The organism is Pseudoxanthomonas mexicana (assembly GCF_001556105.1).
GTDB classification, from domain to species: Bacteria; Pseudomonadota; Gammaproteobacteria; order Xanthomonadales; family Xanthomonadaceae; genus Pseudoxanthomonas_A; species Pseudoxanthomonas_A mexicana_A.
On record NZ_LSIF01000060.1, the window covers coordinates 1 to 86482 of the forward strand.

The 86482-nt window shown below is 67.3% G+C and carries 78 protein-coding genes, 1 tRNA gene and 1 pseudogene; 45 read left to right on the forward strand and 35 right to left on the reverse strand.

Annotation, left to right across the window (positions count from 1 at the left end):
* Positions 1–134: 134 nt before the first annotated feature.
* The 7 genes from efp to folE2 all read left to right on the forward strand — a co-directional run bounded on the left by efp (position 135) and on the right by folE2 (position 5564).
* On the forward strand, positions 135–701 hold the full coding sequence (gene efp / locus AX730_RS10515) for an elongation factor P (protein WP_056880540.1): 567 nt from the start codon (positions 135–137) through the stop codon (positions 699–701).
* Positions 701–910, forward strand: a complete 210-nt coding sequence (locus AX730_RS10520) for a hypothetical protein (protein ID WP_062355932.1) — start codon at positions 701–703, stop codon at positions 908–910. Before efp ends, AX730_RS10520 begins: the two co-directional genes overlap by 1 nt.
* A gap of 11 nt (positions 911–921) precedes the next feature.
* On the forward strand, positions 922–2262 hold the full coding sequence (locus AX730_RS10525) for a TRZ/ATZ family hydrolase (RefSeq protein ID WP_062355935.1): 1341 nt from the start codon (positions 922–924) through the stop codon (positions 2260–2262).
* Between the two features lie 37 nt (positions 2263–2299).
* Entirely contained in the window at positions 2300–3019 is a 720-nt protein-coding gene (ubiG, locus tag AX730_RS10530) for a bifunctional 2-polyprenyl-6-hydroxyphenol methylase/3-demethylubiquinol 3-O-methyltransferase UbiG (RefSeq protein WP_062355938.1), read from the forward strand.
* The gene (locus AX730_RS10535; RefSeq protein ID WP_062355940.1) at positions 3016–3711 is read left to right on the forward strand and encodes a phosphoglycolate phosphatase; all 696 of its coding nucleotides are present in this window, start codon (positions 3016–3018) and stop codon (positions 3709–3711) included. The genes ubiG and AX730_RS10535 overlap by 4 nt, the downstream gene beginning before the upstream one ends.
* Positions 3712–3811: 100 nt before the next feature.
* Complete coding sequence (locus tag AX730_RS10540) at positions 3812–4519, forward strand: isoprenoid biosynthesis enzyme family protein (protein ID WP_062355943.1); 708 nt, start codon at positions 3812–3814, stop codon at positions 4517–4519.
* Between the two features lie 106 nt (positions 4520–4625).
* Complete coding sequence (folE2, locus tag AX730_RS10545) at positions 4626–5564, forward strand: GTP cyclohydrolase FolE2 (protein WP_407071486.1); 939 nt, start codon at positions 4626–4628, stop codon at positions 5562–5564.
* 71 nt (positions 5565–5635) lie between these two features.
* Here the strand turns inward: folE2 and AX730_RS10550 are convergent.
* The 3 genes and pseudogenes from AX730_RS10550 to yidD form a co-directional block, all read right to left on the reverse strand.
* Positions 5636–6382: pseudogene (locus tag AX730_RS10550) on the reverse strand (M23 family metallopeptidase); the annotation flags it as partial.
* A gap of 104 nt (positions 6383–6486) precedes the next feature.
* The gene (locus tag AX730_RS10555; RefSeq protein ID WP_062355946.1) at positions 6487–7833 is read right to left on the reverse strand and encodes a dihydroorotase; all 1347 of its coding nucleotides are present in this window, start codon (positions 7831–7833) and stop codon (positions 6487–6489) included.
* On the reverse strand, positions 7833–8093 hold the full coding sequence (yidD, locus tag AX730_RS10560) for a membrane protein insertion efficiency factor YidD (protein WP_062355949.1): 261 nt from the start codon (positions 8091–8093) through the stop codon (positions 7833–7835). Before yidD ends, AX730_RS10555 begins: the two co-directional genes overlap by 1 nt.
* Before the next feature lie 95 nt (positions 8094–8188).
* On the opposite strand from yidD, the gene dksA reads away from it, so the two are divergent.
* Positions 8189–9286 carry an RNA polymerase-binding protein DksA gene (gene dksA / locus AX730_RS18490; protein WP_083537850.1) on the forward strand — a complete coding sequence of 366 codons (1098 nt, stop codon included), beginning with the start codon at positions 8189–8191 and terminating at the stop codon, positions 9284–9286.
* Between the two features lie 72 nt (positions 9287–9358).
* Here the strand turns inward: dksA and AX730_RS10575 are convergent, their stop codons facing one another.
* The 3 genes from AX730_RS10575 to cysS form a co-directional block, all read right to left on the reverse strand.
* Positions 9359–10600, reverse strand: a complete 1242-nt coding sequence (locus tag AX730_RS10575) for an MFS transporter (RefSeq protein WP_062355953.1) — start codon at positions 10598–10600, stop codon at positions 9359–9361.
* The gene (locus tag AX730_RS10580) at positions 10597–11034 is read right to left on the reverse strand and encodes a SufE family protein (RefSeq protein WP_062355956.1); all 438 of its coding nucleotides are present in this window, start codon (positions 11032–11034) and stop codon (positions 10597–10599) included. The genes AX730_RS10575 and AX730_RS10580 overlap by 4 nt, the downstream gene beginning before the upstream one ends.
* Before the next feature lie 159 nt (positions 11035–11193).
* Positions 11194–12582 (reverse strand): cysteine--tRNA ligase, encoded by a 1389-nt coding sequence (gene cysS, locus AX730_RS10585; protein WP_062355959.1) that lies wholly within the window; start codon positions 12580–12582, stop codon positions 11194–11196.
* Positions 12583–12724: 142 nt separating this feature from the next.
* Between cysS and AX730_RS10590 the strand changes: the two genes are divergently transcribed.
* From AX730_RS10590 to AX730_RS10640, 11 genes are all read left to right on the forward strand, one after another.
* Positions 12725–13231: a hypothetical protein gene (locus tag AX730_RS10590; protein WP_062355962.1), complete on the forward strand. Its 507-nt coding sequence runs from the start codon at positions 12725–12727 to the stop codon at positions 13229–13231.
* Between the two features lie 272 nt (positions 13232–13503).
* Positions 13504–14505, forward strand: coding sequence for an N-acetylornithine carbamoyltransferase (locus AX730_RS10595; protein ID WP_062355965.1), 1002 nt, complete (start codon positions 13504–13506; stop codon positions 14503–14505).
* Between the two features lie 78 nt (positions 14506–14583).
* Positions 14584–15792 (forward strand): argininosuccinate synthase, encoded by a 1209-nt coding sequence (locus AX730_RS10600; RefSeq protein ID WP_062355967.1) that lies wholly within the window; start codon positions 14584–14586, stop codon positions 15790–15792.
* A 19-nt stretch (positions 15793–15811) separates the two neighbouring features.
* Positions 15812–16903: an acetylornithine deacetylase gene (locus AX730_RS10605; protein ID WP_062355970.1), complete on the forward strand. Its 1092-nt coding sequence runs from the start codon at positions 15812–15814 to the stop codon at positions 16901–16903.
* Between the two features lie 80 nt (positions 16904–16983).
* Positions 16984–18303 carry an acetylglutamate kinase gene (locus AX730_RS10610; protein ID WP_062355972.1) on the forward strand — a complete coding sequence of 440 codons (1320 nt, stop codon included), beginning with the start codon at positions 16984–16986 and terminating at the stop codon, positions 18301–18303.
* 1 nt (position 18304) lies between these two features.
* Positions 18305–18928, forward strand: a complete 624-nt coding sequence (locus tag AX730_RS10615) for a GNAT family N-acetyltransferase (protein ID WP_062355975.1) — start codon at positions 18305–18307, stop codon at positions 18926–18928.
* Positions 18925–19887: an N-acetyl-gamma-glutamyl-phosphate reductase gene (gene argC / locus AX730_RS10620; protein ID WP_062355978.1), complete on the forward strand. Its 963-nt coding sequence runs from the start codon at positions 18925–18927 to the stop codon at positions 19885–19887. Before AX730_RS10615 ends, argC begins: the two co-directional genes overlap by 4 nt.
* Positions 19884–21176, forward strand: a complete 1293-nt coding sequence (gene argH, locus AX730_RS10625) for an argininosuccinate lyase (protein WP_062355981.1) — start codon at positions 19884–19886, stop codon at positions 21174–21176. The genes argC and argH overlap by 4 nt, the downstream gene beginning before the upstream one ends.
* A 14-nt stretch (positions 21177–21190) precedes the next feature.
* Positions 21191–21430, forward strand: coding sequence for a YciI family protein (locus AX730_RS10630; RefSeq protein ID WP_083537851.1), 240 nt, complete (start codon positions 21191–21193; stop codon positions 21428–21430).
* Positions 21431–21439: 9 nt separating this feature from the next.
* Positions 21440–22588, forward strand: coding sequence for a glutamate 5-kinase (proB, locus tag AX730_RS10635; RefSeq protein WP_062355987.1), 1149 nt, complete (start codon positions 21440–21442; stop codon positions 22586–22588).
* Positions 22589–22607: 19 nt separating this feature from the next.
* Positions 22608–23873, forward strand: a complete 1266-nt coding sequence (locus tag AX730_RS10640) for a glutamate-5-semialdehyde dehydrogenase (protein WP_062355990.1) — start codon at positions 22608–22610, stop codon at positions 23871–23873.
* Between the two features lie 769 nt (positions 23874–24642).
* Here AX730_RS10640 and AX730_RS18865 read toward each other — a convergent pair.
* Positions 24643–25083: a hypothetical protein gene (locus AX730_RS18865; RefSeq protein WP_157074200.1), complete on the reverse strand. Its 441-nt coding sequence runs from the start codon at positions 25081–25083 to the stop codon at positions 24643–24645.
* Between the two features lie 200 nt (positions 25084–25283).
* Positions 25284–25360, reverse strand: a tRNA-Pro gene (locus AX730_RS10645).
* Between the two features lie 149 nt (positions 25361–25509).
* On the opposite strand from AX730_RS10645, the gene hisS reads away from it, so the two are divergent.
* Both hisS and AX730_RS10655 read left to right on the forward strand, forming a co-directional pair.
* A complete protein-coding gene (hisS, locus tag AX730_RS10650; protein ID WP_062355993.1) occupies positions 25510–26892 on the forward strand; it encodes a histidine--tRNA ligase in 1383 nt (460 codons plus the stop codon).
* Between the two features lies 1 nt (position 26893).
* Positions 26894–28783 (forward strand): HAL/PAL/TAL family ammonia-lyase, encoded by a 1890-nt coding sequence (locus AX730_RS10655; RefSeq protein WP_062355996.1) that lies wholly within the window; start codon positions 26894–26896, stop codon positions 28781–28783.
* A 92-nt stretch (positions 28784–28875) separates the two neighbouring features.
* On the opposite strand, the gene AX730_RS10660 is transcribed toward AX730_RS10655, so the two are convergent.
* A complete protein-coding gene (locus tag AX730_RS10660) occupies positions 28876–30702 on the reverse strand; it encodes a sensor domain-containing diguanylate cyclase (protein ID WP_062355999.1) in 1827 nt (608 codons plus the stop codon).
* Between the two features lie 235 nt (positions 30703–30937).
* Between AX730_RS10660 and AX730_RS10665 the strand changes: the two genes are divergently transcribed.
* The 12 genes from AX730_RS10665 (at position 30938) to AX730_RS10720 (ending at position 41619) form a co-directional block, all read left to right on the forward strand.
* Positions 30938–31267: a YerC/YecD family TrpR-related protein gene (locus tag AX730_RS10665; protein WP_062356002.1), complete on the forward strand. Its 330-nt coding sequence runs from the start codon at positions 30938–30940 to the stop codon at positions 31265–31267.
* A gap of 8 nt (positions 31268–31275) precedes the next feature.
* Positions 31276–32190, forward strand: coding sequence for an ATP phosphoribosyltransferase (hisG, locus tag AX730_RS10670; RefSeq protein ID WP_062356005.1), 915 nt, complete (start codon positions 31276–31278; stop codon positions 32188–32190).
* Positions 32187–33500, forward strand: a complete 1314-nt coding sequence (hisD, locus tag AX730_RS10675) for a histidinol dehydrogenase (RefSeq protein WP_062356009.1) — start codon at positions 32187–32189, stop codon at positions 33498–33500. Before hisG ends, hisD begins: the two co-directional genes overlap by 4 nt.
* Positions 33497–34579: a histidinol-phosphate transaminase gene (gene hisC, locus AX730_RS10680; protein ID WP_062356012.1), complete on the forward strand. Its 1083-nt coding sequence runs from the start codon at positions 33497–33499 to the stop codon at positions 34577–34579. The genes hisD and hisC overlap by 4 nt, the downstream gene beginning before the upstream one ends.
* A complete protein-coding gene (gene hisB / locus AX730_RS10685; protein ID WP_062356015.1) occupies positions 34576–35649 on the forward strand; it encodes a bifunctional histidinol-phosphatase/imidazoleglycerol-phosphate dehydratase HisB in 1074 nt (357 codons plus the stop codon). The genes hisC and hisB overlap by 4 nt, the downstream gene beginning before the upstream one ends.
* On the forward strand, positions 35649–36248 hold the full coding sequence (gene hisH / locus AX730_RS10690) for an imidazole glycerol phosphate synthase subunit HisH (protein WP_062356018.1): 600 nt from the start codon (positions 35649–35651) through the stop codon (positions 36246–36248). Before hisB ends, hisH begins: the two co-directional genes overlap by 1 nt.
* Positions 36245–36982: a 1-(5-phosphoribosyl)-5-[(5-phosphoribosylamino)methylideneamino]imidazole-4-carboxamide isomerase gene (gene hisA, locus AX730_RS10695; RefSeq protein WP_062356021.1), complete on the forward strand. Its 738-nt coding sequence runs from the start codon at positions 36245–36247 to the stop codon at positions 36980–36982. The genes hisH and hisA overlap by 4 nt, the downstream gene beginning before the upstream one ends.
* Positions 36976–37752: an imidazole glycerol phosphate synthase subunit HisF gene (gene hisF, locus AX730_RS10700; protein ID WP_062356023.1), complete on the forward strand. Its 777-nt coding sequence runs from the start codon at positions 36976–36978 to the stop codon at positions 37750–37752. Before hisA ends, hisF begins: the two co-directional genes overlap by 7 nt.
* Positions 37742–38365 (forward strand): bifunctional phosphoribosyl-AMP cyclohydrolase/phosphoribosyl-ATP diphosphatase HisIE, encoded by a 624-nt coding sequence (gene hisIE, locus AX730_RS10705; RefSeq protein WP_062356025.1) that lies wholly within the window; start codon positions 37742–37744, stop codon positions 38363–38365. The genes hisF and hisIE overlap by 11 nt, the downstream gene beginning before the upstream one ends.
* Positions 38366–38487: 122 nt before the next feature.
* Positions 38488–40071, forward strand: a complete 1584-nt coding sequence (locus AX730_RS10710; protein WP_062356027.1) for a calcineurin-like phosphoesterase C-terminal domain-containing protein — start codon at positions 38488–38490, stop codon at positions 40069–40071.
* A gap of 2 nt (positions 40072–40073) precedes the next feature.
* Positions 40074–40649, forward strand: a complete 576-nt coding sequence (locus tag AX730_RS10715) for a YdeI/OmpD-associated family protein (protein ID WP_062356030.1) — start codon at positions 40074–40076, stop codon at positions 40647–40649.
* Positions 40650–40680: 31 nt separating this feature from the next.
* On the forward strand, positions 40681–41619 hold the full coding sequence (locus tag AX730_RS10720) for a cupin-like domain-containing protein (RefSeq protein WP_198147149.1): 939 nt from the start codon (positions 40681–40683) through the stop codon (positions 41617–41619).
* Between the two features lie 180 nt (positions 41620–41799).
* On the opposite strand, the gene yddG is transcribed toward AX730_RS10720, so the two are convergent.
* From yddG to AX730_RS10750, 6 genes are all read right to left on the reverse strand, one after another.
* Complete coding sequence (gene yddG / locus AX730_RS10725) at positions 41800–42678, reverse strand: aromatic amino acid exporter YddG (protein ID WP_198147151.1); 879 nt, start codon at positions 42676–42678, stop codon at positions 41800–41802.
* Complete coding sequence (gene mtnC / locus AX730_RS10730; RefSeq protein ID WP_062356037.1) at positions 42675–43373, reverse strand: acireductone synthase; 699 nt, start codon at positions 43371–43373, stop codon at positions 42675–42677. Before mtnC ends, yddG begins: the two co-directional genes overlap by 4 nt.
* 32 nt (positions 43374–43405) lie before the next feature.
* Positions 43406–43966 carry a 1,2-dihydroxy-3-keto-5-methylthiopentene dioxygenase gene (locus AX730_RS10735; RefSeq protein ID WP_062356040.1) on the reverse strand — a complete coding sequence of 187 codons (561 nt, stop codon included), beginning with the start codon at positions 43964–43966 and terminating at the stop codon, positions 43406–43408.
* 94 nt (positions 43967–44060) lie between these two features.
* Positions 44061–44702, reverse strand: coding sequence for a methylthioribulose 1-phosphate dehydratase (locus AX730_RS10740; RefSeq protein WP_062356043.1), 642 nt, complete (start codon positions 44700–44702; stop codon positions 44061–44063).
* A gap of 27 nt (positions 44703–44729) precedes the next feature.
* On the reverse strand, positions 44730–46031 hold the full coding sequence (locus tag AX730_RS10745; protein ID WP_198147153.1) for an amino acid permease: 1302 nt from the start codon (positions 46029–46031) through the stop codon (positions 44730–44732).
* A 90-nt stretch (positions 46032–46121) separates the two neighbouring features.
* A complete protein-coding gene (locus tag AX730_RS10750) occupies positions 46122–47660 on the reverse strand; it encodes an amino acid permease (RefSeq protein ID WP_062356049.1) in 1539 nt (512 codons plus the stop codon).
* 157 nt (positions 47661–47817) lie between these two features.
* Between AX730_RS10750 and AX730_RS10755 the strand changes: the two genes are divergently transcribed.
* The gene (locus tag AX730_RS10755) at positions 47818–48363 is read left to right on the forward strand and encodes an NUDIX hydrolase (RefSeq protein WP_062356051.1); all 546 of its coding nucleotides are present in this window, start codon (positions 47818–47820) and stop codon (positions 48361–48363) included.
* A gap of 30 nt (positions 48364–48393) precedes the next feature.
* Here AX730_RS10755 and serA read toward each other — a convergent pair whose 3' ends face one another.
* The gene (serA, locus tag AX730_RS10760; protein ID WP_062356055.1) at positions 48394–49635 is read right to left on the reverse strand and encodes a phosphoglycerate dehydrogenase; all 1242 of its coding nucleotides are present in this window, start codon (positions 49633–49635) and stop codon (positions 48394–48396) included.
* 191 nt (positions 49636–49826) lie between these two features.
* Between serA and AX730_RS10765 the strand changes: the two genes are divergently transcribed.
* The 3 genes from AX730_RS10765 to AX730_RS10775 all read left to right on the forward strand — a co-directional run bounded on the left by AX730_RS10765 (position 49827) and on the right by AX730_RS10775 (position 53426).
* The gene (locus AX730_RS10765) at positions 49827–51215 is read left to right on the forward strand and encodes an FAD-binding oxidoreductase (RefSeq protein WP_062356057.1); all 1389 of its coding nucleotides are present in this window, start codon (positions 49827–49829) and stop codon (positions 51213–51215) included.
* 88 nt (positions 51216–51303) lie between these two features.
* Complete coding sequence (locus AX730_RS10770) at positions 51304–51603, forward strand: DUF2388 domain-containing protein (protein WP_062356060.1); 300 nt, start codon at positions 51304–51306, stop codon at positions 51601–51603.
* Complete coding sequence (locus AX730_RS10775; protein ID WP_062356063.1) at positions 51603–53426, forward strand: DUF7844 domain-containing protein; 1824 nt, start codon at positions 51603–51605, stop codon at positions 53424–53426. The genes AX730_RS10770 and AX730_RS10775 overlap by 1 nt, the downstream gene beginning before the upstream one ends.
* A gap of 9 nt (positions 53427–53435) precedes the next feature.
* Here AX730_RS10775 and yeiP read toward each other — a convergent pair whose 3' ends face one another.
* From yeiP to AX730_RS10815, 8 genes are all read right to left on the reverse strand, one after another.
* Positions 53436–54002 carry an elongation factor P-like protein YeiP gene (gene yeiP, locus AX730_RS10780; RefSeq protein WP_062356066.1) on the reverse strand — a complete coding sequence of 189 codons (567 nt, stop codon included), beginning with the start codon at positions 54000–54002 and terminating at the stop codon, positions 53436–53438.
* A 43-nt stretch (positions 54003–54045) separates the two neighbouring features.
* A complete protein-coding gene (locus AX730_RS10785; protein ID WP_062356148.1) occupies positions 54046–54816 on the reverse strand; it encodes an SDR family NAD(P)-dependent oxidoreductase in 771 nt (256 codons plus the stop codon).
* Between the two features lie 160 nt (positions 54817–54976).
* On the reverse strand, positions 54977–57538 hold the full coding sequence (locus AX730_RS10790) for a sensor domain-containing protein (protein ID WP_062356069.1): 2562 nt from the start codon (positions 57536–57538) through the stop codon (positions 54977–54979).
* Positions 57535–58458: a hydroxymethylglutaryl-CoA lyase gene (locus AX730_RS10795; protein ID WP_062356071.1), complete on the reverse strand. Its 924-nt coding sequence runs from the start codon at positions 58456–58458 to the stop codon at positions 57535–57537. The genes AX730_RS10790 and AX730_RS10795 overlap by 4 nt, the downstream gene beginning before the upstream one ends.
* Positions 58455–59069 carry a hypothetical protein gene (locus AX730_RS10800; RefSeq protein ID WP_157074201.1) on the reverse strand — a complete coding sequence of 205 codons (615 nt, stop codon included), beginning with the start codon at positions 59067–59069 and terminating at the stop codon, positions 58455–58457. Before AX730_RS10800 ends, AX730_RS10795 begins: the two co-directional genes overlap by 4 nt.
* A gap of 8 nt (positions 59070–59077) precedes the next feature.
* On the reverse strand, positions 59078–61069 hold the full coding sequence (locus AX730_RS10805; protein ID WP_062356076.1) for an acetyl/propionyl/methylcrotonyl-CoA carboxylase subunit alpha: 1992 nt from the start codon (positions 61067–61069) through the stop codon (positions 59078–59080).
* Positions 61069–61470, reverse strand: a complete 402-nt coding sequence (locus tag AX730_RS10810; RefSeq protein ID WP_062356079.1) for a VOC family protein — start codon at positions 61468–61470, stop codon at positions 61069–61071. The genes AX730_RS10805 and AX730_RS10810 overlap by 1 nt, the downstream gene beginning before the upstream one ends.
* A gap of 4 nt (positions 61471–61474) precedes the next feature.
* A complete protein-coding gene (locus tag AX730_RS10815) occupies positions 61475–62278 on the reverse strand; it encodes an enoyl-CoA hydratase-related protein (RefSeq protein WP_062356150.1) in 804 nt (267 codons plus the stop codon).
* 108 nt (positions 62279–62386) lie between these two features.
* On the opposite strand from AX730_RS10815, the gene AX730_RS10820 reads away from it, so the two are divergent.
* From AX730_RS10820 to AX730_RS10830, 3 genes are read left to right on the forward strand one after another with little or no spacing between them, the layout of a single operon-like run.
* The gene (locus tag AX730_RS10820) at positions 62387–62632 is read left to right on the forward strand and encodes a FeoA family protein (protein ID WP_062356082.1); all 246 of its coding nucleotides are present in this window, start codon (positions 62387–62389) and stop codon (positions 62630–62632) included.
* Complete coding sequence (gene feoB, locus AX730_RS10825; RefSeq protein ID WP_062356085.1) at positions 62629–64491, forward strand: ferrous iron transport protein B; 1863 nt, start codon at positions 62629–62631, stop codon at positions 64489–64491. Before AX730_RS10820 ends, feoB begins: the two co-directional genes overlap by 4 nt.
* 3 nt (positions 64492–64494) lie before the next feature.
* Positions 64495–64731 (forward strand): DUF6587 family protein, encoded by a 237-nt coding sequence (locus AX730_RS10830; RefSeq protein WP_062356088.1) that lies wholly within the window; start codon positions 64495–64497, stop codon positions 64729–64731.
* Positions 64732–64737: 6 nt separating this feature from the next.
* On the opposite strand, the gene AX730_RS10835 is transcribed toward AX730_RS10830, so the two are convergent.
* From AX730_RS10835 to AX730_RS10870, 8 genes are all read right to left on the reverse strand, one after another.
* Positions 64738–66123 carry a J domain-containing protein gene (locus tag AX730_RS10835; RefSeq protein WP_062356091.1) on the reverse strand — a complete coding sequence of 462 codons (1386 nt, stop codon included), beginning with the start codon at positions 66121–66123 and terminating at the stop codon, positions 64738–64740.
* Entirely contained in the window at positions 66120–67811 is a 1692-nt protein-coding gene (locus tag AX730_RS10840; protein WP_062356094.1) for a molecular chaperone HscC, read from the reverse strand. The genes AX730_RS10835 and AX730_RS10840 overlap by 4 nt, the downstream gene beginning before the upstream one ends.
* A 65-nt stretch (positions 67812–67876) precedes the next feature.
* Complete coding sequence (locus AX730_RS10845) at positions 67877–68245, reverse strand: hypothetical protein (RefSeq protein ID WP_062356097.1); 369 nt, start codon at positions 68243–68245, stop codon at positions 67877–67879.
* Complete coding sequence (locus AX730_RS10850) at positions 68242–68781, reverse strand: bactofilin family protein (RefSeq protein ID WP_062356101.1); 540 nt, start codon at positions 68779–68781, stop codon at positions 68242–68244. The genes AX730_RS10845 and AX730_RS10850 overlap by 4 nt, the downstream gene beginning before the upstream one ends.
* Positions 68782–68967: 186 nt before the next feature.
* Positions 68968–70575 (reverse strand): carboxyl transferase domain-containing protein, encoded by a 1608-nt coding sequence (locus AX730_RS10855; RefSeq protein ID WP_062356104.1) that lies wholly within the window; start codon positions 70573–70575, stop codon positions 68968–68970.
* Between the two features lie 195 nt (positions 70576–70770).
* Positions 70771–71148 carry a hypothetical protein gene (locus tag AX730_RS10860; RefSeq protein ID WP_062356107.1) on the reverse strand — a complete coding sequence of 126 codons (378 nt, stop codon included), beginning with the start codon at positions 71146–71148 and terminating at the stop codon, positions 70771–70773.
* Positions 71149–71317: 169 nt separating this feature from the next.
* The gene (locus AX730_RS10865) at positions 71318–71548 is read right to left on the reverse strand and encodes a hypothetical protein (RefSeq protein WP_062356110.1); all 231 of its coding nucleotides are present in this window, start codon (positions 71546–71548) and stop codon (positions 71318–71320) included.
* A gap of 172 nt (positions 71549–71720) precedes the next feature.
* Positions 71721–72896, reverse strand: a complete 1176-nt coding sequence (locus AX730_RS10870) for a thiolase family protein (RefSeq protein ID WP_062356113.1) — start codon at positions 72894–72896, stop codon at positions 71721–71723.
* 127 nt (positions 72897–73023) lie between these two features.
* Here AX730_RS10870 and AX730_RS10875 point away from each other — a divergent pair, with 127 nt between their 5' ends.
* Together AX730_RS10875 and AX730_RS10880 are read left to right on the forward strand one after the other, a co-directional pair.
* Complete coding sequence (locus AX730_RS10875; RefSeq protein ID WP_198147155.1) at positions 73024–73797, forward strand: DUF2189 domain-containing protein; 774 nt, start codon at positions 73024–73026, stop codon at positions 73795–73797.
* Between the two features lie 63 nt (positions 73798–73860).
* The gene (locus tag AX730_RS10880) at positions 73861–76749 is read left to right on the forward strand and encodes an autotransporter serine protease (protein ID WP_062356120.1); all 2889 of its coding nucleotides are present in this window, start codon (positions 73861–73863) and stop codon (positions 76747–76749) included.
* A 108-nt stretch (positions 76750–76857) separates the two neighbouring features.
* Here AX730_RS10880 and AX730_RS10885 read toward each other — a convergent pair whose 3' ends face one another.
* On the reverse strand, positions 76858–78030 hold the full coding sequence (locus tag AX730_RS10885; protein ID WP_062356122.1) for an isovaleryl-CoA dehydrogenase: 1173 nt from the start codon (positions 78028–78030) through the stop codon (positions 76858–76860).
* Positions 78031–78086: 56 nt separating this feature from the next.
* The gene (locus tag AX730_RS10890; RefSeq protein ID WP_062356126.1) at positions 78087–79187 is read right to left on the reverse strand and encodes a Glu/Leu/Phe/Val dehydrogenase dimerization domain-containing protein; all 1101 of its coding nucleotides are present in this window, start codon (positions 79185–79187) and stop codon (positions 78087–78089) included.
* Between the two features lie 221 nt (positions 79188–79408).
* Here AX730_RS10890 and AX730_RS10895 point away from each other — a divergent pair, with 221 nt between their 5' ends.
* Positions 79409–80029, forward strand: a complete 621-nt coding sequence (locus tag AX730_RS10895) for a TetR/AcrR family transcriptional regulator (RefSeq protein WP_062356129.1) — start codon at positions 79409–79411, stop codon at positions 80027–80029.
* A 70-nt stretch (positions 80030–80099) separates the two neighbouring features.
* Positions 80100–80978, forward strand: a complete 879-nt coding sequence (locus AX730_RS10900) for an alpha/beta hydrolase (RefSeq protein ID WP_062356132.1) — start codon at positions 80100–80102, stop codon at positions 80976–80978.
* 7 nt (positions 80979–80985) lie between these two features.
* Here AX730_RS10900 and AX730_RS10905 read toward each other — a convergent pair whose 3' ends face one another.
* A complete protein-coding gene (locus AX730_RS10905) occupies positions 80986–82239 on the reverse strand; it encodes a 2OG-Fe(II) oxygenase (protein WP_062356134.1) in 1254 nt (417 codons plus the stop codon).
* Between the two features lie 149 nt (positions 82240–82388).
* Between AX730_RS10905 and AX730_RS10910 the strand changes: the two genes are divergently transcribed.
* Positions 82389–85994: a methylmalonyl-CoA mutase family protein gene (locus AX730_RS10910; protein WP_062356137.1), complete on the forward strand. Its 3606-nt coding sequence runs from the start codon at positions 82389–82391 to the stop codon at positions 85992–85994.
* Positions 85995–86482: the final 488 nt, after the last annotated feature.

Here is an 86482-nt window from a genome sequence, read left to right on the forward strand (position 1 = left end):
GGCTGTCGGGGGTCGGGGGCTGCGGTTATCATGTCGGGTCTGGAAACAAGCACCCGCCGGGTCCGGCGGGTTCCCCATTCTATCCGGCCGGCCGCCCTGCGCGGCGGGCACGCCTTACCCTCAGGAGCACACGCATGGCCAGTTACGGCATGAACGACGTCAAGAACGGGATGAAGATCCTGATCCACAACGAGCCGGCGATCATCAGCGACACCGAGTACGTCAAGCCGGGCAAGGGCCAGGCTTTCACGCGCGTGAAGTACCGCCTGATCAAGAGCGGCCGCGTGCAGGAAATCACCATGAAGAGCACCGACTCGGTCGAGGCGGCGGACGTGGTGGATACCGACATGCAGTACCTGTACTCCGACGGCGAGTACTGGCACTTCATGCAGCAGGAAACCTTCGAGCAGGTGCAGGCCGACAAAGCCGGCATGGGTGGCGCCGAGAAGTGGCTGAAGGGCGAGGAAGACTGCGTGGTGACGCTGTGGAACGGCAACCCGATCCAGGTGACCCCGCCGAACTTCGTCGAGCTGCAGATCACCGAGACCGACCCGGGCGTGAAGGGCGATACCGCCGGCACGGGCGGCAAGCCGGCCACGCTGGAGACCGGCGCCGTCGTGCGCGTGCCGCTGTTCGTCGGCCAGGAAGAGATCATCAAGGTCGACACCCGCACCGGCGAATACGTCAGCCGCGTCAAGTGATGGAGCAGCTCGCGCTCTACCTGGGCATCTGGGCGGTTGGTGTGCTGCTGGCCGGGCTGGGCGTGATGCTGTGCTGGAATGCGACGCTGCCGTGGCTGTTCCCCAGCGTGCCGCGGCTCACTTACGGACGCGCGCTGGCGCTGATGCTGCTGTGCTGGCTGCTGTTCGGCGCCGGCGCCATCGGCCTGACCTATACGCTGGGATTCTGAGCCGAGGTCCCATGAACGACCGCATCCCCGAAGCCTGCGACCTGTTGATCGAAGCCGGTTTCGTGGTGCCCGTCGTCCCGCACGGGGTGGTGCTGGAAAGCCATGCGGTCGCCGTCAGCGGCGGTCGCATCGTCGCTGTCCTGCCGGTGGCGGAGGCGCGCCAGCGTTTCCTGCCGCGCGAAACCGTGTCGCGCCCCGACGCGGCGCTGATCCCCGGCCTGGTCAATGCGCATACGCACAACCCGATGACGCTGCTGCGCGGCGTGGCCGACGACCTGCCGCTGAAGGTATGGCTGCAGGAGCACATCTGGCCGATCGAGGGCGCGGTGATCGGCCCCGATTTCGTGGCCGATGGCATCACCCTGGCGATCGCCGAGATGCTGCGCGGCGGTACCACCTGCGTCAACGAGAACTACTTCTTCCCGGACGTACAGGCGGCCACCTACAAGCACCACGGTTTCCGTGCGCGCGTCGGCCTGCCGGTGATCGATTTCCCGACGGCGTGGGCTGCTTCTGATGATGAGTACTTCGAGAAGGCCGGCGAAGTGCACGACCAGTGGCGCGACGACGCGCTGATCGCCACCGCGTTCGCGCCGCATGCGCCGTACACGGTGAACGACGCGAATTTCGAACGCGTGCGCATGCTGTCGGACCAGCTTGACGTGCCGGTGCACCTGCACCTGCACGAGACCGCGCAGGAAGTGGAGCAGTCGCTGGAGAAGTACGGCCAGCGCCCGATCGCGCGGCTGGACCGGCTGGGGCTGGTCAACGACCGCCTGATCGCCATCCACATGACCCAACTGACCGAGGCGGAAATCCACCTGTGCGCCGAACGTGGCGTCAGCGTGGTGCATTGCCCGGAATCGAACCTCAAGCTGGCCTCGGGCTTCTGCCCGGCGTGCGCGCTGGAGCGCGCGGGCGTGACGCTGGCCGTCGGCACCGATGGCTGCGCCAGCAACAACGACCTCGACATGTTCAGCGAAACCCGCACGGCCGCGTTGCTGGCCAAGGCGGTCGCGCAGGACGCGGCAGCGCTGGATGCGTTCAGTGCGTTGCGAGCGGCCACGCTGGGCGGCGCGAAGGCGATCGGGTTCGACGACCGCATCGGCTCGATCGAGCCGGGCAAGGAAGCCGACCTGGTCTGCGTCGACCTGTCTGCGCTGGAAACCCAGCCGCTGCATCACGTGGTGTCGCAACTGATCTACGCGACCGGTCGCCAGCAGGTCAGCGATGTCTGGATCGCCGGCCGGCCGAAGCTGCAGCAGCGCGTGCTGGTCGAGATCGACATCGATGGCGTCATCGCCAATGCGCGGCAGTGGCGTGAGCGGATCGCGGGTATTCGCCTGTCCTGATCCGGCGCTGTCGTCGGGTCCGCCTTACAATGGCGACATGACGACCACGACTTCGCCCCGCGACGACAATTTCACCCAGGCCGAGCTCGACAAGTTCGGTGCGTTGGCCAACCGCTGGTGGGACCCGGATGGTCCGCAGAAGGCCCTGCACGCACTGAATCCCGTCCGCCTGCAGTACGTGCGCGAACGCGCGGCGCTGGCGAATGCCGCCGCACTGGACGTCGGTTGCGGTGGCGGCCTGTTGAGCGAGGCACTGGCGCGCGAAGGGGCGCTGGTTACCGCGATCGACCTGGCGCCGGAACTGGTGAAGGTCGGTCGGCTGCACAAGCTCGAATCGGGCGTGCAGGTCGACTATCAACTGCGCTCGGTCGAGTCGCTGGCCGAAGAACGGCCGGGCAGCTTCGACGTGGTCACCTGCATGGAGATGCTGGAACACGTGCCGGATCCGGCATCGATCATCCGCGCCTGCCACACGCTGCTGAAGCCGGGCGGCCGGCTGTTCCTGTCCACATTGAACCGCACGCCGGCCGCGTTCGCGCTGGCCATCGTGGGCGCCGAGTACATCGCGCGCCTGCTGCCGAAGGGTACGCATCATTACAAGGAATTCATCCGTCCTTCCGAACTGGCCGCGTGGCTGCGTGACGCCGGCTTCCAGGTGCAGGACGTCACCGGCTTGGCCTACGAGCCGTGGCGCCAGCGCGCACGCCTGACTTCGCGTACCGACGTGAACTACCTCGCCAGCGCGGTGAAGCCGTGACGTCGACGGGCTTTCCGCGCGCGGCGCTGTTCGATCTGGATGGCACGCTGCTCGACAGCGCGCCGGACATGCTGGCCACCGCCAACCGCATGCGGGTGGCGCGCGGCATCGGTCCGATGACCATCGAGGGTTTGCGTCCGCATGTGTCGAAAGGATCGCGCGCCATGCTGGCGGCGGCATTCCCCGACATGGAGCAAGGCCCACGCGAAGCGCTGGTGCCGGAGTTCCTGACGATCTACCAGGAAGAGCTCGGCCGCCACAGCGTGCTGTTCGACGGCGTGGCGGAGATGCTCGGTGCGTTGGAGGCGGCGGGCAGCGTCTGGGGCATCGTCACCAACAAGCCGGAGTACCTGGCGCGCGACATCCTGCCGCAACTGAGGTGGAGCGATCGCTGCGCGGTGCTGATCGGCGGCGACACGCTGGCCGAGAAGAAGCCACATCCGCTGCCGCTGCAGGTCGCCGCAGAACGCATCGGCATCGCCATCGCCGATTGCGTCTACGTGGGCGACGACGAACGCGACATCCAGGCGTCGCGTGCGGCCGGCATGCCATCGATCGCAGCGCTATGGGGTTACCGGCAGACGCACGAAGTGCCCGCGGAGTGGGGCGCGGATGTGATGTGCGAGACCGCGAGTGAGCTCATCGAGCCGGCCGCATGGCCGGCCATGCGTTCCTCCGTGGGAGCGACGTAAGTCGCGAGCGGTTTGGCGGTCACGCATGTCTCGGGCGCCGATTCGTATTTCCTGCAACCTCCATCGCGACTGACGTCGCTCCCACACCTTGCCGATTTCGATGTCCGATTCCGCCGCTCTCGACAGCTTCCTGGGAAAATGGCGTGTCCGCTGGCCCGAGTGGTCGGTGGCCGAGGTCTTCGTCGCGCCCGCACGTCGCGATATCGCGGTGGCGTGGTTCGCCCTGCTGCAGGAGTTCGAGGACACGCTGAACATCACGGGTGATCCGTTGCCTGCGGATGCCAAGCTCGCATGGTGGCGGGAGGAACTGCACGGCTGGGGCGCGCAACGTTCGCGTCATCCTCTTGGCAGGCGGCTGGAGCCGGTACAGGCGTCGTGGTCGCTACTCGCCGACGCGCTGCCGGCATTGGTCATCGCACGAGAGTCGGCGGCCACGGGTGACGCGGCCGTCGCGGCCCTGATCGGTTTTGGCGAGGCCGTGGTGGCGGTGGAAGCGGATGTGCTGGGTCACGCGCCCACCGCTGATGCCATCGTGGCGCAAGTGCTGGCGGGGCGTCTGGCAGAGATTGGGGTGGCCTCCGTGCCTACCCACCAGCAACAAACCGGTGAAGGATCGGCGCTGCGCAGTTGGGCCGCTGAGCTGGTTCGACGCTGGGGCGATCCGCGACGCGGCGCCCGCGAACGCCGCATCCTGGCGACCTATGCGCATGCGCGCCTCGGTCGTCTCGCCAGGCAGGGCGAAACGGCACCGCTGCCAGCGCGCCCGCTGATCCTGTTCGCCGGTTGGCGCGCGGCACGCGGTGACTGAAGGCGTCGCGTATCGCTGCGATAGCCGCAGGAAAGGTGCGTAACGGACTGTTTCATCTGGGGATTCGGGGCAGGGCGTACAATGCGCGGCATCCATTCCCCCGTGCATGACGATGGCCCCCTCGCTTCCTTTGGCGCCCCGCGCCGACCTCCCTGATGTCGCCCACCAACGCGTGCCACTGGCGCGTCCACTGGACTGGGTAGGCATGGAGAACATTGCGCTGCCGGTGCGCATCGCGGACGGGCAGGGTGGGCAATTGCAGGTCGCCGCCAGCATCGATCTGTCGGTGAATCTGGCCAATCCAGACGCGCGCGGTATCCATATGTCGCGGCTGTACCTGCAACTGCAGGATGGACTGGCGTGCGAGGCGATCACGCCCGCTGGCCTGCGCCACCTGCTGCAGGACGGCGTGGCGGCGCAGGCGGGCCTGGCGACCAACGCACGCCTGAAGATCCGCTATGACGCACTCCTGCAGCGCAAGGCGCTGGAGAGCGACTACACCGGTTGGAAGCGCTACCCGGTGGAAATCGAAGCCACGCTTGTCGACGGACACCTGAATCTCGCGCTGTCGTTCTCGGTTGAGTACTCCAGCACGTGTCCGGCGTCCGCCGCACTGTCGCGCCAAGCCAATGCGGAACGCTTCGCCGGTGATTTCGAAGCGGCACATCCGCTGTCGGTCGATGTGGTGCGTGACTGGCTCGGGTCAGAGCGGGGCCTCGCGGCCACGCCGCATGCGCAGCGCAGCCGCGCCAGTATCCGCGTCGATTTGCGCCCGCAGTTCGATGAGCTGCCGTTGCTGGCCCTGGTCGATGCGATCGAAGCGGTGCTCGGCACGCCCGTGCAGACGGCCGTGAAGCGCGTGGACGAACAGGCCTTTGCGCGTCTCAATGCGGAGAACCTGATGTTCTGCGAGGACGCGGCGCGGCGCGTGGCGTCGGTACTTGCGTCCGACCCTCGCATTGCCCGTTACGATGCGACCGTGGCGCACTACGAAAGCCTGCATCCGCACGATGCCGTGGCTCGCGTGAGCGGTAGCAACGACTAGCCGCTTTCTCCGGACGGTTCGTCCGGCGTCGAGCAGGCGCGCAACGCGCTCCCTCCGCCCCTGGTGCCCGGTTACTTCCCGCGTTCCAGGACGAGCAGCGGGTCGATGCGCGTATCGAACCAGTTCATCCCCCAATGCAAATGAGGCCCGGTCGCTCGCCCGGTCGCGCCAACCGCGCCGATCACCTGCCCGGCCTCGACGCGATCCCCGACCTTTACGTCGATGCGCGACAGATGAAGGAAGTTGGAACTGACGCCGTGGCCATGGTCGAGCAACAGCGTGCCGCCGGTCAGGTATAGGTCGGACGAGGCAAAGGTCACCACGCCACCGGCCGGTGCTTTCACCGGCGTGCCATTCGGCGCTGCGATATCCATGCCGGAATGACCCGCGCCGGGTTGGCCGTTGTAGACCCGTGCGTTGCCGAAGCGGCCGCTGATGCGACCCTGCACGGGCCATTGGAAGGGCAGGGCGAAGTCGGCGCGCTCGTCGTCGCGATCGCGCGCGGCGGTGACCTGGGCCTGTTCCCGCTTGATGCGCGCAGCGATCTCGGGTGGCGGGTTGACGGTCTTGGCCGGCACGCCGTTGACGCGTTCGACCGGCCAGTCGCGCGGAGTCACCGCAATGCTGATGGATTCGACGCGACCCGAAGGGGTGGTGATGTCGACCTTCAGTGGACCTGCTTCGTCACGACCTACGCCGAAAACGACGGTGCCGTAGCCGGTGGCGCGCAGGACGCGTTCCCGATAGCGCACCTGGCTGCCCGGCGGCACCTTGCCGAACACCAGCGCGCCCTGCGACACCCTGGTGGGCAAGACGACGCGTTCTTCCTGCGACACCGGGGCTGCGGCTACCGTGTCCTGCGCCGCGACCAGCGGAATCCATCCGGCACAGACCGCGGCGAACAGCGCCGCAACCGCCAGCTTCAACGTGTGAACTCCAGGCGCTGGCCATTCGGCGTGCCGACGAGGTGTTCACCGTTCCAGACCATGCGGCCGTTGACCCAGGTGGCGCCGATGCGCGAACGGAAGCTGCGGCCTTCGAACGGCGACCAGCCCACCTTGGACAGTACGTCCTCGCGCTTGACGGTGAACGCCTCATCGTCGATCAGCACCAGATCGGCGAAATAGCCTTCGCGCAGGTAGCCGCGTTCCTTGACGTCGAACAACTGTGCCGGGGCGTGGGCGAACTTCTGCACGACGCGGGTGACATCCATGCGCTGCTCGTGCACGAGTTCCAGCGCGGCGACCAGCGCGTACTGCACCAGCGGCAGGCCGGACGGCGCCTGCACGTAGGGCTTTTCCTTTTCTTCCAGCGTGTGCGGCGCATGGTCGGTGGCCAGCACGTCGACGATGTCGTCCACCAGCGCCTTGATCAATGCCTCGCGATCGCTGGCGTCCTTGATCGCGGGGTTGCACTTGATCAGGTTGCCCAGCGCGGCGTAGTCGGCGCGATCGAAGCGCAGGAAGTGGATGCAGGTCTCCGCGGTGATCTGCTTGCGCTTACCGTCGGCGGCGATCAGCGGGCCGGGCGTGAACAGCGCCAGTTCGTCGGCGGTGGAGATGTGCAGCACGTGCAGGCGGGTGCCGTGCTTGCGCGCCAGCGACATCGCCAGTTGCGTCGACTTGATGCACGCCTCGCGGCTGCGGATGTCGGGGTGGTGCTCGGCCGACAGCGCGTCGCCGTACTTGGCCTGGAACGCCGCCAGGTTGGCGTCGATCATCGGCGTGTCTTCGCAATGCGTGATGATCGGCGTGGGTGCCTCGCGGAAGATCGCGTCCAGCGTTTCCGGGTTGTCGACCAGCATGTTGCCGGTGGACGCGCCCATGAACACCTTGATGCCCGGCGCCGTCTTGGGGTCGAGCGTGCGGATCGCCTCCAGGTTGTCGTTGCTGGCGCCCATGTAGAAGCCGTAGTTGCCCCAGGCGCGGCCCTTGGCGCGCTGGTACTTGTCTTCCAGCGCGGCCGCGTCGAGCGTCGGCGGGCTGGTGTTGGGCATGTCCATGAAGGTGGTCAGGCCACCCGCCACGGCCGCGGCCGATTCGGTGGCCATGTCGCCCTTGTGCGGCATGCCGGGTTCGCGGAAGTGCACCTGGTCGTCGATCATGCCCGGCAACAGCCAGCGGCCGGCGGCATCGATGACGGTTTCCTCGCCCTGTGGGCGGATCTCGGCGGCGATGCGGGCGATGCGCCCGTTCTCGATCCGCAAGTCACCCTCGGTGACGCGTCCTTCGTTGACCAGACGGGCGTTGACGATGACGGTAGCGGGCATCAGGGATTCCTGGAGGGGCAGGGGGAAGAGGGGTGGTCATGCCCGCACGACGGTACAGGATCGTGCCCGCCCGGGTGCAGGGGATGGCAGCGGCCGATCCGGCGAATCGCCAGCCAGCCGCCTCTCAGCGGTCCGAACCGGCCGATCGCCTCCATGGCGTACTCCGAGCAGGAGGGAACGAACCGGCAGCGCGGGCCCAGCAGCGGGCTGATGAACTGCTTGTAGCCCTTCAACAACAGGATGAGCAGGCGGGCGAACATGACTGGATGATACCGCGTCGGGTTGCCGCTGCCCCGCGGGTAGGCTATAAAAGCGCGCTTTCCCGACGCTCGGGAAGAACAAGGAAGCGCTGTTCGTGGCTGCGAAGAAACCTGCGAAGAAGGCCGTCAAGGCCGCCAAGAAACCCGCTCAGACCGTTGCCAAGAAGCCTGTCGCGAAGAAGGCTGTCGCCAAGAAGCCGGCCCCCAAGCCGGTGGCCAAGAAAGCGGTCCCGAAGCCGAAGCCTGCGGCCAAGAAGGCCGTCGCCAAGAAGGCGGCACCGGCGAAGAAGCCGGTCGCCAAGCCTGCGGCGAAGAAGGCGGCGCCGGTCAAGAAAGCGGTCGCCAAGGTCACCAAGCCCGCCGTCGCCAAGAAGCCGGCACCCGCCCCGGTTGCCAAGGCGCCTGCCGTCAAGGCGGCGCCGGTGAAGGCCACGAAGCCCGCTCCCAAGCCCGCACCGAAACCGGCCGCCAAGCCGGTTCCGGCAAAGTCCGCCCCCACTGCGGCTGCGACCAAGACTCCCGTGCCTGCACCCGCCCCCAAGGCGGCTGCCCAGGCCCCGGCGCCCGCCGCCAAGGTTCCGTCCCCCCCGAAGCCCGTGCCAGTCCCGAAATCAACTACGAAGAACGCCAAAGCCACTGCCGCCGAAGCCCCCGTGACCCCCCGTCCCGCCGTTGCCCGTCCCGTGGGCAAGGTTGCGGTCGCCGTGGCCGCCCGGCCCTCCGCGCCGGTCGTGCGCGGCAAGGTGAAAGAAGTGCCTTACAAGACCGATGAAGCCACCGGTCGTCCGATCGTGCCGACCGGCTACAAGCCCTCGTCCGACGAGGAGTACATGAGCACCCTGCAGCTCGAGTACTTCCGCCAGCGCCTGCTCAACTGGCGTGCCGACCTGGTCGAGGAATCCAAGCAGACCATCGAGAACCTCAAGGACGAAGTCCGCGACATCGGCGATGAAGCCGAGCGCGCGACCCGCGAGACCGAGAACTCGCTGGAACTGCGTACCCGCGACCGCTACCGCAAGCTGATCGGCAAGATCGACAGCACGCTCAAGCGCCTGGAAGGCGGAGACTACGGTTACTGCGTCGATACCGGTGAAGAGATCGGGCTGGACCGCCTGGAAGCGCGCCTCACCGCCGAACGCACCATCGATGCCCAGGAGCGTTGGGAGCACATGCAGAAGCAGCAGGGCGACTGAGTCCCGCCGTTTCCGCAGGCAAACAGAAAGCCCCGCTTCGGCGGGGCTTTTTCGTGGCGGTCTTCGGCTGTGCTATTGCAGGTCGCGCAGGTCCAGCCGTCGCAACTTCGGCGCTTTCCAGGCGGTTACACCGGCCACCGACAGGATCGCGAAACCGCCGAGAATCACCGCCGGCACCAGCCCCAGCAGCCTGGCCATCGTGCCGGCGTAGAACGCGCCGAGTTCGTTCGATGAGCTGACGAAGATGCCGTTGATCGACGACACGCGGCCGCGCATTTCATCCGGCGTGGACAGCTGCAGGATGGTCGAGCGCACCACGACCGAGACGCCATCGCACATGCCGTAGGACAGCAGGATGACGGCCGACAGCCAGAAGCTGCGAGACAGCCCGAACGCGATGACGCTGAGGCCGAAGCCGGCCACCGCGAACAGCAGCACGCGGCCGGCGTTCTTCTGCAGCGGCTGGCGCGCCAGCCACAGGCCGACGCACACCGAGCCCGCGGCCGGCATGGCGCGCAGGATGCCGAGACCTTCCGGCCCGTAGTGCAGGATGTCGTGGATGAAGGCAGGCAGCATGGCCACCACGCCGCCGAGCAGCACCGAGAACATGTCCAGCGCCATCGCGCCCAGCATGATCTGGTTGCCCATGACGAAGCGCGCACCCTGCGCGATGCTGGCGAACACCGGCAGGCTGACCGCGGGCGGCCCCGGTTCTTCGACCCGCAGGCGCGCCAGCACGACCGCCGCCACCAGCGCGAATACCACCGCCATCGCGTACGACAGCGTCTTGCCGCCGAAGCCGACCAGCAGGCCGCCCACGGCCGGCCCCGTGACCAGGGCCGCCTGGAAGATCACGCTGCCCAGTCCCGCCGCACGGACGAAATCCTCGCGCGGCAGCACCTTCGCGAACAACGCGTTGTAGACCGGGCTGAGGAACGAGCGCGCCATGCCGGTCAGCGCGATCGCGGCGTAGATCGGCCAGGTGCCGTCGAAGGGAAGCCAGCCAGCAGATACCGCGACCAGGATCACCGCCGTCGTCGCCAGTGCACCGCAGGCAACGATGCCGACACGGCGTCGCGGCAGGTGGTCGACCAGATAGCCGGCGAACGGCGCGACGCAGAAGAACGGCAGCACTTCCGCCAGGCCGACCAGGCCCAGCGAGAAGGTGTCGCGGGTCAGCTCGTAGATATGCCAGCCGACCGTGACGGCGACGATCTGGTAGGACAACAGCGCGCAGATGCGGTACGCCAGCACCGCCGCATAGCCGCGGTTGCGGAGCAGCGAGAACGCGGAGGGTGTGCCGGTGGCGCTCACTTCGCGTGGGCGGCCGTCTCGCGGATGAAGGCCAGCAGCGAGGCCAGGCCGTTGCTGCGGGTGGGCGAGAGGTGCTTGGCCAGGCCGATGTCGGCGATGTAGTCGGGTGACGTGGCCAGGATTTCCGCTGCCGGACGGCCCGCGTAGACGCGCAGGGCCAGGAAGATCAGTCCGGACACGATGGCCGAGTCACTGACGGCATGGAAATCCAGCTTCGCCGCATCGCCTTCGGGCACGATCCAGACCATCGACTGGCAGCCGAGCAGGCGGTGTTCCTCGCGCTTCCACTCATCGGGGAAGGCGGGCAGCTTGCGGCCCAGGTCGATCAGGTACTGGTAGCGTTCGGACCAATCGCTGAAGAAGGCGAATTCGTCCTTGATGGCCGCCTGTGCATCGGCGGCGGAGGGTTCGAGCGGGAAGATCGTGTCGGTCATCGGGGTTGGAATATCTGCATCATGAGCCCCTCTCCCTCCGGGAGAGGGGGGCGGGTGAGGGTGCGACGGCGTCCGTCGAGGTTCCGGCGTCCTGATCGCGCCGAACCCTCATCCGGCGCTTCGCGCCACCTTCTCCCGGCGGGAGAAGGAAAGATCGGATCACGCGCGCTTCCAGCGCACGCCCTGCGGCGTGTCTTCCAGCACGATGCCTTCGGCTGCCAGCTGGTCGCGGATGGCGTCGGAACGGGCGAAGTCGCGTGCTTTCTTCGCCGCCGCGCGTTCGTCGATCAGGGCCTGGATGCGGGCATCGTCATCGGAAGACGTGCCGCGGCCAAACCACTCGGCAGGTGCTTGCTGCAGCAATCCCAGGACCACACCGGCGCCCAGCAGTTCGCCCTTCAGCCTGAGCCTGTCGCCCGGACTCGATGCCTTGCGGGCCTCGGCGGCGATGCGGGCGATCTCGGCCAGCGCCTGCGGCGTGTTGAGGTCGTCGTCGAGCGCGTCTTCGATCGCCTGCGGTGTCGACGGCGTCGCGCTGACATCGCCCAGGTCGCGCAACGTGCCGTACAGTCGGTCCAGCGTGTTCTTCGACTGCTCGACCAGGGATTCCGACCAGTCCAGCGGCTGCCGGTAGTGCGCCGACAGCAGGGCGTAGCGCAGCGCTTCGGGCGGGTGCTTTTGCAGCAGGTCGTGGACCTTCTCGATGTTGCCCAGCGACTTGCTCATCTTGGCGCCGCCGAAGTTGAGCATGCCGTTGTGCAGCCAGAAGCGCGCGAAGGTCTTGTGCGAGCCGTCTGCGTGCTTGTGTGCGCACTCGCTCTGCGCCACTTCGTTCTCGTGGTGCGGGAACTGCAGGTCCACGCCGCCGGCATGGATGTCGATGGTCTCGCCAAGGTGGGCGGCCGCCATCGCCGAGCATTCGATATGCCAGCCCGGGCGACCCATGCCCCAGGGCGACTCCCAGCCCGGCAGGTCGGGCGTGGACGGCTTCCACAGCACGAAATCCCCCGGGTCGCGCTTGTATGGGGCGACTTCCACGCGGGCGCCGGCCAGCATTTCCTCCGGGTCGCGGCCGGAGAGCTTGCCGTAGTCGGCGAAGCTGCCTACCGCGAACAGCACGTGGCTTTCCGCCACGTAGGCATGCCTGCCCGCGATCAACTGCTCGATCATCGCGACGATGTGCGGAATATGGTCGGTCGCCGCCGGTTCGATGTCCGGCGCGAACTCGCCGGTCACGCCCAGCCCGGCCATGTCCTCGCGGTAGGCCGCCGCATAGCGGTCGGTGATGGCGGAGATCGCCACGCCCAGTTCCTTGGCCGCGGCGTTGATCTTGTCGTCCACGTCGGTGATGTTGCGGGCGTAGCGCAGCGCACCGTGGCGGCGGCGCAGCAGGGCCGCCAGCACGCCGAACACGACCGGGCCGCGCGCGTTGCCGATGTGGACGTAGTTGTAAACGGTAGGCCCGCAGACGTACATCGTGGGGATCGGGCCAAGGGGTGCGAAGTCCTCGACCCGGCGGGTGAGGTTGTTGTGCAGGCGCAGGGTCATGGGGACAGGGCAGGAGAGAGCCGTGGAATTCTAACGCCTGCGCCACGTGCGAGGGCCCGGCAAGGTCCCGGGCGGCCGATGTTCAGCCTCACTCAAGGCGTGGTTCTTACACTGGGCCCCCTGGATACCGCTTGCAGGCCACATGCCCCGCCTCCGCACCGCCTTCTTCCTGTCCTGCTGCCTGCTTGCCGCGCCCGCCGTGGCGCAGGAGCGGGTGATCCCGGCGGAGAACGTGCGTCTGGACTACGCGCAGGTGCTGGGCGTGGAGCCGGTGTATCAGACACTGCGGGCGACGCGCACTGAACAGCGTTGCGATGAAGTGCCCGCCTCCAGGGCCGAAGCCGCTGCACCGGAAGCAAAGGACGAGGGTCGCTGGAGCCGGATGGTCAGCTCGGTGCGGGGCTGGTTCGGTGGCGAAGAGGAGCCGGCGCAGTCGCTTCCGGTGACGCTGCCCGCGGTCAAGGTCAATTGCCGCGTCGTGCCCATCGAGCGCGAGTTCCAGCGCCCCATCGCGTACGACGTGGACTACATCTACAAGGGCGTGAAGTACCGCTCGCGACTCGCCGAAGATCCAGGCAACCGCCTGCGCATCCGCATTTCCGTGGCGCCCTATGTGGCGCCGGCCCAGCCCACCGCCAGCGGCCCCTGATTCCGTGCACGGTTGCACACGCAACCGAATCCGTCCTTGCGCTGCGCCGCAGCACATGCGAGCATTCGCGCCCATGAAGATGAACGCACACGCCCATGCTGACAGCGCGGCCCGCCAGGCCTCGAGCATGACGTCGCGTGCCCGTCGACCGGAATCCTGCATCTAGCTGGGTACCCCGGACGTCGTCGCTTGTTCACCGGAACCCAGCCAGAGGCTGGGTTTTTTCGTTTCTGAAGCCCGTTTTGCCACATTCCCGAAACCAGGATGCCGTAATGAAGCACTTCTTGAACACGCAGGACTGGAGCCGCAGCGACCTCGACGCGTTGCTGACGCAGGCCGCCCTCTACAAGCAGAACAAGCTGGGCGACGCGCTGAAGGGCAAGTCCATCGCGCTGGTGTTCTTCAACCCGTCCATGCGCACCCGCACCAGCTTCGAACTGGGCGCGTTCCAGTTGGGCGGCCATGCGGTGGTGCTGCAGCCGGGCAAGGACGCGTGGCCGATCGAGTTCAACCTGGGCACGGTGATGGACGGCGACACCGAGGAGCACATCGCCGAGGTGGCGAAGGTGCTCGGCCGCTACGTGGACCTGATCGGCGTGCGTGCGTTCCCGAAGTTCGTCGACTGGGCGTACGACCGCGAAGACATCGTGCTGAAGTCGTTCGCCAAGTATTCGCCGGTGCCGGTGATCAACATGGAGACGATCACCCATCCCTGCCAGGAACTGGCGCATGCGCTGGCACTGCAGGAACACTTCGGCACGTCCGACCTGCGCGGCAAGAAGTACGTGCTCACCTGGACCTACCACCCCAAGCCGTTGAACACCGCCGTCGCCAACTCGGCGCTGACCATCGCCACGCGCATGGGCATGGACGTGACCCTGCTGTGCCCCACGCCGGACTACGTGCTCGATGAGCGCTACATGGGCTGGGCCGAACAGAATGTCGCCGAGAGTGGCGGTTCGCTCAAGGTCAGCCACGACATCGACAGCGCCTACGCCGGCGCCGACGTGGTGTACGCGAAGAGCTGGGGCGCGCTGCCGTTCTTCGGCAACTGGGAGCCGGAGAAGCCGATCCGCGACCAGTACCAGCACTTCATCGTCGACGAGCGGAAGATGGCGTTGACCAACAACGGCGTCTTCAGCCACTGCCTGCCGCTGCGCCGCAACGTCAAGGCCACCGATGGCGTGATGGACTCGCCGCAGTGCATCGCCATCGACGAAGCCGAGAACCGCCTGCACGTGCAGAAGGCCATCATGGCGGCATTGATCAAGTAGACGGGTCCTGGCCCGCCGCTTCTATTCAGACACCACGTCATCACGGCGGGCCGAGGCCCGCCCTACGAGAACACCACAATGACCACTCCCCACGAATCCAAAGACATCGTCCTCGCCTTTTCCGGCGGCCTCGACACCAGCTTCTGCGTGCCCTACCTGAAGGAGCGCGGCTGGAACGTGCACACCGTGTTCGCCGATACCGGTGGCGTGGACGCGGAAGAGCGCGCCTTCATCGAGCAGCGCGCCGCCGAACTGGGCGTGGCCAGCCACGTCACCGTCGATGGCGGTCCCGCCATCTGGGACGGCTTCGTCAAGCCGTTCGTGTGGGCGGGCGAGGGTTACCAGGGCCAGTACCCGCTGCTGGTGTCCGACCGTTACCTGATCGTCGACGCGGCGCTGAAGCGTGCCGCCGAGCTGGGCACCAATGCCATCGCACACGGCTGCACCGGCATGGGCAACGACCAGGTGCGCTTCGACCTGGCGGTGAAGTCGCAGGGCGACTACCGCATCGTGGCGCCGATCCGCGAGATCCAGAAGGAACACACGCAGACGCGCGCCTACGAACAGGCCTACCTGGAAGAACGTGGATTCGGCGTGCGCGCCAAGCAGAAGAGCTACACCATCAACGAGAACCTGCTGGGCCTGACCATGTCCGGCGGTGAGATCGACACATGGTCCGCGCCCGGTGAAGGCGCGCGCGGCTGGTGCGCACCGCGCGCCGAATGGCCGGTGGAACCGCTGCGGGTGACGATCGGCTTCAAGCACGGCGAAGCAGTCAGCCTGGACGGCCAGTCAGTCGCCGGCGCTGCGCTGCTGGCAAAGTTGAACGCGCTGTTCGCACCCTACGGCGTGGGCCGTGGCGTATACACCGGCGACACCGTGATCGGCCTGAAGGGCCGCATCGTGTACGAAGCGCCGGGCTTGATCTCGCTGCTGGCCGCGCACCGCGCGCTGGAAGAGACGGTGCTGACCAAGCAGCAGAACCGCTTCAAGCCCGACGTCGCGCGCAAGTGGGTGGAGCTGGTGTACGAAGGCTTCTACCACGATCCGCTGAAGGCCGATCTGGAAGCCTTCCTGCAGTCCTCGCAGTCCACGGTCAACGGCGAAGTCGTACTGGAAACACGCGGCGGCCGCGTCGACGCGGTGGCGGTGAAGTCGCCGCACATCCTCAACGCCAAGGGCGCGACGTACGCGCAGTCGGCCGACTGGGGCGTGGAAGAGGCCGAAGGCTTTATCAAGCTGTTCGGCATGAGCTCGACCCTGTGGGCAGAGATCAACCGCAGCTGATCGCAGACAGGACACCCGCATGACCGATCTGCTCTCCAGCACCCTGCGCCATCTCGAGGCACTGGTGTCGTTCGATACCCGCAACCCGCCGCGCGACATCGGCACGGACGGGATCTTCGACTACCTGCGCGCGCAGCTGCCGGACTTCCGCATCGAGGTGACCGACCACGGCGCCGGCGCGGTGTCGTTCTTCGCCGTGCGCGGACAGCCGAAGCGGGTGTTCAACGTGCACCTGGATACGGTGCCGTCGTCGCCGGCGTGGAGCGCCAGTCCGCACGTGCTGCGCATCGAGGGCGATCGGGCCATCGGCCTGGGCGCGTGCGACATCAAGGGCGCGGCGGCCGCGCTGGTCGCGGCGGCACAAGTGACGCAGGGCGATGCGGCTTTTCTGTTCACGACCGACGAGGAAGCGAACGATGCGCGCTGCATCGCCGCCTTCCTGGCGCGCGACCATGGTTTCGGCGAGGCGATCATCGCCGAGCCGACCCGCTGCGAAGCGGTGCTCGCGCACCGCGGTATCAGCGCGGTGCGCATGGCGTTCAAGGGACAGGCGGGCCATGCGTCGGCCGAGAACGCGCTGTCGCTGAGCGCGCTGCACAACGCGATGCGCTGGGGCACGACCGCGCTGGATTTCGTGCAGGACCAGCATCACCTGCGCTTCGGCGGATTGACTGGGCTGCGCTTCAACATCGGACGGGTCGAGGGCGGCATCAAGGCCAACATGATCGCGCCCAGCGCGGAAGTCCGGTTCGGCTTCCGACCGTTGCCGTCGCAGGACCTGGACCAGTTGCATGCCACGTTCCGCGGCTTCGCCAATGCCGATGCGCTGGCCGAGTACGAGGAGACCTTCCGCGGCCCGTCGCTGCCGTCGGGCGATGTCGCGCGTGCTGAAGAGCGTCGCCTGGCCGCGCGTGATCTCGCCGACGAACTCGGGTTGCCGATCGGCAACGCGGTGGACTTCTGGACCGAGGCTTCGCTGTTCTCGGCCGCTGGCCTGACGGCCTTCGTCTACGGTCCCGGCGATATCGCGCAGGCGCATACCGCCGATGAGTGGGTGCCGCTGGATCAGTTGCAGCGATATGCCGACAGCGTGGTCAGGATCCTCCAGTAATCCCATGGGGCGGGCCTTGGCCCGCCGTGCACACCCGATGAGGCGGCGGGCCCAGGCCCGCCCTACACAAGCAAGAAGACATGGAATCGAACAAGCAAACCCGCCAGACCATCATCCGCCTGCTGTCCAGCATGGGCAGCGCGAAGGAGATCTCGCAGTACGTCAAGCGCTTCTCACAGCTGGACGCCAAGCGCTTCGCCGTGGTCAAGGTCGGCGGCGCGGTGCTGCGCGACGACCTGGAAGCGCTGACGTCCTCGCTGACCTTCCTGCAGGAAGTCGGCCTGACGCCGATCGTCGTGCACGGTGCGGGCCCGCAGCTGGATGAAGAGATGACCGCCGCCGGCATCACCAAGCAGACCGTCAACGGCCTGCGCGTGACCACGCCCGAGGTGCTGGCGATCGTGCGCAAGGTGTTCCTGCAGCAGAACCTGGCGCTGGTGGAGGCGCTTCAACAGCTGGGGGCGCGCGCCACCTCGATTGTCTCCGGCGTGTTCGAGGCCGAGTACAAGGACCAGGCCACCTACGGATTGGTCGGCGACGTCACCCGCATCAACCAGTCGCCGATCGAGGCCAGCCTGAAGGCCGGCTCGATTCCGGTGATCGCCAGCATGGGCGAAACCATCGGCGGCCAGATCCTCAACATCAACGCCGACTTCGCCGCCAACGAGCTGGTGCAGGTGCTGCAGCCGTACAAGATCATCTTCCTGACCGGCACCGGTGGCCTGCTCGACGCAGAGGGCAGGGTGATCGATTCGATCAACCTGTCCACCGAGTACGACGAACTGATGGCGCAGCCGTGGATCAACGGCGGCATGCGGGTGAAGATCGAACAGATCAAGGACCTGCTGGACCGCCTGCCGCTGACCTCGTCGGTGTCGATCACCAAGCCTGCCGAGCTGGCCAAGGAGCTGTTCACCCATCGCGGTTCCGGCACGCTGGTGCGCCGCGGCGAGCGCGTGCTGCGCTTCGGCAACGGCTGGGACGGCGTGGACCTGCCGCGCCTCAAGACGCTGATCGAATCCAGCTTCGGCCGCACGCTGCTGCCGGACTATTTCGAGCGCACCACGCCGTACCGCGTCTACATCAGCGAGAACTACCGCACCGCGCTGATTCTCACGCAGGAAGAAGGATTCGCCTACCTCGACAAGTTCGCCGTGCTGGACGACGCGCAGGGCGAGGGCCTGGGTCGCGCGGTCTGGCACGTGATGCGCGAGGAGAATCCGCAGCTGTTCTGGCGCTCGCGCCACAACAATCAGGTCAACATCTTCTACTACGCCGAATCCGACGGCTGCTACAAGCAGGAGAAGTGGAAGGTGTTCTGGTACGGCATCGAGGATTTCGGCGACATCGAACGCTGCGTCGCGCATTGCCGCACGCGGCTGCCGACGCTGAAGGACTGACATGGCCGCCGATGCGCTTCCCGCCGACTGGCAACAGGTTCCCGTCCTGACGGGCCGCCATGCGCGCCTGGTGCCGATGTCGCGCGATCACGTCGACGGCGTGCGCGCAGCGTTGGCGGGTGACGCGCTGGCCGCCTTGTGGTTCACCAGCGTGCCGAAGGCCGATGAGGCGGCGAACTACGTCGATGCGGTGCTGGCGGCGCAGGGCGAGGGTCGTGTGCTGCCTTTCGTGGTGCTGGATGCGAACGGTCGCGTAGTCGGAAGCACCCGCTACTACGGCATGGAAGCGGACGTGCCCAAGCTCAGCATCGGCTACACCTGGTATGCGCCGGACGTGCAGCGCACCGCCATCAATACCGAAACCAAGCTGCTGTTGCTCACGCATGCGTTCGAAACGCTCGCTTGCATCAGCGTGGTATTCGAGACCAGCTGGTTCAACCAGCGCTCGCGCGCCGCCATCGCACGCCTGGGCGCCAAACAGGACGGCGTGCTGCGCAACCACAAGCGTCATGCCGACGGTTCACCGCGCGATACCGTCATTTTCTCCATTGTCGACAGCGAATGGCCCGCAGTGAAACGCGACTTGCAGGCCAAGCTGGCGCAGCACGAACAGGATTCCCCATGAGCAGCAAGAGGACCGTCGGCATCGTCGGCGCCCGCGGCCATACCGGTGCGGAGCTGATCCGCCTGATCGCCCGCCATCCGCAGCTTGAACTGGCCTTCGTGTCCTCGCGCGAGTTGGCGGGGCAGAAGGTCAGCGACCATATCGCCGGGTTCGTCGGCGACCTGCGCTACGAGAACCTCAGCCACGACCAGGTCGGTGGCAAGGGCGCGGACGCCGTGATCCTGGCGCTGCCCAACGGCAAGGCCGCCGAGCTGGTCGCTGCCATCGACGCACAGGCGCCCGACACCGTCGTGGTCGACCTGTCCGCGGATTACCGCTTTGACGAGCACTGGTACTACGGCCTGCCCGAACTGACCCGTCAGAAATATGCCGGCGAGAAGCGCATCAGCAATCCGGGCTGCTACGCCACTGCCATGCAGCTGGCCATCGCGCCGCCGCTCGATCGCCTGGCGGGGCCGCCGCAGTGCTTCGGCGTGTCGGGCTATTCCGGTGCGGGCACGTCGCCTTCCGACAAGAACAACACCGAGCTGCTGCGCGACAACCTGATGCCGTACGCGCTGACCGACCACATGCACGAGCGCGAGGTCAGCCGGCAGCTCCGCGTGCCGGTCGAGTTCATGCCGCATGTGGCGCCGCATTTCCGCGGCATCACCATGACGGTCAACCTGTGGTTGCAGCAGGCGATGAAGATCGACGACGTCCGCGCGCTGTATCGCGAACGCTACGCCACCGAGCCGCTGGTCCACATTCTCGACGAAGCGCCGTGGGTCAGCCGGATCGCCGGCCGGCACGGCGTGGAGATCGGCGGTTTCACGCTGGCGCCCGGCGGCAAGCGCCTGGTCGTGGTCGCCACCCTCGACAACCTGCTCAAGGGCGCGGCGACGCAGGCGATGCAGAACCTCAATCTGGCGTTCGGCTTCGACGAGCTGGACAGCATTCCGCAGGAGACGGTGGCATGAGCGACCTGTTGTGGCAGAAGCCCGGCGTGGCGGTGGACGCGGAAATCCAGCGCTTCCTCGCCGGCGATGACGTGGTGCTCGACCGCGAGTTCTTCCTGCACGACATCCAGGCCAGCGCCGCGCATGCCGAAGGCCTTCAGCGCGCCGGCATCCTGTCGGGCGACGAACTGGCCGGACTGAAGCGCGAGCTGGCGACGCTGGCCGACGACTTCCGTCGCGGCGACTTTGTGCTGGACGAACGCTTCGAAGACGGCCACTCCGCCATCGAGGCGCGCCTGACCGAGCGCCTCGGCGATGCCGGCCGCAAGATCCACACCGGCCGCAGCCGCAACGACCAGATCCTGGTCGCCACACGCCTGTGGTTGAAGGGGAAGCTGGCGCGCGTGGCCGTGCTGTCGCGCGAGATCGCCAAGGTCGCGCTCGACCGTGCCCAGGCCGAGCGCGACCTGCCGATCCCCGGCTACACGCATATCCAGCGGGCGGTCGTGTCATCGGCCGGCATGTGGTGGGCGGGCTGGGCCGAGGCCTTCATCGACAACACCACGCGTGCGCGCGACACGCTGAAGCTGGTCGACGCCAATCCGCTCGGCACGGCCGCCGGCTACGGCGTCAACCTCAAGCTCGACCGCGAACACACGACCACCGCGCTCGGCTTCGCGCGCATGCAGGTCAGCCCGATCTACGCGCAGCTGTCGCGCGGCAAGTTCGAGCTGGCCGCACTGGAAGCGCTGGGCGGCGCCACCCTGGACCTGCGCCGCATCGCCTGGGATCTGTCGCTGTTCACCAGCGCGGAATTCGGCTTCGTCTCGCTGCCGGCGCAGTACACCACCGGCAGTTCGATCATGCCGAACAAGCGCAATCCCGACGTCATCGAGCTGATGCGCGCGACGCATGCCAGCGTCTCCGCGGCACGCAGCGAGATCGAACAGCTGCTGTCGCTGCCGTCCGGATACCACCGCGACCTGCAGGCCAGCAAGGGCGCGATCTTCCACGGCTTCGGGCGCGGCCTGCCGGCGCTGGAGCTGCTGCCTGCGTTGCTGGCGAATCTGGAATGGCGCGAGGACCGGCTGCGCGCCGGCATCGACTCCGGCATGTATGCCACCGATGTCGCGGTCGAGGCGGCGGTCGCGGGCGTGCCGTTCCGCGAAGCCTACAAGGCCGCAGCGGCCTCCGCCGACAGCGCAGGGCAGGGCCGCACACCGGAAGGCAGCCTCGCCGCGCGCGTGTCGCCCGGTGCGGCCGCGGACCTGCGCCTGGACGAACTGCTCGCCCGCTGGGACGCGCTGTGACGCGCTACCTCGTCATGGCGATGCGTCGTCCGTCATTCGATGAGGCGGTGATCGCGCCGCATCTCGCGTTCCTCGACGAGCTGCGCGCTGCCGGGCAACTGGAAATGACCGGCGGCTTCAGCGACAGGACCGGTGGCGCCTACGTGCTCGTCAACGTCGCGTCGCTGGACGAGGCGCAAGCGATCGCAGCGCGCGATCCCCTGGCGCTGACCGGCACCTCCGACCTCACCGTCCACGAGTGGAACACACGCTGAGCTGACCCGATGACCCTCGCCACGCCGCCGCCGTTCTCCGAACAACCGTTGCCGGCCTGGCGTCGCGCCGTGCTCAAGGTGGGCAGCAGCCTGCTGGCGGCCGAGGGCGAGGGACTCAGTCCGCGCCACGCGCTGAACCTGGCGCAGTTCGTGTCGTCCAGCATCGCCGCCGGACGCGAGGTGGTGATCGTGTCGTCCGGCGCGGTGGCGGCGGGACGCGGCCTGCTGCATCGCAAACCGCAGGCCGGCGTGGCGATGGCGGAACGGCAGGCGCTGGCAGCGCTGGGGCAGGCGCAGTTGATCGCGCTGTGGCAGCGCTTCTTCGACCGTCCGGTGGCGCAGGTGCTGCTGACCCATGACGACCTGCGCAACCGCCGCCGCTACCTCAACGCACGCGCCACGCTGCAGGAACTGCTGGCGCTGGGCGCGTTGCCGGTGATCAACGAGAACGACACCGTCTCCGTCGACGAGCTCAAGCTCGGCGACAACGACAACCTGGCCGCGGTCGTCGCCGCGCTGATCGACGCCGATGCGCTGTTCATCGCCACCGACATCGACGGTTTCTACACCGCCAACCCGCGCACGCACGCCGACGCGCAGCCGATCCTCGACGTGGAGGCGCTGACGCCGGCGTTCTTCGCCATGGCCGGCGGCGCCGGCAGCGGTGTCGGCACCGGCGGCATGCACACCAAGCTGGAAGCGGCGGCCAAGGCGGCGGCGGCCGGCATCGAGACCTTCCTGTTCAACGGCACGCAAGCGGCGACGCTGTCGGCGCTGTCGCGTGGTGCGTTGCTCGGCACGCGCTTTCGCCCGGCGCAGAATCGGCTGGCGGCACGCAAGTACTGGCTGCGCAACGTGCCGGTGGAGGCCGGCGCGATCGTGGTCGATGCCGGTGCGGCTAACGCGATGGGGCAGAAGGGCGCCTCGCTGTTGCCGGGCGGCGTGGCCACGGCCGAGGGCGACTTCCGTCGGGGCGACATGGTCGAGCTGGTGCTGCGCGGCGAAGCCGGCGACCAGCGCATCGCGCGTGGTGTCAGCCAGTACTCGGCGGTCGATATCCGCCGCATCGCGCGGCGTCATTCGCGCGAGATCGAAGCCATCCTCGGTTACACCTACGGCGAAAACGTCGTCCATCGCGACGACCTCGTCCTGGTCTGAGCCCACCCATGGAATCCGCATGACCGGCACCATCACCCAGCAGGCCCTGAAATGCCGCGACGCGGTCCACGCCATCGCGGCGTTGCCGACGGAGGCGAAGAACGCGCTGCTGCGCGCGATGGCTGATGCGTTGCTGGCCGACGAGCCTGCAATCCTGGCCGCCAATGCGCGCGACCTCGAGGCGGCGTCGGCGAAAGGCATTGGCAGCGCCATGCTGGACCGCCTGCGGCTGGATACGGCACGCCTGCAGGGCATCGCCGCCGCCGTGCTCGAGGTGGCGGACCTGCCGGATCCGGTCGGGCAGGTGACGCGCGCCTACGACCGGCCCAATGGTATCCACGTGGAACGTGTGCGCGTGCCGCTCGGCGTGATCGCGATGATCTACGAGGCCCGCCCGAACGTCACCGCGGACGCGGCGGCGCTGTGCCTGAAGGCCGGCAACGCGGTGATCCTTCGCGGTGGGTCGGAAGCGATCCATTCCAATACGGCCATCGCGGTGTCGCTGAAGCGCGCCCTGCGCGGGGCCGGCCTGCCGGAGGCGGTGCTGACGCTGGTCGAGGACCTGCGTCGCGAGACCATCCTGGAACTGATCCAGCTCAGCGACGTGATCGACCTCGTCATCCCGCGCGGCGGCGAAGGGCTGATCCGCTTCGTCGCGGAACACGCGCGCGTGCCGGTGATCAAGCATTACAAGGGCGTCTGCCACCAGTATGTGGACGCGGGGGCGGACGAGGATCTGGCGCTGGCCTTGTTGCTGGACGGCAAGGTGTCGCGGCCGTCGGCCTGCAACTCGCTGGAGACACTACTGGTACATCGCGATCTCGCGGCGACGTTCCTGCCGCGTGCGGCCGAGGCACTGCGTGCGCGCGGTGTCGAGATTCGTGCGGACGAGGTGGCCCGGGGGCTGATGCCGGGCGCAGTTACCGCGACGGAAGAGGATTTCGCCGCCGAGTTCCTCGATCTGGTGATCGCGGTCGGCGTGGTGGACGATCTGGATGCCGCCATCGCCCATATCCGTCGCTACACGTCGGATCACACCGAGGTCATCGTCACTCGCGATCCTGTGCATGCGGAGACATTCCTCAACGCACTGCGATCAGCAGTGGTGATGGTCAATGCTTCGTCACGCTTCTCGGACGGCGGCGAGCTGGGCCTGGGTGCGGAGATCGGTATCTCGACGACTCGCCTGCATTCTTACGGCCCGATGGGGTTGGAGGCGCTGACGGTGGAGAGATTTGTAGTGCGTGGGGAGGGGCAGGTGCGGCATCCGGATCTGCTGGAGTGAAATTGTCTGGCGCGTCCCAAAGTCGCGCTTTGCAGACTAACGTCAATTTATGGTCTTACGATCTTCTTTAGAGTTTAATCGCGGCTAGAGAACATGGGGAGATCGAATAATGTCTGGAGTCTTTAGGCGGGAAGCTGAGACTGACTTTCTCGTCAAAGCAGATCAGCGGATGCTTCAAAGTGATTCGTTTTCGCAGATGATGCTTATCATGGAGTTACTCCATGAGGCGGCGGGGAAAGAATTTTATGCGGCCCAGGTATTTCTAATCGAAAAGTACACGCAGTGGGAAGTTGATCCGGTGATGTCAATCCGGCGAGACGCTGCGTTATTGCTTCTTGAGTCGAAAGTAAAAAAGCACGAAGCCGCTGGGAAGGCTTCCCGTATTTGCCAATCGATGGCTACTTCTTCCAGTATTTCGGATCCCTTCACATCTTCAGGGGCTCAGCACTCTGCTGCAGTTCCAGTGAACGATCTCCATCGTCTCTCGGCATGCCCGCCCGCTGAGGCGCAGTGTCCCGCTTGTAGCAAGAAGATGCGCATTAGCTCGGGAACGCATCGTCGAAACATTTTCTGTGTGTACTGCTCTCACGAGTACTCGGTTGGCTCATAACATTCATGCATGGACTGCAAGTCTTCGTGGGTTTGGGTTGAACCGAGTGAAGCCCTACATTGAAAACGCATAAGTTGTGGGACGAAGTGAAGCCCAGCATCGATGCGCGGACATCTCTTGGCGTTGGGGGTTCGCAAGCTCACCCAACCTATGGCCTGCCTATATATTGCTGGCATCCTGCGGTGCCACGTAGTTCAGGATGAAAAAGCCGGTTCCATCTTCGGTAAACTGGTCAAAGCGAAATTTGATTTGGACACCCTGATTGATCCAAGTTGCTTCGAGTGTAAATGGCTCTTTGTTGCTAGAGCTGATCGGTGTGCCATATTTAGCGGTAAGGCTAGCCAGCAGTCTGCGTGCAACTGACCTGGCCATTCCTCCGGTTGGATTGTCTACTGGCCTCAGAAAGATTCTGTCGAGCTTCGCCTCCTTGAAATAGAAGGTCGCGTTGAAGTCGAGATCTACGATTTGAAAGCCTGTGTATTCAAGCAGCCCTTCCAATCCACCCCTGAGAGTTGAAGGCTTGGTTGGAGTGCTGACGCCGGGTATTTGCTTACGTACCTGCTCAATGGAGGAGCCGGCTTTTACATCGCGCCACATCACCTGAGCATGGGCGTTAAAGCAAGCGGCTAATGCTAGAAGCATAACAATGCTTCGCAAGGTGCACCCGCTTTGAGTCAGTGTCGTGCGGATGATAGCGACGCTTAGGAAGCAAAGCTAAGTAGAGGTTGCCGTTTGCTTACACAGTGCGTACACGAAAAAACCGCCACTGGGGCGGTTTCGTCGTAACACACTGAATCTATTGGTCGGGGAGACAGGATTCGAACCTGCGACCTCTACGTCCCGAACGTAGCGCTCTACCAGACTGAGCTACACCCCGACTGAGCGCGAAATTATAGGGGGGTGACCCGGCCCGGGCAAGCCCCCGGCAGGTTCCGCCAACGAAAGTTAGGCAAGCGGGCTGGGAAAGGCTGCGGCGGATACGCCAACGAAAGTAAAATGCGCCGTTCACGAACGCCGGAGTGTCCCTTGATCAAGCCCCGTACCCCGCCTGGCGTCATGGAGCTGCTCCCGCGTGAGCAGATCGCCTTCCAGCGCATGCTGGACACCATCCGCCGGAACTACGAGCGCTTCGGCTTCCTGCCGGTGGAAACCCCGGTCTTCGAACTGTCCGAGACCCTGCTGACCAAGTCCGGCGGCGAGACCGAACGCCAGGTCTACTTCGTCCAGTCCACCGGCGCCCTCGCCAAAGAGGGCGAAGGCCTGCCCGAACTGGCGCTGCGCTTCGACCTGACCGTGCCACTGGCCCGCTACGTGGCCGAGCACGAACACGAACTGACCTTCCCGTTCCGCCGCTACCAGATCCAGCGCGTCTACCGCGGCGAGCGCGCCCAGCGCGGCCGCTTCCGCGAGTTCTACCAGTGCGACATCGACGTGATCGGCAAGGACGCGCTGAGCGTGCGCTTCGATGCCGAGATCCTGGCGGTGATCCACGCGGTCTTCAGCGAACTGGGCATCGGCGCGTTCACCATCCAGTTGAACAACCGCAAGCTGATGCGCGGCTTCTTCGAAGCCCAGGGCGTCACCGATAGCGAGCAGCAGGCGCTGGTGCTGCGCGAGGTCGACAAGCTGGACAAGCGTGGCGCCGATTACGTGCGCGAGACGCTGACCGGCGAAGGCTTCGGCATGTCGGTCGAAGGCGTGGACCGCATCCTCGATTTCGTCGCCGTGCGCAGCACCGGCCATGCCGATGCGCTGGCGAAGCTCGATGCGCTGGGGCAGGGCAGCGACACCTTCAACCAGGGCATCGCCGAACTGCGCGAAGTGCTGGAACTGGTCAAGGCGCTGGGCGTGCCGGAGGACGCGTACTGCCTGAACTTCTCCATCGCCCGCGGCCTGGATTACTACACCGGCACCGTCTACGAGACCCAGCTGGACGGCTACCCGCAGATCGGTTCCATCTGTTCCGGCGGCCGCTACGAAGACCTCGCCAGCCACTACACCAAGTCCAAGCTGCCGGGCGTCGGCATTTCCATCGGCCTGACCCGCCTGTTCTGGCAGCTGCGCGAAGCCGGCCTGATCGCCGGCAGCGACGAAAGCAGCGTGCAGGCCATGGTCGCGTTGATGGACGACGGCCAGCTGGCCGGTTCGCTCGACATCGCGCGCCGCCTGCGCGCGGCGGGCATCAACACCGAAGTGCAGATGGAAAGCCGCAAGCTGGCCAAGCAGTTCCAGTACGCGTCGCGTGCCGGCATCCGCTTCGTGGTGCTGGCGGGCGAGGACGAACTCGCCCGTGGCGTGGTGACGGTCAAGGACCTGCAGCGCGAGCAGCAGTTCGAAGTGACGCGCGAGGAGCTGGCCAGCAGCCTGAAGGTCGAACTGGAACAGGCGCGTGCCCTGGCGGGGCGCTGACATGAAACCAATCCTGCTGGATGGCAAATCCCTCACCCGCGACCGGCTGGTCGAGATCGCCTTCGGCGCCAGTGTCGAGTTGGACAAGGGCGCGCTGAAGAACGTTGCCCGTGCGGCCGACTTCCTGGCCGAACAGGTCCGTCGCGAAGAGCCGATCTACGGCGTCTCCACCGGCTTCGGCAGCAACGCCGACAAGCTGCTCGGCGCGCATCCGCTGCGCGACGAACTGCCGGGCGCGACGAAGTCCGGGCGTTCGCTGCACGAGGAACTGCAGTACAACCTGATCGTCACCCATGCCGTGTGCGTGGGCGAACCGATGGCGCCGGAGATCGTCCGCGCCATGCTCGGCATCCGCATCAACACGCTGCTGAAGGGCCACTCCGGCATCCGCGTGGAGACGCTGCAGGCGCTGGCCGCCATGCTCAATGCCGGCGTCGTGCCGGTGGTGCCGTCGCTGGGCTCGGTCGGCGCCTCCGGCGACCTGGCGCCGCTGTCGCACCTGGCCATCGTGCTGCTCGGTGGTGGCGAAGCGTTCTACGAAGGCGAGCGCATCGCCGGTGCCGACGCGCTGAAGCGTGCCGGCCTGTCGCCGGTCGCGCTGTCGTACAAGGAAGGCCTGGCGCTCAACAACGGCACCGCGCAGATGCTGGCGATGGGCGTGCTGGCCACCTACCGGCTGGACCAGTTGCTGGATACCGCCGATCTCGCGGCCGCGATGACCATCGACGCCTTCGCCGGTCGCCTGGGCGCGTTCGCCGAGGAAGTGCATGCGCTGCGGCCGCATCCGGGCCAGGTGCACGTCGCCGCGCGCCTGCGCGAGCTGCTGGACGGCTCGACGCTGGCCGACATCCCGTACCACCTGGTGCCGAAGTTCCGGCCCTGGCTGCCGCGCAGCTGGGACACCGCCGAGGCGCAGGCGCTGCGCTTCGATATCGGGTGGGACTGGGTGCCGACCGACCAGCGCCACGGCCGCGAGAAGTTCTACGGCCGCTTCATGCCGTTCCGCGGCGGCAAGAAGCACCAGCCGCAGGACAGCTACTCGCTGCGCTGCATTCCGCAGGTGCACGGCGCCGTGCGCGATGCGGTCGAGCAGGCCAAGCGCGTGCTGGAGATCGAACTCAATGCCGTCACCGACAACCCGCTGGTGTTCCCCGACAAGCAGGCCGAGCACGTCGAAGAGCAGGTGATCTCGGCCGGCCATTTCCACGGCATGCCGCTGGCGCTGGCGATGAGCTACGTGAAGGCGGCCATCCCGACGCTGGCGTCGATCTCCGAGCGCCGCCTCAACAAGCTGGTTGATCCGGCCACCAACGACGGCCTGCCGGCGTTCCTGATCGGCAACGAGGACGGCACCGAGTCGGGCCACATGATCGTGCAGTACTCCGCGGCGGCCATCGTCAACGACCTCGCCAGCCGCGCGCATCCGGCCAGCGTGTTCTCGGTGCCGACCAGCGCGAACGCGGAAGACCATGTGTCGATGGGCGCCAACGAAGCCCGCCACGTGCTGGCGATGGTGCAGGACCTGGGCAAGGTGCTGGCGCTGGAGCTGTACACCGCCGCGCAGGCGCTCGACCTGCGCCGCGACATGATCAATGCGGCGCGTGCGCTGTCGGATCGCACGGATGCGGAAGGTCTCGCCGCGAAGGTGTCCGGTGGCCCGTCGGCAGGTGTGGAAGGACGCGACGCGTTCCTGGCCGAAGTCGATGCGCTGCGGAACGCGCTGGCGTCCAGCGAGGCGTTCCATCCGGGCCATGCGGTCGCGGCCGCGCACGCGGCGATCCGCGCGAAGATCCCGTTCCTGGACCGCGACCGCGCCCTGGATGGCGAAGTCGCCACCGCCGTGCGGCTGGTCGAATCGGGCGAGATCCTGGCCGCGGTCCGCAATCGCTGAAAGACATAAGTGGTAGGTGTGGGAGCGACGTAAGTCGCGAGCTTTTGAAGCTATCGCGACTTACGTCGCTCCCACACCTGACATCCCGAGCGCTACAAAGTCCTTACGCAGTCGCGTCCCTCGGCCTTGGCGGCATACAGCGCCTGGTCGGCCACCTGCAGCGCCGACTCCAGGCTGTCGCGGGCTTCCAGGTCGACGCAGTGCACGCCGATGCTCGCGGAGACCGCAATCTCCAGGTCGCCGCTGCGGCACGGATTCGCGCGCAAGGCCTGACGCAGTTCCTCGGCGACCACGCTGGCTTCGCCCAGGCCCATGCCGGGCAGGGCGGCGATGAACTCCTCGCCGCCGAACCGGGCCAGCAGTGCGCCGTGCGGGCGCAGCGTTTCGGCCAGCGTGTTCGAGGTGCAGCGCAGGCAGTCGTCGCCGACCAGGTGGCCGTAGGTGTCGTTGATGCGCTTGAAGTGGTCCAGGTCGATCATCAGCAGCGAGATCGGGCGTTGCGTGTTGCGCGACTGCGACAGCAGGTGCTCGAACGCCTCGCGGAAATGCGTGCGGTTGTAGAGGTCGGTCAGGCCGTCGAGCCGGCTGGATTCGCGCAGCCGGTGGTGTGCGCTCTCCAGTTCCGACATCGCCTGCCGCAGTTCGCCGGTCCGCGCGACGACCTGCGCTTCCAGCGAAGTCTTCGCATCGCGCACGATGCGCTCGTTCTCGTTGCGCAGGGCGGCGTAGCGGTAGCCCAGGGCCACCGACAGCAGCAGCATCTCCAGCGCCGAGCCGATCTGCACGCCGTACTCGGTGATGAAGGTCTTCGGCAGCAGGCCGAATGCCAGCGCCACGAAGATGCCGGTGCCGAGCAGGAACATCGCCCACGCCAGCAGGAACACCTTGGCGGGCCGGTAGCCGGTACGCACCACCATCAGCGTAATGACCGCGATCCACACGATGCTGGGGAATACCGCCGCCGAGGCGATCGGCGTGGCCACGTGGTAGGGCAGCTGGGTGGCGGCGATGCCCAACAGCACGAAGAACGCGATGATGCCCTTGCTGATGCGGTCGCCCAGCCGCCATCGCCTGTTGAGGTCGAGGAAGGTACGCGAAAACTGCTGCATGCCGATCTGCGCCAGGCAGACCGAGAGCGGTACCGACTTGTCCGCCAGCCAGGTGGAATGCGGCCACAGGTATTCGAAGCCCAGGCCGTTGAGGGTGAACAGCACCAGCCCGAAGGCGCTGATGTGGAACAGGTACCAGAAGTAGCTGCCGTCGCGCAGCACCAGCCACAGCACCAGGTTGTAGAAGAACAGCGCCAGCAGGATGCCGTAGTAGATGCCGATACCCAATTGGCCGTCGCGCGACAGTTCGGCGAACGCGGCAGGGGTGTAGAGAAACAGCGGCACCTGCATCGAACTCTGGCTCTGCACGCGCACCAGCAGGTCGACCTCTTCGCCGGTCGGCAGGTCGAGCCAGAAGTTGGGGTGGCGGTAGTGGATGCTGCGCTGTTCGAACGGGAAGGTGTCGCCGCCGGCGTGGTGCACGGTGCGGCCGTCCGGATAGCGGGCATACACGTCGATGCGGTCGCTCAACGCGTATTGCTGCACCAGCAGCCAGCGCTGCTCGCGCGGATTCTCGTTGGTCACACGAGCATGGAACCAGAACGCGCCGGTCTGGAAGCCGAAGGAGGCGTCGCCATTGGGCAGCGGCTCGAAGCGGCCGCCGTCGAGCAAGCGGTGCGCTTCGTCCAGCGTTGCCGTGCCAGCGGCGTCGTGCAGGTAGCTGGTCTGCGGCGCGAGGGGCAGGTAGGTGGTGTCGTGGGTGATGCGCGCCGACGTCTCGGCGACTGCCAGCACTGGAACGAACAGAAGCAGCACGAGCCAGCCCGCCAGTGCGGCACCCGTGAGCAGCGAGTTGCGTGGTGGTGGCATGCCCGTCCCCCCCGGGGTGTCCTTGGGGCCGCCGGGATTTCCGGTCCGGCATTCAGGGTTCCTTGGCAGTGTACTCATCGTCCCTGTCCACTCCGGTCCATCGCGTGCTGTCCTGTCCAAGACAACGCAAGCGGGGCCTGTATCCAGACAAGGTGATCCGGTGAGGACAGGTTGACGCACCGCCGTAATCGGACTAATGTAATAGCGTGTTAATACATTGGATTGGTTCCCGCCGATGAAACGTCGTTCGACCCATGAGGATTCGGAAACCGCGACCGGTCCGCTGCTGGCGTTGTCCGAGGCCCTGGCTGCGCTGGGGCAGGCGGGCGAGGTAAGGGCCTTTCTCGAAGACCTCTGCACCCCGGCGGAACTGGAAGCCATGTCCGACCGCTGGCGGGTCGTGCCCTTGCTGCTGAAGGGCGTGCCGTACCGCGAGATCCACGACCTGACCCAGGTCAGCGTGACCACCATCGGCCGTGTCGCCCGCACGCTGGAACGCGGTGCCGGGGGCTACGCCGCCGCCGTCCAGCGCCAGCAGGCCGCGACGCCTTCCGCTTCCCACTGAGTTTTCCCATGAGTCCCTCCCTGACCCCCGCGACGCGCGAGCGCCTGCGTATCGCCATCCAGAAGAGCGGGCGGCTGGCCGAGCCGGCGCGCACGCTGCTGGCCGCCTGCGGCCTGAGCTGGCGCGAAAGCCGCGACAAGCTGTTCTGCTACGGCGAATCCCTGCCGGTCGACCTGCTGCTGGTGCGCGACGACGACATCCCCGGCCTGATCGCCGACGGCGTCTGCGACTTCGGCATCGTCGGCCGCAACGAGCTGGACGAGCAGGCCGGCGAACGCGCACTCAACGGCTTGCCGCAGGCGTATCGCGAACTGCGTCCGCTGGGCTTCGGCAGCTGCCGGCTGATGCTGGCGATCCCCGACAGCTGGGAGTGGACGGGTCCGGAGCAACTGCAGGGCCTGCGCATCGCGACCAGCTATCCGGCCGTCCTGCGGCAGTGGCTGCAGGCGCGCGGCATCGACGCGGCAGTGGTCGAGCTGTCCGGCTCGGTCGAGATCGCGCCGAAGCTGGGCACCGCTGACCTGATCTGCGATCTGGTCTCCAGCGGCGCCACGCTGGCGGCGAACCAGCTGAAGCCGGTGGAGACGCTGCTGGACAGTGAAGCGGTGCTGGCCGGCCCGGCGCGCGAATTCGACGACGCCCGCGCCGGCCTGGCCGACATGCTGCTGCGTCGCCTGGATGGCGTGTTGAAGTTGAAGGACAGCAAGCTGCTGATGTTCCGCGCCGAGCGCGACACGGTGCCCGCGCTGTCGCGCCTGCTGACCGACAGCGAAGGCCTGGTGACGCTGCCGGGTGGCGAAGATGGTCCGCTGTCGCTGCAGGCGATGTGCCACGGCGCAGTCACCTGGCAGCGGCTGGAAGAACTGCAGCGTGCCGGTGCGCAGGGCCTGATGGTGCTGTCGGTCGAGAGGTCGCTGGCATGAGCGCATCGCCCGCTCCCGTGTACGACTGGGCCGTGCTGGACGAAGCTGCGCGGGCATCGTTGCTCGCGCGTCCGGTACAGGCGGTCGCGCAGCGCACCCGTGAGTCGGTCGCTGCCCTGCTGGTCGATGTGCAGGTCCGTGGCGATCTTGCGCTCCGTGAGGTGACGCAACGGTTCGATGGTGTCGACCTCAGCGCCTTCGAAGTGAGCGAGGAAGAATTCGCCGCCGCGCACACCGCCGTGCCTGCCGACTTGCGCGAGGCGATGCAGCAGGCGGCCGAGCGCATCGAGATGTTCCACCGCGCCGGCATGGCGCAGCCCTACGCGGTGGAAACCGCGCCGGGCGTGGTGTGCGAGCGGATGATCCTGCCGATTCCACGCGTGGGGTTGTATGTGCCCGCCGGCAGCGCACCGTTGCCGTCGACGGCGTTGATGCTGGGCGTGCCATCGCGCCTGGCGGGCTGCCGCGAGGTGGTGCTGTGCACGCCGCCCCGCAAGGACGGCACCGCCGATCCGGCGGTGCTGGTCGCCGCGCAGCTGACCGGCGTACGCCGCGTATTCAAGCTCGGTGGCGCGCAGGCGATCGCCGCGATGGCGTTCGGTACCGAGAGCGTGCCGGCCTGCGACAAGTTGTTCGGTCCCGGCAACAGCTACGTGACGGAAGCCAAGCAGCAGGTCGCGCAGGCCGGGGCCGCCGCCATCGACATGCCGGCAGGTCCGTCGGAAGTGCTGGTGATCGCCGATGCGGGTGCGGACGCGGCCTTTGTCGCCGCCGACCTGCTGTCGCAGGCCGAGCATGGTCCGGACTCGCAGGTGCTGCTGTTGTCCGACGACGAGAGTCTGATTGAACGCGTGCAGGCCGAACTGGTCGCGCAACTCGCTCTGCTGGACCGCGCCGACATCGCGCGACAGGCGCTGTCGGCGTCGCGCTTGGTCAAGGTCGCATCGTTGGATGACGCCTTTTCCATCAGCAACCGCTATGCGCCGGAACACCTGATCCTTGCGCTGCGCGATGCGCGTGCCTGGCTGGGTCGCGTGGAGGCGGCAGGTTCCGTGTTCCTCGGCGATTACACGCCGGAAGCGCTGGGCGACTACTGCAGCGGCACCAATCACGTGCTGCCGACCAGTGGCGCGGCGCGTGCGTACAGCGGTGTCAGCGTGGCCAGCTTCCAGAATTTCGTCAGCGTGCAGTCGGCCAGCCGTGCCGGCATCGCCGCCATCGGCGACTGCGCGTTGACGCTGGCGCGTGCAGAGGGGCTGGACGCCCACGCCAACGCCGTCGCGCTGCGCCTGCGCAAGGCGGCCGCATGAGCAGCGTCCTTTCGCTCGTACGCCCGGACCTGCGCGATTTCGCTGGCTACAAATCCGCGCGCAGTGAAGCCTTGCGTGGCGACGTGTGGTTGAACGCCAACGAGTCCGCGTGGGCCAATCCCGCTGACGCGGAAGGGCGCAGCCGCCGCTATCCCGATCCGCAACCACCAGCCTTGCGCGCGCGGCTGGCACAGCTCTACGGCGTGACGCCGGAACAGCTGCTGGTCGGCCGCGGCAGCGACGAGGCCATCGACCTGCTGGTGCGCGCGTTGTGCGTGCCGGGGCAGGACGCCATCGTGGTGACGCCGCCAGTGTTCGGCATGTACGCGGTTTGTGCACGCCTGCAAGGCGCGCGCATCGTCGAGGTCCCATTGGTCGATGAGGAGACCGGCTTCGTCGCCGATCTCGACGCCATCCGCGAGGCGGCACTGGGGCAGGGTGCCAAGCTCGTGTTCCTGTGCTCGCCGTCGAATCCGGCCGGATCGGCCATTCCGCTCGACGCCATCGCGGCGCTGGCCCGTGCTCTGGAAGGCAAAGCGCTGGTGGTCGTGGACGAAGCCTATGGCGAGTTCGCCGACAGTGCGTCTGCGACCACATTGCTGGCGGCGCATGCCAACATCGCCGTGCTGCGGACCTTGTCCAAGGCCCATGCGCTGGCGGCCGCACGCATCGGCGTGGTGATCGGCGATGCCGACCTGGTTGCCGTGCTGCAGCGCTGCCAGGCGCCGTATCCGGTACCGACGCCCTGCGCCGATCTCGCCCTCGACGGTCTGTCCGATGCCGCACTGGCGCAGACCCGCGAACGGGTGGCGCTGGTACGCAGCGAGCGCGAGCGGCTGCTGCCCGCGCTGCAGCGCAGCCCGGGCGTCCGCCGCGTGTATCCGTCGCAGGGCAACTATCTGCTGGCGCGCTTCGACGATGCCGAGCGTGCCTTCCGCACGCTGCTCGCCGCCGGTGTCGTGGTCCGCGACCAGCGCGCCGCACCGCAACTGGGCGATGCGCTGCGCATCACCGTCGGTTCGCCATCCCAGAACGACCGCGTCATCGCGGCCCTCGACGCGCAGGAGCAGGCCGCGTGACGCCGATTCTTTTCATCGATCGCGACGGCACCCTGATCGAGGAGCCGGAAGACTTCCAGATCGACGCGTACGAGAAAGTGCGCTTCGTCGCCGGTGTCATTCCGGCGTTGCTGAAGCTGCGCGACGCCGGCTACCAGTTCGTCATCGTCAGCAACCAGGACGGGCTGGGCAGCGAGCAGTACCCGCGCGCCAGTTTCGATGGTCCGCAGGCGTTGATGATGCAGGTGTTCGAAAGCCAGGGTATCCGCTTCCGCGAGGTGCTGATCGACGAAAGCTGGCCGCACGAGAACAAGCCCACGCGCAAGCCGGGTATCGGCCTGATGGTCCCGTACTTGCAGGACCGTAGCATCGACTGGTCGCGCTCGGGCATGGTCGGCGACCGGCCGACCGACATCCAGTTTGCCGACAACCTGAAGATCCGCGGCTTCCAGCTGAAGACCGCGCAGTTCGGCGGCGAGTGGGACTGGGCCGGCATCGCGCACGAACTGGCGGATGCGCCGCGTCGCGCGGTGGTCCAGCGCAACACCAAGGAAACGAAGATCCGCGTCGAAGTGGATCTCGATCGCGTGGCCGAGCCCGTCGCGAAGACCGGCCTGCCGTTCTTCGACCACATGCTGGAACAGATCGGCAAGCATGGCGGCTTCGCGCTCGACGTGCGCGCCGATGGCGACCTGCACATCGACGAACACCACACCGTCGAGGATACAGGCCTCGCGTTGGGCCAGGCATTGAAGGAAGCGCTGGGCGACAAGCGTGGGATCGGCCGCTACGGCTTCACCCTGCCGATGGACGAGACGCTGGCGAGCGCCGCGCTTGATTTCAGCGGGCGGCCGTACTTCGTCTTCAGCGGTGAATTCAAGCGCGAGCGCGTCGGCGACCTGCCGACCGAGCTGGTGCCCCATTTCTTCCGTTCGCTCTGCGATGCCTCCGGCCTGAACCTCAACCTGAAGGTGGAAGGCGACAACGACCACCACAAGGTCGAAGCCAGCTTCAAGGCGCTGGCGCGTGCGCTGCGCCAGGCGGTGAAGCGCGAAGGCGCGGAACTGCCCACGACCAAGGGTGCGCTCTGATGAAGGTCGTGCTGGTCGATGCCGGTGGCTCCAACATCGGTTCGGTGCGTTACGCTTTGCAGCGTCTTGGCGTGGAGGCGGAACTGACCGGTGATGCCACGGCGATCCGCAGCGCGGACCGGGTGATCCTGCCCGGTGTCGGCGCGGCGGCCGTGTGCATGGCACGTCTCAACGAACTGGATCTTGTCGCTACGCTGCGCACACTTGAGGCTCCGCTGCTGGGCGTCTGCGTCGGCGTGCAGTTGCTGTTCGCGCATTCCGAGGAAGACGACACGCCGTGCCTGGGTCTGCTGCCTGGCCGCGTCCGCAAACTGCCCTCGGCAGCGGGCATTCGCGTGCCGCACATGGGCTGGAACACGCTGCAACGACATCGCGCCAGTTCATTGGTCGATGGTATCGCCGATGGCGACCATGCCTACTTCGTGCACAGCTATGCCGCACGCGTCGACGACGACAGCGTGTGTAGCAGCGAACATGGCCAGCGCTTCGCCGCCGTCGTGCAGCGTGGCAACGTGGCCGGCGCGCAGTTCCATCCGGAACGTTCCGGTGCGGTGGGCGCGCGACTGCTGAAGAATTTCATCGAGTACGGACTGCAATGACCGGTTTCACCGTTTATCCCGCCATCGACGTGCGCGATGGCCGTGTCGTGCGCCTGGCGCAGGGCGACTACGCGCGCGAAACGCGCTACGAAGGCGCACCGCTGGACGTGGCCTTGCGCTACGCCGTGCAGGGCGCCGAATGGCTGCATCTGGTCGACCTGGACGCCGCGCGTGCAGGTGGCTACACACTGGCACCACTGTTGGCCGACATCGCGCGCCACACCCCGCTGAAGGTGCAGACCGGCGGCGGTGTGCGCGAGCGTGATGATGTGGCGCGCATTCTGGATGCTGGCGCGGATCGCGTGGTCATCGGCTCGCTGTCCGTGCGCGAGCCCGAGACGGTGCTGGCGTGGCTGGCCGAGTTCGGCAGCGACCGCATCACCGTCGCGCTCGACACGCGCCGCGACGACACGGGGGTCTGGCGCCTGCCGGTGCATGGCTGGACCGAGACGGCATCCGAAACGCTGGACGAACTCGCCACGCGTTACGCTGCGGCCGGCCTGAGCCACCTGTTGAGTACCGATATCGCGCGCGATGGCATGCTGACCGGTCCCAACCTGGACCTCTATGCCCATCTGCGCAACACCGTGCCGGCATTGGCGGTGCAGGCCTCGGGCGGCGTCAGCGCCGTGACCGACGTGGGCGGTGCACGCGCAGCGGGTTGCGCCGGCATCGTGCTGGGGCGTGCATTGCTGGAAGGTCGCTTCACGCTGCCGGAGGCGCTGGCATGCTGAGCCGGCGCATCATCCCGTGCCTGGACGTGCGCGAGGGACGCGTGGTCAAGGGCGTGAAGTTCCGCGACCACGTGGATATGGGTGATATCGCCGACTTGGCGCTGCGGTACCGCGACGAGGGCGCGGACGAACTGGTGTTCTACGACATCAGCGCCAGTCCCGAAGGACGTTCGGTGGACTACGCCTGGATCGAGCGGGTATCGCGCCTGCTCGACATCCCATTTTGCGTCGCCGGCGGCATCCGCGATGTCGAGACGGCACGACGGGTGCTCTACAGCGGTGCCGACAAGGTCTCGGTCAATACGCCGGCACTGGAGCGCCCCGCGCTGATCGGTGAACTGGCCCAGGCCTTCGGCGTGCAATGCGTGGTGGTCGGCGTCGATTCGATCCTCGAGGCCGATGGCGAGTGGCGTGTTCGCCGCTACACCGGCGATCCATCGAAGATGCAGGGCGCCGGGCTAAGGACACTGGACTGGGTGGTGCAGGCGCAGCGGCTAGGCGCTGGCGAGATCGTGCTGAACTGCATGGATCAGGACGGCGTGCGCCGCGGCTACGATCTGGTGCAGCTCAAGGCGATGCGTGCCGTATGCGAGGTGCCGTTGATCGCGTCCGGTGGCGCGGGTGAGGTGGAACACTTCGCGGACGTGTTCGCACAGGCGGACGTGGACGGTGCGTTGGCGGCCAGCGTGTTCCACAGCGGACACATCAGGATTCCCGCGCTGAAGCGCGCATTGGCGGAGCAGGGCATCGAGGTGCGACGTGGCGAATGACAACGAATCCTCCGGTTTCGATCCGGGCCGGCTGGACTGGGACAAGGGCGATGGCCTGTTGCCTGTCGTGGTGCAGGACGCATCGAACCTGCGCGTGCTGATGCTGGGCTACATGAACCGCGAAGCGCTGGAGGCGACGCTCGCCAGCCAGCGGGTGACGTTCTTCAGCCGCAGCAAGCAGCGCCTGTGGACCAAGGGCGAAAGCTCGGGCCATGTGCTGGAACTGGTGTCGGTCGAGACCGATTGCGACCACGACACGCTGCTGGTGCTTGCGCATCCGCAAGGACCAACCTGCCATCTGCAGCGCGCCAGTTGCTTTCCGTCGGCGCCTTCCGCCTTCTTGTCGGACCTGGACGCCCTGGTCGCGCAGCGCGAGCGCGAGCGGCCTGCGGACAGCTATACGACGCGCCTGTTCGAATCCGGTACGCGCCGGATCGCGCAGAAGGTGGGCGAGGAGGGCGTCGAGACCGCCCTTGCGGCGGTGGCACAGGACGAGACTGCCCTGCTCGGCGAAAGCGCGGACCTGCTGTACCACCTGACGGTCCTGCTGCGTTCGCGTGGTCTGTCGCTGGTCGATGCGGTCGACGTGCTGCGCGAGCGCCACGGAGCCTGACGCCTTTGTTGATGGAAGGTGTGGGGGCGACATAGGGTGCGATGACCGTCGCGGCACACGGGGCTCCTACAAGGACGCCAACCCTGCGCCATAATCCGCTGGTCGCCCCCGTTGGAGTCGCCGTGCGCGCCTCGTTGACCGCCCTGCTGCTGGCCTGCCTGGCCGTGCCCGTCCACGCATTGCCGCCGCCGTGCAGCAGCGGCCAGGTCTTCGAGGACCGCAACGGCAACGGCGTACGCGACCCCGGCGAGCCGGGCATCCCGGGCATCAAGGTCTCCGACGGTGTGCAGATCGCCGTCACCGATGCGCGGGGCGAATACAACGTGTCGTACGAAGATGGCCGCACCTTGTTCGTCATCAAGCCGGCTGGCTATGACGTGTCGGTTCGCCCGGACGGCATGCCGGCGTTCTGGCGCAACCGGCAGCACCACGCCGGCCCTCCACTGAAGTACGGCGGGATCCCGCAACGCCAACCGGATTGCACGCACTTCGCCCTGCGCAAGCAGCAGGCGAAGGCCGGCGGTGATACGTTCGATGCGTTGCTGCTTGCCGACAGCCAGACGGCCTCGGTGCAGGACGTGGACTACTACTGGCGCGACATCGTGCAGCCGCTGGTGGGCAAGCATGGCGCATCGCTGGGGCTGACGCTGGGCGACATCGTCAACGACGACCTGGCGCTGTATCCCGAGTTGCTGCGCACGACGATGAGCCTGCAGGTGCCGTGGCTGTTCATTCCCGGCAACCATGACCTCGATTTCGATGCCGTCAGCGACGAGGAGTCGCTGCGCACGTTCCGCCATCGCCTCGGGCCGGACACGTTCGCCTGGGAAGAGGAGGCAGTGACCTTCATCGGTCTGGACGACATTATCTACCAGCCAGGCAAATCGCCGTCCTATTTCGGTGGGCTGCGCGAGGACCAGTTCGCCTTCCTGCAGGCGTATCTGCCGACCGTGAGCAAGGACCGCCTGCTGGTGATCGGTGCGCATATCCCGTTTTTCGAAGAGGGTGCGCGCGGGTTCCGCGCGGCGGATCGCGAGCGGCTGTTCGCGTTGCTGAAGGAATTTCCGCACGTGCTGTTGCTGAGCGGCCATACCCACACGCAGCGCCACTGGTACCACGACGCAGCCTCCGGTTGGCACGGCACGCAGCCGCTGCACGAGTACAACGTCGGCGCGGCCTGTGGTGCGTACTGGTCCGGCATCAAGGATGCGCAGGGCATTCCCGCCTCGACGATGGCCGACGGCACGCCGAATGGCTATGCGCGCCTGCGCGTGCAAGCCGGTGGCGACTACGCGCTGTCGTGGCATCCGGCACGCGCCGCCGACGACCGCGGCATCGGCCTGCATGCGCCGAAGGTCCTGCGGAAAGGTGCTTATCCGGCCTGGGGCGTCTACGCCAACGTCTACATGGGCGAGGTGGATACGCAGGTGGAATACCGGGTCGACGGCGGCGAGTGGAAGGCGATGAAGCGCGTCGAACAGCCCGATCCGTCGCTGCTGGTGGAGAACATGCGCGACGATCTGGCCGACGCGTTGCGCGGCTACGACCGCTCGCCCGAAGCCGAACCGTCGCACCATCTGTGGCGTGGCGCACTCCCGACCGATCTGTCCGAGGGCGAGCATCGTGTCGACGTGCGCGTGTTCGACCGCTGGCGCGGCGAAACCACCGCCCACACGACCTACCGTCTGCAGACCGCCGCGCCCTGACCATGGCCAGCCCAGACCTGCCCATCGAGCTCTTTGCCGATCCGGCCGCGTGGGAGCGCTGGCTGGAGCGTCATCCGCAGTCGTCCGGCGTGTGGCTGAAGATCGCCAAGAAGGACGCCGGCATTCCCTCGGTGACGTATGCCGAAGCGCTCGACGTCGCGCTGTGCCATGGCTGGATCGACGGGCAGAAGAAGGGGTTCGACACCCGGTTCTTCCTGCAGCGCTTCACCCCGCGTCGTGCACGCAGCACCTGGTCGAAGATCAACGTGGCGAAGATCGACGCCTTGATCGCGGCCGGTCGCATGCGGCCGGCGGGCCTGCGCGAAGTCGAGGCCGCGAAGGCGGACGGGCGCTGGGACGCGGCCTACGATGGCGCCAGGTCGATGGACGTGCCGCCCGAGCTGGCGAAGGCGCTGGCCAGGAACCGCAAGGCCAAGGCGTTCTTCGACACGCTGGACAAGACCAACCGCTACGCCGTGTGCTGGCGGGTGCAAACGGCGGTGAAGCCGGAAACGAAGCTGGCGCGGGTGGAGAAGCTGGTCGCCATGCTCGCGCGGGGCGAGAAGATCCACGGCTGAGCTGCGCGGGCTGGGGCGATTGAACGGCGAATTGGCCGGTTACGGCAGGTTTTGGCGTGGGATAGGGTGGTGTCGTCAGGGGGCGACAACAGGGGGTTTCATGTCGAGGTGTTTTGATGCCGGCTTGCCTGCAGGCAAGCTGGACCGTGTGCCGTTCACCTTCAGGCATCATCTGCTTGACCATCCGGCGCTGACGATGGAGGGGCTGGCGAAGTCGCTGCCGGAACTGCACCCGGACCGCATCGCCTATTCCAAAGGCCTGTCCGACCTGTCGATCAATTTTGATCGTGCTCATCTTGAACATGGCAATGGCCTCAGCCTGCGCGAGACCATAGAAACGATCCGCACCTCCAACTCCTACATCGCGGTCCGCGATCCGATCGACCACCCGGTGTTCCGCGATCTGTACGAGTCACTGCGATCCGAGATGACCGGGATGCAGCGCCGGAGCGGCAACTCGCAGGCGATACACGAACCCCGCATGTGGCTGTTCATTGCGTCGCCCAATGCGATGACGCCGTTCCACTTCGACCGATATTCGAACGTACTGATGCAGATCCGCGGTAGCAAGGAAGTGGCGGTGTTTCCGAACTTCCGTCCCGATATCGTGCCGGTGGACATCTGCGAGGCCTACATGGATCGCGAGCAGGTGCAGGCGCCGTGGCGTCATGATCTGGATGAGCACGCCATCAAGTTCGATTTCCAGCCCGGCGACGCCCTGCACATTCCGTACACCGCCGGCCACTACGTCAGGAACGGTGCCGATGATGTATCGATCTCGCTGTCGTTCTTCTTCCAGACCGACGAAACGCTGCGCTGGACGCGCGCCATGCAATTCAACCATCGCGTCCGCAAGCGTGTGCAGCGCCTCGGCATGACACTGTCACCGGTGGGACATAACCACTATGTCGATCGTGCCAAGGCCAGGGCCCTGCCACTGCTGTCGATGATGTGGAAGCTGGCCGGCTGAAGCCGGTCGCTGGAACGCAGAACGCCCCTCACGAGGGGCGTTTTCTTTTGGAGAACCTGGCGGGCGGGCGAAGGGCTGGCGGGCAAGGTGCGCGTGGCTGGCTGGCGAAAGGCTGGCTGGCGACGTGGCGCGCAGTCTAGGGAAATACGCGCGACGGTGTAGAAACACGAATCGCTCGCATCAAGGCGCACGGCTTGCACGCACGCTGAGCCACGCGCCGCTCAGCAGCAGCACGATCGCGACGGCCTGGATCCAGTGCGCCTGCGCACGACCCGAGGCCACCAGCAACAGCGTCGACAGAAGTGGCGCAAGATAGGACAGGCTGCCGAGCAACGCGATGTCGCCGCGCTTCGTACCGTGATCCCACAGCCAGAACGCAGCGCCTACCGGACCGACGCCCATGAGTATCAGCACGAGCCACTGGCCGCGGGTGGGAACGACGGTTTGCTCGCTTAGCAGATGGACGATGGCACCCGACAAGGCAACGCCGGCACAGGCCACGGTGATGGCGGCCGTGGGCACGTCGACATATCGGCGATTCAGTACGGAATACAGCGACCAGATCAGCGCGGCACCCAGCGCGGCGAGGTAACCCGGCACATGGGCGGGATCGACCTCCAGGCCGCGGCCACGGGTGACCAGCAGGACCGCGGCGACCAATCCCAGCGTGGTGCCCAGCCATTGGCCCGGCCGCACCGCGACGCCGCCGAAGAGGCCTGCGAACACCACGATCAGCAGCGGCCACATGTAGTTCAGCAGGTTGGCTTCCACGGCCGGCGCGCGCTTCAGCGCGATGAAGTAGAGCGCGTGGTAACCGAACAGCGCGAGCGTGGACAGCGCGAAGGCAGGCAGCGGCTGACGGAGCTCGCGCCAGCCCGCTGCACCGCGCAGCGTTGCGCGGACCAGGCCCAGGAAGGCCGCGATGCCGAAGCCGATCGCCAGCACCTGGAACGGCGGCAGGTTGCCCGTGGCCGTGGTCAGCAGTGCGAGCGACGCCCACAGCAGGATCGCGACCAGCCCGACCAGCGTGGCCCGTCGCTGTGCGGCGGCGTCGCTCACGCGAGTGGGATGGTCGCGAACGATTCGACGCGTGCGTGGCCGCGCGCCGCGTCGCCGGTACGCGGCTGCGGATAGTCGTCCAGCCGGTCCACCAACTGCGTCTGCAGGCCGGTTTCGCGCGCGGCGTCCAGTTCCTCGACCACATCGGACAGGAACAGGATGCGCTCCGGCGCGATGCCGATCCGGTCCGCGATCGCGAGGTAGCTGCCGGCCTCGCGCTTGCCACCGATCTCGGTGTCGAACCAGCCGGAAAACAGCGGCGTCAGGTCGCCGGCATCGCTATGGCCGAAGAACAGCTTCTGCGCCGGCACCGAGCCGGACGAGTACACGTAGAGCGGGTAGCCTTGCGCATGCCATTCGCGCAGCGCGGGCGCGGCATCGGGGTAGATGTGCGCGGTGAAATCGGCGTCGCGGTAGCCGGCCTCCCAGATCAGGCCCTGCAGCGCCTTCAGTGCCGTGTGCTTGCGGTCCTGGTCGATCCAGCCCTGCAGTGTCTCGACGATGACATCGTCGCTGCAGATGCTGCCGTACTCGGTGGCGACGGCATCCAGCCAGCGGCGCACGTCCGGCTCCTGGCCGTGCTCGCGCACGAAGCCGGGCAGGGCACGGCGCGCATACGGGAACAGCACGTCCTTCACGAACGAGATGCTGCTGGTGGTGCCTTCGATATCGGTGAGGATGGCGGAAACGGGCATTGCGCGGATTCTTCGGAGAGGAGGACGCGGGCTCAGTGCCCGTCGGTGAGGCCTTCGTAGCGCGGGAATGCTTGCGCCAGCGTGGTGCCGGTGAAATGGCCCACCCAGCCATCCGGCTCGGTGAAGAAGCGGATGGCCACGAAGCTCGGCTCCGGTCCCATGTCGAACCAGTGCAGCGTGCTGTCGGGCACGCCGATCAGGTCGTCCTGCACGCATTCGACCTCGTACACCTTGTCGTCCACGTGCAGCGTGAACAGTCCCGATCCGGCGACGAAGAAGCGCACTTCGTCCTCCTTGTGGAAATGCTCGTCGAGGAACTTCGCGCGCATCGCCTCGCGCTGCGGATTGTCCGGCGCAATGCTGACCACGTCGACGGTCTTGAAGCCGCGCTCGGCGACCAGCCGGTCGATGTCGGTCCGGTACGCATCGATCACGTCTTCCGCCGGCGCACCGGGCGCGATCGCCTTGGTGGCTTTCCAGCGTTCGAAGGTCACGCCGAGCTTCTTCAGTTCGGTGGCGATGAAGTCGGGGTCGTAACTGGCGAACTCCGGCGTGGCCGGGTCGGATTCCTTGAAGATGCGCAGGCGGCTCATGGCGATGGCGTGAGGCGGCGAGGGGGACGCTAGGGTAGCAAACCCGGTCGCTGCGCCTGTTGCAGAATCGGAACGCAGCGATAACCGCCGGTTATCAGCGCCGGCAGCCGAGCTTGCGCAGCTCCAGTTCGGCGGCGAACAGGAACTCGAACGCTTCCAGATGGCGGCGTGCGTCGGCCATGGTGCGGCCCCACGCATACAGGCCGTGGCCGTCGATCAGGTAGCCCCACAAGGGCTGGCGGTCGAGCAGGGCGTCCACCTGCGCGGCCAGCGTTGGCATGTCCTGCGTGTTGGCGAACACGGGCACGTCGATGGCCATCTCGTGCGTGCTGTTGCCGTGGAAGGCCTTCAGCAGTTCGAAGCCCTCCAGGCGGACGTGGCCGGCGCCGGCGAACAGGCGGGATGCCACGGTCTGCACCAGCGAATGGGTGTGCAGCACGCAGCCGATCTCGGGGTAGCGGTGGTACAGCTGCGTGTGCAGCAGCGTTTCCGCCGACGGACGATGGTCGCTGCCGACGGCCCGGCCGTCGAAGTCCACCACCATGATGTCCGCTTCCACCAGCCGGCCCTTGTCGCGGCCGGAGACGGTGATGGCGGCGTGCCGCTCATCCAGCCGCTGCGAGAAATTGCTGCTGGTGGCCGGCGTCCAGCCCAGCTGTGCCAGTTCGCGCACGTTGGAGATGATGGACTGCGCGCGGTCGCGCAACTGGTCGACGTCGAAGGGCAGGGTGTTCATGCCCGCCAGTTTACCGCCTGCACCGGCTCATGGCCCCGGCGCCGCCGGACGTCGTGCGAATCCCCTGTACGCGGCCAGCGCCAGCAAGGCGATGACGATGCCGCCGACCAGCGTCTTGACCGGTGTCGAATACACCAGCAGGCCGCAGGCCAGCAGCGCGCCCATGCCGACGAGGCGGTCGCTGCGCGACGCGGGCCGCGCCGGCGTACCCAGCATCAGGCTGAGCGCGGCGGCGACGTAGGCCATCACCACCAGCGTCACCACCATGTTGATGATGGTTTCGAACTGGCCGGAGACCGTGGGCGACAGCGTCAGCACCGCCAGCACCGTCATCGACAGCGTGATGATCAGCAGCCCCCAGCCCGCCGATCCGTTCGCGCGCAGGCGACCGAAGATGGCTGGCAGGAAGCCGCGTTGCGCGGCGCGTGCGCCGGACTCGCCGGTTACCAGCATCCAGCCGCCCAGCGTGCCGGTGGCCTTCAGGGCCGCGGCGGCGGCGATGACCGGAATGGCCCATTCGCCGAACATGCGCCCGGCCACGAGTGCGAACGGCGCACCCGAATCGGCCAGTTCGGCGGCGGGCACGATGCCCATCATCAGCACCGACGATGCCAGGTAGACCAGGCCCGCGATGACGATGCCGCCCATCGTGGCGATGGGCACGTTGCGGGCCGGGTCACGCACCACGCCGGCGACCATCGCGCCGGTTTCCAGGCCGACGAAGGCCCAGAAGATCGGCGCCAGCGAGCCGAACACCACGTGCGCATCGGATTCGCCGGAGACGTTCCATGCCGCCTGGTAGATTCCGGCATCGAAGCTGCCCCAGCCCCAGATCAGGATCGCGGCGACCGGCAGCAGGCCCAGCACCACGCACAGCGACTGGAAGCGCGCGATCGCACGCGGGCCGAACAGGTTCAGCGCAAACATCAGCCAGATCAGCGCGATCTGGCCCAGCACGCGCGTCATCGCGCCATCGCCGACCGGCAGCAGCAGCGCGAGGTAACCGAACGCGGCCACCGCGATGGCGTTGTTGCCGATCCACGACGAGATCCAGTACAGCGTGGCCGCCAGGAAACCCATGTCGCGGCCCAGCGCCGGTCGCACGTAGTCGTCCGGGCAGTCCAGCTTCGGGTAGTCGCGCACCAGGCGTGCGAACGTGGCGCCCAGCAGCACCGCCAGCACCGTGGCCAGCAGCCAGCTCAGCGCGGTCACGCCGCCCGAGCGCGCCAGCGTGGCGGGCAGCAGGAAGAAGCCGGAGCCGATCATGTTGTTGGCGACGGAGAAGGTCGCCAGGACCGGGCCGATCTTGCGGGGCATTGCGTCGGACATGCGGTTGTTGTCGAAGGCAGGGACGGATTTACCCGTGCCCAAACGAAGGATGGCGCGTTTCCGCGCCATCCGGGAGTGCCTCAGCCGTTGTCAGGCCTGGGGACCTTCGTGGAACGGCGGCTCGGGATCGATGCGCGGGCCGCCATCGGGGCCCTTGTCGCCACGACCCAGGTCACTGTGCCGGTAGCCGTATGCCCAGTAGATGATCAGGCCCAGGATCGCCCAGCCGAAGAACAGGCCGATGGTGTACATCGACAGGTTCAGGAACAGCAGCAGGCAGCCGGCGATCGCCAGCGGGCAGATCAGCCACACCATCGGCGTGCGGAACGGACGGTGGCGGAGCGGGTCGCGCTTGCGCAGGATCAGCACGGCCGCGGCGACGGCCATGAACGCGAACAGCGTGCCCGAGTTGGAGATGTCGGCCAGGATGCCGACCGGGAACAGCGCGGCGAACACGGCCACGAATGCGCCGGTGATCATCGTCACCACGTGCGGGGTGTGGAACTTCGGGTGCACCTTCGACAGGATCGGCGGCAGCAGGCCGTCGCGCGACATGGTGAAGAAGATGCGGGTCTGGCCGTACAGCATCATCAGGATCACCGACGGCAGCGCCAGCGCGGCGGCCATGCCGATCGCGTTGCCGATGCCGGCGAAGCCCATCACCTTCAACACGTGGGCCAGCGGCTCCTTGCTGCAGACCAGGGCGTCATTGCCGACGCAAGCGGCCGCGAGTTCGGGCGTGCCCGGGTGGAAGGCCACGCCGTTGCCGTCGAACATCGGCTGTGCGCCGATGGCGCCGACCGCGCCGTAGCTGACCAGCATGTAGAAGACGGTGCACACCGCCAGCGAACCGATCAGGCCGATCGGGATGTTGCGGTTCGGATTCTTGGTTTCCTCGGCGGCGGTGGAGACCGCGTCGAAGCCGACGTAGGCGAAGAAGATGGAAGCTGCCGCGCCCAGCACGCCGATGCCGCCCATGGGGCTGCCCCAGCCGGTCGGGAAGAACGGTTCGAAGTTGGCGTCCTGCGCCGCGGGGACCGCGATCGCGATGAAGACGGTCAGCGCGACGACCTTGATCAGCACCAGGATGGCGTTGACCTTGGCCGACTTCGACGTGCCGATCACCAGCAGGCCGGTCACGGCGAGCGCGATGCAGAACGCCAGCAGGTTGAAGCTGCCGCCGTCCATGGGGCCGCTCTGCAGCGCCCGTGGAAGCTCCCACCCCGCGCTGTTCAGCAGACCGTTGACGTAGCCCGACCAGCCGACCGAGACGGCACCGGCCGCGACGGCGTACTCCAGCACGAGTGCCCAGCCGACCGTCCAGGCGATCGCTTCGCCCAGAACGCCGTACGTATAGGTGTAGGCCGAGCCGGAGACCGGCACCATCGAGGCCAGTTCGGAGTAGGCCAGTGCCGCGAGGCCGCAGACGACGGCGGCGATCACGAACGCGATCATCATGCCGGGGCCGGCCTTCTGGCCCGCTTCGGCGGTGAGGACGAAAATGCCGGTGCCGATGATGGCGCCGATGCCCAGCATCGTCAGTTGGAAGCCGCCCAGCTGGCGTTTGAGCGCCTTCTTTTCAGCCGTTTCAAGAATTTTGTCGAGCGGCTTGACGCGCCAAAAGAGCATCGTGTGGTCCCCATGTCTGAACGGCTGTGCCCTGCCTGGCGGCAGGGGATTGATCCGCCGTACCTTGCCAAACCGGCCACTTGTTCACAAGCGGGACTGCAACATGGCAAGCGATAATGTCGGGCCACGTTCGGACCAACCAGAAAAAATCTCTGCCATGTCAGCCGCTTACAGCGATCTTCGGGGTCATATCATCGATTACGCCCGCCGTTGGCCTGCCGAACGCGAGGTGGCCGGGCAGTTCCTGGCGCTGCTGGACGATCCGGCCGATCCGTTCGTGCGCGAGCGGTTGGAGGGTCACCTGACCGGTGGCGTGTGGCTGGTCAGTGGTGATGGCCGGCGCATCCTGATGACGCACCACCGCAAGCTCGACCGCTGGTTGCAGCTGGGCGGGCATGCCGATGGCGACACCGACATGGCGCGCGTGGCCCTGAAGGAGGCGGAAGAAGAGTCCGGCCTGGTCGATCTGTGCGTCGAGGGCGGGATCTTCGACCTGGACCGCCACTGGATTCCCGAGCGCAAGGACGTCCCCGGCCACTGGCACTACGACGTGCGCTACGTGGTCCGCGCGACCGGCAGCGAGGACTATGCGGTCAGCGAGGAGTCGCTGGACCTGGCCTGGCGCGATATCGCACCGATGGTCGACGACGCCGATGTGTCGATCAGCCGGATGGCCCGCAAATGGCTGGCGCGCAACGCGTAGGGCAGACCCAGGCCCGCCGTTCTCCGTGCGTCAGTACAGCACGCGCACCCGCAGCGTGCCGTCGATCGCCGCCATCGCATCGCGCAGGCTGGCGGTCTGCTCCTCGTCGGCGGTCACGTCGATGACCACGTAGCCGACCTTCGGGTCGGTGCGCAGGAACTGGCCGTCGATGTTGATGCCACGGTCGCGGAAGATGTCGTTGATCTGCGACAGCACGCCGGGCACGTTGCGGTGGATATGCAGGATGCGGCGGCTGCCGTCGTGGCCGGGCAGCGTCACCTCGGGGAAGTTCACCGACGACAGCGTGCTGCCGTTGTCGCTGTAGCGCACCAGCTTGGCCGCCACTTCGATGCCGATGTTGTCCTGCGCTTCCAGCGTGCTGCCGCCGACGTGCGGGGTGAGGATGACGTTGTCGAGGCCGCGCAGTGGCGACTCGAACACGTCCGCATTGCCCTTGGGCTCCAGCGGGAACACGTCGACCGCGGCGCCGCCGATCTTGCCCGACTTCAGCGCGTCGGCCAGCGCGTCGATGTCGACCACGGTGCCGCGCGATGCGTTGATCAGGTGCGCGCCGGGCTTCATCCGCGCGATCTGGGGGGCGCCGAACATGTCCTTGGTCGCCGCCGTCTCCGGCACGTGCAGCGTCACCACGTCGCTCTGCGCCAGCAGGTCGTCCAGGCTCACGGCCGAGCGGGCATTGCCGAGCGACAGCTTGGTCTCGATGTCGTGGAAGAGCACCTGCATGCCCAACGCTTCGGCCAGCACGCCGACCTGGGTGCCGATGTGGCCGTAACCGATGATGCCCAGCGTCTTGCCGCGCACCTCGTGGCTGCCGGCCGCCGACTTGCTCCAGCCGCCGCGATGGCATTCGGCGTTCTTCTGCGGGACGCCGCGCATCAGCAGGATGGCCTGCGCGATGACCAGCTCGGCGACGCTGCGGGTATTGGAGTAGGGCGCATTGAAGACCGGGATGCCGGCCAGTTCCGCCGCGTCCAGGTCCACCTGGTTGGTGCCGATGCAGAAGCAGCCCACCGCGATCAGGCGGCGCGCCTGCGCCAGCACATCCTCGCTCAGGTGGGTGCGCGAACGGATGCCGACGATGTGCGCCTCGGCGATGCGGCGCTTCAGCTCGTCTTCCGGCAGCGACTTCTCGTGGAACTCGATCTGCGAATAGCCGGCCGCGCGGAATGTCTCCACGGCCGTCTGGCTGACCCCTTCCAGCAACAGCACGCGGATGTCCTGCTTCGGGTACGAGGTCTTCTTGATCGACATTGCCGGAAAGGTCGCAGCGGAGGGGAAAGGGCCGTCACTATGCCAGATGGACGACATCGATGGTGCGGCGCGCCATGGAAAACTCCGATGCGGTTTTCCGCCTTGGTTGCCCATGAAACCAAGGCGCATATCGGCTGGACGCCGCACGGCATCGCTGGCACGCTGGGCGCCCCCGAAAATCCTGCCGAGCAATGAGCGATCCGCGCCTGGAAGCCCTGCTGCACGCCGCACCGGCGCTGCGTTTGAAGACCGATCCTGCCGATCTCGAACACTACGGCCGTGACTGGACCCGCCGCTGGACGCCGTCACCGCTTGCGATCGCATTGCCGGCCTCGGTCGAGGAGGTGCAGGCCGTCGTGCGCTGGGCGAACGAGCACCGCATTGCCGTCGTGCCGTCGGGCGGACGTACCGGCCTGTCCGGCGGCGCCGTCGCGGCGAACGGCGAGCTGGTACTGAGCCTGGAGCGCATGAACCAGGCGCTGGATTTCAATGCCGTGGACCGCACGCTGACCGTGCAGGCCGGCATGCCGCTGGAGGCCGTGCACAATGCGGCGCGCGACCATGGCCTGGTGTATCCGGTGGATTTCGCCGCACGCGGCTCCTGCGCGATCGGCGGCAACATCGCCACCAATGCGGGCGGCATCCGCGTGATCCGCTACGGCAACACGCGCGAGTGGATCGCCGGCCTGAAAGTCGTCACCGGTGCGGGCGATGTGCTGGAACTCAACAAGGCGCTGATCAAGAACTCCAGTGGTTACGACCTGCGCCATTTGTGGATCGGCTCGGAAGGAACGCTGGGCATCGTCGTCGAGGCGACCGTCCGGCTGACCGATCCACCGCCGCCGACCAACGTCATGCTGCTGGCGCTGCCCTCGTTCGAGGTGCTGATGCAGGTGTTCGCGGCGTTCCGCGAACGCCTGCAACTGGAGGCGTTCGAGTTCTTCACCGACCGCGCGCTGGAGCACGTGCTGGCGCATGGCGCGCACAAGCCGTTCGACGAAGTCCATCCGTACTACGTGGTGACGGAATTCGCGATCGGCGACGAGGCGAAGGAAGCGGCCGCGATGGCGGCGTTCGAGGCCTGCATGGAGCAGGACTGGGTCAGCGACGGCGTGATCAGCCAGTCCGATGCGCAGGCCGCGCAGCTGTGGCGCCTGCGCGAGGGCATCACCGAGTCGCTGGCGCGCTACGTGCCCTACAAGAACGACGTGTCGGTCCGCATTTCGGCGATGCCGGCCTTCCTGGCCGAGACGCAGGCGCTGCTGGGCGAGGCGTATCCGCAATTCGACGTGGTCTGGTTCGGCCACATCGGCGACGGCAACCTGCACATCAACGTGCTCAAGCCCGACGGCATGGAGAATGCGGAGTTCGTGACCCAGTGCGAACAGGTCACCAAGCTGCTGGCGGCGTCACTCAAGCGTCACCACGGCAGCATCTCGGCCGAACACGGCATCGGGCTGGTGAAGAAGGGTTACCTGGAAAGCACGCGCAGCGCCGACGAAATCGCGGTGATGCGCGGCATCAAGCAGGTGCTGGACCCGAACGGACTGATGAATCCGGGCAAGCTGTTCGACAGCTGACAATACCGCCGGATTCAGCCTCGTGGCGTCGATTGCGGGTAGTCTTTGCGCACCGCGCCGACCACGGCGTTCCCCCGTTTGGATTCCCATGTCTCGATTGATCCTGGCCGGCGTGTTGCTGGCGTTCTCCGTGCCGGTGTTCGCCGGCAGCTTCGCCGGCTCATCCGCCGGCGCGTCTTCGGCCGGTTCGTCGGCATCGTCCGACAGTTCGTCCGGCGACGACAAGATCGTCGTGCAGGCGCGTGAAGATGCGGCGAGCTTCGTCGCCAGCGACGGCCGCATCCGTGGCGCGCAACTGGAAGCCGCACTTCGCCACCTGCGCGAGCAGGACGAAGCCGCGCGCAAGGCCAGCGACATGCAGCTGGCGCAGGCCATCCTGGCCCGCTGATGCGGCCGCGTCGGCCCCGGGGCCGGCGCATCGCCGCGCTCCTGTTGTGGGCGTGGCTCGGTCCGGCCGCCACGGCGGCCGCGCTCGAGATCGATTCATCCCGGCTGGACATCGACGGCATCGCCGCGACACAGGCGCTCGTCGATGATGTGTTGCCACGCCTGCCCGAGGCGTGGCGCAAGGGCCTGCCATCCGATCTGGTCCTGCAATGGCGTGACGACCTGCCGGTGCATGTCGCGGGACGACGGAGCGGCCATCGCATCCTGCTTCCACGCCGCCTGTTGCAGGCATGGCGCATGCGCGACACCGTGCCGGCGGACGATGCCTCGTTGCGTGCTGGCCGGGAAGCGCTGGTGCACGAACTGGCGCACAGCTATGACCGTGCCCAAGGCAACGTGCTGTCCGGCGACCCGCGCCTGCGCGATCTGGCGGGCTGGCAGCGCAGCGTGCTTCCCCTCGCTGGGCGTCGCTCGCGCAACGATTTCGTCGCCCGCACACCCGATCCTTACGAACTGGAACGTCCGTCCGAGTTCGTGGCAGTGAACCTCGAGCATTTCGTGCTCGATGCGAGCTATGGCTGCCGGCGTCCCGCGCTGCATCGCCATTTCGCGGAGCACTTCGACCTTCCCACTACGGTGGAGGCCTGTGCGCCCGGGCTGCCGTTCCTGGACGTGGATGCCGAAGGGGGCGATGCCTCGCTGCTCGCCCTCGATCCCTCGCGCGTCTATGCGGTCGACTATCTGCTGGCCGAGGGCAACACCCAGGCGATGAGCCGCTGGGGGCACAGCATGCTGCGGCTGGTGATCTGCGCGCCCGGGCGTGCGCCGGGGCCGGACTGCCGATTCGACCTGGCCCACCATCGCGTGCTGTCGTTCCGTGCCTTCGTCGGCGACGTGCAGATCTCCGGCTGGCGCGGCCTGACCGGTTCGTACCCGTCGCGCCTGTTCCTGCTGCCGCTGGACCAGGTGATCGAGGAGTACACGCGCGTCGAACTGCGCGGGTTGCAGTCGATTCCGCTACGCCTCCAGCAGGATGAGGTCGTGTCGCTGCTGGAGCGCGCCGCCCAGTTGCACTGGAGCTACGACGGCCGCTACTACTTCATCAGCAACAACTGCGCGGTCGAGACGTGGAAGCTGCTGCACGACGGCGTGCCCCGGCTGGCCGGTGAATCCTTCGCCAGCATCACGCCGACCGGCCTGCTGAAGAAGCTGACGCGGCGCGGCATCGCGGATGCGAGCGTGCTGGACGATCCCGAGGATGCGAAGCGGCTCGGCTACTACTTCGAACCGATGAGTGCCCGCTACGACGCGTTGTTCGCCGTCGCGCGCGCTTCGCTGTCGTTGCCGCAACCGGATGCGCAGGCCTGGCTGGCGCTGTCACCGACCGACCGGGCCGCCTGGCTGCCGCGTGCGGATTTGCGCGCCAGTGCGGCGCTGCTGGTGCTGGAGAACGCGGCGCAGCGCCGCCAGCAGCTATTGTTGCGCGACGAACTGAAACGGCGCTACCTGGATCGCGATGCCCCTGCCGACATCACACAGGCGCTGCAGGCGCTACGGACATGGCTGGGCGATACCGGCTTCGTCAGTCGTCCGTCGGAGCTGGTGCCTGAGGGCTACGGACTGCCGCAGGCGGAGGAGCGCGCCCGCGTCGCGGACGAAGCCCGCGTGCGCGTCGCGCGCCTGCGTGAACAGGACGGGGTGCTGCGTGAAGAACTGGAGCGCTGGCTGCCTGCCGACCAGCGCGAGGTACTGCAAGGCATCGAGGCGAACCTCGAGACGATCGGTGCGCGCCTGCGCGCACTGGATGCGGCAGGCGCGTCGTAGGCCGGAACCTCAGTCGGCGCGGCCGCCAAACTCGCCGGTGGTCGTGTTGACCAGGATGCGTTCGCCGTTGGTGATGTACTCCGGGACCATGATCTCGATGCCGGTGCTGAGCTTGGCCGGCTTCGGGCGCTTGGTGGCGGTGCCGCCTTTCAGTTCCGGCGGCGTTTCCACCACTTCCAGCGTCACGTGCTGCGGCAGTTGCAGCGCGACCGGCAGTTCGTCGATCACCTGCACGTAGCAGCCCGTCAGCCCGTCGGTGATGTAACCGGCGTCATCGCCGAGCACGTTCGCGTCCAGCGTGTACTGGGTGTAGTCCTCGTCATCGAGGAAGACGAACGCTTCGCCGTCCTTGTACGAATACGTGGCCTGGCGGCGCAGCAGTTCCACTTCGCTCAGGGTGTCGTCGCCGTCGAAGCTGGCATCCAGCTTGTTGCCGCCCGGCACGCTGTACATGATGAAGCGGAAGCGTACGTTGCCACCGCGGCCCTGCGGCGAGCTGCGCTCGATGTCGCGGATCTGGTACACGCCGCCGTTGTGTTCGACGACGTTGCCCTTCTTGATGTCGAAAGCCTTCATGGATCAACCGGTTCTGTGGAATTGGAAGTGGGAATGCGCCGTATCACTTCGGCGCGAGGCGCACGGCGCCGTCGAGGCGGATGGTTTCGCCGTTGAGGTAGGGGTTGCCGAGGATATAGGCGACCAGGTCGGCGAATTCCTCCGGCTTGCCCAGGCGGGACGGGAAGGGGATCGAGGCGCTGAGCGACTGCTGCACGGCCTCCGGCATGCCATCGATCATCGGCGTCCAGAAGATGCCCGGCGCTACCGTCATCACGCGGATGCCGAAGCGCGAAAGTTCGCGCGCCATCGGCAGGGTCATGCCGACCACGCCGCCCTTCGAGGCCGAATACGCGGCCTGGCCGATCTGGCCTTCGTACGCCGCCACGCTGGCGGTGTTGACGATGATGCCGCGCTCGCCGTCGGCATTCGGTGTGTTGTGCTGCATCAGGTCCGCGGCGGCCTTGGCCACGTTGAAGCTGCCGACCAGGTTGACCATCACGGTGGCCTGGAAGGTGGACAGCGGCATCGGCGCTTCCTTGCCCAGCACGCGTCCGGCACCGAGGATGCCGGCGCAGTTGATCGCCGCATTCAGGCCGCCCAGAAAATCCTTCGCCGCCGCCACGTTCGCCGCCACGCCGGCTTCATCGGTCACGTCGGTGCGGAAGTAGCGGACGTTGGCCTCGCCGAGGTCGGCGACGGCGGCCGCGCCCTTGTCGTCGTTGACGTCGAACAGCGCCGCCTTGCCGCCGTGGGCGACGAGGTGGCGGGCCACGGCCAGGCCGAGGCCGGAAACGCCGCCGGTGATGACGGCACGGGTATCGGAAAGCTGCATGCGGTGGACCTGCGGCGGAAAGGCGGCCATTTTACGCGATGGCGGGCAGGGGGCGGCATGACCGGAGTAGCTCGCGTGGGAGCGACGTCAGTCGCGATGCCTTCTCGGCAAGGCCCCATCGCGACTCACGTCGCTCCCACAATACGCGGGAGAGTGCCCCTCAGGCGCGCAGCGCCCGCTCCAGCGGCGCGGCGGCGAACCGCCGCGCGAATTCGTCCGGCGACAGGCCAGGCGCGAACAGGAAGCCCTGGCCGATGGGGACGCCGAGGTTCAGCAGGAACTGGCGCTGGGCCTCCGACTCCACGCCTTCGGCCACCAGGCCCAGGCCCAAACTGCGCGCGATGGCGGAAACGGCCTGGCAGACGGCGACATCGGAGCGGTTGCTGGGCACGCCCTCGGTGAACAGGGGGCTCAGTTTCAGGCCATGGATGGGCAGGCGACGCAGGTAGTTCAATGCGCTGTAGCCCTCGCCGAAGTCGTCGATGGTCAGCAGCACGCCCAGTTGCCGCAGGTCGGCGAAGGTGCGCAGCGTCGCCGGTGCGTCCTCGATCAGCACGCGCTCGGTGAACTCCAGCTCCAGCGCGCTGCCCGGCAGGTCGAACTCGGCCAGGATGGCGCGCACGCGGTCGGCGAGGTCGTCGCCGGCAAACTGCCGGTACGAGACGTTGACCGCCACGCGCACGATGCCCAGGCCATGGTCGCGCCATGCCGCCACCTGCCGGCAGGCTGCGCGCAGTACCCAGCTGCCGATGCGCACGATGTCGCCGGTGGTTTCGGCGTGGCTGATGAACACGTCCGGGCGCAGTTCGCCCAGCTGGTGGTTCTGCCAGCGGATCAGCGCCTCGCCGGCGATGATGCGGCCGTTGCGCAGGTCGACCTGCGGCTGGTAGACGAGGCGGAACTCTTCGTTGTCGACCGCGCGGCGGAGTTGCGTCTCGATCTGCAGGCGGTCCTGCTGCTGCTGCGCGAGTTCCTGGGTGAAGCTCTGCCAGCCGTTGCGTGCGCGATGTTTGCTGTCGTACATCGCGATGTCGGCGTTCTGGATGAGCTGCTGCGGACGCAGCCCGTCACGCGGCGCCACCGACAGGCCGATGCTGGCGGTGATGGCGAATTCGTCCTTGCCGAAGCGGAACGCGTCGGCGAACGCGCCGAGCACCGCGTGCGCCATCGCCTCGGGCTGGTGCGGGTCGTCGCCGGCGTCGCAGATCACCAGGAATTCGTCGCCGCCGAAGCGCGCGATCATGCCTTCGGTACCGACCGCGCCGCGGATGCGGTCGGAGGCCTGCACCAGCAGCTCGTCGCCGGCGTTGTGGCCCAGCACGTCGTTGACCATCTTGAAGCGGTCGAGGTCGATGTAGAGCACGGCGACGCGTGCGCGCTCGGGATCGGCCAGTCGTGCGTCGAGCTCGGTCAGCACGGCGTCGCGGTTCATCAGCCCGGTCAGCGGATCGGTGCGCGCCTGGATGCGCAGCATTTCCTCGGCCTGCTTGTCCTGCGAGATGTCCTGCATGGTGCCGGTGATGCGCGAAGCACCCGGGTCGCCCGGCTCGGCATCGCCGATCACGCGGATCCAGAACGGATGGCCGTCGGCCTGCGTGCCCTGCAGCTCCAGATCGAAGCCCTGGCCGCCAGCGGTGATCAGGTCCAGCGCACCGCGCAAGCGACGGCGGTCCGGTTCGCGCAGGCACGTCAGCATGTCGTCCAGCGTGACCAGCGGACGCGCCGCGCCGAGGATGCGCTGGGCTTCGTCGGTCAGGTACATGCGGTCGCGGCCGAGATCCCATTCCCAGCCGCCGATGTGCGCCAGCGACTGCGCACGGTCGAACAGCGCGCTGTCGCGCTTGAGCTCGGTGACGTCACTGAACAGCGTGCTGACCTGCGCCGGCACGCTGGCGCCGGGCGCGAACTGCGGCACCGAGGTGGCGGTGAGCCAGAGCAGCTGCTTCTTCTCGCGGTGGTACAGGCCCAGCAGCACGCTCTCGACCATCTGGCCGGAGTCCAGCGCACGCTGGGCGGGCAGCTCGTGGCGGGCCATCTCGCGGCCGTGCTCGTCGACGATGTGCCAACGGCCGAGCGCCAGTTCCTGGTCGGCGCGCTGGTCCTCGCGGATGCCGAAGATGCGCATTGCGGCGCCGTTGCAGTACTGCACTTCGAGGTCGCGGTTGTGCACCACGATGCCCTTGTCGATCGTCTCCATCAGCTCGCGGTAGCGCAACTCCGCCAACCGCCGGCTACTGATGTCGCGGGCGACCGCGACGATGCTCTTGCGGCCGTCGAAGTTGATGTTGGCCGAGTGCACTTCGACGGGGAAACGGGTGCCGTCGCCGCGCATGTTGGTGACCTCGATGACATAGGTCACGCCACGGTTCAGCGTTTCCCATACCGGCACCAGGTGATCGCGCGGCAGATCGGGATTCAACACGTTGATGTTGTTGCCGACGATCTCGTCGCGGGGGCGGCGATACGCCAGCATGCCGGCCTGGTTGAGGTCGAGCACGGTACCGTCCTCGGCGATGATGCTGACCGGATCGGGGACGGCGTCGAACAGGTTGCGATAGCGGGAGCGTTCGGTGTCGGCTTCGTGTTGCTTGGCGCGGAGCGCTTCACCGGCCTGGCGAAGGAGGTCGGTCGTTGCGGCATCGAGGCCATCAGCCGAGGCCGCGCGCTCCAGGGCGGCGGCCAGCGCCATCGTGTCGACGTCGCTGGCCGGGCCCGTGCTCATGCGGCCGCCAGGGCCTTGCCGACGCGGCTGCCGGTTTCACGGCCCAGCCGCGAAGCCAGCCAGCGCCCGGTGTCCGCCAGCAGGTCCAGGTCCACGCCGGTGCGCAGGCCCATGCCGTGCAGCAGGTAGACCACGTCTTCGCTGGCGACGTTGCCGCTGGCGCCCTTGGCATAGGGACAACCACCCGCGCCCGACACGGCCGAGTCGACCACGCGGACGCCAACGTCGAGACAGGCGAGGATGTTGGCCAAGGCTTGCCCGTACGTATCATGGAAATGCACCGCCAGTGCGGCCATCGGCACCTCCGCCGCGACGGCGGCCAGCATCTCGGCCGCCTTGCGCGGCGTGCCGACGCCGATGGTGTCGCCCAGAGAGATTTCGTAGCAGCCCATCGCATGCAGGTGCCGCGCCACGCGCACCACGTCGGTGACCGGAACCTCGCCCTGATAGGGGCAGCCAAGGACGGTGGACACGTAACCGCGCACTTTCACGCCATCAGCCGCAGCGCGTTCCAGCACCGGGCGGAAGCGTTCGATGGATGCGTCGATGGACGCGTTGATGTTCTTCTGGGTAAAGGCTTCGGACGCGGCGGTGAAGACGGCCACTTCCTCCACCCCGACGGCGCGCGCGCGCGCGTAGCCGGTTTCGTTCGGGACCAGCACCGGATACGACGTGCCGGGACGCCGCTGGATCGCCGAGAACACCTCGGCTGCGTCGGCCAGTTGCGGCACCCACTTCGGGCTGACGAAGCTGGTGGCTTCGATGCTGAGCAGGCCGGTGCGCGACAGGCGATCGATCAGCGCGACCTTGTCGGCGCTGGCGACCAGCGTCTTCTCGTTCTGCAGGCCATCGCGCGGCCCGACCTCCACGATCCTGACGAAGTCGCTGTCGGCGGAAGGGTTGGTCAGATCAGGATTCATGACGACGCTCCGTCTTTCGCGCGTCGCATGCGCAGGGTCTTGTCGCTGCCATCGAAGGCGTCGAACAGATCGGGATGCCGGCGCAGCAGCTCACGCAGCTGCTCGGGCTCGCCTTCGAAGAGATAGGTGCTGGCATCGGTCTCGCGCGCTTTCAGCGTGCCCTGTTGCACCCGCTGCATGATGGCCACCGTGTCGAGCATCGCGATCTGCAGCGTATCGTCGCGGATGCGGTATTTCAGCAGCGTGACGGCATCGGCGGGAATGCCCTTGGGCGTCGGCGGCGCGGTCTTGCCGGTGGCGAACAGGCCTTCCAGTTCGTCGAACCCGAGGGCGATGTAGCGTTCGCCGTCGATCTCGAAGCCCAGCGCATCGAACCCCGGTTCGTCGCGGCGCTCCGTGTCGCGCAGACGCACGTGGCACGTCGCGTCGACGTCCGCATAGTCGTCCCTGCCCAACGGCACCTTGTCCTGCGGACTGCCGGCAAGGGGAATCCAGCGGCCGACCAACGCGGGATCGCAAACGAGTGCGGCAGGCGGCCGTTCGAACATCACGCAGCCTGCCAGCATGGAGATGGCCGCCAGCAGAAGGGTCGTTGAACGCAGGTGCGCCATGCGGCTCATCATTCCAGTGTCACGAGTAAGCTGTCGGCCTCGACGAAATCGCCCGCGGCGGCACGCACCTCCGCCACCACGCCATCGCGCGGTGCCTTGACTGCCAGCTCCATCTTCATCGCTTCCATCACCAGCAGTTCCTGTCCGGCCGTGACCGCATCCCCCGGCTGCGCCTTCACCAGCACCACGCGTCCCGGCATCGGGGCCGCGATCCTGCCGCCGCTTTCCGCACCGTCCGCGGCGGTCCGACGATAGGCCGGCACCGTTTCCACCGTGACGCGGCGTTCCCCGTCGTGCAGCGTCAGGCGCGTGCCGTGGCGCAGTACGCGGAATCGCCGCGCCTCTCCCTGAATACGCAAACCGAGGTAGCCCCCGGTCAGCTGGGCGCCCTCCACGTCGTAGGCGCCGTCCGCCAGCCGGATGCGGTAGTGACCGGCATATCCCTGTCCGGAGGCCTGCCACGCGTCGTCGCGATGCTGGAAGGCCAGCGGCCGCGCGCCGGCATGGCCCAGGCGCCAGCCGTCCACCCTGGACCAAGGCGAACCGGGCTCGGCGGACTGCGCGGCATGCTCGCGGGCGTCGGTCTCCTGCTGGAGCAGGGTCGCCACGGCAAGGGCGACCTGCTGTGCGCTGTCGAGGCGGGTGGCGGGCATGAATTCGTCTAGGTGGCGGTCCAGATACCCCGTATCGATACGGCCTTCGACCACGGCGGGATGGCGGACCAGACGCTCCAGGAAGCCGATGTTGGACTTGGGGCCGACGATCTCGCAGGCCTCCAGCGCGGCACGCAGCTGGGCCAGGGCTTCCGCACGGTCGGTCCCGTGAACGATCAGCTTGGCGATCATCGGGTCGTAGAAGATGGTCACCGTGTCGCCTTCCGCCACGCCGGCATCCAGCCGGACGTGCTCATCCGGTGCCGGCAGGACCAGCCGGTCCAGACGCCCCGAGCCCGGCAGGAAGCCGGCTTCCGGATCCTCCGCGTACAGGCGCACCTCGATCGCGTGTCCGCGCTGTACCACCGACTCCTGCGTCAGCGGCAGGGGTTCGCCTGCGGCGACCCGCAGCTGCCATTCCACCAGGTCCAGTCCGGTGACGAACTCGGTGACCGGATGTTCCACCTGCAGGCGCGTGTTGATTTCCATGAAATAGAACTGGCCGTCGGGATCGACGATGAACTCCACCGTGCCCGCATTGGCGTAGTCGATCGCCTGTGCGGCCTTCACCGCCGCATCGCCCATGGCCGTGCGCAGGGCTGGCGTCAGGAACGGCGACGGCGATTCCTCCAGCACTTTCTGATAGCGGCGCTGGGCGGAGCACTCTCGCTCGTTGAGGTGCAGGGTATGGCCATGCGTGTCGGCGAACACCTGGATCTCGATGTGGCGCGGCGACTGCACGTAGCGCTCCAGCAAAACGCGGTCGCGCCCGAAGGCATTGGCGGCTTCGCGCTGGCAACTTTCCAACTGGGCGATGAACTCCTCCAGCCGGTGGACGATGCGCATGCCCTTGCCGCCGCCGCCATGCGCGGCCTTGATCATCAGCGGGAAACCGATGCGCGCCGCCTCGCGGGACAGCGTGTTAGGCGACTGGTCCTCGCCGGTATAGCCGGGAACGACCGGCACGCCGGCGGCAGCCATCAGGTCCTTGGCACCGGCCTTGCTGCCCATCTTGCGCATGGACGCGCCGGACGGACCGATGAACACCATGCCGGCGGCCGCGACGGCATCGGCGAAGTCGGCGTTCTCGGACAGGAAGCCGTAGCCCGGATGGATGGCCTGGGCGCCGGTCTTCTTCGCCGCCTCGAGGATGGCATCGCCGCGCAGGTAACTGTCGGCGGGGCGCGGTCCGCCGATCAGATGGGCTTCGTCGGCCTGGCGCACGTGCTGGGCATCGGCGTCGGCGTCGGAGTACACGGCGACGGTGCGGATGCCGAGCCGGCGGCAGGTACGGATGACGCGGCAGGCGATTTCGCCGCGGTTGGCGATCAGGATCTTGGAGAACATCAGGGCTGGGCTTCCGCAGGCAGGTGGCAGACGGCTTCGATGTTGTGGCCGTCGGGGTCGATGGCGAAGGCGCCGTAGTAATCCGGGTGATAGCGCGGGCGCAGTCCGGGTGCGCCGTTGTCGCGCGCGCCGGCGGCCAGCGCTGCCGCATGGAACGCATCCACCTGCGCACGGTTCGAGGCGCTGAAGGCGATGTGTGATCCGCGGCCGGGCTCGCCGCTTCCCTTGCCGATCCAGAAGTGGGGGCGACCGGGCGGTCCGAAACCGCAGCCTTCGTAGCCGCCGCTCTGCGCGCGGGTCACCTCCATCACCACGCCGTAGCCCAGCGTGGCTAGCACGCGTTCGTAGAAGACGCGGCTGTCGGTGTAGTCGGCGACGTCGATGCCCAGGTGGTCGATCATCCGTTCATCCCTTGTGGGTCCACGCTGGCGTGCGCTTGTCGAGGAAGGCGGACAGGCCCTCCTGGCCCTCCGGCGAGACGCGCAGGCGCGCGATCAGATTGGCGTTGTCCGCATCCAGGCGGTCGCGCTCGGCACTGCCGGCCACGCGTGCCACCAACCGCTTCGCGCCGGCGGCGGCCAGCGGGCCTGCCTTCAACAGCAATGCAAGCTGGCGTTCGATGGCGGCATCCAGCGCGTCAGCCGGGACCACGTCATGCAGCAGGCCGATCCGCAGCGCGGTGGCGGCATCGAAGATTTCGGCGGTGGCGAACCAGCGCCTCGCCTCGCGCGGCCCGATGGCGGCAATGACGTACGGCGAGATCACCGCAGGCAACAGCCCCAGCTTGCTTTCGGTCAGGCCGAACTTCGCGTCCGGCACGCCGATGGCGATGTCGCAACACGCGATCAGGCCAACGCCGCCGCCGAACGCGGCGCCGTGCACGCGCGCGATGGTCGGCTTGGGGAGTTCGTCCAGCGTGCGCATCAGGCGGGCGAGGGCGAGGGCGTCCTCGCGGTTGGCCGCCTCGCTGGCGGAGGCCATGCCACGCATCCAGTGAAGGTCGGCGCCGGCCGAGAACGACGCACCGCTGCCTTCCAGTACGACGGCGCGGAGATCGTCGTCGGCGGCGACCTGTTCGAGCGTCGCCGTCAGCGCGGTGATCAGTCCCGCGTCGAAGGCATTGTGGAGGGTGGGACGGTCCAGCCGGATACGTGCCACGGCGCCCGAGCGGGCCAGTACGAGGGGGTGTTCCTGCGGTGATGACGCCATGCCTGCCATTCCCTGCAAAGTCGCCGAATGATAGCGGCACCGTCGGTTGCGGCCGTCGTGCAGTGCGGCGATGCTACAATGAGAACAGTTCGCATTTAAGGCCGTTGCGTGATCCTGACCGAGCTTCCCCGGCGTACGCCCGCTATCGTCGAATCTGTCGAGGACCATGGTCCGCAGGACAGCATCGCCCGTCGCCTGCGCGAACTGGGCTTCGTCAACGGCGAGGAAGTCGAAATCGTGGCGAAGGGCCCGCTGGGTGCCGAACCGCTGCTGGTGCAGGTGGGCTTCACCCGTTTCGCGCTGCGCCGCTCCGAAGCAGCCCGCGTGAGATTGCGCGACGGAGCGGCGGCATGAGCGCGACCGACGCATCGACATTGCGGCTGGCGCTGGTCGGCAACCCGAACTGCGGCAAGACCGCGCTGTTCAACCAGTTGACCGGCAGCCGGCAGAAGGTCGCCAACTACGCCGGCGTCACCGTCGAGCGCAAGGAAGGCCGTCTGCATTCGTCGGCGTCGGGGCGCAGCTATGCGGTGCTCGACCTGCCCGGCGCCTACAGTCTGCACGCCGCCAGCCTGGATGAAGCGGTCACCCGCGACGTCTGCCGTGGTTTCTATCCCGGCGAGCCCGCGCCGGACGTGCTGGTCTGCGTGGTGGATGCCACCAACCTGCGCCTGCACCTGCGCTTTGCGCTGGAAGTGCGTGAGCTTGGCAAGCCGATGATACTGGCCGTCAACATGATGGACGCCGCGCAGCGCCGAGGTATCGTCATCGATCTGGCCGCGCTTGAAAAGGAACTGGGTGTGCCGGTGGTCGAGACGATCGCGGTGAAGCATGGCGGCGCGCGCGCGTTGGTCGAGCGCATCGATGCGCTTGCCGCACAGCCGCACGAACCCCGTACATATCTGGCGGAAGGCACCGACCTGCACGCGGAAACGCGTCGCCTGCTGGCGCTCGCGGTGACCATGCCCACGCGCACCGCGAAGATCGACGACGCACTCGACCGCTGGCTGCTGCATCCGGTGCTCGGCCTGGTGGCGCTGATCGTGGTGATGTTCCTGATCTTCCAGGCGGTCTATGCCTGGGCGACGCCGATGATGGACATGATCGAAGCCGGCACCGGTTGGCTGGGCGAACAGGCCGGCAGCCTGCTGCCCGACGGTCCACTCAAGAGCCTGTTGGTCGAGGGCATCATCGGTGGCCTCGGCGGCGTGGTGGTGTTCCTGCCGCAGATCCTGATCCTGTTCGCCTTCATCCTGGCGCTGGAAGAGAGCGGTTACCTGCCGCGTGCGGCCTTCCTGCTGGACCGGATGATGGCGTCGGCGGGTCTGTCGGGCCGCTCCTTCATCCCGCTGCTGTCGAGCTTCGCCTGCGCCATCCCCGGCATCATGGCCACGCGCAGCATCCAGGACCCGCGCGACCGGCTGGCGACGATCCTGGTCGCGCCGCTGATGACGTGTTCGGCGCGCCTGCCGGTGTATGCGCTGCTGATCGGTGCGTTCGTGCCGGACGAGAAGGTCGGCATCTTCAACCAGCAGGGCCTGGTGCTGTTCGGCCTGTATGCGGCCGGCATCGCCAGTGCGCTGCTGGTGTCGTGGGTGATGAAGAAGTGGCGCCGCGACAAGAGCGAACACGCGCTGCTGCTGGAACTGCCGTCGTACCGCGTCCCGCACCCGCGCGATCTGCTGATCGGCCTGTACGAGCGCGCGATGATCTTCCTCAAGCGCGTCGGTGGCATCATCCTGGCGCTGACCATCCTGCTGTGGTTCCTGCTGAACTTCCCGGCACCGCCCGCGGATGCCGTGGGCCCCGCGATCGACTACAGCTTCGCCGGCCGCATCGGCCACGCGATGGCGGCGTTCTTCGCACCGCTCGGTTTCAACTGGCAGATCTGCATCGCGCTGATCCCGGGCTTGGCGGCGCGCGAAGTCGCTGTCGCCTCGCTGGCGACGATCTACGCGCTGTCCGCTGCCGACGATGAGGCGGCCATCCAGGCGCTGACGCCGGTCATCAGCGACGGTTGGTCGCTGGCCACCGCACTGTCGCTGCTGGTGTGGTTCATCTACGCGCCGATGTGCATCTCGACGCTGGCCACCATCAAGCGCGAGACCAACTCGTGGAAGCAGATGGGCTTCGCCATGTTCTACCTGTTCGCACTGGCCTATCTCGCCTCGCTGGTGACCTACCAGGTCGCCAAGGCGCTGGGCGCGGGCTGACCGATGGACGCGTCGCTGACCGTGCAGTACGCCATCATCGCGGTTGCGGTGGTGGTCAGTGCGTGGGTGGTGGCGAAGAAGCAGTTCCCGGGCCCGGTGCGCAAGGCGCGGGTCGCGCTGGCGTTGCCGCTGCTCAGGCAAGGCCGTGCGGACTGGGTCCAGCGGCTGGGCAAGTGGGTGGCGCCGCCCGGCTTCGCGACCACCGGGAAAGCGTGCGGCGGGTGCGACGGCTGCGGCTGACGACCGTCAGCGCAGCCACTGCACCACGCCGAGTACGCCCATCGAGATGAAGGCGACGAACGATGCGATCGTCGTCCAGCGATTGCCCATCGCGGTCGCCAGGCTGACGCGGTGCCGGCGTGCGTAGAGCCAGTCGCAGGCGGTCACGCCGATAGCGGCACCCGCCAGCGCGGTGAGCCACGGCGAAAGGACATCCGATGCCGGCAACGCGCGCGCCAGCCAACTGGCACCGATCCCGAACCGCAGTGCGTCGAAGAACACGCGGAAGTGCAACAGTGCCGCGGGCAGCACGAGTGCGAACGCCAATGCTGGCACGCCCGGAAGCAGGAAGGCCAGCAACAGACCGGCCAACGCGAGCCAGACCGGCATCAATGCAACCCAAGGTGTGTGCATCGTGCCCGGACGTTCCCGCAGCGCCCACAGCGCGCGCATGACATGCCAAATGCACAGCCCGCCGGCCACCGCGAAGAACGTCATGCCGGTGACGCGGGTGGCGCGATCGGGATCGACGTCGGTCAGTCTGCACAGGCCGGCGATCAGCAGCGTGGCGGCCAGCGCGGTGAGCAGGACCGTCGCCCAGCGCCAGAGGCCGGGATAGAAGGGGTCGGCCAGTCGCTGGAAAAAGGCTTGCTCGCGTGTGTCCAGACCCGGGACGTCGCCGCCATAGTCTGCCGTGAGCCGCTGCGCCAGCCGCGCGGCCCGGATCGAGAAGCCCGGGATGCAGGCGAGCAGCAGCGCGAGCGGCCATCGGAAGGGGCGCTTCAGTTGGCGGATCGTCAGCGGGCGGTCCTCGTCGAAGGCATCTGTGTCCTCGCTCTCCACGGCCCGCATGACCCGCGCACGCTGTTCCAGCCATTCCGGTGGCGTGAAGCCGAAGAATTCACCCAGCACCGCCAGGTTGCCCGGGGAGACGGGTTTGTCCTCGTATGCGATCTGTTCGAACACATCCGAACCGATGCGTCGCTTGACCTCCAGCGAGTACAGGTCGGGATGCTGCGCCAGATGCTGCCGCAGGAGACTGGGCAACTCGTGCGTGGCGCGCGTCATCAGCTCGTCACGCAATCGCGCTTCGTCGACGCGCGCCGCGGCTGGGCTGGAAGGCTCCGCGGTGCCGCCAGGAGGCGTGACGTGCGTCGCCCGTCCATCGGAGTGGTCCGTCTCGAGGATCGGCAGCAGCGAGGTCGTCCCGACCAGGACGTCCTCGTCAGCCTGCTGGACCGTCGTGTCGCGCTGGTACGAGAGGGCCGCTTGGTACGCCTCGTTCAGCCGCTGGAATCCGGCGGGGTCTTCGTCGGGGCGCGTGAGTTTGAGCAGACGCGCGTACGCGCGCTTGATGGTGCGTTCGTCCGCGTCGTCATCGATCTCGAGCAGGTCGTACGGCCATTCGCTCACGCCTGCGCCTCGATGTGCTCCAGCATCCGCGCGAAGTCGGCGCGATGCTCGCGGATCCGTATCGGGTCCTGGCCGTCCAGGACCGCGCGAAACCGCACGAGCGCGTCCTGAAGGTCGTGGCGTGCCCACAGCAACTCCTCGTACAGCCGTTCCGCGCGCGCGATCAGCGCGAGGTTCTCCTGCTGGTCGCGCGGATGCACTTTCAACTCGGACAGGGCGGCTAGGCGCTGGCGAATCTCCTCCGGCGACAGCACGCCGGGGTTCTGCTGCAGGACGACTTCATGCGTCTGTCCGGTCGCCAGTACGGTTGCCTCGACCTGCAGCAAACCGTTGACGTCGTAAGTGAAGCGGATGTCGACCGGGTTTTCGTGGGACGCGCGCGCCGGCACTTTCACCGTGATGGTGCCAAGCTTGACGTTGTTTTCCACGCGGGGACTTTCGCCCTGGTAGATGTTGAATTCCACCTGCGTCTGCAGGTCGCGCATCGGCTGGTAGCGCTCGACGCGACTGACCGGGACGGTGGCGTTGCGGTGGATGATCGGCGAGAAGAGGCCCGTCGTGACCTGGCCGTGGCCATCGTCGCGCCCCGTATCGACGCCGAGCGAATGCGGACAGACGTCGGTGAGGATGATCTCCTCGAGCTTCTCATCGCGCGCTTTCATGCCGGCGGCTACCGCGGCCCCAAGTGCGATCGCCTCGTCGGGATTGATGTGGCGCAATGGCAGCCGTCCGAACATCCGCGACACCAGTCGCGCCGTCAGCGGCATGCGCGAGGCGCCACCGACGAGCACGATGTCGTCAAGCTGCCCCGGCGCCAGCCGGGCATCACGCATCGCGCGCTCCAGCGGCGCCCGCATGCGTTGGACCAGTGGTTCGCAGATGCGAGCGAACGCGGCCTCGTCGACCTGCCACTGGCGTGGCTCGCCCGCCAGGGTGAAATCCACCGTCAGTACGTTGCTGGAGTTCGCGGAAAGTTCGCGCTTTGCCAGTTCCAGGCGTCGTCGCAGGCGTGCATCTTCGGTGGCCGTCAGTTGCTTCGGGTCGAAGGCAATGTCGCGTAGGCAGGCATCGCGCAGCGCGGACAGGAAATCCTCGCCGCCCAGGAAATTGTCGCCGGCGCTCGCATGCACTTCCATCACGCCATCGAACATCTCCAGGATGGAGACGTCGAACGTGCCGCCGCCAAGATCGAAGACCAGGAAGCGGACACCGTCGCGCTGTTGCAGGCCATATGCCATGGCCGCGGCGGTCGGCTCGTTGATGAGGCGCTCGACCTTGATGCCTGCCAGCTCGCCGGCGATCCGCGTGGCCTTGCGTTGGGCATCGCCGAAGTATGCCGGCACGCTGATGACGGCCTCGGTGATGGGCGCGCCGAGATGGCTTGCCGCGTCGGCCAGCAGCGAGCGCAGCACCATCGCGGATAGCTCCTCCGGGCGCAGCGCATGCGTGCCGAGGCGGGTGACGCGGTTGGTCCCCATCCAGCGCTTGAAACTGGCAACGCTGCGCTGCGGATGGGTGATGAGGCGGTCGACCGCGGGCCGGCCGACGACCAACGCTTCGTCCGCATCCACGCTGACGACGGAGGGCGTGAGCAGTTCGCCCAGCGCATTCGGTATCAGGACGGGTCCGTCCGGCCCGTAGTAGCCAACCAGCGAGTGCGTGGTCCCCAGATCGATACCGACGATCATCCAGCCCCCTGCTGGCATCCATGTCGTGTCGAGTGTATCCGGCCGCCTCGTCGGCAGGGAGGGACTCAGTGGCGCGTGCGGCGTCCCGCGGCCTTGCCGGACGCGGGGTTGAGCTCCACCGACAGCACGAAGCTGCGTTGCTCGTGCGGTTGCATGGCACCGACGCCGACCACCTGGCGGGTGATTTCCTCCCCGCGGTCATTGCGGATCGACAGCACCACGCTGTATTCCCAGGCCGCACCCTCGGCCGGTGGCTGCAACGTGCCCTCGATCCGCAGGGGTATCAGCGCGGGCACGGCAGACATGCCCGCGCCGGGTTCGAAGCGCAGGTGATGCCGACAGCCCGGACAGACCGCCGCGCTTTCCAGGATGGTCGCCTTGCAATGCGGACAGGTGCGGGTGGCGCCCGCACTTCCCGGGCGGGGTTGGCTCATGCTGCGGCGCCGGACTCCGTGCCGTTGCCCTTGCCGCCCTTCGCCGGCGTTTCATCCCAACCGAACTCGGCGTTGCCGCGCATGCGTGAACCGGCCGCGACGGTCAATGCCCCCGCCTTGACGTCACCGATCAGCACGCCGGACGACAGCAATTCGACCCGCGACGCCGATTCGATGTTGCCTTCCAGTTCGCCGGCGATGGTGACCTTCTTCGCGCGGACGCCACCGTTGAGCTTTGCGCCGGTTTCGATGGTCAGGTCGCCCTGCACGTTGACGTCGCCCTTGAACTTGCCGGCGATGCGGATATGACCCGTACCCTCGATCTTGCCCTCGATGGTCAGGTCCGCCGCGATCAGCGACTCCTTGAGCGCCTCCTGGGGGGCGCTTCTTTCCACCGGTCGGGTGCCGGGCGGGGCGCTGATGGCAGGCGAGAAATCGGCGGCGACAGGCGCATCACGCACGACGGCGGGGGAGGGTTCGGGCGATGGCGGCGCGGCGTCTTTCTTCGCGGGACCTTGGTCTTTCCAGATGGACATGCAGGGGATGCTCCGGGTGGCAGGGACACCCGACTATCGCCGCCAGCATCGTGACGTGCTGTGACCGGGGCAGCCGATTGACGTCCGTGCGGCGCGCGAGCGGCCACGGTTCACGAGGGAGTCGGGCTTGTGCACGCGACGATCACATCCATGAAGAGGTGCGATCAACCCGGCCCAAGTCGCGGGCTACATGCGGAACACGCCGAACTTTGCCGGCTCGATCGGTGCATTCAGCGAAGCCGAGATGCCAAGGCCGAGCACGCGGCGTGTATCCGCCGGGTCGATGATGCCGTCGTCCCACAGGCGCGCCGTCGCATACCACGGGCTCCCCTGGGATTCATATTGCTCGCGGATGGGCGCCTTGAAGGCATCTTCTTCTTCCGGCGTCCACGTCTTGCCGGCGGCCTCGATGCCATCGCGCTTCACCGTGGCCAGCACGCTGGCCGCCTGTTCGCCGCCCATCACACTGATGCGCGCGTTCGGCCACATCCACAGGAAGCGTGCGCCATAGGCGCGGCCGCACATGGCGTAGTTGCCGGCGCCGAAGCTGCCGCCGATCACCACGGTGAACTTCGGCACGCTGGAGCACGCCACCGCCGTGACCATCTTGGCGCCGTCCTTCGCGATGCCGGCGTTCTCGTACTTGCGACCCACCATGAAGCCGGTGATGTTCTGCAGGAACACCAGCGGAATGCCGCGCTGGTTGCACAGCTCGATGAAGTGCGCGCCCTTGAGTGCGCTCTCGCCGAACAGGATGCCGTTGTTGGCAATGATGCCCACGGGATAGCCATGCAGATGCGCGAAGCCGGTGACCAGCGTCTTGCCGTAACGCGCCTTGAACTCGTCCAGTTCGCTGCCATCGGTGATGCGTGCGATCACTTCGCGGATGTCGAACGGGCGACGGGTGTCCTTCGGCACGATGCCGTACAGCTCGTCGGCGGCGTACAGCGGCTCTCGCGCGTCGCGCGCGACCACGGACAGCGGCTTGCGCCGGTTGAGATGGCCCACGATGCCACGCGCGATCTCCAGCGCATGGCGGTCGTCTTCTGCGAAATGGTCGGCCACGCCGGAGAGGCTGGTATGCACGTCGGCGCCGCCCAGGGCCTCGGCGTCGACGACTTCGCCGGTGGCCGCCTTCACAAGCGGCGGACCGCCCAGGAAGATCGTGCCCTGTTCCTTGACGATGACACTCTCGTCGCACATCGCGGGGACATACGCACCGCCGGCGGTGCAGCTTCCCATCACGACGGCGATCTGCGGGATGTTCTCGGCCGACAGCCGCGCCTGGTTGTAGAAGATGCGACCGAAGTGCTCCTTATCCGGGAATACCTCGTCCTGCAACGGCAGGAAGGCGCCGCCGGAGTCCACCAAGTAGACGCAGGGAAGCCTGTTTTCGCGGGCAATTTCCTGTGCCCGCAAGTGCTTTTTGATCGTCATCGGGAAGTACGTGCCGCCCTTGACCGTCGCATCGTTGGCCACGATCACCACTTCATTGCCCATCACCCGGCCAATGCCGCAGACCATGCCGGCGGCGGGCGCGGCGCCCTCGTACATGTCTTCGGCGGCCAGCGGCGCGATCTCCAGGAACGGCGAACCGGGGTCGAGCAGGGCGGTGATGCGATCGCGCGCAAGCAGCTTGCCGCGTTCGGTGTGCCTGGTTCGCGCCTTCTCGCCACCGCCATCGGCAGCATGGGCGAGTCGGCGATCCAGTTCCTGCACCAGCACGCGGTGGTAGGCCGCGTTGGCGGTGAAGTCGGGCGAGCGCGGATCGAGTTGCGAGGCGATGGCGGGCATGCGGCACGGAGCAGCGGGAAAGGCGGCATCAGACCACGAAGGCGCCCTACGCGCCAAACCGCACTGCAAAAAAGCCACGCGTCGCTCAGGCATCGCATGTCGATCCGGCCTGGCGTCCGCGGCGATCGAGCGCACACCAGAAACGACAAGGCCCGCTTGCGCGGGCCCTGTCCGATTCGCGATGAAGCGAGTCGATTAGTGCTTGGCTTCGTCAGCCTTGGCTTCGGCCTTGCCGGCGACTTCGGCGGCCTTGTCGGCGGTTGCCTGGGCGGCATCGGCGGTGGCCGAGGCAGCAGCAGCAGCGGCGTCGGTGGCAGCGGCTTCGGTCGCGGCAGCAGCGTCGGAAGCGGCGGCGGTGGCGGCGGCAGCAGCGTCGGTGGTCGCGGCGGCAGCGGCGTCGCCCGCAGCAGCAGCGGCGTCGCCGGCGGCGGACGCGGCATCACCCGCAGCCGTGGCGGCCTGGTCGGCGGCGGCAGCGGCGTCTGCAGCGGCCTGGTCGGCGGTTTCGCTCTTTGAGCAGGCGCTGAGGGCCAGGACGGCGGCAGCCAGCAGGACGGTGGTCTTGATCTTCATGTGGATCCCCAAATCGGTAGGTGTGGAAGAAGGTGGCGCCGGGATGACGACGTCCGTTCGTCCTCGAACCGAGGTGGCGAACCGGGGAGCCAAGCCCGGATACAGAAAAGGCCGCCAGTGAACTGGCGGCCTTCTCAGTTTAACGCTAAATCAGGCAACCGCCAGCAGATTACTGCTTGGTGGCTTCCTTGGCAGCGTCGGTCGCGGCTTCGGCGGTGTCGGCAGCCTGGGCAGCGGCGTCGGCAGCAGCGTCAGCGGCTTCCGTCGTGGTGGCGGCAGCAGCGTCGGTCGCGGCGGTCGCGGCGGCGTCAGCAGCGGCGTCGGCAGCCTGTTCCTGGTTCGAGCACGCAGCCAGGGCGAAACCCAGAGCCAGCGCGATCAGAGCCTTGTTCATGGTCATCGTTGCATTTCCTCGTCGTTAGTTAGGCAACGCGCAATTGCGCGCCTGCAACATGATGACAAGCCCGTTACCCGTGTCAAGCGGCTGGCCGGTTATCTTTGTCAATCCGTTGTTAATTCCTATGGGCGGAGCGAAATCCTCCCGCGCCGCCCCCGGAACTGCGCAAAACCGGTCAGACGACCTCGACCGCGATCGCGGTCGCTTCGCCGCCGCCGATGCACAGGGTGGCGATACCGCGCTTGGCGCCGCGCACCCGCAGCGCATTGACCAGGGTGACCACCAGGCGGGCACCCGACGCGCCGATCGGATGTCCCAGGGCGCAGGCGCCGCCATTGACGTTGACCTTGGCGTGCGGGATGCCCAGTTCCTTGATCGGCGCCATCGCCACCACGGCGAACGCTTCGTTGATCTCGAACAGGTCCACCTGGTCCACGGTCCAGCCGACCTGCTTGAGCAGCTTGTCGATGGCGGCGACCGGGGCGGTGGTGAACCACTCCGGCGCCTGCGAATAGGTGGCGTGGCCGACGATCTTCGCCAGCGGTTGCAGGCCGCGTTTCGCAGCTTCGTCAGCGCTCAGCAGGACCGTGGCGGCGGCGCCGTCGGAGATGCTGGAAGAACTGGCGGCGGTGACGGTGCCATCCTTCTTGAAGGCCGGCTTCAGCGTGGGGATCTTGGCGAGGTCGGACTTGCCCGGCTGTTCGTCGGTGGCGACCTCGACCTCGCCCTTGCGGGTGGCGACCTTCACAGGAACGATTTCGTCGTTGAACGCGCCCGCGGCCTGCGCGGCCTGCGCACGGGTGACCGATTCGATCGAGTAAGCATCCTGTTCTTCGCGGGTGAAGCCGAACTTGGCCACGGTGGCCTCGGCGAACACCCCCATCGGCTGGCCGTCGTACGGGCTGGTCAGGCCGTCCCACGCCATGTGGTCGACCGCCTGGAAGTTGCCGTAGCGATTGCCGGTGCGCGAATTGGGAATCAGGTGCGGTGCATTGCTCATCGATTCCATGCCACCCGCGACCACGATGCTGGCCGAGCCGGCCTTGATCAGGTCATGCCCCAGCATGATCGCCTTCATGCCCGAGCCGCAGACCTTGTTGATGGTCGTCGCGCCGGCGGCATCGGGGATGCCGGCCGCGCGCGACGCCTGGCGCGCGGGCGCCTGGCCCAGGTTGGCCGGCAGCACGCAGCCCATGATGACCTCGGACACGTCGGTGGCGGGAATGCCGGACTGCTCCAGCGCTGCCGCGATGGCGGCGGCACCCAGCGTCGGGGTGGGAACACCGTTGAACTGGCCAAGGAACGAGCCGATGGCGGTGCGCTTGGCGGCGGCGATGACGATGTCGGACATGGAGACTTCCCGCGTGGAGTGAGGTCCCGATTATCCCGCCCCGGCCCGACGGCGGGCAAATCGGACGTTGGTACGGGGCCACGCGTCCTTCTGCGGCGGGCGTATGCTGGCGGCCAGGGGAGGACGCATGACGGAAGGATCATCGACAGAACCGGCCGCACGGCCCTTCGTCGTGCCGTGCGCGGAGCTCGACGCCGGCGCGCCTTGGCGCTGGTTGCGCGCCGGTTGGCGTGATGTGCGCCGCGCACCTGGGCTGACCCTGCTGTTCGGCATGGTGATCGTGCTGGTCAGCCTGGGCATCTCCTGGCTGGCCTATCTGCTGGGGCGGTTCGCGCTGCTGGCGACGCTGCTGTCGGGATTCGTGTTCGTGGCGCCACTGCTCTGCGTGGGCCTGTATTGCGTCAGCCGGGCGCTGGAACAGGGGCGCACGCCGCGCCTGCGCGATTCGTTCGTGCTGGCGAAGCGCGTGCTGGGCCAGGCGGGGGTGTATGCGCTGGGGCAGGGCGTGATCATCCTGCTGTGGTCGCGCGCCGGCATGATGGTCAGCGCATTCTTCCCTTTCGATGGCAGCGACCCGACCGCGTTCTGGGAGTTCCTGGCGCTGGGCTCGGCGGTAGGCGCGGTGTTCGCGGCGCTCACCTTCGCCGTCACCGCCTTCTCGCTACCGATGATCGCCGACCGCGATGTGGACATGGTCACCGCCGCGGTCTCCAGCGTGCACGCCGTGATGCGCAACAAGCGCGTGATGGTCCTCTGGGGACTGCTGCTGGTGTCGCTGACGGCGATCGGTTTCGCCACCGCGCTGCTGGGCCTGGGCCTGCTCATGCCCTGGCTGGCGTACGCCAGCTGGCACGGCTACCGGGAGACACTCGACGCGTCCGCCTGGGCTGCATTGGAGTAGGCCACGCGGTAAAGTCGGTTCGGGCGATGCAGGGGTGCACCGCTACCATGAGGGAGAACGGGGATGAAGGGATCGCATGACGGCTCGCCCGTCCGCGCGCGCGCGGCAGGCATGGGGATGCTCGCACTGATGCTGGCCGCGTGCGGGGGCGGTGGTGGAGGCTCGGCGGTGCGTCCGGATCCGCCGCCGCCGACAGGCACGGGATTCACGCCGAACGTGCCCATCGATGCGTCGTTGACCCAAGTGAATCCGCCCTCGGTGCCGACGCAGGCGCCCCCCGCGAGCCTGCCCCAGTACAGCCAGCACCTGCAGCTGATCGGAGCGGCCGGTTCGCTGGGCGCGGGGTTGACCGGGCAAGGCGTGACCATCGGTTTCGTCGACACCGGCGTCAACCGCAACCATCCCGCCCTGAGTGGCCGGGTCAACGCCAACTTCGTCAACGTCAATCCCGCCACCAACAACACCAGCCTCGACGATGTGGTGGGTCATGGCACCGTTGTGGCGCAGATCGCCGCAGGTCGCGGTATCGGCAACTGGGGCGGAGGTGTCGCGCCCGGCGCCACCATCGTGTCCTCGCGCATCATCAACGACACGCGCCCCGACGACGACGGTACCGGCGAGGGCAACGAGATCACTGCCGGCCAGGGATACGGCGATTTCTTCCGCAGCATCAACAGCCAGTTGGCCGGGGCGGGCGCGCGGATCATCAACAATTCCTGGGGCGGCCTGTACTGGAACGATGCCGCACTGACGACCGAACTGGCGGCGGCTTACCGCGACTTCGTCATCGGCCGTGGCGGCCTGATCGTGTTCGCCAACGGCAACGCCGGCGACACCGCCGCGCTGCGCGCCAACCCGTCCGACAACGCCGCGTTGCCCAGCCTGTCGGCCGCGGCGGCCGATCTGGAGCGGGGCTGGCTGACGGTGGCGGCACTGGATCCGGACAACCCGCTCAGGCTTACCGACTATTCCCAGGCCTGCGGCATCGCCATGAACTATTGCCTGGCGGCGCCGGGCAACGTGGTGTTCATCGATCCCGATGCGCGCACGGGCGATGCCAGCTATGACCTCTATCGGGGTGGCGGCACGTCGTATGCGGCGCCACAGGTGTCGGGGGCGGCGGCCGTCGTATGGTCCGCGTTCCCGTACTTCAACAATGACTTGGTGAGACAGACCTTGCTGGGCACCGCACGCGACCTGGGCGCGACCGGCGTCGATCCAGAGTTCGGGTGGGGATTGCTGGACGTGGGGCGCGCGGCGAATGGACCCGCGCAGTTCGCATGGGGCGACGTCAGCGTGTCGTTCACCGGGACGTCGGTGTGGCGCAATGCCATCTCCGGTGCTGGTGGACTGATCAAGCAGGGATCGGGGACATTGATCCTGGCCGACCGTACCTTCTACACCGGAGACACCCGGGTCGAGGCAGGCAGCCTGTACCTGGTGAACGGCAACGCGTTTTCCAACATCCATGTCAGCCAGGGCGCTACGGTCTGGTCGGGCGGCTACGCATCGTCGGTCAACAACAACGGCACCTACCTGGTCGCGGCCAACAACACGGTCGGTGCCTACCGCTTCGCGCAGGGACCGACTGGCAACCTCGGCGTGTGGCTGGGCAATCCGTTCAGTGCCTCGATCGAGGCGCGTCTCGATGGCCAGATCAGCGTGCTTGGCGTGAAAAGCGGCTACATCACGTCGGCCCGCGAGGTGCTGCTGAACTCGTCGCAGATCATCGGTCGCTTCAGCAGCCTGAAGGCGGCCCCCAGCGTGTTCCTCGAGGCGGCACTCGCCTACGACACGAACAACGTGTACCTGGACATCAAGCGCATCGACGTGTCGCGCGCCATCGCCGGGCTGTCGCTGCCGAAGTCGACGCAGACATCGGCCATCCGGATGGAGGCGGCCATGTCGGCCATCGACGGACAGTTGGCGGGGCAGAGTCCCCTGGGCATCGGGCAGGGCTTCATCGATGGCGCCGGTGCATTCCAGCAGGTGGGCAGCGTGGCTGCAGCCGACGCCTCGCTGCGCAGCCTGTCCGGCGACCTGCATGCGGTCGCCGATGCGATGACCTACGACTTGATCGGTGCCGGACGCCGCGCGCTGGGTGCGCGTGCGGAACAGCACGCGTCGCGTCGCGACGGCGGTTCCGATTGGTCCCGGGCCCTGGGCGCACCGGGGCAGGGCGCGCTGGGCGTGGCGCGTTACCAGGCCGATGGCTGGCTGCTGGGTAGCGATGGGCAGCTGGGCCGTCACGGCTTCGCCGGCATGGCGTTCGGCGAGGCGCGCGCCAGTGGCGGCGCGCAGGCGGGTCGTGACCGCGGCCGCGACCGCCAGACCCAGGCACTCGCCTACGCCGGCAGCGACTGGAATGGCACGCATGTGGTCGGCCTGCTCGGTGCAGGGCGTTTCGACCGGCAGATCGATCGCGGCCTGCTGGTCGGCGACAAGATGCAGGGCGTGGCCAGCGGTTACGCCGGCCGCTACTTCACCGCGAGCGTGGAGGCGGGGCGCCGTATCGGCAATGCACGGGCGTGGCTGTCGCCGTATGCCGGCATGGAGTTCACCCGCCTGCAACGCGATGGCTTCATCGAGCTGGGCGCGGAGGGCTTCGGCCTGACGACGCGCGACAGCCGCACCGACCGACTGCAGGCGCTGGCAGGCGCACGCGCCTACCGTGGCTGGGAAACGTCAGCACTGGGTACCGTGTCCGTGCAGGCCTACGCCGAATGGCAACGCACGCTGGATGGGCGAGGTCTGCAGGTGGACGCCAGCTTTGTCGGGGTGGACAGTTGGGCGCCGCTGGCGCTGGCGGAGCGCAGCAGCACGCGCATGGGCGTCGCACTCGACCTGTCGCCCTCGCGAAGGACGATGCTGTCCTTCGGCTACGACCTGCGCAACGGCAGCGACGAACGTAGCGACAGGCAGTGGTCGTCGCGGTTGCGCGTGGGATTCTGACGGCGCGCCGTGCGTGCCACGCACGGCGGGCTCACGCCCGCCATCGCCCATCGCCCGCGGTGAACAAGACGGTGGGCCAAGGCCCACCCTGCTGCATCGACGGGCCGGTCAGCCCCGCCCGTCGAACAGTTCCCGCCCGATCAGCATCCGGCGGATCTCGTTGGTGCCGGCGCCGATGGCGTAGAGCTTGGCATCGCGCAGCAGGCGGCCCGCCGGGTACTCGTTGATGTAACCGTTGCCGCCGAGCGACTGGATCGCTTCCAGCGTGACCTGCACCGCGGCTTCCGAGGCATGCAGCAGGCAGCCGGCGGCGGCGGCACGCGATCCCTGGCCTTCGTCGAACCCGCGCGCCACCTGGTAGGCGAAGGCGCGGCTCGATTGCAGCGCGGTGTACATGTCGGCCAGCTTGCCCTGCATCAGGCCGAACGTGCCGATGGCGGCATCGAACTGCTTGCGTTCGCGCACGTAGGGCAGGGTGATGTCGAGTGCCGACTGCATCAGACCGATCGGGCCGCCGCTCAGCACCAGGCGTTCGGTGTTGAGGCCGCTCATCAGCACGCGCACGCCGTGGTTGACTTCACCGAGCACGTTCTCAGCCGGGATCTCGCAGTTCTCGAACACCAGCTCGCAGGTGTTGCTGCCGCGCATGCCCAGCTTGTCCAGCTTCTGCGCGGTGGAGAAGCCCTTCATGCCGCGCTCGACGATGAAGGCGGTCATGCACTTGCTGCCTGCGTCCTTGCCTGCCGTACGCATGTACACCAGCAGCACGTCCGCTTCCGGCCCGTTGGTGATCCACATCTTGTTGCCGTTGGCGACCCACACGCCGTCCTTGAGTTCGGCGCGACAGCTCATCGAGCCGACCACGTCCGAACCGGCGCCCGGTTCGCTCATCGCCAGCGCGCCCTTCCACTCGCCGCTGCACAGCTTCGGCAGGTACCTGGCGCGCAGCGCGGCGTTGCCGTTGAGATAGAGGTTCGACACGCACAGGTTGGAATGCGCGCCGTAGCTCAGGCCGACCGAGCCCGAGGCGCGCGAAATCTCTTCCATCGCGATCAGGTGGGCCAGGTAGCCCATGCCGCTGCCGCCGAACTCGGGATCGACGGTGATGCCCAGCAGGCCCAGTTCGCCCAGCTTGGGCCACAGGTCCTGCGGAAAGACGTTGTCGTGGTCGATCTGCGCCGCACGCGGCGCGATCTCGGTCTGCGCGAATCGCTGCACGGCGTCGCGCAGCGCATCCAATTCTTCGCCCAGCGGAAACCCGCTGACGGTATCCGGTCGCATTCGGTCCTCCCTCCTGTTGCGGCCCAACTTCCAGGTTGTGTGTGTAACGTCCTGCGTCAGTGTTCGCCGCGCAGATGGCCCATGAAGCGCGGGGCCGTACGGCCCAGCGGCAGCTTGAGCTTGCCGATCGCGGTCATCCGCGCTTCGGCGATGCGGTCGGCCGCGTACTGCGGCGCGATGTTTTCCTTCTCCGCCAGGTCGAAGATCCTGCCGACGGTGTGGTAGATCGTCCGCATCATGCGCATCGCGCGCTCGCGGTTGTAGCCGTCGATCTCCAGCGACACGTTCATCACGCCGCCCGCGTTCACCGCGTAGTCCGGCGCATACAGGATGCCGCGCTTGGCGGCTTCCACGCCGGTGACGTGCGACATCTGGTTGTTGGCGGTCCCGCAGATGATCTTGGCCTTCAGGCGGGGCAGGGTCTGCTCGTTGATCGCGTACTCCAGCGCGCAGGGGCTGAACACGTCGACCGGCAGGTCGTAGATCTCGTCCGGCTTGACGGCCTCGGCGCCGTATTCCTCCACCGCGTGCTCGACCAGCGCCGGGTTGAGGTCGGTGACGAACAGCTTGGCGCCGCGCTCCTTCAGCAGCTTCACGTACTCCATGCCGATGTGGCCAAGGCCCTGCACGGCGAAGCTGTACTTGCCGATCTCCTCGTTGCCGAACTTGCGGTTCAACGTGGCCATCAGGCCCTGCAGCGCACCGTAGGCGGTGAACGGGGCCGGGTCGCCGGAGCCGCCATGCACCTGGTGCACGCCGACCACGTATTCGGTCTCGCGGTAGACGTTTTCCATGTCGTTGACGTCGGTGCCGACGTCTTCGGCGGTGATGTAGCGGCCACCCAGCGAGTCGACGTACCGGCCGAAGCTGCGGAACAGCACCTCGGTCTTGTCCGCGCTGCTGTCGCCGATGATGACCGCCTTGCCGCCGCCGACGTTCAGGCCGGCCAGCGCGTTCTTGTAGGTCATGGTGCGGCTCAGGCGCAGCGCGTCGTTCAGCGCCAGCGCGCTGTCGGCGTAGGGCCGCATGCGCACGCCGCCCAGCGCGGGGCCAAGCACGGTGCTGTGGATGGCGATGATGGCCTTCAGCCCGGCGTCCGGGTTGTGGCAGAAGACGACCTGTTCGTGGCCAGAGGTATCGAGGGTTTCGAAGATCATGGGTGGGCTCCGGTGCGCGGGTGGGGACCGGCGCGGGCTTGCCTTCTGGGCGGCTAACGGGTGGTCAGAAAAGAAAAAAGCGACGTTTCCGGATCGTGCCGTGGTCGTCGCAGGGCGCCAGTCTAATCCAATCGGTCTGCGGCGAGATGACGGTCGGTGGTCGGGCCGGGGTGACGTCCGGGCCATTGCTGGAATCGAACGACCGTGCTATTCCTGTTTGCATGACACCGCAAGCCGCCACCCACAAGGGCAACGCCACCCGCGAAATGATCGTCGCGCGGGCCTACGACATCGCCGCGCGCAACGGGCTGGAGGGGTTGTCCATCGGCGAACTGGCCACGGCGGCCGGGATGTCCAAGAGCGGCGTGTTCGCCCACTTCGGCTCGCGCGAGGACCTGCAGCTGACCGTGCTGGAGTGGACAGCCGAGCGTTACGCCCGCGCCGTGATCGCCCCGGCGGTCGGGCTGCCGCGCGGCCTGCCGCGGTTGCGCGCGATCATGGAGAACTGGTTCCGCTGGGTCTGCGACAACCCCGACGGCTGCGTGATCCTGGCCGCCGCCCATGAGTACGACGCCCGCCCTGGCCTGCTGCACGACCGTATCGTCAGTTGGCTGCTGCAGCTGCGCCAGCAGCTGATGAAGGCGATCGGCATGTGCGTCGAGACCGGCGAGTTGTCGCGTGATACCGATCCCGTGCTGCTGGCGTTCGAACTGTTCGCCATCGCCCAGGGCCTGCACGATGCCCGCCTCTACGACGCCGAGCAGGCGCCGTTGCTTGCCCGCCGTTCGCTGGACCGCCTGCTGGCGTCCTACGGCGCCGCCGTTCCTTCCCCCACCGCCTGAGTCTTCACGAGGTGCCGTCATGGCCGCTGTCGCTGTCCCACGGAATAGCACGACCGTTCGTAAATCATGGATGCGCCCGCTGCTGAGCGCCCGCTTCGCCGTTGGCAGCTGGCTGGCCCCGCGCAGCACGCTGGCCAGCGCGTTCCAGTTGTTCTGCACGCCGATGCCGGGCGCCCGCACGCGTGCGCGGCAGGCCGAGACCGGCGGCGCCCGCATCGGCGAACTCGTGTTCGGCCGTGAACGCCTCGCCACGTATACCTGGGGCGATCCGCAGCACCAGCCGACCGTCCTGCTGGTGCATGGCTGGTCGAGCTTCGGCCTGCGCTTCCTGCCGTGGGTCGAACCGCTTCGCCGTGCCGGCTATGCGGTGGTCGCGTTCGACCAGCCGGCGCACGGCCGCAGCAGTGGTCGTCGCGCCACGCTGCCGATGTTCGCCGAGGCCGCACGCCGCGTCGCCGAGAGTATCGGCCCGCTGGCGGCGATCGTCGGCCATTCGCTGGGCGGCGCGGCGGCGGCGATCGCGATGGCGCGCGGCCTGCAGGCCGAGCGCGTCATCCTGCTCGCGCCCGCCGCCGATCCCTTCGATGCCGCGCGCCGCTTCGGCGGGATGGTCGGGCTGGCGCAGTTCCTCAGCCGGCGCCTGTTCGACGAATACCAGGAACTCACCGCGCACGACATCCGCGAGTTGCATGCGCAGGCGACCGCGCCGCAGATCGCGCGGCCCGGCCTGATCGTGCACGACCTCGAAGACACCGACGTGCCGTGGTGCGAAGGCGAACGCTACGCACGCTACTGGCCGCAGGCCACGCTGCTCAGCACCACCGGGCTGGGCCATCACCGCGTCACCATCGCAGCGGAAACGCTGGACGCCTCGCTGCGCTTCCTGCGCGGCGAAGCCGTCGGCCAGCGCGTCGTCTCCACCCGCGCGCTGCCGTTCGGCCTGTGCTGAAGCGGGACTACAGCGTCCGATAGGGGCGCTGGCGAATCCACAGGGTCGCCAGCCATTTCTCGCCGGCCTCGACCGGCAGGCCGGCATGCAGGCTGTCAGGGTCCGGCCTGCCATCGGCATGCAGGTTGTCGAAGATGACCGCGCGTCCCGCCCGGGGTGCGATGGTCAGCGCGCCGTGCGGGAATGCGGTGGCACCGCCGGCGCCCACCGTGTTGAGGTAGACGCAGATCGTGCGCAGGCGGTTGCCGGCTTCGGGCTTGTCGGTTTCACGCGATCCCGGCGGCAGGTAGTCGCGATGCGGACGGTATTGCTCGCCGGGCAAGTAACGCAGGACGGTCAGCTGCTCGGCGTGCGCCAGCGGAATTCCCGCCGCCGCCGCCATGCGCGCCTGCACCAGGCGCACCGCGATGTCTTCGCCCATCGGGTCGTGCGTCGCGTCGCTGCTCGTGCGCAATTCTACTTCGCGCGGCAGGCCCGTTGCAGGATCGACGGCACGCGAGCGTTTCAGCCTGGGCAGGCTGTGGGCGATGAGCAGCCTGCACTCATCTGCGGACAGCAAGCCATCGACGGTCGCGACGCGAGGCGCGTCACAGCGATGCGTGGCGGCGGGCGTGGTCAGGAGGTCGCCCAATTCCAGCACGCCGGGCGAGCCGGACAAGCGCGTGCCCGCATCACCGGGAACGCGGGGCAAGCGTGGATGGCCCGCCGCCGCCAGTTGTGCGTGCAGCTGCGCCGCTTCCGCAGGATTCGCACGGCAGCCTTCGCCTGCTGCCAGACGCTCCGCCAGCAACATGGCGGCAACGGCATGGCCTGCGTGCGCGGCCTGCTCCAACAACAACAGGCACCGTTGCTGGTCCTCCAGGGCGGCTTTGTGGCCGAAGTACACGGCCAGCGCCAGCAGCGCCGACGGATGCCCGCCATTGGCCGCCGCCAGCAGGCGGGCTTGCAGGGCAGTGTCGAATGGCAGCGCCACACCGCCAGCACCGAGCCATGCCAGGTGGTACGCCGCCGCCGGGTGTCCCGATGGTTCGACGTCAGACAGCCACGCGTGGGCACGCGCGATGTCCTGGTCCGTCCCCACGCCATGGAGGGTCATGCGTGCCGCTTCGATCGTGGACGGCACGTGGCCTTCGTCCGCCGCCTGCACGTAGTGCTGGAAGGCCTGCTCGTGCGCGCCAGCGAGAACCAGCGCCCGGGCTTGCGCGAACGTGCGGTCACCCGCGTTGTCGAAGGCGTCGGCGCGATCGGGATCCTCGTTCATGTGGCGATGGTAGCGGAACCCTGCACGCGGACGTCGACCGCACGCCCCCGTAGGGTGTGCGGCGCGTGTCCACTGGTATGCCTTTGGTGAGGTGTCCACACGCGAACGGCTACAATCGGCGGTCTATCAGCACGTGAGTGAGGGCACGCGTGAGCACACCCGCCAGCCAGTTTCCCGCCGCACAGGCCGACGCCACGCCGTTGCGCTTCGTCACCGCCGCCAGCCTGTTCGACGGGCACGACGCCGCCATCAACATCATGCGCCGCCTGATCCAGGGCGAAGGCGCGGAAGTCATCCACCTGGGCCACAACCGCAGCGTCGAGGACGTGGTCCGCGCCGCGCTGCAGGAAGACGCCGACGGCATCGCGCTGTCCAGCTACCAGGGCGGCCACGTCGAGTACTTCAAGTACATGGTCGACATGCTGAAGGAGCGCGGCGCCGGCCATGTGCGCGTGTTCGGCGGCGGTGGCGGCACCATCACCCCGGAAGAGATCGCCGAGCTGCAGGCCTACGGCGTGGAGCGCATCTACCACCCCAACGACGGCATGAAGATGGGCCTGGTGGAGATGATCCAGGACGTGGTCAAGCGCGCCGAGGAAGGCCGCGTGCAGGCCGCCGAAGACCGCGACGCCGCTCCGAACGCACCGAAACTCACCGACGAGTCCGGCATCGGCCGCGTGCTCAGCGCCATCGAGGACGGCCGCTACACCGACGCCGAACTGGAGAAGCTGCGCGCGCAGTGGGCCAAGGGCCCGCACGCGCCGTTCCCCGCGCGTCTGACGCCGGTAGTCGGCATCACCGGTACCGGTGGCGCCGGCAAGTCGTCGGTCACCGACGAGCTGATGAACCGCTTCCTGTCCTGCTTCCCGCAGATGCACATCGCGGTGATCTCGGTCGATCCGACCCGCCGCCGCACCGGCGGCGCGCTGCTCGGCGACCGCATCCGCATGAACGCGCTGCGCAGCGAGCGCATCTACATGCGATCGATGGCCACGCGCCGCCAGCATGTGGCGACCAATGCCGTGCTGAAGGACTGCATCGCGTTCCTGAAGTCGCTCGGCTTCGACCTGGTGATCGTCGAGACCGCCGGCATCGGCCAGAGCGATTCGGAGATCGTCGACCTGGTCGACTTCCCCATGTACGTGATGACCAGCGACTACGGCGCGGCCAGCCAGCTGGAGAAGATCGACATGATCGATTTCGCCGAGCTGATCGTGCTGAACAAGTACGACAAGCGCGGCGCCGAGGACGCGCTGCGCGACGTGCGCAAGCAGTGGAAGCGCAACCGCGTGGCGTTCCAGACCCCGGACGCCGAGGTGCTGGTCTATCCCACCATCGCCAGCCAGTTCAACGATCCCGGCGTCAGCTGGATGTTCGCCAACCTGTGCCGCCTGCTGCGCGAGAAGCTGCAGCTGCCGGCCGAGAAGTGGACGCCCGCGCTCGACACCGAGCTGAAGGAGCCGCGCGCCACCGTGCTGATTCCCGGCAGCCGCGTGCGCTACCTGGCCGAGATCGCCGAGCAGGGCCGCGGCATCAACCGCCGCATCGAGACCGAAGCCGAGACCGCCAGCCGCGCGCAGCATTACTGGAATGCGCTGAAGGATATCGAGGATCCGGCGCTGCCGAAGGCGCTGGAGCTCTACGCCGGCGATGCACTCGTAGGGCGGGCCTTGGCCCGCCATCCGGATGCAGACGAGGTCGATGACGGCGGGCCAAGGCCCGCCCTACAGGTGGACCGTTCCCTGCTGACCCTCCGCCAGCGCTACAACGACGCCATCCAGTCGCTGTCGTCCGAAGCGCTGAAGCTGCTGCGCGAATGGCCGGCGCGGCACAAGGCCGTCACCGATCCGGTCAACGAGTACCAGGTGCGCGGCAAGACCATCCGCATCGAGAACTACCGCGAATCGCTCAGCCACCAGCAGATCCCGAAGATCGCACCGCCGCCGTACCAGGGCTGGGGTGAACTGCTGACGTTCCTGCAGAAGGAAAACCTGCCCGGCAGCTATCCGTACACCGGCGGCGTGTATCCGTACCGCCGCACCGGTGAGGATCCCATCCGCATGTTCGCGGGCGAGGGCACGCCGGAGCGCACCAACCGTCGCTTCCATTACCTCAGTGTCGGCCAGCCGGCCGCGCGCTTGTCCACTGCTTTCGACAGCGTCACGCTGTACGGCGAAGACCCGGCGCCGCGCCCGGACATCTACGGCAAGATCGGCAACTCCGGCGTCAACATCCCCACGCTGGACGACATGAAGAAGCTGTACTCCGGCTTCGACCTGTGCGCACCCACTACCTCGGTGTCGATGACGATCAACGGCCCCGCGCCGATGATCCTGGCGATGTTCATGAACACCGCCATCGACCAGCAGGTGGAGAAGTACCTGCGGGCCGACGACGCGCGCTGGGCGGAAGCGCAGAAGACGATCGACGCGTTCTTCGCAGGCCGTGCGCGCCCGCAGTACCACGGCGAGCTGCCGCCGACGAACACCGGCCTGGGCCTGGGCCTGCTCGGCATCACCGGCGACCAGCTGGTCGATGAAGAAACGTACGCGCGCATCAAGGCCGAGACGCTGGCCACCGTGCGCGGCACGGTGCAGGCCGACATCCTGAAGGAAGACCAGGCGCAGAACACCTGCATCTTCAGCACGGAATTCGCGCTGCGCATGATGGGCGACATCCAGCAGTACTTCGTCGACCACGCGGTGCGCAACTTCTACTCGGTGTCGATCAGCGGCTACCACATCGCCGAGGCCGGGGCGAACCCGATCAGCCAGCTGGCTTTCACGCTGTCCAACGGCTTCACCATCGTGGAGTACTACCTGGCCCGCGGCATGAAAATCGACGACTTCGCGCCCAACCTGTCGTTCTTCTTCAGCAACGGCATGGACCCGGAGTACACCGTCATCGGCCGCGTTGCCCGCCGCATCTGGGCGCGCGCCATGCGCGAGCGCTACGGCGCCAACGAGCGCAGCCAGATGATGAAGTACCACATCCAGACGTCGGGCCGGTCGCTGCACGCGCAGGAGATCCAGTTCAACGACATCCGCACCACGCTGCAGGCGCTGTACGCGCTGTTCGACAACTGCAACAGCCTGCACACCAACGCCTACGACGAGGCGATCACCACGCCGACGGAAGAAAGCGTGCGCCGTGCGGTCGCCATCCAGATGATCATCAACAAGGAGCTGGGGCTGAACTTCAACGAGAACCCGTGGCAGGGCAGCTTCGTCGTCGACCAGCTCACCGACATCGTGGAAGAGGCGGTCTACAAGGAGTTCGAGGCGATCAGCGAGCGCGGCGGCGTGCTCGGCGCGATGGACACCATGTACCAGCGCGGCAAGATCCAGGAAGAGTCGCTGTACTACGAGCACAAGAAGCACGACGGCAGCCTGCCGCTGGTGGGCGTGAACACCTTCCTGCCGCGCGAGCACGGCGGCGAGATCGCCACCGAGATCGAGCTGATCCGCTCGACCGAAGACGAGAAGGGCCAGCAGATCGCCAACGTGCGCGCCTGGCAGGCCTCGCGCAACGCACTGGCGCCGGAAGGCGAGACCGACCACAGCCACGCCTCGGCGCTGGAAGAACATGCCGAGCCGGAAGTCCACGACGGTCACGGCCTGGCCTACCTGCAGCGCACCGCGCGCGAGCGCCGCAACGTGTTCGCCGCACTGGTGGAAGCGGTGAAGACGCACAGCCTGGGGCAGATCAGCCATGCGCTGTACGACGTGGGTGGCGAGTACCGACGGAATATGTAAGCCGGTTTGGCAAGTCAAACTGAGAAACCCGCCTTTCGGCGGGTTTCTTGTTTACGAAGTGTGGCAGGGCCTGGAACACCAGTAGCAACCATTGGATTGACTGTAGTGGCGCTTGGCTTCCCGCACCGCCTCCTGGCATGTGGTGTGGATGCCGAGATCTATACGACTTGATGGCAGAAAGCCGCAGGTGTCCGTATGAACTTCATGGTCACCATTGTTCTGCTGCTCACGATTGACGTAGTAGCGGGGCGTTGCAATGACTCCTCTGGCTGGTTGTGGCGCCCACGCTAAGAAGGTCGCGTCGCAGCTGGCGAGATTGCAGGGGCTGCTAACGGACCGTTCGTCGGCGGGTATTCCCTGTATGCCTGATCTGCCACCCCAACTTGCGGAGTCCGTGGTTGTTCCCCTCGCCCTGCGAAGCGGGGAGAGGGTGCCGAAGGCGGGTGAGGGGCGAACGGAGTGGCGGAGGTGTCGGCACCCGGTTCATT

What these genes read in the sequence shown, in the direction of transcription:
- efp (WP_056880540.1), top strand. Translation starts at nt 135, where the DNA reads ATGGCCAGTTACGGCATGAACGACGTCAAGAACGGGATGAAGATCCTG.
- AX730_RS10520 (WP_062355932.1), top strand. Translation starts at nt 701, where the DNA reads ATGGAGCAGCTCGCGCTCTACCTGGGCATCTGGGCGGTTGGTGTGCTG.
- AX730_RS10525 (WP_062355935.1), top strand. Translation starts at nt 922, where the DNA reads ATGAACGACCGCATCCCCGAAGCCTGCGACCTGTTGATCGAAGCCGGT.
- ubiG (WP_062355938.1), top strand. Translation starts at nt 2,300, where the DNA reads ATGACGACCACGACTTCGCCCCGCGACGACAATTTCACCCAGGCCGAG.
- AX730_RS10540 (WP_062355943.1), top strand. Translation starts at nt 3,812, where the DNA reads ATGTCCGATTCCGCCGCTCTCGACAGCTTCCTGGGAAAATGGCGTGTC.
- folE2 (WP_407071486.1), top strand. Translation starts at nt 4,626, where the DNA reads ATGACGATGGCCCCCTCGCTTCCTTTGGCGCCCCGCGCCGACCTCCCT.
- AX730_RS10555 (WP_062355946.1), bottom strand. Translation starts at nt 7,833, where the DNA reads ATGCCCGCTACCGTCATCGTCAACGCCCGTCTGGTCAACGAAGGACGC.
- yidD (WP_062355949.1), bottom strand. Translation starts at nt 8,093, where the DNA reads ATGTTCGCCCGCCTGCTCATCCTGTTGTTGAAGGGCTACAAGCAGTTC.
- AX730_RS10580 (WP_062355956.1), bottom strand. Translation starts at nt 11,034, where the DNA reads ATGACCGACACGATCTTCCCGCTCGAACCCTCCGCCGCCGATGCACAG.
- cysS (WP_062355959.1), bottom strand. Translation starts at nt 12,582, where the DNA reads ATGACCCTGCGCCTGCACAACAACCTCACCCGCCGGGTCGAGGACTTC.
- AX730_RS10590 (WP_062355962.1), top strand. Translation starts at nt 12,725, where the DNA reads ATGCCCCGCCTCCGCACCGCCTTCTTCCTGTCCTGCTGCCTGCTTGCC.
- AX730_RS10595 (WP_062355965.1), top strand. Translation starts at nt 13,504, where the DNA reads ATGAAGCACTTCTTGAACACGCAGGACTGGAGCCGCAGCGACCTCGAC.
- AX730_RS10600 (WP_062355967.1), top strand. Translation starts at nt 14,584, where the DNA reads ATGACCACTCCCCACGAATCCAAAGACATCGTCCTCGCCTTTTCCGGC.
- AX730_RS10605 (WP_062355970.1), top strand. Translation starts at nt 15,812, where the DNA reads ATGACCGATCTGCTCTCCAGCACCCTGCGCCATCTCGAGGCACTGGTG.
- AX730_RS10610 (WP_062355972.1), top strand. Translation starts at nt 16,984, where the DNA reads ATGGAATCGAACAAGCAAACCCGCCAGACCATCATCCGCCTGCTGTCC.
- AX730_RS10615 (WP_062355975.1), top strand. Translation starts at nt 18,305, where the DNA reads ATGGCCGCCGATGCGCTTCCCGCCGACTGGCAACAGGTTCCCGTCCTG.
- argC (WP_062355978.1), top strand. Translation starts at nt 18,925, where the DNA reads ATGAGCAGCAAGAGGACCGTCGGCATCGTCGGCGCCCGCGGCCATACC.
- argH (WP_062355981.1), top strand. Translation starts at nt 19,884, where the DNA reads ATGAGCGACCTGTTGTGGCAGAAGCCCGGCGTGGCGGTGGACGCGGAA.
- AX730_RS10630 (WP_083537851.1), top strand. Translation starts at nt 21,191, where the DNA reads ATGGCGATGCGTCGTCCGTCATTCGATGAGGCGGTGATCGCGCCGCAT.
- proB (WP_062355987.1), top strand. Translation starts at nt 21,440, where the DNA reads ATGACCCTCGCCACGCCGCCGCCGTTCTCCGAACAACCGTTGCCGGCC.
- AX730_RS10640 (WP_062355990.1), top strand. Translation starts at nt 22,608, where the DNA reads ATGACCGGCACCATCACCCAGCAGGCCCTGAAATGCCGCGACGCGGTC.
- AX730_RS10655 (WP_062355996.1), top strand. Translation starts at nt 26,894, where the DNA reads ATGAAACCAATCCTGCTGGATGGCAAATCCCTCACCCGCGACCGGCTG.
- AX730_RS10660 (WP_062355999.1), bottom strand. Translation starts at nt 30,702, where the DNA reads ATGCCACCACCACGCAACTCGCTGCTCACGGGTGCCGCACTGGCGGGC.
- AX730_RS10665 (WP_062356002.1), top strand. Translation starts at nt 30,938, where the DNA reads ATGAAACGTCGTTCGACCCATGAGGATTCGGAAACCGCGACCGGTCCG.
- hisG (WP_062356005.1), top strand. Translation starts at nt 31,276, where the DNA reads ATGAGTCCCTCCCTGACCCCCGCGACGCGCGAGCGCCTGCGTATCGCC.
- hisD (WP_062356009.1), top strand. Translation starts at nt 32,187, where the DNA reads ATGAGCGCATCGCCCGCTCCCGTGTACGACTGGGCCGTGCTGGACGAA.
- hisC (WP_062356012.1), top strand. Translation starts at nt 33,497, where the DNA reads ATGAGCAGCGTCCTTTCGCTCGTACGCCCGGACCTGCGCGATTTCGCT.
- hisH (WP_062356018.1), top strand. Translation starts at nt 35,649, where the DNA reads ATGAAGGTCGTGCTGGTCGATGCCGGTGGCTCCAACATCGGTTCGGTG.
- hisA (WP_062356021.1), top strand. Translation starts at nt 36,245, where the DNA reads ATGACCGGTTTCACCGTTTATCCCGCCATCGACGTGCGCGATGGCCGT.
- hisF (WP_062356023.1), top strand. Translation starts at nt 36,976, where the DNA reads ATGCTGAGCCGGCGCATCATCCCGTGCCTGGACGTGCGCGAGGGACGC.
- AX730_RS10715 (WP_062356030.1), top strand. Translation starts at nt 40,074, where the DNA reads ATGGCCAGCCCAGACCTGCCCATCGAGCTCTTTGCCGATCCGGCCGCG.
- mtnC (WP_062356037.1), bottom strand. Translation starts at nt 43,373, where the DNA reads ATGCCCGTTTCCGCCATCCTCACCGATATCGAAGGCACCACCAGCAGC.
- AX730_RS10735 (WP_062356040.1), bottom strand. Translation starts at nt 43,966, where the DNA reads ATGAGCCGCCTGCGCATCTTCAAGGAATCCGACCCGGCCACGCCGGAG.
- AX730_RS10740 (WP_062356043.1), bottom strand. Translation starts at nt 44,702, where the DNA reads ATGAACACCCTGCCCTTCGACGTCGACCAGTTGCGCGACCGCGCGCAG.
- AX730_RS10745 (WP_198147153.1), bottom strand. Translation starts at nt 46,031, where the DNA reads ATGTCCGACGCAATGCCCCGCAAGATCGGCCCGGTCCTGGCGACCTTC.
- AX730_RS10750 (WP_062356049.1), bottom strand. Translation starts at nt 47,660, where the DNA reads ATGCTCTTTTGGCGCGTCAAGCCGCTCGACAAAATTCTTGAAACGGCT.
- AX730_RS10755 (WP_062356051.1), top strand. Translation starts at nt 47,818, where the DNA reads ATGTCAGCCGCTTACAGCGATCTTCGGGGTCATATCATCGATTACGCC.
- serA (WP_062356055.1), bottom strand. Translation starts at nt 49,635, where the DNA reads ATGTCGATCAAGAAGACCTCGTACCCGAAGCAGGACATCCGCGTGCTG.
- AX730_RS10765 (WP_062356057.1), top strand. Translation starts at nt 49,827, where the DNA reads ATGAGCGATCCGCGCCTGGAAGCCCTGCTGCACGCCGCACCGGCGCTG.
- AX730_RS10770 (WP_062356060.1), top strand. Translation starts at nt 51,304, where the DNA reads ATGTCTCGATTGATCCTGGCCGGCGTGTTGCTGGCGTTCTCCGTGCCG.
- AX730_RS10775 (WP_062356063.1), top strand. Translation starts at nt 51,603, where the DNA reads ATGCGGCCGCGTCGGCCCCGGGGCCGGCGCATCGCCGCGCTCCTGTTG.
- yeiP (WP_062356066.1), bottom strand. Translation starts at nt 54,002, where the DNA reads ATGAAGGCTTTCGACATCAAGAAGGGCAACGTCGTCGAACACAACGGC.
- AX730_RS10785 (WP_062356148.1), bottom strand. Translation starts at nt 54,816, where the DNA reads ATGCAGCTTTCCGATACCCGTGCCGTCATCACCGGCGGCGTTTCCGGC.
- AX730_RS10790 (WP_062356069.1), bottom strand. Translation starts at nt 57,538, where the DNA reads ATGAGCACGGGCCCGGCCAGCGACGTCGACACGATGGCGCTGGCCGCC.
- AX730_RS10795 (WP_062356071.1), bottom strand. Translation starts at nt 58,458, where the DNA reads ATGAATCCTGATCTGACCAACCCTTCCGCCGACAGCGACTTCGTCAGG.
- AX730_RS10800 (WP_157074201.1), bottom strand. Translation starts at nt 59,069, where the DNA reads ATGGCGCACCTGCGTTCAACGACCCTTCTGCTGGCGGCCATCTCCATG.
- AX730_RS10805 (WP_062356076.1), bottom strand. Translation starts at nt 61,069, where the DNA reads ATGTTCTCCAAGATCCTGATCGCCAACCGCGGCGAAATCGCCTGCCGC.
- AX730_RS10810 (WP_062356079.1), bottom strand. Translation starts at nt 61,470, where the DNA reads ATGATCGACCACCTGGGCATCGACGTCGCCGACTACACCGACAGCCGC.
- AX730_RS10815 (WP_062356150.1), bottom strand. Translation starts at nt 62,278, where the DNA reads ATGGCGTCATCACCGCAGGAACACCCCCTCGTACTGGCCCGCTCGGGC.
- feoB (WP_062356085.1), top strand. Translation starts at nt 62,629, where the DNA reads ATGAGCGCGACCGACGCATCGACATTGCGGCTGGCGCTGGTCGGCAAC.
- AX730_RS10830 (WP_062356088.1), top strand. Translation starts at nt 64,495, where the DNA reads ATGGACGCGTCGCTGACCGTGCAGTACGCCATCATCGCGGTTGCGGTG.
- AX730_RS10840 (WP_062356094.1), bottom strand. Translation starts at nt 67,811, where the DNA reads ATGATCGTCGGTATCGATCTGGGGACCACGCACTCGCTGGTTGGCTAC.
- AX730_RS10845 (WP_062356097.1), bottom strand. Translation starts at nt 68,245, where the DNA reads ATGAGCCAACCCCGCCCGGGAAGTGCGGGCGCCACCCGCACCTGTCCG.
- AX730_RS10850 (WP_062356101.1), bottom strand. Translation starts at nt 68,781, where the DNA reads ATGTCCATCTGGAAAGACCAAGGTCCCGCGAAGAAAGACGCCGCGCCG.
- AX730_RS10855 (WP_062356104.1), bottom strand. Translation starts at nt 70,575, where the DNA reads ATGCCCGCCATCGCCTCGCAACTCGATCCGCGCTCGCCCGACTTCACC.
- AX730_RS10860 (WP_062356107.1), bottom strand. Translation starts at nt 71,148, where the DNA reads ATGAAGATCAAGACCACCGTCCTGCTGGCTGCCGCCGTCCTGGCCCTC.
- AX730_RS10865 (WP_062356110.1), bottom strand. Translation starts at nt 71,548, where the DNA reads ATGACCATGAACAAGGCTCTGATCGCGCTGGCTCTGGGTTTCGCCCTG.
- AX730_RS10870 (WP_062356113.1), bottom strand. Translation starts at nt 72,896, where the DNA reads ATGTCCGACATCGTCATCGCCGCCGCCAAGCGCACCGCCATCGGCTCG.
- AX730_RS10875 (WP_198147155.1), top strand. Translation starts at nt 73,024, where the DNA reads ATGACGGAAGGATCATCGACAGAACCGGCCGCACGGCCCTTCGTCGTG.
- AX730_RS10880 (WP_062356120.1), top strand. Translation starts at nt 73,861, where the DNA reads ATGAAGGGATCGCATGACGGCTCGCCCGTCCGCGCGCGCGCGGCAGGC.
- AX730_RS10885 (WP_062356122.1), bottom strand. Translation starts at nt 78,030, where the DNA reads ATGCGACCGGATACCGTCAGCGGGTTTCCGCTGGGCGAAGAATTGGAT.
- AX730_RS10890 (WP_062356126.1), bottom strand. Translation starts at nt 79,187, where the DNA reads ATGATCTTCGAAACCCTCGATACCTCTGGCCACGAACAGGTCGTCTTC.
- AX730_RS10895 (WP_062356129.1), top strand. Translation starts at nt 79,409, where the DNA reads ATGACACCGCAAGCCGCCACCCACAAGGGCAACGCCACCCGCGAAATG.
- AX730_RS10900 (WP_062356132.1), top strand. Translation starts at nt 80,100, where the DNA reads ATGCGCCCGCTGCTGAGCGCCCGCTTCGCCGTTGGCAGCTGGCTGGCC.
- AX730_RS10905 (WP_062356134.1), bottom strand. Translation starts at nt 82,239, where the DNA reads ATGAACGAGGATCCCGATCGCGCCGACGCCTTCGACAACGCGGGTGAC.